General features: G+C 67.4%; 104 protein-coding genes and 1 pseudogene (2 of these 105 running past the window's edge). 63 read left to right on the top strand and 42 right to left on the bottom strand.

Annotation, left to right across the window (positions count from 1 at the left end):
* On the top strand, positions 1 to 432 hold the end of the coding sequence (locus tag ACWDTI_RS03935; protein WP_449736726.1) for a TetR/AcrR family transcriptional regulator. Its footprint begins 801 nt before the window's first position; the window shows 432 of its 1233 coding nt (coding positions 802-1233); its start codon lies off the left edge, out of view; it ends in the stop codon at positions 430 to 432.
* Positions 433 to 608: 176 nt separating this feature from the next.
* Positions 609 to 1472: a cutinase family protein gene (locus tag ACWDTI_RS03930; protein ID WP_449736954.1), complete on the top strand. Its 864-nt coding sequence runs from the start codon at positions 609 to 611 to the stop codon at positions 1470 to 1472.
* Between the two features lie 304 nt (positions 1473 to 1776).
* Here ACWDTI_RS03930 and ACWDTI_RS03925 read toward each other — a convergent pair whose 3' ends face one another.
* Positions 1777 to 1995 carry an RNA-binding S4 domain-containing protein gene (locus tag ACWDTI_RS03925; protein WP_449736725.1) on the bottom strand — a complete coding sequence of 73 codons (219 nt, stop codon included), beginning with the start codon at positions 1993 to 1995 and terminating at the stop codon, positions 1777 to 1779.
* 36 nt (positions 1996 to 2031) lie between these two features.
* On the opposite strand from ACWDTI_RS03925, the gene lysX reads away from it, so the two are divergent.
* From lysX to ACWDTI_RS03905, 4 genes are all read left to right on the top strand, one after another.
* Complete coding sequence (gene lysX / locus ACWDTI_RS03920) at positions 2032 to 5448, top strand: bifunctional lysylphosphatidylglycerol synthetase/lysine--tRNA ligase LysX (RefSeq protein WP_449736724.1); 3417 nt, start codon at positions 2032 to 2034, stop codon at positions 5446 to 5448.
* Positions 5449 to 5625: 177 nt separating this feature from the next.
* Positions 5626 to 6456 (top strand): alpha/beta fold hydrolase, encoded by an 831-nt coding sequence (locus tag ACWDTI_RS03915; protein ID WP_449736723.1) that lies wholly within the window; start codon positions 5626 to 5628, stop codon positions 6454 to 6456.
* 70 nt (positions 6457 to 6526) lie between these two features.
* Positions 6527 to 7015 carry a ribonuclease E activity regulator RraA gene (rraA, locus tag ACWDTI_RS03910; protein ID WP_449736722.1) on the top strand — a complete coding sequence of 163 codons (489 nt, stop codon included), beginning with the start codon at positions 6527 to 6529 and terminating at the stop codon, positions 7013 to 7015.
* 7 nt (positions 7016 to 7022) lie between these two features.
* Positions 7023 to 8576: a succinic semialdehyde dehydrogenase gene (locus tag ACWDTI_RS03905; RefSeq protein WP_449736721.1), complete on the top strand. Its 1554-nt coding sequence runs from the start codon at positions 7023 to 7025 to the stop codon at positions 8574 to 8576.
* A 21-nt stretch (positions 8577 to 8597) separates the two neighbouring features.
* On the opposite strand, the gene ACWDTI_RS03900 is transcribed toward ACWDTI_RS03905, so the two are convergent.
* The 7 genes from ACWDTI_RS03900 to ACWDTI_RS03870 all read right to left on the bottom strand — a co-directional run bounded on the left by ACWDTI_RS03900 (position 8598) and on the right by ACWDTI_RS03870 (position 14955).
* The gene (locus ACWDTI_RS03900) at positions 8598 to 9380 is read right to left on the bottom strand and encodes an HpcH/HpaI aldolase family protein (RefSeq protein ID WP_449736720.1); all 783 of its coding nucleotides are present in this window, start codon (positions 9378 to 9380) and stop codon (positions 8598 to 8600) included.
* Positions 9377 to 10849, bottom strand: coding sequence for an aldehyde dehydrogenase (NADP(+)) (locus ACWDTI_RS03895; RefSeq protein ID WP_449736719.1), 1473 nt, complete (start codon positions 10847 to 10849; stop codon positions 9377 to 9379). Before ACWDTI_RS03895 ends, ACWDTI_RS03900 begins: the two co-directional genes overlap by 4 nt.
* A 48-nt stretch (positions 10850 to 10897) precedes the next feature.
* Positions 10898 to 11662 (bottom strand): IclR family transcriptional regulator, encoded by a 765-nt coding sequence (locus tag ACWDTI_RS03890; RefSeq protein ID WP_449736953.1) that lies wholly within the window; start codon positions 11660 to 11662, stop codon positions 10898 to 10900.
* A 104-nt stretch (positions 11663 to 11766) separates the two neighbouring features.
* Positions 11767 to 12564 (bottom strand): 2-keto-4-pentenoate hydratase, encoded by a 798-nt coding sequence (locus tag ACWDTI_RS03885; protein WP_449736718.1) that lies wholly within the window; start codon positions 12562 to 12564, stop codon positions 11767 to 11769.
* Between the two features lie 35 nt (positions 12565 to 12599).
* Positions 12600 to 13010 (bottom strand): ester cyclase, encoded by a 411-nt coding sequence (locus ACWDTI_RS03880; protein ID WP_449736717.1) that lies wholly within the window; start codon positions 13008 to 13010, stop codon positions 12600 to 12602.
* Entirely contained in the window at positions 13007 to 13549 is a 543-nt protein-coding gene (locus ACWDTI_RS03875) for a flavin reductase family protein (protein WP_449736716.1), read from the bottom strand. The genes ACWDTI_RS03880 and ACWDTI_RS03875 overlap by 4 nt, the downstream gene beginning before the upstream one ends.
* On the bottom strand, positions 13546 to 14955 hold the full coding sequence (locus tag ACWDTI_RS03870) for an LLM class flavin-dependent oxidoreductase (RefSeq protein WP_449736952.1): 1410 nt from the start codon (positions 14953 to 14955) through the stop codon (positions 13546 to 13548). The genes ACWDTI_RS03875 and ACWDTI_RS03870 overlap by 4 nt, the downstream gene beginning before the upstream one ends.
* 289 nt (positions 14956 to 15244) lie before the next feature.
* Between ACWDTI_RS03870 and ACWDTI_RS03865 the strand changes: the two genes are divergently transcribed.
* Complete coding sequence (locus ACWDTI_RS03865; protein ID WP_449736715.1) at positions 15245 to 16600, top strand: MFS transporter; 1356 nt, start codon at positions 15245 to 15247, stop codon at positions 16598 to 16600.
* Between the two features lie 127 nt (positions 16601 to 16727).
* Here ACWDTI_RS03865 and ACWDTI_RS03860 read toward each other — a convergent pair whose 3' ends face one another.
* Positions 16728 to 17234 carry an enolase C-terminal domain-like protein gene (locus ACWDTI_RS03860; RefSeq protein ID WP_449736714.1) on the bottom strand — a complete coding sequence of 169 codons (507 nt, stop codon included), beginning with the start codon at positions 17232 to 17234 and terminating at the stop codon, positions 16728 to 16730.
* Between the two features lie 113 nt (positions 17235 to 17347).
* Between ACWDTI_RS03860 and ACWDTI_RS03855 the strand changes: the two genes are divergently transcribed.
* A complete protein-coding gene (locus ACWDTI_RS03855; RefSeq protein ID WP_449736713.1) occupies positions 17348 to 17509 on the top strand; it encodes a hypothetical protein in 162 nt (53 codons plus the stop codon).
* A gap of 22 nt (positions 17510 to 17531) precedes the next feature.
* Here the strand turns inward: ACWDTI_RS03855 and ACWDTI_RS03850 are convergent, their stop codons facing one another.
* The 4 genes from ACWDTI_RS03850 to ACWDTI_RS03835 form a co-directional block, all read right to left on the bottom strand.
* On the bottom strand, positions 17532 to 19502 hold the full coding sequence (locus ACWDTI_RS03850) for an oxidoreductase (RefSeq protein ID WP_449736712.1): 1971 nt from the start codon (positions 19500 to 19502) through the stop codon (positions 17532 to 17534).
* 42 nt (positions 19503 to 19544) lie between these two features.
* Positions 19545 to 19961 carry a RidA family protein gene (locus tag ACWDTI_RS03845; RefSeq protein ID WP_449736711.1) on the bottom strand — a complete coding sequence of 139 codons (417 nt, stop codon included), beginning with the start codon at positions 19959 to 19961 and terminating at the stop codon, positions 19545 to 19547.
* Positions 19962 to 20005: 44 nt separating this feature from the next.
* Positions 20006 to 21256, bottom strand: coding sequence for a 3,4-dihydroxy-2-butanone-4-phosphate synthase (gene ribB, locus ACWDTI_RS03840; RefSeq protein WP_449736710.1), 1251 nt, complete (start codon positions 21254 to 21256; stop codon positions 20006 to 20008).
* 634 nt (positions 21257 to 21890) lie between these two features.
* Positions 21891 to 22430, bottom strand: coding sequence for an Rv1733c family protein (locus ACWDTI_RS03835; RefSeq protein ID WP_449736951.1), 540 nt, complete (start codon positions 22428 to 22430; stop codon positions 21891 to 21893).
* A 246-nt stretch (positions 22431 to 22676) separates the two neighbouring features.
* Here ACWDTI_RS03835 and ACWDTI_RS03830 point away from each other — a divergent pair, with 246 nt between their 5' ends.
* Positions 22677 to 24782, top strand: a complete 2106-nt coding sequence (locus ACWDTI_RS03830; protein ID WP_449736709.1) for an ArnT family glycosyltransferase — start codon at positions 22677 to 22679, stop codon at positions 24780 to 24782.
* Positions 24783 to 24791: 9 nt separating this feature from the next.
* On the opposite strand, the gene ACWDTI_RS03825 is transcribed toward ACWDTI_RS03830, so the two are convergent.
* Both ACWDTI_RS03825 and ACWDTI_RS03820 read right to left on the bottom strand, forming a co-directional pair.
* On the bottom strand, positions 24792 to 25379 hold the full coding sequence (locus tag ACWDTI_RS03825) for a hypothetical protein (RefSeq protein ID WP_449736708.1): 588 nt from the start codon (positions 25377 to 25379) through the stop codon (positions 24792 to 24794).
* A 54-nt stretch (positions 25380 to 25433) separates the two neighbouring features.
* A complete protein-coding gene (locus tag ACWDTI_RS03820) occupies positions 25434 to 26126 on the bottom strand; it encodes a DUF6474 family protein (protein WP_449736707.1) in 693 nt (230 codons plus the stop codon).
* A 108-nt stretch (positions 26127 to 26234) separates the two neighbouring features.
* Here ACWDTI_RS03820 and ACWDTI_RS03815 point away from each other — a divergent pair, with 108 nt between their 5' ends.
* Positions 26235 to 27947, top strand: coding sequence for a TM0106 family RecB-like putative nuclease (locus ACWDTI_RS03815; RefSeq protein ID WP_449736706.1), 1713 nt, complete (start codon positions 26235 to 26237; stop codon positions 27945 to 27947).
* On the opposite strand, the gene ACWDTI_RS03810 is transcribed toward ACWDTI_RS03815, so the two are convergent.
* On the bottom strand, positions 27876 to 28985 hold the full coding sequence (locus ACWDTI_RS03810; RefSeq protein ID WP_449736705.1) for a hypothetical protein: 1110 nt from the start codon (positions 28983 to 28985) through the stop codon (positions 27876 to 27878). The two genes, ACWDTI_RS03815 and ACWDTI_RS03810, sit on opposite strands and share 72 nt — an antisense overlap.
* 298 nt (positions 28986 to 29283) lie before the next feature.
* Here ACWDTI_RS03810 and ACWDTI_RS03805 point away from each other — a divergent pair, with 298 nt between their 5' ends.
* From ACWDTI_RS03805 to ACWDTI_RS03795, 3 genes are read left to right on the top strand one after another with little or no spacing between them, the layout of a single operon-like run.
* Complete coding sequence (locus ACWDTI_RS03805; RefSeq protein ID WP_449736704.1) at positions 29284 to 29847, top strand: XRE family transcriptional regulator; 564 nt, start codon at positions 29284 to 29286, stop codon at positions 29845 to 29847.
* A gap of 27 nt (positions 29848 to 29874) precedes the next feature.
* Positions 29875 to 30390: a hypothetical protein gene (locus ACWDTI_RS03800; RefSeq protein WP_449736703.1), complete on the top strand. Its 516-nt coding sequence runs from the start codon at positions 29875 to 29877 to the stop codon at positions 30388 to 30390.
* A gap of 1 nt (position 30391) precedes the next feature.
* Positions 30392 to 31495 carry an MAB_1171c family putative transporter gene (locus ACWDTI_RS03795; RefSeq protein ID WP_449736702.1) on the top strand — a complete coding sequence of 368 codons (1104 nt, stop codon included), beginning with the start codon at positions 30392 to 30394 and terminating at the stop codon, positions 31493 to 31495.
* A gap of 11 nt (positions 31496 to 31506) precedes the next feature.
* Here the strand turns inward: ACWDTI_RS03795 and ACWDTI_RS03790 are convergent, their stop codons facing one another.
* The 3 genes from ACWDTI_RS03790 to ACWDTI_RS03780 form a co-directional block, all read right to left on the bottom strand.
* Positions 31507 to 32268, bottom strand: a complete 762-nt coding sequence (locus ACWDTI_RS03790) for an SDR family NAD(P)-dependent oxidoreductase (RefSeq protein WP_449736701.1) — start codon at positions 32266 to 32268, stop codon at positions 31507 to 31509.
* 34 nt (positions 32269 to 32302) lie between these two features.
* Positions 32303 to 33025 carry a TMEM165/GDT1 family protein gene (locus tag ACWDTI_RS03785; protein WP_449736700.1) on the bottom strand — a complete coding sequence of 241 codons (723 nt, stop codon included), beginning with the start codon at positions 33023 to 33025 and terminating at the stop codon, positions 32303 to 32305.
* A 116-nt stretch (positions 33026 to 33141) separates the two neighbouring features.
* Positions 33142 to 33666 carry a peptidase gene (locus tag ACWDTI_RS03780; protein ID WP_449736699.1) on the bottom strand — a complete coding sequence of 175 codons (525 nt, stop codon included), beginning with the start codon at positions 33664 to 33666 and terminating at the stop codon, positions 33142 to 33144.
* A 156-nt stretch (positions 33667 to 33822) separates the two neighbouring features.
* On the opposite strand from ACWDTI_RS03780, the gene ACWDTI_RS03775 reads away from it, so the two are divergent.
* Together ACWDTI_RS03775 and ACWDTI_RS03770 are read left to right on the top strand one after the other, a co-directional pair.
* The gene (locus tag ACWDTI_RS03775) at positions 33823 to 35871 is read left to right on the top strand and encodes an ABC transporter ATP-binding protein (protein ID WP_449736698.1); all 2049 of its coding nucleotides are present in this window, start codon (positions 33823 to 33825) and stop codon (positions 35869 to 35871) included.
* Positions 35868 to 36617: an energy-coupling factor transporter transmembrane component T family protein gene (locus ACWDTI_RS03770; protein ID WP_449736697.1), complete on the top strand. Its 750-nt coding sequence runs from the start codon at positions 35868 to 35870 to the stop codon at positions 36615 to 36617. The genes ACWDTI_RS03775 and ACWDTI_RS03770 overlap by 4 nt, the downstream gene beginning before the upstream one ends.
* A 55-nt stretch (positions 36618 to 36672) precedes the next feature.
* Here the strand turns inward: ACWDTI_RS03770 and ACWDTI_RS03765 are convergent, their stop codons facing one another.
* Positions 36673 to 37302, bottom strand: a complete 630-nt coding sequence (locus ACWDTI_RS03765; protein WP_449736696.1) for a superoxide dismutase — start codon at positions 37300 to 37302, stop codon at positions 36673 to 36675.
* Between the two features lie 98 nt (positions 37303 to 37400).
* Positions 37401 to 37553 carry a hypothetical protein gene (locus ACWDTI_RS03760; protein WP_449736695.1) on the bottom strand — a complete coding sequence of 51 codons (153 nt, stop codon included), beginning with the start codon at positions 37551 to 37553 and terminating at the stop codon, positions 37401 to 37403.
* A gap of 118 nt (positions 37554 to 37671) precedes the next feature.
* Between ACWDTI_RS03760 and msrA the strand changes: the two genes are divergently transcribed.
* Both msrA and ACWDTI_RS03750 read left to right on the top strand, forming a co-directional pair.
* Positions 37672 to 38376, top strand: coding sequence for a peptide-methionine (S)-S-oxide reductase MsrA (msrA, locus tag ACWDTI_RS03755; protein WP_449736694.1), 705 nt, complete (start codon positions 37672 to 37674; stop codon positions 38374 to 38376).
* A 3-nt stretch (positions 38377 to 38379) separates the two neighbouring features.
* Complete coding sequence (locus tag ACWDTI_RS03750; RefSeq protein WP_449736693.1) at positions 38380 to 39447, top strand: winged helix DNA-binding domain-containing protein; 1068 nt, start codon at positions 38380 to 38382, stop codon at positions 39445 to 39447.
* A 21-nt stretch (positions 39448 to 39468) separates the two neighbouring features.
* Here ACWDTI_RS03750 and ACWDTI_RS03745 read toward each other — a convergent pair whose 3' ends face one another.
* The gene (locus ACWDTI_RS03745; RefSeq protein WP_449736692.1) at positions 39469 to 40218 is read right to left on the bottom strand and encodes a VOC family protein; all 750 of its coding nucleotides are present in this window, start codon (positions 40216 to 40218) and stop codon (positions 39469 to 39471) included.
* 44 nt (positions 40219 to 40262) lie between these two features.
* On the opposite strand from ACWDTI_RS03745, the gene ACWDTI_RS03740 reads away from it, so the two are divergent.
* From ACWDTI_RS03740 to ACWDTI_RS03720, 5 genes are all read left to right on the top strand, one after another.
* Entirely contained in the window at positions 40263 to 41138 is an 876-nt protein-coding gene (locus tag ACWDTI_RS03740) for a S49 family peptidase (protein ID WP_449736691.1), read from the top strand.
* A 494-nt stretch (positions 41139 to 41632) separates the two neighbouring features.
* On the top strand, positions 41633 to 41968 hold the full coding sequence (locus tag ACWDTI_RS03735) for a rhodanese-like domain-containing protein (RefSeq protein ID WP_449736950.1): 336 nt from the start codon (positions 41633 to 41635) through the stop codon (positions 41966 to 41968).
* 158 nt (positions 41969 to 42126) lie between these two features.
* A complete protein-coding gene (locus ACWDTI_RS03730) occupies positions 42127 to 42909 on the top strand; it encodes a DUF4328 domain-containing protein (RefSeq protein ID WP_449736690.1) in 783 nt (260 codons plus the stop codon).
* A complete protein-coding gene (locus ACWDTI_RS03725; protein WP_449736689.1) occupies positions 42906 to 43697 on the top strand; it encodes a glycerophosphodiester phosphodiesterase family protein in 792 nt (263 codons plus the stop codon). The genes ACWDTI_RS03730 and ACWDTI_RS03725 overlap by 4 nt, the downstream gene beginning before the upstream one ends.
* A gap of 17 nt (positions 43698 to 43714) precedes the next feature.
* On the top strand, positions 43715 to 44707 hold the full coding sequence (locus ACWDTI_RS03720; RefSeq protein WP_449736688.1) for a DUF5926 family protein: 993 nt from the start codon (positions 43715 to 43717) through the stop codon (positions 44705 to 44707).
* Between the two features lie 19 nt (positions 44708 to 44726).
* Here the strand turns inward: ACWDTI_RS03720 and ACWDTI_RS03715 are convergent, their stop codons facing one another.
* Positions 44727 to 45782: a C40 family peptidase gene (locus ACWDTI_RS03715; RefSeq protein ID WP_449736687.1), complete on the bottom strand. Its 1056-nt coding sequence runs from the start codon at positions 45780 to 45782 to the stop codon at positions 44727 to 44729.
* The gene (locus tag ACWDTI_RS03710) at positions 45783 to 46577 is read right to left on the bottom strand and encodes a hypothetical protein (RefSeq protein WP_449736686.1); all 795 of its coding nucleotides are present in this window, start codon (positions 46575 to 46577) and stop codon (positions 45783 to 45785) included. It abuts the gene before it with no gap.
* Positions 46578 to 46700: 123 nt separating this feature from the next.
* On the opposite strand from ACWDTI_RS03710, the gene ACWDTI_RS03705 reads away from it, so the two are divergent.
* Entirely contained in the window at positions 46701 to 48254 is a 1554-nt protein-coding gene (locus ACWDTI_RS03705) for a hypothetical protein (RefSeq protein WP_449736685.1), read from the top strand.
* Between the two features lie 14 nt (positions 48255 to 48268).
* On the opposite strand, the gene eccA is transcribed toward ACWDTI_RS03705, so the two are convergent.
* Together eccA and ACWDTI_RS03695 are read right to left on the bottom strand one after the other, a co-directional pair.
* A complete protein-coding gene (gene eccA / locus ACWDTI_RS03700; RefSeq protein ID WP_449736684.1) occupies positions 48269 to 50041 on the bottom strand; it encodes a type VII secretion AAA-ATPase EccA in 1773 nt (590 codons plus the stop codon).
* Between the two features lie 13 nt (positions 50042 to 50054).
* Entirely contained in the window at positions 50055 to 51722 is a 1668-nt protein-coding gene (locus ACWDTI_RS03695) for an AAA family ATPase (protein ID WP_449736949.1), read from the bottom strand.
* Between the two features lie 168 nt (positions 51723 to 51890).
* On the opposite strand from ACWDTI_RS03695, the gene ACWDTI_RS03690 reads away from it, so the two are divergent.
* The 9 genes from ACWDTI_RS03690 to ACWDTI_RS03650 all read left to right on the top strand — a co-directional run bounded on the left by ACWDTI_RS03690 (position 51891) and on the right by ACWDTI_RS03650 (position 57454).
* A complete protein-coding gene (locus ACWDTI_RS03690) occupies positions 51891 to 52205 on the top strand; it encodes a hypothetical protein (protein ID WP_449736683.1) in 315 nt (104 codons plus the stop codon).
* A complete protein-coding gene (locus ACWDTI_RS03685) occupies positions 52202 to 52543 on the top strand; it encodes a YbaB/EbfC family nucleoid-associated protein (RefSeq protein ID WP_449736682.1) in 342 nt (113 codons plus the stop codon). Before ACWDTI_RS03690 ends, ACWDTI_RS03685 begins: the two co-directional genes overlap by 4 nt.
* Before the next feature lie 182 nt (positions 52544 to 52725).
* Positions 52726 to 53046 carry a hypothetical protein gene (locus ACWDTI_RS03680; RefSeq protein ID WP_449736681.1) on the top strand — a complete coding sequence of 107 codons (321 nt, stop codon included), beginning with the start codon at positions 52726 to 52728 and terminating at the stop codon, positions 53044 to 53046.
* A gap of 20 nt (positions 53047 to 53066) precedes the next feature.
* Positions 53067 to 54419, top strand: a complete 1353-nt coding sequence (locus tag ACWDTI_RS03675) for a hypothetical protein (RefSeq protein ID WP_449736680.1) — start codon at positions 53067 to 53069, stop codon at positions 54417 to 54419.
* A 51-nt stretch (positions 54420 to 54470) separates the two neighbouring features.
* Complete coding sequence (locus ACWDTI_RS03670; protein ID WP_449736679.1) at positions 54471 to 54776, top strand: PE family protein; 306 nt, start codon at positions 54471 to 54473, stop codon at positions 54774 to 54776.
* Positions 54777 to 54815: 39 nt separating this feature from the next.
* Positions 54816 to 55910, top strand: a complete 1095-nt coding sequence (locus ACWDTI_RS03665; RefSeq protein ID WP_449736678.1) for a PPE domain-containing protein — start codon at positions 54816 to 54818, stop codon at positions 55908 to 55910.
* 14 nt (positions 55911 to 55924) lie between these two features.
* Entirely contained in the window at positions 55925 to 56719 is a 795-nt protein-coding gene (locus ACWDTI_RS03660; RefSeq protein WP_449736677.1) for an ESX secretion-associated protein EspG, read from the top strand.
* Between the two features lie 72 nt (positions 56720 to 56791).
* A complete protein-coding gene (locus ACWDTI_RS03655; protein WP_449736676.1) occupies positions 56792 to 57112 on the top strand; it encodes a WXG100 family type VII secretion target in 321 nt (106 codons plus the stop codon).
* A gap of 42 nt (positions 57113 to 57154) precedes the next feature.
* Complete coding sequence (locus ACWDTI_RS03650) at positions 57155 to 57454, top strand: WXG100 family type VII secretion target (protein WP_449736675.1); 300 nt, start codon at positions 57155 to 57157, stop codon at positions 57452 to 57454.
* Between the two features lie 84 nt (positions 57455 to 57538).
* Here ACWDTI_RS03650 and eccE read toward each other — a convergent pair whose 3' ends face one another.
* Entirely contained in the window at positions 57539 to 59239 is a 1701-nt protein-coding gene (gene eccE, locus ACWDTI_RS03645) for a type VII secretion protein EccE (RefSeq protein ID WP_449736674.1), read from the bottom strand.
* A gap of 92 nt (positions 59240 to 59331) precedes the next feature.
* Between eccE and eccB the strand changes: the two genes are divergently transcribed.
* Positions 59332 to 60807: a type VII secretion protein EccB gene (eccB, locus tag ACWDTI_RS03640; RefSeq protein WP_449736673.1), complete on the top strand. Its 1476-nt coding sequence runs from the start codon at positions 59332 to 59334 to the stop codon at positions 60805 to 60807.
* Positions 60808 to 61066: 259 nt separating this feature from the next.
* The gene (locus ACWDTI_RS03635; protein ID WP_449736672.1) at positions 61067 to 62389 is read left to right on the top strand and encodes a hypothetical protein; all 1323 of its coding nucleotides are present in this window, start codon (positions 61067 to 61069) and stop codon (positions 62387 to 62389) included.
* A 66-nt stretch (positions 62390 to 62455) separates the two neighbouring features.
* Here ACWDTI_RS03635 and mycP read toward each other — a convergent pair whose 3' ends face one another.
* Together mycP and eccD are read right to left on the bottom strand one after the other, a co-directional pair.
* Positions 62456 to 63844 (bottom strand): type VII secretion-associated serine protease mycosin, encoded by a 1389-nt coding sequence (mycP, locus tag ACWDTI_RS03630; protein WP_449736671.1) that lies wholly within the window; start codon positions 63842 to 63844, stop codon positions 62456 to 62458.
* Complete coding sequence (eccD, locus tag ACWDTI_RS03625) at positions 63844 to 65334, bottom strand: type VII secretion integral membrane protein EccD (RefSeq protein WP_449736670.1); 1491 nt, start codon at positions 65332 to 65334, stop codon at positions 63844 to 63846. The genes mycP and eccD overlap by 1 nt, the downstream gene beginning before the upstream one ends.
* Positions 65335 to 65465: 131 nt before the next feature.
* On the opposite strand from eccD, the gene eccCa reads away from it, so the two are divergent.
* Positions 65466 to 69518, top strand: a complete 4053-nt coding sequence (gene eccCa, locus ACWDTI_RS03620; protein WP_449736669.1) for a type VII secretion protein EccCa — start codon at positions 65466 to 65468, stop codon at positions 69516 to 69518.
* Positions 69519 to 69529: 11 nt separating this feature from the next.
* Here eccCa and ACWDTI_RS03615 read toward each other — a convergent pair whose 3' ends face one another.
* Positions 69530 to 70963, bottom strand: coding sequence for an LCP family glycopolymer transferase (locus ACWDTI_RS03615; protein ID WP_449736668.1), 1434 nt, complete (start codon positions 70961 to 70963; stop codon positions 69530 to 69532).
* Between the two features lie 133 nt (positions 70964 to 71096).
* Between ACWDTI_RS03615 and ACWDTI_RS03610 the strand changes: the two genes are divergently transcribed.
* Together ACWDTI_RS03610 and ACWDTI_RS03605 are read left to right on the top strand one after the other, a co-directional pair.
* On the top strand, positions 71097 to 71987 hold the full coding sequence (locus tag ACWDTI_RS03610) for an AurF N-oxygenase family protein (protein WP_449736667.1): 891 nt from the start codon (positions 71097 to 71099) through the stop codon (positions 71985 to 71987).
* The gene (locus tag ACWDTI_RS03605) at positions 71984 to 72331 is read left to right on the top strand and encodes a DUF4873 domain-containing protein (RefSeq protein ID WP_449736666.1); all 348 of its coding nucleotides are present in this window, start codon (positions 71984 to 71986) and stop codon (positions 72329 to 72331) included. Before ACWDTI_RS03610 ends, ACWDTI_RS03605 begins: the two co-directional genes overlap by 4 nt.
* 52 nt (positions 72332 to 72383) lie before the next feature.
* Here ACWDTI_RS03605 and ACWDTI_RS03600 read toward each other — a convergent pair whose 3' ends face one another.
* From ACWDTI_RS03600 to ACWDTI_RS03590, 3 genes are all read right to left on the bottom strand, one after another.
* Positions 72384 to 73967, bottom strand: coding sequence for a DUF222 domain-containing protein (locus ACWDTI_RS03600; RefSeq protein WP_449736665.1), 1584 nt, complete (start codon positions 73965 to 73967; stop codon positions 72384 to 72386).
* Positions 73968 to 74252: 285 nt separating this feature from the next.
* Positions 74253 to 75065, bottom strand: coding sequence for a CPBP family intramembrane glutamic endopeptidase (locus ACWDTI_RS03595; RefSeq protein ID WP_449736664.1), 813 nt, complete (start codon positions 75063 to 75065; stop codon positions 74253 to 74255).
* Between the two features lie 25 nt (positions 75066 to 75090).
* On the bottom strand, positions 75091 to 75846 hold the full coding sequence (locus ACWDTI_RS03590) for a DUF2470 domain-containing protein (protein WP_449736663.1): 756 nt from the start codon (positions 75844 to 75846) through the stop codon (positions 75091 to 75093).
* A gap of 92 nt (positions 75847 to 75938) precedes the next feature.
* Between ACWDTI_RS03590 and pheA the strand changes: the two genes are divergently transcribed.
* From pheA to ACWDTI_RS03570, 4 genes are all read left to right on the top strand, one after another.
* Complete coding sequence (gene pheA, locus ACWDTI_RS03585; protein ID WP_449736662.1) at positions 75939 to 76883, top strand: prephenate dehydratase; 945 nt, start codon at positions 75939 to 75941, stop codon at positions 76881 to 76883.
* Entirely contained in the window at positions 76883 to 77545 is a 663-nt protein-coding gene (locus ACWDTI_RS03580; RefSeq protein ID WP_449736661.1) for a histidine phosphatase family protein, read from the top strand. Before pheA ends, ACWDTI_RS03580 begins: the two co-directional genes overlap by 1 nt.
* Positions 77546 to 77552: 7 nt before the next feature.
* Positions 77553 to 77840, top strand: a complete 288-nt coding sequence (locus tag ACWDTI_RS03575) for a copper resistance CopC family protein (RefSeq protein ID WP_449736948.1) — start codon at positions 77553 to 77555, stop codon at positions 77838 to 77840.
* Between the two features lie 110 nt (positions 77841 to 77950).
* Positions 77951 to 79336, top strand: a complete 1386-nt coding sequence (locus tag ACWDTI_RS03570; RefSeq protein ID WP_449736660.1) for an MFS transporter — start codon at positions 77951 to 77953, stop codon at positions 79334 to 79336.
* 314 nt (positions 79337 to 79650) lie between these two features.
* Here the strand turns inward: ACWDTI_RS03570 and ACWDTI_RS03565 are convergent, their stop codons facing one another.
* Both ACWDTI_RS03565 and ACWDTI_RS03560 read right to left on the bottom strand, forming a co-directional pair.
* A complete protein-coding gene (locus tag ACWDTI_RS03565) occupies positions 79651 to 80001 on the bottom strand; it encodes a metallopeptidase family protein (RefSeq protein ID WP_449736659.1) in 351 nt (116 codons plus the stop codon).
* A 4-nt stretch (positions 80002 to 80005) separates the two neighbouring features.
* On the bottom strand, positions 80006 to 81094 hold the full coding sequence (locus ACWDTI_RS03560) for a septum formation family protein (protein ID WP_449736658.1): 1089 nt from the start codon (positions 81092 to 81094) through the stop codon (positions 80006 to 80008).
* A gap of 67 nt (positions 81095 to 81161) precedes the next feature.
* Between ACWDTI_RS03560 and serS the strand changes: the two genes are divergently transcribed.
* Genes serS through ACWDTI_RS03540 form a run of 4 tightly spaced genes read left to right on the top strand, consistent with a single transcriptional unit; the run spans position 81162 to position 84952 of the window.
* The gene (gene serS / locus ACWDTI_RS03555; protein WP_449736657.1) at positions 81162 to 82418 is read left to right on the top strand and encodes a serine--tRNA ligase; all 1257 of its coding nucleotides are present in this window, start codon (positions 81162 to 81164) and stop codon (positions 82416 to 82418) included.
* 16 nt (positions 82419 to 82434) lie between these two features.
* The gene (locus tag ACWDTI_RS03550) at positions 82435 to 83181 is read left to right on the top strand and encodes a glutamine amidotransferase (protein WP_449736656.1); all 747 of its coding nucleotides are present in this window, start codon (positions 82435 to 82437) and stop codon (positions 83179 to 83181) included.
* Positions 83178 to 84110 carry an EamA/RhaT family transporter gene (locus ACWDTI_RS03545; RefSeq protein ID WP_449736655.1) on the top strand — a complete coding sequence of 311 codons (933 nt, stop codon included), beginning with the start codon at positions 83178 to 83180 and terminating at the stop codon, positions 84108 to 84110. The genes ACWDTI_RS03550 and ACWDTI_RS03545 overlap by 4 nt, the downstream gene beginning before the upstream one ends.
* Positions 84107 to 84952 (top strand): hypothetical protein, encoded by an 846-nt coding sequence (locus tag ACWDTI_RS03540; protein WP_449736654.1) that lies wholly within the window; start codon positions 84107 to 84109, stop codon positions 84950 to 84952. The genes ACWDTI_RS03545 and ACWDTI_RS03540 overlap by 4 nt, the downstream gene beginning before the upstream one ends.
* 9 nt (positions 84953 to 84961) lie before the next feature.
* Here the strand turns inward: ACWDTI_RS03540 and ACWDTI_RS03535 are convergent, their stop codons facing one another.
* The 3 genes and pseudogenes from ACWDTI_RS03535 to ACWDTI_RS03525 form a co-directional block, all read right to left on the bottom strand.
* Positions 84962 to 85609 carry a TetR/AcrR family transcriptional regulator gene (locus tag ACWDTI_RS03535; RefSeq protein WP_449736653.1) on the bottom strand — a complete coding sequence of 216 codons (648 nt, stop codon included), beginning with the start codon at positions 85607 to 85609 and terminating at the stop codon, positions 84962 to 84964.
* Between the two features lie 264 nt (positions 85610 to 85873).
* On the bottom strand, positions 85874 to 87124 hold the full coding sequence (locus ACWDTI_RS03530; protein ID WP_449736652.1) for an arginine deiminase: 1251 nt from the start codon (positions 87122 to 87124) through the stop codon (positions 85874 to 85876).
* A 27-nt stretch (positions 87125 to 87151) separates the two neighbouring features.
* Positions 87152 to 87712, bottom strand: a pseudogene (locus tag ACWDTI_RS03525) (arginine-ornithine antiporter); the annotation flags it as partial.
* Between the two features lie 423 nt (positions 87713 to 88135).
* On the opposite strand from ACWDTI_RS03525, the gene ACWDTI_RS03520 reads away from it, so the two are divergent.
* Both ACWDTI_RS03520 and ACWDTI_RS03515 read left to right on the top strand, forming a co-directional pair.
* Complete coding sequence (locus ACWDTI_RS03520) at positions 88136 to 90250, top strand: hypothetical protein (protein WP_449736651.1); 2115 nt, start codon at positions 88136 to 88138, stop codon at positions 90248 to 90250.
* The gene (locus ACWDTI_RS03515) at positions 90247 to 90894 is read left to right on the top strand and encodes a response regulator (protein ID WP_449736650.1); all 648 of its coding nucleotides are present in this window, start codon (positions 90247 to 90249) and stop codon (positions 90892 to 90894) included. The genes ACWDTI_RS03520 and ACWDTI_RS03515 overlap by 4 nt, the downstream gene beginning before the upstream one ends.
* Here the strand turns inward: ACWDTI_RS03515 and nhaC are convergent.
* Together nhaC and ACWDTI_RS03505 are read right to left on the bottom strand one after the other, a co-directional pair.
* Complete coding sequence (gene nhaC / locus ACWDTI_RS03510; protein ID WP_449736649.1) at positions 90886 to 92397, bottom strand: Na+/H+ antiporter NhaC; 1512 nt, start codon at positions 92395 to 92397, stop codon at positions 90886 to 90888. The genes ACWDTI_RS03515 and nhaC overlap by 9 nt on opposite strands.
* Before the next feature lie 128 nt (positions 92398 to 92525).
* The gene (locus tag ACWDTI_RS03505) at positions 92526 to 94124 is read right to left on the bottom strand and encodes a Rieske 2Fe-2S domain-containing protein (RefSeq protein WP_449736648.1); all 1599 of its coding nucleotides are present in this window, start codon (positions 94122 to 94124) and stop codon (positions 92526 to 92528) included.
* Positions 94125 to 94272: 148 nt separating this feature from the next.
* On the opposite strand from ACWDTI_RS03505, the gene ACWDTI_RS03500 reads away from it, so the two are divergent.
* The 3 genes from ACWDTI_RS03500 to ACWDTI_RS03490 are packed head-to-tail and all read left to right on the top strand — an operon-like array spanning position 94273 to position 96633.
* Positions 94273 to 95031, top strand: coding sequence for a lysophospholipid acyltransferase family protein (locus ACWDTI_RS03500; RefSeq protein ID WP_449736647.1), 759 nt, complete (start codon positions 94273 to 94275; stop codon positions 95029 to 95031).
* A gap of 7 nt (positions 95032 to 95038) precedes the next feature.
* Positions 95039 to 95806, top strand: coding sequence for a lysophospholipid acyltransferase family protein (locus ACWDTI_RS03495; protein ID WP_449736646.1), 768 nt, complete (start codon positions 95039 to 95041; stop codon positions 95804 to 95806).
* On the top strand, positions 95803 to 96633 hold the full coding sequence (locus ACWDTI_RS03490; RefSeq protein ID WP_449736645.1) for an HAD family hydrolase: 831 nt from the start codon (positions 95803 to 95805) through the stop codon (positions 96631 to 96633). The genes ACWDTI_RS03495 and ACWDTI_RS03490 overlap by 4 nt, the downstream gene beginning before the upstream one ends.
* A 93-nt stretch (positions 96634 to 96726) precedes the next feature.
* Here the strand turns inward: ACWDTI_RS03490 and ACWDTI_RS03485 are convergent, their stop codons facing one another.
* The gene (locus ACWDTI_RS03485; protein ID WP_449736947.1) at positions 96727 to 97557 is read right to left on the bottom strand and encodes an alpha/beta fold hydrolase; all 831 of its coding nucleotides are present in this window, start codon (positions 97555 to 97557) and stop codon (positions 96727 to 96729) included.
* A 68-nt stretch (positions 97558 to 97625) separates the two neighbouring features.
* Between ACWDTI_RS03485 and ACWDTI_RS03480 the strand changes: the two genes are divergently transcribed.
* On the top strand, positions 97626 to 98090 hold the full coding sequence (locus ACWDTI_RS03480; RefSeq protein ID WP_449736644.1) for a MarR family winged helix-turn-helix transcriptional regulator: 465 nt from the start codon (positions 97626 to 97628) through the stop codon (positions 98088 to 98090).
* Between the two features lie 271 nt (positions 98091 to 98361).
* Positions 98362 to 99891: a SpoIID/LytB domain-containing protein gene (locus tag ACWDTI_RS03475; protein ID WP_449736643.1), complete on the top strand. Its 1530-nt coding sequence runs from the start codon at positions 98362 to 98364 to the stop codon at positions 99889 to 99891.
* Between the two features lie 291 nt (positions 99892 to 100182).
* Here the strand turns inward: ACWDTI_RS03475 and ACWDTI_RS03470 are convergent, their stop codons facing one another.
* On the bottom strand, positions 100183 to 100872 hold the full coding sequence (locus ACWDTI_RS03470; protein WP_449736642.1) for a GAF and ANTAR domain-containing protein: 690 nt from the start codon (positions 100870 to 100872) through the stop codon (positions 100183 to 100185).
* 502 nt (positions 100873 to 101374) lie between these two features.
* Between ACWDTI_RS03470 and glf the strand changes: the two genes are divergently transcribed.
* The 11 genes from glf to fadD32 form a co-directional block, all read left to right on the top strand.
* Positions 101375 to 102583: a UDP-galactopyranose mutase gene (glf, locus tag ACWDTI_RS03465; RefSeq protein ID WP_449736641.1), complete on the top strand. Its 1209-nt coding sequence runs from the start codon at positions 101375 to 101377 to the stop codon at positions 102581 to 102583.
* Positions 102580 to 104526, top strand: coding sequence for a glycosyltransferase (locus tag ACWDTI_RS03460; RefSeq protein ID WP_449736640.1), 1947 nt, complete (start codon positions 102580 to 102582; stop codon positions 104524 to 104526). Before glf ends, ACWDTI_RS03460 begins: the two co-directional genes overlap by 4 nt.
* Positions 104507 to 105106 carry a phosphatase PAP2 family protein gene (locus ACWDTI_RS03455; protein ID WP_449736639.1) on the top strand — a complete coding sequence of 200 codons (600 nt, stop codon included), beginning with the start codon at positions 104507 to 104509 and terminating at the stop codon, positions 105104 to 105106. Before ACWDTI_RS03460 ends, ACWDTI_RS03455 begins: the two co-directional genes overlap by 20 nt.
* A 32-nt stretch (positions 105107 to 105138) precedes the next feature.
* Entirely contained in the window at positions 105139 to 106056 is a 918-nt protein-coding gene (locus ACWDTI_RS03450; RefSeq protein WP_449736638.1) for a decaprenyl-phosphate phosphoribosyltransferase, read from the top strand.
* Positions 106043 to 108352 (top strand): hypothetical protein, encoded by a 2310-nt coding sequence (locus ACWDTI_RS03445; RefSeq protein WP_449736637.1) that lies wholly within the window; start codon positions 106043 to 106045, stop codon positions 108350 to 108352. The genes ACWDTI_RS03450 and ACWDTI_RS03445 overlap by 14 nt, the downstream gene beginning before the upstream one ends.
* A 208-nt stretch (positions 108353 to 108560) precedes the next feature.
* The gene (locus tag ACWDTI_RS03440) at positions 108561 to 109550 is read left to right on the top strand and encodes an alpha/beta hydrolase (RefSeq protein WP_449736636.1); all 990 of its coding nucleotides are present in this window, start codon (positions 108561 to 108563) and stop codon (positions 109548 to 109550) included.
* A gap of 261 nt (positions 109551 to 109811) precedes the next feature.
* Positions 109812 to 111323 carry an alpha/beta hydrolase-fold protein gene (locus ACWDTI_RS03435; protein ID WP_449736946.1) on the top strand — a complete coding sequence of 504 codons (1512 nt, stop codon included), beginning with the start codon at positions 109812 to 109814 and terminating at the stop codon, positions 111321 to 111323.
* A 185-nt stretch (positions 111324 to 111508) separates the two neighbouring features.
* Entirely contained in the window at positions 111509 to 112069 is a 561-nt protein-coding gene (locus tag ACWDTI_RS03430) for a DUF732 domain-containing protein (protein ID WP_449736635.1), read from the top strand.
* Positions 112066 to 113067, top strand: coding sequence for a cutinase family protein (locus ACWDTI_RS03425; RefSeq protein WP_449736945.1), 1002 nt, complete (start codon positions 112066 to 112068; stop codon positions 113065 to 113067). The genes ACWDTI_RS03430 and ACWDTI_RS03425 overlap by 4 nt, the downstream gene beginning before the upstream one ends.
* 187 nt (positions 113068 to 113254) lie before the next feature.
* A complete protein-coding gene (locus ACWDTI_RS03420; RefSeq protein ID WP_449736634.1) occupies positions 113255 to 114241 on the top strand; it encodes an LLM class F420-dependent oxidoreductase in 987 nt (328 codons plus the stop codon).
* Between the two features lie 244 nt (positions 114242 to 114485).
* On the top strand, positions 114486 to 115343 hold the start of the coding sequence (gene fadD32 / locus ACWDTI_RS03415; protein WP_449736633.1) for a long-chain-fatty-acid--AMP ligase FadD32. 1044 nt of this gene lie beyond the right edge of the window; only the first 858 of its 1902 coding nucleotides appear in the window; it begins with the start codon at positions 114486 to 114488; the stop codon falls past the right edge of the window.

The following is a 115343-nucleotide window of genomic DNA, read 5'->3' as shown; positions in this document are numbered from 1 at the left end:
AGCAAACGGGAACTCCTGGTCGGCGGGGTGACCCGCGCTTTCGAGGTGCTGTGGCTGATGGTGGGGCACGCGCTCCGACAGACCACCGATCCGGCGGAGGCGCTCGACTCGATGATCCGCCTGCATGCGCGGTTCGCCTATGACCACTGGGATCTGACCACCGTGTGCCTGTCGCATTTCACGATGCTCGACGAGGCGGAACAGCAGATTCTCGGACGCAGTTACCTCGACCTGGTCGGGGAATACCGGCGTCTGCTGCTGTTGTGCCGGCCCGAGCTACGGCCCGATCAGGCGCAGTCGCTCGTCGATCTCGCGCTCGCGGTCGATACCGGCGTCGTGCGTGTCCCCGGTCTGCGGGAGCCGGACCTGCCCGACTATGCCGCCCTGCTGGCGCGGGCGGTCCTCTACGCCCCGATCACCGCTGCGCGCTGAGCACCTGTGTCATCTGGCGCCCGACCGTGTCGGCGAGCGCGGGATCCCTCGACCATGCCAGGAGTTCGGAGACGTTGTCGGTCCGGATGGCTACACTCAGGCGCATAACAGGCGAAGTCGGAGCGTCAAGGGAGCATTTTGTGATGCGAATTCGGTTGCGCACGTTGATGTTCACCATGCTGAGCGTGCTCCTCGGCATGGCCGCGGCCGTCTCCCCGCCGGGATCGGCGACCGCCGCTCCGGGCGGCTGCCCCAAGATCTACGTCCTCGCGGTGCCCGGGACGTGGGCCAACGGGATGAGTCCGGGCATCCTGGGCCAGATCACCTCGGGACTCGGGCCCGAGACCGAGGTGCGTTTCGTCGGGTACGACGCCACCGCGTTCCCGTGGGAGAAGGCGATCTACGGCAAGTCGAAGGCTCAGGCGGTCGCCAACACCAAGGGGCTGGCCCTGACGATGCTGCGCCGCTGTCCGGGCACCCGGATCGCGTTGACCGGCTACAGCCAGGGCGCCGACGCCGCCGGTGACGTCGCTTCCGAGATCGGCACCGGACGCGCGGCCATCCGTCCCGGTCAGGTGGCCGGTGTGGTGCTGATCTCCGACCCGCGACGGTCCAAGCGCGACAACCTCGTCGGGCCGCCGCTGCAGGGCCAGGGTAGTGGCGGACCACGGCTCTACGGGATGGGCTGGGTGCTGCCACGCGCCTTCACCATCTGTGAGCCGTCGGATCTGTACTGCAACGTGCCGAGGGCCTACTACGTCACCCGGATCGTCGGCTACCTCGCCGAGACCAGCGACCCCACTCCGAGTCAGATCGGCCAGTACCAGGCCGAAGCGGGTGCCATCCTCGCCGAACTCCTCACCCGGGGTGGTCCGGGAGCCATCGTCAACGAGTTGAGCAACGCGCGGGCACGGGAGCAGATCTTGATCTTCAACCGGTTTCTGCAATCCGGTGCGCACGGCAACTACGCGTCATTCCAAGTCAGTCCCGGCGTGACCGCCGTCGACTGGGCTCATCGGTTTCTGGCTGGACTTGCCTGACGTGCGCGTCGGTCCCGAATCGGTAACGGATTTCGTGCGAGCATCGATCCTACGGGTAGTGGTCTGAACTCGATCACGGAACGCGGCAAAAATCGGTTGGGCTGCGCGACGCGAGCGACTACAGTAAGTTGAACACTGAGTCCGATGCAGTAAACAGGGAAGTGATTGGCAATGAGGTTGTCCAATACATCCAGTCCCCGTCGAGCCTCGATGCTGAGTTCGATCACCGGTGGTCGGTTCGGCCGTGGGCGCTCTGCCCGCATGTTCCCCGCGGAGGCAGAACGTCTCGTGACACCCGCCGAGCTCAAACGCCTTCATCCGTGACGCGGACCGTCTGACCGCCGATCTCCACCACGTCGCCCGCGACCAACTGCCGTCCGCGACGTGACTCCACCTCACCGTTGACCGTCACCAGCCCGTCGGCGAGCACACCTTTGGCCTCGGCACCCGATTCGATCAGGTTGGCCAGCTTCAGGAACTGCCCCAGTCGGATCGATCCGTCGCGGATCGCAATGTCGTCCACGCCCCCATCTTGCCGAACGTCGTTACTGTTTGCCCCATGACGTTGGAAACCCAGCGAGACGCCGAGCCCGACACCCGCCGAGCCGTCCACGAGGCGCACACCGAAGCGCAGCGCCGCTCCCGAGATCTCATCGAACACATCCGGGCGCCACGCGGATTCGGACGCAACGCGCCGCGGATCGCCGGGACCGTCGTCGGAACGCTGGCCGCCATCTCGCTGTTGTCCAGCCTGTTCCCGCTCTTCCGGCACCTGATCCATGTGCCGCGCGACTACATCGACACCTTCATCATCACGCTGCCGGACACCAGTTTCGCGTGGGCGTTCATCCTCGCCCTGGTGGCCGTGGCGTTGTCGTCGCGCAAACGCATCGCATGGTGGATCTGCGTCATCTATCTCCTGCTCTACCTGACGGGGAACGTGCTCTACCTGATCCCCGCCCTCGCGGACACCCTCGAGGTCACCGACAACGACCGGATCAATCTGATGATCGGCATCGTCGTCGAGCTCGGGGCGTTGATCTTCCTGCTGGTCACCCGGCGGCAGTTCTACACGAAGGTGCGGCGCGGAGCCGTTCTCAAGGCGTTCGGCGCACTGCTTCTCGGGCTGCTGATCGCGACGCTGCTCGGCTGGGGACTGGTGTGGCTGTTCCCGCACACCCTCGTCCGGGGCGAACGGCTGCCGTATGCGTTCAACCGAGTCGTCGCGTTCGGCTCCATCGACTCCGACGCCGCATTCGACGGCCGGCACACCTACGCGTTGGTCAACGGCCTGCTCGGTCTGTTCGGGGCGCTCGCGCTGATCGCCGCGGCCGTCGTGTTGTTCCGGTCGGTGCGCCTGCGCTCGCTGATGACCGTCGATGACGAACGCCTCATCCGGGCGCTCATCGCCCGGTTCAACGACGACGACTCGCTGGCGTACTTCTCCACCCGCCGGGACAAGGCGGTGGTGTTCTCCCGGGACGGCCGCGCGGCCCTGACCTACCGGGTGGAGGTCGGTGTTGGGCTGGCCGGCGGCGACCCGATCGGGGACCCGGACTCGTGGGACGACGCGATCGCCGAGTTCCTCACGCTGTGCGAACGGTACGGGTGGCACGCCGCGGCGAGTGGGCCGAGCGCACGCGGCGCCGCGGCGTTCGACGCCGCCGGCTTCGGCTCCTTGAACATCGGTGACGAGGCCATCCTCTACACGCGGGACTACAGCATCAGCGGTGCGGCGATGAAGGGTGTGCGGCAGGCGGTCACTCGCACACGCCGCGCCGGCATCACCGTGCGCATCCGGCGGCACAGCGAGATCTCGACGACCTCGATCGGCGGGGCGCCCTCGGAGATGGCCGAGGTGGTGGCGCGGGCCGACGCGTGGCGCGACACCGATGAGGAGCGCGGATTCGCGATGGCACTCGGCCGCCTGGGTGACCCGGATGACGGCAACTGTCTTCTCGTCGAGGCGATCGAGGGGGAGGGCACGCCGTCGGAGAAGGTCGTCGGGATGCTCTCGTTCGTCCCGTGGGGCCGCACGGGGGTGTCACTGGACGTCATGCGCCGGGACCGGGATGCCGTCAACGGCATCGTCGAGACGATGGTGACCGAACTCGCGAAGAACTCGGAGTACTACGGCATCACGGAGATCTCGCTGAACTTCGCGACCTTCCGCGCGTTCTTCGAACACGGGGCGGAGATCGGCGCGGGCCCGGTGATGCGGGCGACCTACTCGGTGCTCATGTTCGGCTCCAAGTTCTTCCAGATGGAGTCGCTGTACAAGTCGAACGCCAAGTACCGGCCGGACTGGCAGCCGCGCTATCTGTGTTTCGAGGACAACCGGGTGCTGCCGCGGGTCGGTCTGGCGTCCATCGTGACCGAGGGCTTCGTTCGTCTGCCGCGTTTCGGGCGGGCCGAGCACTACACGCAGGGTGAATCGGCGATCCCGGCGGGCGTCGACGTCGACGCGCTGATCGCCGAGCTGGAGGCCGAGACCGACCGGTCGGTGGTGGAAGTGCATCGGCCCGAACAGGTCCGGGTGCGCCTGGACAAGATGAACCGACTCGTCGACGCCGGATTCGACCCGTATCCGCCGGCCGACGCCCCCACGCACACGGTCGCGGAGGCCGTCGCCGAGCCCGAGGGCACGGTCGTGACGATCGCCGGACGTGTCACCCGGCTACGGGACTTCGGCAAGGTGAGTTTCGCCGATCTCCACGACTGGTCCGGGCAGGTGCAGATGCTCGTCGAGGAGTCCCGACTGATTCCCGGCACACCGGATTTCGGATCCGATGTGGATCTCGGTGACCTGGTCGAGGCACGCGGCGTCGTCGGCCGCAGCCGCTCGGGCGAGTTGTCGATCCTGGTCGACGCGTGGCGCTTCAACGGCAAATGCCTGCGACCGCTGCCCGACAAGTGGAGTGGGCTGACCGACCCCGAGGCGAGGGTGCGGCAACGCTACGTCGACCTCGCGATCAACGAACGCAGCCGGCAGTTGCTCGCCACACGCAGCGCGGTCGTCAAGTCGATGCGTGACTTCCTGGCCGGGCGCGGATTCCTGGAGGTGGAGACACCGATCCTGCAGCAGATCCACGGGGGAGCGAACGCCACCCCGTTCCTGACGCACATCAACGCCTACGACCTCGATCTCTACCTGCGGATCGCCCCCGAGCTCTACCTGAAGCGGCTGTGCGTCGGCGGCGTGGAGAAGGTGTTCGAGATCGGCCGCAACTTCCGCAACGAGGGCGTCGACTTCAGCCACAACCCCGAGTTCACCAGCCTGGAAGCCTATGAGGCGCACAGTGATTACCTCAAGATGCTGGACCTGACGCGCGAGATGATCCAGCACGCGGCCACCGCGGCGTACGGCGAACCGGTGATCGTACGCACCGACGACGCCGGAAACGAAGAGCGCGTGGACATCTCGGGTCAGTGGCCGGTCAAGACGGTGCACGAGGTGGTATCCGAGGGGGCCGGCGAGGAGGTCACCCCGGACACGCCCGTCGAGACGTTGCGCGCGATCTGCGATCGCCTGGACATCGCCTGCCGCCCCGACTGGGACGCCGGACAGGTGGTGCTCGAACTCTACGAGCACCTCGGCGAGGACAAGACCACCTTCCCGACCTTCTACACCAACTTCCCGACGTCCACGTCGCCGCTGACTCGGGCGCACCGGTCGATTCCCGGTGTCGCCGAACGCTGGGACCTCGTCGCCTGGGGTGTCGAACTCGGGACCGCCTACACCGAGCTGACCGACCCGGTGGAGCAGCGGGCCCGGTTGACGGCGCAGTCGGTCCTGGCGGCCGGCGGCGACCCCGAGGCCATGGAGCTCGACGAGGACTTCCTGCAGGCGCTCGAATACGCGATGCCGCCCACGGGTGGCCTCGGGGTGGGTGTGGACCGAGTCGTCATGCTGATCACCGGCCAGTCCATCCGCGAATCGTTGGCGTTCCCGTTGGCCAAGCCGCAGGAGGGGTGACGAGCAGGGGTGACGAGTTCTTCCGCCCACTCTTGGTTCCGCCGCACCTTGCACGGGGCGGAGGAGCGGACAGCGGGCGGAAGAACCGAGCCTGAGGCAATTCAGCCTGACCCAGTTGAGTCTGAGGCAAGGACACCTCGTCCGCCGGGCCGGATCGTCGAGGTCGGCGGCGCGCGGGTGCACGTTCTCGACGACGGCGCCGGTCCGCCGCTGCTGCTGATGGCCGCATTGGGCAGCAACTGGTTCGACCTGGACCCGTTGGTCGCGCGCCTCCGCGACCGGTGGCGGGTGATCCGGTACGACCGTCCCGGATACGGGCTGTCCGAACGGATCCCGCAGGGATTCGTGCCGACGCTGATCGGCGAGGTGGACCGGATGAACGCCGTGCTCGATCTCCTCGGCGTCGACGAGCCGGTCACCCTCGTCGGGCATTCGATGGCGAGCTTCCATGTGGAGGCGTTCGCGCGGCGGTATCCGGAACGTACCGGCGCGGTGATCATGCTCGACGGCTCGCATGTGCTGGTTCCGTGGCGTCTGGTGCCGACGAGCTTCCGGGTGGGTAACGCACATCGGGTGGTCACGACTGCCGAGTCGGTCACGGGTCGTCTCGGTATCCGGCGCTGGGGCAGGGGCAGGATGCGGCCACGTGCGCTGCCCGCTCCGCCGGAGGGTTTCGATGACGATCAACACCGATGGAGCGCACTGCTTTTCGGGCAACCGTCGATGGTCCTGTCGACCCTGGCGGAGAACGCGGCGTTCCCGGCGATGCATGCCGAACTGCGTCTGCTGCGGCGACGGCCGCTGCCCGAGGTCCCGGTGGTCGTGGTGGCGGCGCTGTCCGGGCCCGCGCCATGGCGGTGGTTCTGGACGTGGAAGCAGCGACGGTTCGCGCAAACCCTGGGCGGGCGGCTGGTCACGGTCGAGCCGGCCCGGCACTTCCTCGTGCTGGATCGGCCGGATGCGGTGGCCGACGTCGTGGAGGGGGTCCGCGATCCCGGTGGCGGGTGACGCGCGCCGATCCGTCCGGTTTCTTACCCACGGGTAATATTCGGGCCCACCACCGCCTATGCTGGTCACCATGACCGAGCCGACCTTCACCCCGACCGCCGACCTCGTCGACGAGATCGGCGACGGTGTCCGCAGCTGCGACACCCAGTTCACCCAGTACGGCGGTAACCGCGAGTTCGTGGGACGGGTGACCACCATCTCCTGCTTCCAGGACAACGCGCTGCTCAAATCGATCCTGTCCGAGTCGAATCCCGGCGGTGTGCTGGTCATCGACGGCGCGGCGTCGGTGCACACCGCACTGGTCGGCGATCTGATCGCCGAATTGGGCAGGTCCAACGGCTGGGTCGGGATCATCGTCAACGGAGCCATCCGCGACGCCAAGACCATCGGCGGCATGGAGATCGGTGTCAAGGCACTCGGCACCAACCCGCGTAAATCCAGCAAGACCGGTGTCGGTGAGCGTGACATCCCGCTGACCATCGGCGGAGAGACCTTCACCCCGGGCGACATCGTGTACTCCGACGACGACGGCATCGTCCTCGTCACCCCCGAAAGCTGAGGTAGCCGTGCCCAAGCCCACCCCCGATTACTTCCGGCGGCTCGGTGCTCTCGCCGCCATCGACAACGCGTCGTCCCGCCCCACGCGCCCGGTGCTCGAAGCGTTCAGCGGTGTCGAGATGGCCACCATCCCGGTGGGCACCGCCGAGGACCTCGAGGCGGCGGTCGCCCGGGCTCGCGTGGCGCAGGAGGGCTGGGCGCAGCACACGCCGACGCAGCGGGCCGAGGTGCTCCACCGATTCGCCGCGATCGTCTACAAGCGCACCGCGGAACTGATGGACATCGCGCAGGCCGAGACCGGCAAGGCCCGGATCTATGCGCAGGAGGAAGTCCTCGACGTCGCCCTGACGGCGCGATACTACGCCGCCAACGGGCCCAAGTTGCTCGCCGAGCGCAAGGTCAAGGGCATGCTGCCCGGCGCCACCACCGTCCGGGTGCGCTATCAGCCCAAAGGCGTTGTGGGCGTGATCAGTCCGTGGAACTATCCGCTGACGCTGGCGGTGTCCGACGCGGCCGCGGCCCTGATCGCGGGCAACGCCGTGGTGATCAAACCCGACAGCCAAACACCCTACTGTGCACTGGCCTTGGCCGAGTTGCTGTACGAGGCCGGGTTGCCACCGGAGCTGTTCGCCGTCGTCCCGGGGCCGGGAAGTGTTGTCGGACAGGCGATCATGGCCACCACCGACTATGTGATGTTCACCGGATCGTCGGAAACCGGTGCGACCCTGGCCGAGCAGGCCGGGCGTCGTCTGATCGGCTTCTCCGCAGAACTCGGCGGCAAGAACCCGATGATCGTCACCGCCAACGCCAACATCGACCGAGCCGTCGAGGGCGCGGCCCGCGCCTGCTTCTCCAACTCGGGTCAGCTGTGCATCTCCATCGAGCGTCTCTACGTGGACACCGCGATCGCCGACGAGTTCATCACGAAGCTCGGCGACCACGTCAGGTCGATGACCCTCAACGCGGCCTACGACTTCAGCGCCGCCATGGGTTCGCTGGCATCGGCCGCGCAGATCGAGGCCACCGAGGCCCACGTCCAGGACGCGGTCGGCAAGGGCGCCACGGTGATCGCCGGTGGCCGGCGGCGCGCCGACCTCGGCCCGTTCTTCTACGAGCCGACGGTGCTCACCGGTGTCACCGACGAGATGACCTGCCACGGCGAGGAGACCTTCGGTCCGGTGGTGTCGGTCTATCCCGTCGATTCCACCGACGAGGCCGTCAAGCTGGCCAACGCCACCCGCTACGGACTCAACGCGAGCGTCTTCGCCGGGAGCAGCGCCGAGGCCAACGCCGTCGCCGACCGCCTGCGGGCCGGCACCGTCAACATCAACGAGGGCTACGCCGCAGCGTGGGCGTCGACCGCCGCGCCGATGGGTGGCATGGGCATCTCCGGTGTCGGACGACGCCACGGCGACGAGGGCCTGCTCAAGTACACCGAGCCGCAGACCGTTGCCGAGCAGCGGTTCATCGGCATCGACCGGGCGCCGGGCATCCCGCAGGGTGTCTATCGGGCGGTGACGCCGCATGCGGTGCGGGCGCTGAAGTATCTGCCGGGGCGCTGAGGTCGGTCGCGCCAGGCCCGGCTAACGGACGAGCGCGAGCTCGAGATGCCGGCGGGCGATCTGTTCGAGGTGCACCAGGTCGCCCTCGATGCTGACGAAGTCGAATCCGAGCCCCAGACGGTGCGCTGCCATGTCGCCGTCGTCGGAGTGGATGCCGACTGCCTTCCCGGCGTCGTGTCCCGCGCGCAGGATGCGCGAGAGTGCCTCGGCGCGAGGACCTTCCGCGAGCGGGTCGGACGGATCGCCGCCACCCATGGCCAGGGTCAGGTCGTAGGGGCCCACGTAGAGTGCATCCACCCCGTCGACGGCGGCGATCTCCTCGACGTTGGCCAGGCCGGCCGCGGTCTCGATCATCACCACCACCAGAGTGCTGTCGTTGACCGTGCCGAGGTCCGGTCCGAGACGCAATTCGGCGCGCATCGGCCCGAAAGACCGTCGTCCGTAGGGTGGATACTTGGCGTTGCGCACGGCGTCGGCCGCCGCATGCGCGTCGTCGACCATCGGCACGATGACGCCGACGGCCCCGGCGTCGAGGGCTTGCCCGATACACGCGTGGTCGTTGCTCCGTGTTCGGACCAGTCCGAAGGTGCGCTGCGAGCCGAGAGTCGACCCGGCGTCGATCGCCATCAGCCCGTCACGGATCTCGCGGTAGCCCATCAGCCCGTGTTGCTGGTCGAGGCAGAGGTAGTCGTAGCCGACCCGGGCCAGTCGTTCCGCCATCACCGCCGAGTCGGCCAACAGCCAGTAGCCGACCATCGGCTCGCGACGCCGGACGCGGGCCACGAACTCCTCGATCGCGCTCACCGGCGGTGTCCGTCGACGAGTTGCGGCACCGCGACGGGGTTGTCGTCGCGCAGCTCCGGAGGCAGCAGATGTTGCGGGAAGTTCTGGAACGCCACCGGCCGGAGGAACCGCTCGATCGCTGCGGTGCCGACGCTGGTGGTGCCCACAGCGGTCGTCGCCGGGTACGGTCCACCGTGCTGCTGGGCGTAGGTCACCGAGACACCGGTTGGCCATTGGTTGAAGAGCACGCGGCCGGCCTTCTCGACCAGCACCGCGATGAGGTCGGCGACGTCGCAGGTGTCCTGGGCCTGCAGCGTGGCGGTCAACTGTCCATCGAATGTGCTTGCGGCGGTGGTGAGTTGGGATTCGTCGTCGTATTCCACCACCAGTGCGGTGGGTCCGAAGCACTCTTTCTGGAGGGCAGTGGGGTCGGCGAGTAGCTGGTCGATGGTGGTGTGCAGCAGCACCGCGCCCGGGCTCGATTCGCCATCGATGGTGCGCACCAACACGGTGACGCCAGGATGCGCGGCGAGCTCCTCGACTCCCGCACGGAACGCGGTGTCGATCGTGTCGTTCAGCATGGGGTCGGCCGACGGCAACGTGGCCGCCGCCAGCGACTCGACGATGCCCGATCCAGCCGGGACGAACAGCGTGCCCGGCTTGGTGCAGAACTGGCCCGCGTTCTGGGTGAACGAGGTGATGAAACCGGCGACGATCTCGTCGCCGCGGTCGGCTGCCGCCGCCCGGGTGACGAACACCGGATTATTGGAGCCGAGCTCTCCATAGAAGGGAATCGGCTCCGAGCGGGAGGTCGCGATGTCGAAGAGTGCCCGTCCGCCGGCGATCGAGCCGGTGAAGCCGGCGGCCTTGATCCGCGGGTCCCGCAGCGCGTGCGGGCCGGCGTCGCGGCCGTGGATCACCTGCAGCAGATCGGAGTCGGCGCCGACCGAGCGCAGGGCTCGGCGCACCACCGCGGCTGTGCGGTCGGAGAGCTCTGCGTGGCCGGGATGCGCCTTGACCACGACGGCGTTGCCGGCGGCGAGTGCGGAGGCGGTGTCGCCTCCGATCACAGAGAACGCGAACGGAAAGTTGCTGGCCGCGAACACCAGGACCGGGCCGATCGGACGTCGGTACCGGCGGAGATCGGGGCGCGGCGCGCCCATCGGCCAGTCGGCGTCGGCATGGTCGATGCGGGCGTCGGCGTAGCTGCCGTCCAGCAGGACCTCGGCGAACACGTCGAGCTGGAAGGCGGTGCGCTTGAGCTCGCCCCGCAGCCGGGCTTCGGGCAGGTGGGTTTCGGCGCGTGCGATCGGGATCAGGTCGTCGGCGGCGGCCCGCAGGGCGCGCGCGATCGAGCGGAGAGTTTCGGCCCGGGTTTGCGCAGGCGTTGCAGTCCAACGGGAATGCGCGGCGACTGCGCGTGCCAGGGTGACATCGACCTCGGGGATGTCGGTCTCGGGGCGGGTGCGGTGGGCGGTGTCGACGCTCATGGTCGGGGCTCCTTCGGTGATTGCCACCACCGCACCGTGGGCCTCGGGTCAGGTTGCGGCGGTGGTGGTGTTCAGATGTCGTCGTACGTGTTCTGCGCCGGCGAATAGGCGGCGGTTCAGCTCGGGTAGTTTCTCGGGTCCGATGCGGTGGACGGGACCCACGAAGGTCAGTGCGGCGAGCAGGTCACCCACCGAGTCGCGGATGGGCACGGCGACCGAGACGATGCCGTCCTCGAGCTCCTGATCGGTGATGGCCCAGCCGCGTTCCCGGGTGATGTCCAGTTCCTTGCGCAGTGCGGGGTAGTCGGTGATGGTCTTCTCGGTGAGCGCATCGAGCCCACCGGGGGTGGCGTCCTTCAGCTCGTCGTCGTCGAGCTCCGACAGCAGCAGCTTTCCGGTGGCCGATGCGTGAAGCGGCCATTTCTGGCCGTGCATGTCGGTCATCGCCACGCCGACCCGGCGAGGGTTGGCCTGCACCACCAGGTCCAGGTCGTAGCGGCCGCGCCGCAGGGACAGGGTGACGGTTTCGCCGATCTCGTCGGCGAGGTCACCGAGGTCCTTGCTGACGCGCGGTGCCAGCCGCGCTGCCGGGTCGATGCCGCCGGCGAGTCGGGCGAGGTCCCAACCGAGTGAGTACCGGGTGTCGTCGCGTTCCACGAAACCCTCGTCCTCGAGGGTGAGGAGGAGTCGGAACGTCGTGGCTCGGGGCAATCCCATCCGTTGCGCGACCTCGGTCGCGGTCATCGGGCGTGAGCTCGCACCGAGGGTCCGCAGGACATGTACTGCCCTGATGACCGAACGATTCGACGACATCGTGCTGCCGGACTCGCGCGGGTTCGGTGGCGACGACATGAAAGTGTCCTCTCTGTGGATGATCTGTCCACTGTAGCGACACCTCTGGTCACCGCCTGCCGACGTCAGACCCGCGGTTCGGCCTCGGTGTAGTCGAATGCGACGTCACCCCAATCCTCGAAGTGGCCCACGATCTGCCGGCCCGGGATCATCTTCTCGGCGGCGAGGATGCTGCCCGGCAAGATCAGCTGACCCGCTTCGAGGCCCAGCCCGTACTCGGAGATCCGCCGGCACAGCCACACGAGCGCACCGATGGGATTGCCGTAGACGGCCGACGTGTTGCCCTTGGCCTTGACCTCGCCGCCGAAGCGGATCTCGCCGGTGGTGTCGGCGAGGTTCACCTCGGACAGCTTCCGCGGTGATCCACCCACGATCACGGCCCCGCTCGAACCGCAATCGGCCAGCGTGTCGTAGATCTCGATGTTCCAGTCGCGGACTCGAGAGTCGATGATCTCGAGGGCCGGGACGACGAAGTCAGTGGCCGCGATGATGTCGACGGCGGTGGTATGTGCACCGCCGACCGAGCGCTTCAGCACAAATGCCGGCTCGAGTTCGACGAACGGTTCGATGAACTCGTCGGCGCTGATCGGGAGGTTCTCCGGACGGAACTGACTTGCCAGCAGGTAGCCGTAATCCGGCTCGTCGACGCCGAACTTGGTCTGCATCGCATTGGCGATGTTGCCGAGTTTGAAGCCGGCCACCGCGTCGCCGGCGGCCACCCGACGACGGATGACCTCCTGCTGTACACGGAAGGCGTCGGCCGTGGTCGGGTCGCTGGCCGGGTCGATGAGCGTGTCCAGCGGGGTCCGGGAATCGTGAGCCGCGATGATCCGCTCGGCGGTGTCGATGATGTTGATCGCCATATGTGGTTGTCCTTGTCTTCGTCGGATGCGGTCGGTCAGTGAGCCAGGTGCCAGATACCAACGGCGGCGAGCATTTCGCGTGGATCCCACACGACCGCCTCGGAGGTGATCAGTCCGTCGCGGTGGTTGATGAAGGAGGCGCCGGTGACGGTCACCGGGCGTCCGGTGGCCGGCACACCCATGAAGTCGCCGGAATGCGTACCGCTGCTCTCCCAGTGGATGGCGATGATGCCGTCGCCTTCGACCACGGTGAGGATGCGCATCCGGAAACCGCTGAAGGCACTGTGCTGCTCGGAGATCTGGAGCAGGACGTCGGTCAGCGTCTCCTCTCCGGTCTTGGAGTGGCGGACGTAGCCGGGGCCGGTGATGGCCTGGAAGGCCGCGGTGTCACCGTCGCCCCAGGCCTTGGACCAGGCGGTGGTGACCTGGTCGAGCATGCTGGTCATGCGGTGCGCTCCTGGGTGGTCGGGTCGGGGGTGGGCCAGAGGTTGAAGTCGCCGAACTTTCCGGCGCGGAAGAGCATCGCGTCACCTTCTCCGGCATCCAGCGCTCGGATGGCGCCGACGATGACGAAGTGGTCGCCGGCGACGACTTCGGAGAGGACTTCGCAGTCCACCCAGGCCGCCGCACCCGCGATGCGCGGGGTGCCGATCACCGACTCGGTGTAGCTGATGCCGCGGAACTTCTCCTCACCTTTCCGGGCCAGGGCCCGGCACACGGGCAGTTGGTCGGTGGACAGGATGTTGGCGGTGAAGCGGCCCAGTGATCGGAGCTTCGGCCAGGTGCTCGAGCCCTTGTCCACGCAGAAGGTGGCCAACGGTGGGTCCTGCGACAGCGAACCGAAGGTACCGACGATCAAGCCGCACGGTGTACCGCAGTCGGTCAGGCCGGTGATGGCGGTGACGCCGGTGGGCAGGGTCCCGAAGACCTGGCGAAACTGTGCCGGATCGACGATTTCCGGTTCGGTGGTGACGATGACGCTCATGCCGGGATCACCTCCGAGAAGTCCGCGGCGGTCGCTGTGCGGTGGAGTTCGGCACCCGGGTGATCATCGAAGAGCCGGATATTGCCGGCACCGAAGATATTCTCTCGCAGGGTGTTCCCGTCGTAGGAGGTGCGCATGGCGCCACGACGCTGCAATTCCGGGACGACGTGGGTGGCGAAGTCCTCCACGTCGGCGAACTTGACTGCGTGCGCAACGTTGAATCCGTCGATGCCGGTTTCCTCCATCCACGAGATCAATTGATCTGCAACGGTTTCCGGTCCTCCGACAATCACCGGAGAGGTACCGCCGATGCCGTTCTCCAGGGCGATGTCGCGGGGTGTCCACTTCTTGCCCGGGTCGAGTTTGGTGTAAACGTCCACCATCGTCTGGCCGGCATTGGTCTTGACGTCCTCGAACGGCTGGTCGGGGTCGAACTGCGCCATGTCGAGGCCGGTCCAGCCGCTGTAGCGGGCCATCGCGCCTTCGTAGGAGACCAGGTCGAGGTACTCGCGGTACTTCTGCTGCGCCTCCTCATCGGTCGCGGCCGAGATGACGGTGATCATCTGCAGGACAGCGATGTGCCTCGGGTCTCGACCGAACTCGGCTGCTTTCGCGCGCAGGGCATCGACCTGCTTCTTCAAACCGGACTTGGACATCGAGTTCATGAAGACCGCCTCTGCGGTCTTGGCGGCCAGGGCGACGCCTGCCGGCGAGCCCCCGGCCTGGAAGATCACCGGGGTGCGCTGCGTCGACGGTTCGCACGCAAAGATCCCGGGGACCGTGAAGTGCTTGCCCTCGTGCCGGATCTCGTGCACGCGGGCCGGATCGACGTACGTGCAGGTCGCGCGGTCGCGGACCACGGCGTCGTCTTCCCACGATCCCTCGAGGAGCTTCAGTGCGACGTCGATGAACTCGTCGGCGCGCTCGTAGCGCTCGTCATGGGCGAGCTGCGTGCCGTTGCCCAGGTTGCGGGCGGCGGAGTCGGAGTACGAGGTCACCACATTCCAGCCGACGCGACCGTCGGTCAGGTGATCGAGCGTCGCGAACTTCCGCGCGACGGTGTACGGAGGTGTGTAGGCCGTCGAGGTGGTCACGCCGAAGCCCAGGTGCCGGGTGGCGGCGGCCAGCGCCGGCACGAGGTATGACGGATCGTTGGTGGGGATCTGGGCGGCGTCGCGCAGGGCGGCGTCGACGCTCCCATTGTATTTCTCGTGGTAGCCGTCATTGTCGGCGAAGAACATGCCGTCGAAGCATGCGGCCTCGAGCATCTGTGCGTATTCGATCCACGCATGGATGTTCTTGTGCTGCTCGCCCCGGTCACGTTCGTGGCGCCACAAGCCGGCGGACAGATGTGACGGTCCGTTGAAGTCGAAGGCCAGCAGTTTCATGTGCTTTGTCATGGCGATTCCTTGGATGTTCACTAGGTGAATGCTTCCATCACCTGATGGATACCGCAGAACAATAGAGTGACCGGGGGCACAGTGTCAAGGGGCGTATCGGCGGTTGTTTGTGACGGCCCAACCTCTTGACAGCCAAAAGAGGCGGGTGTCACACTACGAATGATTCGTTCATACAGTGAACGAATGAGGGTCGAAATCACGCGCCGGCCCTGCCCACCGCCGGATTGCCCGCGCACCTCTTTCGGTGCGCCCGGCGAGCCACCAACTTTCTGCGCGTCGCCAAAGGAGTTCCACCGTGAACGACGACACCACATTCCTTGACACCCAGAGTGATGCGGCCCGAAAACGCCGATTCCTGATACGTCTGACAGCCGTCGTTTCCGGTGGCATGTTTCTCGACGGCTACATCCTCGGCATCATCGGGACCGTGATCGGTCTGATCAAGACCGATCTGTCGATGTCGGTCTTCGCCGAGGGCGCGGTCGCATCAGCAGCGTTGATCGGCATCTTCATCGGCGGACCGCTCGGTGGGTGGCTCACCGACAGACTCGGACGCAAGCTGCTCTTCACCTGCGATCTGATCCTGTTCACGGCCGCCTCGTTCGCCCAGTTCTTCGTTCACTCGGTGCTCTTGTTGTTCGTCATCCGGTTGCTGATGGGAATTGCGATCGGCGCCGATTACTCCATCGGATGGCCGCTGCAGTCCGAGTTCAGTCCCCGGCGACTGCGCGGGAGACTCCTCGCCCTGCAGGAAGTGCTCTGGTACGTCGGGTTCGTGTTCGCCTTCGTCGTCGGCTACTTCATGGTGAACACCTGGGACGTGGATTGGCGAATCATTTTGGGCACCAGCACATTGCCGGCAGTCATTCTCCTGATAGCCCGTATCGGTATGCCCGAATCCCCGCGGTGGCTCATGCAGCAGAAGCGCGAGGCGGATGCTCTGCGGATCGCCGAACGGTATCTGGAGGATCCCGATGACATCGCAGACCTTGCCAATGAGACGGGAGAACGCGGTTCGTTCCGCCACCTGTTCAACGACCGGAATCGTCGCAACGTCATCTTCATCTCGGTCTTCTGGTTCTGTGCGGTCACACCGTACTTCGCCATCGCCACCTTCGCCGCCAGCGTGCTGGAGAAGTACGGTCTCAGCGACGGTCTGGCCGGCGGCATCATCGTGAACGCAGCGGCGATGTTCGGTGTCATGGTCGCCGTCGTCGCGATCGAACGGGTCGGCCGGCGCCGCCTCACCATTATGCCGCAATGGATCTGCGCGGTCGCGCTGGTGATCATCGGAGCGTGGGTCGATGCGCCGACGATGGTCATCCTGTTGTGCTTCTTCGTCTTTGCGTTCTTCAACGCGATGTACACCGCCCTGACCGGCGTCTATCCGGGTGAGGTCCTGCCCACCGAGATCCGCGGCCTGGGGACCGGATTCGCCTGCGCCGTCAGCCGTATCGGTGCGGCCATGGGTACTTTCCTCCTGCCATTTTCCATGACCAACCTCGGCGGTGCCACGACGATGATCGTCGCCGCAGTGTTCTGTGTCGTCGGCGCCGTTGTGGCCCAGCGGATGGCCCCGGAGATGACCGGACGCGCGCTCGGTGACACGGGCAAGATGGCGGCGATCAACGTGAAAGAACTCGCCGTCTGATCCAGGCTGTCCATAGCCGCATTTCTTCCGGCCGCTCTACGTTCGTCCGCCCCCGGCAAGGGGCGGACGAACGTAGCTGTGGGGGAGGAACTTTCGCATTACAGGTCGGGCTCCGAGTACGGTGTGTCTACCGCGCCCAGGTAGCGACGGGTTCGCCGAGGACGGCCTGGCGGACGTCGATTCCCAGACCCGGCATGGTCGGCGCCAGAACCCCGCCGGCGCCGTTCCGGGCGATCGCGAGATCGGCGGTCGTGAGCGTGACCATGTCCTCGGTGTTGAGGATGCAGCGCAGGAAGCGTGGCGCGATGCTCGCACCGAGGTGAAGGATTGCCGCGAACGCGATCGCCGATCCGGTGGTGTCCTGGACGCTCATCGTCATGCCCGCAGCCTGGCAGATGTCGTGGTGTCGCCGTCCGCGGGTGAGACCGCCGGTCTTGGAGATCTTGAGACCGATGCGGGTGTTGACGTCCGTGTTGTTGATGCCCGCTGCGGCGACGTGGATGAGTACCTCATCGGATTTGGCTTGGGGGGTCGGCACATCGGTGCGGTATTCGAGTTTGTCGAGTCCGCCGTGGCCGGTGAGGAGGACGGCGGACATGGTGCCGGGGATCGAATGGTGGCTTGCGGAGGTCATGGTGATCTCATTTCGTGATACGACAATGGACCGGATGGCCGTCCGTGCAACGACAAAAGGTGCCCTGCCGGACGTCACACGGCAGGGCACCTGGTATCGGGATGGTGCGGTCGATGAACTACATCGATCGAACCGCGCACCAGGGTGAAGCTGATGTGCCGGAGACACGTGGGGAAGTGCTGAACCCGCCGACCGGTGGTCGGATCGACGGTCTTGCCAGGACATCTGAAGCGATGGACACGGTTGCTCCTTGGTCAGTTGATGTAGGCAGGTGAAGGAAGAGCAGTTTTGGTCAGATCAGAGGGCGGTGGCGGCCCTCAGTCCGTCGAGAACGGCCTCCTCGACTGTCCGCGGGGACAGGCAGTCGCCGACACCGGTGAACGGGATACCGCTGGATTCCAGATCGGTGAGCAATCCGTCGTTCTGCCGATGGCCCAGTGCCAGAACGAGTCCGGCGATGCCGTCGAGGATGATCGGCTCACCGGTGATGGTGTCGACCAGGTAGACCGTGTCGTCGTCGGCACCGAACAGCCGTGCGGTCGGGATGATCTTCACCTTGGCCTCGGCGGCAGAGCGCAGCATGGAGATGCGGGTGAATCGTTGCAGATTCTCGCCGGCGGCAAAACCGTTGACGCAGAGCGTGACCCGACGGCCTTCTCGTGCGAGTAGCTCCGCGACACCCAGGCCGGTCCAGTCGCAGCGCCAGTCGGCGACCACGATCTCGCCCTTGGGAGTGTTCGACGCGGATGCGGTGAGCACTTCCCAGGCGTCGAAGACCGGCATGTCGCCGTCGAGTTCCAACGGCGGCCGATAGGGCCGTGCACCGGTGGCCACGATCACGTGATCGGGCCGGTGTTCGGCGATCACGGCGGCGTCCACCTCGGTGTGCGTCTTCACGATCACGCCGTAGCGATCGAGCTCGGCCTGCAGATTGGTTGTGGCGCCGCCGAACTCGGAGCGGCCGGGAAGCAACTCGGCCAGTCGGACCTGCCCGCCGACATGACCGGAGGCCTCGAAGAGCGTGACCCGATGGCCGCGCTGGGCCGCGATGGACGCGGCCTTCATGCCCGCCGGGCCGCCGCCGACGACCATCACGTCCTTCGGTTTCGGCGAGATTGTGAGGGTGCCGTACTCGCGTTCACGCCCGGTCTCCGGACGCTGGATGCACGAGATGGGATACCCGGACTGGAAGTGGCCGATACACGCCTGGTTGCATCCGATGCAGGCCCGGATGTCATCGGGGCGTTCGGCTTCCGCCTTGGCCGGCATGTCCGGGTCACAGATGAGTGCGCGGGTCATGGCGCAGGCGTCGGCCTGACCGCCCGCGATGACGATCTCGGCCTCGTGCGGCTGATTGATGCGCCCCGCCACCAACACAGGAATCGAGACGGCGTCGGTGATGTCCTTGGCGCCCCGCGCCGCGTAGGCCGCGGCCTCGCTCATCGGCGGAACGATGTGCAGCGAACCGCCGATGCTCGCCGACGTACCCTCGGTGATGCCGATGTAGTCGAGGCCGCCGTCGGCGTCGAGTCGTCGGCAGATCTCGACGACATCCGCACTCTCCTCTTCGGCGAAATTGTGCTCACTGCTCGACAGCCGCACACCGACGGCGAACTCCGGGCCGACGGCGGCCCGCACGGCGGCAATCGCCTCGCGCAGGAACCGCATGCGGCCGTCGAGATCGCCACCGTAGGCGTCGGTTCGGAGATTGACTGTCGGACTGAGAAATTGAGCCGGCAGATAGCCGTGGCTGGCGACGATCTCCACGCCGTCGAGACCGGCCTGCTGTAGGCGGCGCGCACCCGCCGCATATCCCGCGATGATCTCGGCGATCATCGTCTCCGACATCGGCCGGGGCATGACCCGGAACCGCTCGTTGGGGACCGCCGACGGCGCATATGCAACCGGCAATGCGCCGTCGGTGGACTCCATGATCTCGCGCCCGGGGTGGAAGACCTGACCGAACAGCGCGCAGCCGTGGGGATGTACGGCGTCGGCGACCCGTCGGTAGCCGTCGATGCAACTGTCGTCGGTGGCCATCAACGAGTGCGAGGTGTAGTGCGCGGTCTCGTGTATTCCCGCCACCTGCATGATGATCAGGCCCGCACCCCCGATCGCCCGCGCCCGGTGGTATTCGACGAGCTGATCGGTGACAGCTCCGTCGTGGACCATCACGGTGTCGTGGCCGGACGAGAAGATCCGGTTACGGAGCGTGACGGCGCCGATCTGCAACGGCGACAACAGATTCGGAAACAGTGTGTTGGACATGAAGATCCTGATCAGTGCAATTGGGGGGCGGGAGCGAACAGATCAGTCGACGGCGACGCGACGACCGCCGACGGTGGCGATGGCGTCCATCTCGACGAGCATGCCGTCGACCAGGAACGAGTTCTGTACGGCGGTCACCGCCGGCCATGGGCTCGAGAAGAACTCGCCGCGCACCTTTTTGAACGTTTCGAAGTCGGCGCGGTCGCCCAGGTAGGCGGTCAACTTCACCACCGAGTCGAGCGAGGCGCCGTGCTGTTCGAGCACGGCCTTGATGTTGGTCAGCACCTGACGCGCCTGCGCCTCGAAACCGCCGTCCACCAGGTTGCCGGCGTCGTCGTAGCCGGCCTGGCCCGAGGTGAAGACGAGGTCACCGGAGCGCGTTCCCTGGCTGTACTGGGCGGATTGGGCCCAGGTGAACGGGGCGGGGCGGGTCTGAACGATGCTCTCGACGGTGGTCATTGATGCGGTTCCTTTCAACGGGTGATTCTTCGGGTCGCTCGGCGTCAGCCGAGCCGTTTCAGGTTGTGGCCCAAGCGGTCACGCTTGGCCAGGAGGTAGGGACGGTTGTGGCGGGTGGGTGTCGACTCGTGGGCGACCTGCTCGACGACGCGAACCCCGTGCTCCGTGACGGCGATTGCCTTGTCGGGGTTGTTGGTCATCAAGCGCAGCGCGCGCACCCCGAGATCGTCGAGGATGGCGCACGCGTCGTCGTAACTCCGGGAATCGACGGGGAGGCCCAGCCGCAGGTTGGCATCGATGGTGTCGAGACCTTCGTGCTGCTGCAGTTCGTACGCTTGCAGCTTGTGCCCGAGTCCGATGCCCCGGCCCTCGTGTCCACGTAGATAGATCACGGCGCCGCACCCGGCATCGGCTATGGCGCTCAACGCGTTTCGAAACTGGACGCCGCAATCACACCGCAGGGAGCCGGCGAGATCACCGGTGATGCACTCGCTGTGGATCCGGACGAGAGGAGCGTGGGCCGCGGCCAGGTCGCCCATCACCAGCGCCATGTGTTCGACACCGCCGCCGCCACGGTAGGCCACCGCCTCGAAGGTGCCCACCTCGGTGGGCAATGTGCTGGCACCGGTGCGGGTGACCGAGTCGGGCGTCGGCAGCAGGCGCGGGCGGATCGTGGTCACCGCCGCGCTGTCGGTCTGACTGCGGTAGGCCTGCAGGTCGGCGATGGAGATCATCGGAATGCGGTGGGCGGCCGCGAAGTTCCGCAGATCCTTGCCCCGCATCATCTCCCGACGGTCCGGGGTGACGATCTCGCACAGGAGTGCCGCACCGGACAGCCCGGCCAGCCGGCACAGGTCGACGCCGGCCTCGGTGTGACCAGGCCGCTCGAGGACGCCGCCGGGTTTGGCGAGCAGAGGCATGACGTGTCCGGGTCGAGCGAGATCTGCGGGGGCCAGACGGGGATCGGCCAAAGCTCGAACGGTGGCGGCGCGATCCCCGGCACTGATGCCGGTCGATGTGCCATGCCGGTAGTCGACGCTGATCAAGAATGCGGTCCGATGACGATCGGTGTTGTCGGTGACCATCAGATCCAGGTCGAGTCGGCGAGCCCGATCTTCGTCGATCGACACACAGAGGAAGCCGGAAGTGTGTTCGAGGAAGAACGCGACGGTGTCGGTGGTGGCGTGCTCGGCGGCCATGATCAGGTCGCCCTCGTTCTCTCGGTCCTCGTCGTCGACGACGAGGACCATCTTCTTCTCGGCCAGTGCGGTGACCGCTTCGCGAATCGTCGACATTGACGACAGCTCCTCTCGAAAGACCCTCAGGCTTGATGTGTTCAGTAGATGAACGAAGTGATCAAAATTGTGGCATGCCGCTCATCGCCCGTCAAGAGTGATCCGTGCCGTCGTTCCGGTAATCGGGCCGGTGCAGCCGATCGGCGAAACCGTGACCGAGCGGTCGCGCCACAACGACGACCGGCGGTCGGGCACCGGGGATCCCGCTGGAGCGCGCGGATCGGCCGCGGTCAGCGCCGAATACCGGTCAGGTCATCAACATCGTTGTGTGCCGGGCGTCCGGCGACTGGTCGCAGATGAATCGGGCGCAGATGAATCGGACAGACGAATCGGGAGCGCACCGTGCTCACGGGCACGTCGGCCGCGCACGCCGCCATCCCTGGCGCCGGGCGATGCGCGGTGGAGGCCATGGCGAAGCTTGCCGCCGTGCCAGCCGCCGGGGCGACGGTGGTGGTCGGCGCACCGAAGTTCCGCGGCGCGACCGGCGGCTCGGCGTGAGTGTCGGCGGTCTTGCACCGATCGGGGCGTTGGGGGGTCGATGACGCACCCGCAACCACCCATGCGCGCCCGCATTCGGACCGCAGCCGAACACTCCCGCCGGCGAACGCGGCAGAGTCGGGAGTGCCAGGGACGCTTAGTGAGACGCCCAACCGTTCGTCTGGCTGGCCTCGGTCCACTCGAGATCCCAGAGCGCGGCATGCCGTTTGGCGACGCGCCGGTGGACGAGGCCGACACCTGCCAGCGTCACGGCGATCGCGCCCATCCAGCAGAGCAGACCGGCCCAGGCAGCGGTGAGGAGGCGTTCGAACATCCCGGCCGGTTCAGGGACGAGAGTGCCGTTGCGGTCGAGCCACACCTGGATGGAATCGCCGGCCTTGGTGGCGTTCGGGACCACGGTCGAACCGGTGTGGCGGGTGCCTTGCCGATTCCACGAGACCACGGCTCCCCGCGCCGGCGACGGTGTGGCGGTGGCGGCGACCGAGTCGACGTGTGCGGTCACCGCGACCGCTTGGTCGACGCGGTTCGTGACGCTCGAGTAGGTCCCCATGGAGACCACGATGCACACCGGAACTGCAAGCAAGGCAAGCAGAATGGCCGCCAGGGATGCGGTTGCCCTGACACGATCGCCTCGCCGCATCAGCGGATTCCGTGACCACGGCTGATAGCCGCGCATCCGGCTCGATGTCGTTCGCCCTTCCATGGCGACCCCCGTGATGGTGAATGGAGTACCTGTCACCAGATTCTACTGAATCGGGTGGCTTTTCCAGTTCCAAAGGTCCCGACCTCGCTGCGCGGCGCGACTCGGTCGCCGGGAGGCGTTCACAGACTTCTCCCAGCCACCATCCAGCGTCGTCGGAGAGCGGCAACGCATGGTGGAAGCATCGATGTTCGACGGTCGGACATCCGACAGGAGGACCCAATGACAACAGTGCTGGAAGCGCCGGGCACGCAGGTGCCCGACGGCCCACCGCCCACCCACGCCGACCGCGGTCGGCGTTGGCGACCCGACCGGCCCAAGAAGCGGCGCGCGGTGCGCTGGAGTCCGTATGCCCTGACCGGACTGTTGGTGACCACCGCGGTGCTCTATCTGTGGAACCTGTCGGCCAGCGGCTGGGGCAACTCGTTCTACGCCGCGGCCGCGCAGGCCGGGTCGCAGAACTGGACGGCCTGGTTCTTCGGGTCGCTCGACTCCGCCAACTTCATCACCGTCGACAAGCCACCCGCCTCGATATGGGTCACCGGACTCTCGATGCGGATCTTCGGCGTCAACAGCTGGGCCGCGCTGGTACCGCAGGCGTTGATGGGCGTCGCCGCCGTGGCACTGCTGTACTGCGCGATGCGACGCACGTTCCGCGACCCGGTGCACGGCACGATCGCCGGACTCATCGCCGGCGGGGTACTCGCCTTCACCCCGGCCGCCGCCCTCATGTTCCGGTTCAACAACCCCGACGCGCTGCTCGTGCTGCTGATGGTGGCCGCGGGCTACGCGCTGACCCGGGCGATCGGGACCAACTCCGGACGCTGGCTCGCGCTGGTCGGGGTGGCCCTGGGATTCGCGTTCCTCACCAAGATGCTGCAGGGCCTGCTGGTGCTTCCGGCATTCGGGCTCGCCTACCTCATGTTCGCCGACACCGGCTGGCTCAAGCGGATCGGCCACCTCGTCGGGGCCACCGTCGCGCTCGTCGTCTCGGCCGGCTGGTTCGTCGTCGTGACCATGCTCGTCCCCGCGTCGTCGCGTCCGTACATCGGCGGATCGAGTGACAACACGTTCATGGACCTCGTGTGGGGCTACAACGGTGTCGGACGCATCAGCGGCGGCGCGGGCAACGGTGGCGGACCGGGTGGTGGCGGCCAGGCCGGCGGATCGTTCGGCGGCTCGACCGGACTCGACCGTCTGTTCAGCTCCGAGATGGGCAACGAGATCTCCTGGCTGCTGCCGGTGGCTCTCCTCGCGCTCGCCTTCGCGGTCTACCTGATGGTTCGCAGCTTCCCGATCTTCCGGTTCACCGGTGGACTGAGCCGCGTCGAGGGCGGTGCGGTGGTTGCCTGGGGCGGCTGGCTGGTGGTCACCGGACTGATCTTCAGCTACATGAGCGGCACCATCCACCCGTACTACACGGTCGCACTGGCGCCCGCGATCGGCGCGCTGATCGGCATGGGCAGTATCTTCGCGTGGCGGCGCCGTGACCATTGGGACGGCCGGATCACCCTGGCCGGGATGATCGGTCTCGCCGGCTGGTGGTCGATCGTGCTGCTCAACCGCAACGACTGGGGACCCGAATGGTGCCGGTGGGTGATCGGCGCCGTGGCCGCGGTCAGCGTGATCGTGTTCCTCGTGGGCAGTGTGCTGGCCTGGCGCAAGGCAGTTGCCGGAGCCGTGATCGCCGGAGCTCTCGCCGGATTCGCGGGCACCGCCGCATTCACCGTCGCGACGGCCGCGACCCCGCACACCGGATCGATCCCGACCGCGGTCAGCACGTCCATCTCGGGCGGCGGCATGGGTGGCCCCGGTGGTGGACAGGGTGGCCCGGGTGGTGGTCAGCAGGGTGGCCCTCAGCAGGGCGGATCAACGCAGGGTGGCCCTCAGCAGAGCAGCACTCAGGGCACCGCTCAGCAGGGTGACGGCGCGCCGACCGGCACACCGCCCACCGGAACGGCATCCGGGACCGGCAGCCAGCGCGCCGGCGGTGGACCGGGCGGCATGGGTGACATCTCGTCGAACACCGAGTTGGTGAATCTCCTGAAGAGCACAACCACGACGTGGGCAGCGGCGACCAACGGCTCGCAGTCGGCATCCGGCATCGAACTCGCGACCGGCAAGGCCGTCATGGCGATCGGCGGATGGAGCGGCGACCCCGCCCCGACCCTCCAGCAGTTCATCGCCTACGTGCAGGACGGCAAGATCGCCTACTACATCGGTGGAAGTGGGGGCGGCCCCGGCGGCAACTCCGAGATCTCCAGCTGGGTCGCCGAGCATTACACGGCAACCACGATCGGTGGTCAGACGGTGTACAAGTTGAACTGATCCGATCGATCAGCGCCGGCGGCGCAACACCACGATGAGCAGCAGCAGGAGTCCGAGGGCTCCTGCTGCTGCCATCGGCAGGGTGTGATTGGCCGTCGGCAACTCGGTGGGCGCGCCCGCCCGCAGCTGCGCGAACGTGGCCCGCTGTGCGTCGGACTCGGCGACGACATCCACGGCCGGGGGCCGCTTCACCGGTTCCGCCGCTGGTGCCCTGGGTGGCGCCGTCGGTGCCTGAGGTTCCGGTGCTGGCGCCTGGGGTTGCGTCGCCTGAGGTTCGGCGACCTGCGGTGGGGACGCCTGCGATGTCGCGCCCGCTGCGGCGGCTGCTTCGGCCGCCGGTGCCGTCACGGCGGATTCCGACACCTCTGATTGTGGTTGTGCAGCAACGGCATTGGCGTCCGGAGCAGCCTTGGCCGCGGCCTTCTTCGGGGGTGCCTTGCGGGCGGGTGCCTTTTTCGCCGGGGCCTTCTTGGCCGGCGTGGCCTTCGCCGCGACCTTCTTCGCCGGTGCTTTCTTCGCCGGGGCCTTCTTGGCGGGGTTGTCGACGTCGTTCAATGGCGTCGGTTGCCCGTTGCTGTTCGGGTCGGGCTCGGTCATCTGCGCACGCTCCCTTGCGTGGTGGATCAGTGAGACTGGTCGGGGGTCATTAGATCAGACCTGCACACCCAGCCGGGCCAGCACATCGGCGTCGATCGCGGCGAGCTCGGCGTCGATCGACTGATGGGCGACACGGCGTTGCGACGGTGGCATCGTCTCGGCGGCGTCCACCGCGATCGCGAGATTGTCGAGGCGGGTGTTCATCGCCTTGACGAATTGCTTCGCCTCGTCCGACGGGTCTCTGGTCGTGATCTTCTCGAGAGCGCTGCGGACCGTCGTGACGCGCGCCGACAGCGCGGCGCCGTGCCCGGAGAACTGCCGCAACACGTCCGGGCTGACGCCCGCGCGGTTGGCCTGCAGGGCGGCCAGCTGGCCGCGCGCGCCGACGGCTGCGCGGTAGGCGATCGGTACGACGATCGGCGACACCAGCCGCGCGACCGTGAGATAGCGCCGAACGTTCGCCGGGCTCAGGGTCTTGGCGTCGGCCGCGGCCTTGGCCTTCGCGGCGACCGTCTTCGCCTCGGCCTTTGCCACCTTCTCCTGTGCCTTGGCGTCGGCCTTCGCGGTCTTGCGGTGCTCCTTGGCATCCTGCTTGTGCAGTTTGCGTTCGTCGCGGCGCCGATCCTTGTCCGACTTGCGTCGACCCTTGCGGTCGAGCTTGGCCTCCATCTTGGCCTTGGCCTTGAGCGCCTTGGCCTCGGCCTTGCGCTGGGCGCGAGTCATGCCTTTGGACGAGAACAGTCCCATCTGAGGACCTACCTCCTGGTGTCTCGGTCAGGTGCTACAAGCATTACATAGGCTCGAACCGGCCGGTCTGTGTCAGACCAACGAGGGCCCAACCGGAGAGGACCACGAGTGGCGACAGTCCTGCACCCCCGAGATCTGTCGGGCTGCGAGCATCGCCTCTTCCTCGATCATGCCCACCCCGACATCGTGCGCGACCGCGGCGAGACCCCCGAAGCCCGGCGCCGCAAAGATGCCGCCGCGGACCACCGCGCGAAGGTGCGGGAGATGATCCGCGGCCTGCACAGCGATCAACCGCCCGGCACGGTAGTCGTGATCGACGACGGCCTCGATCACGACACTCGCGTGCAGGCGACGCTGCGCGCCTGCGACGACGGTGCCGAGTGGATCTGGAACGCGACGCTGCCGACCGACCGGGCCCGAGGACGTCGCGGTCATTCCGAACTCCTGCTGCACGTCGACGACGGGTACCTGCCGATCATCGTCGTCAATCACCGTGTCAGCTATCGCGCCAAACGGGATCGCGGCACCGACCCCCGCCCGCCGTCCACCATCACCAGCCCGGTGTGGACATGGGCCCCCACACCGGACCCGACCCGCAACGGGCGCAATCAACGACGGGACCAACTGCGACTGGCGCAGCTCACCGCGATGCTCGGCGATCTGAGGCTCTCCGGCTCGGCAGACCGATCGGAGCTGCGCGGCGGTGTCATCGGGCTGGATGCCGACTGCATCGTCGTCTACGACATGGCGCCGCTTCTCGATGAGTACGAGCGGGTGATCGCGCGTCGCAGGGCGATCGCCGACGACCTCGTCGCGACGGCGCCGCGCCGGATCGGTGAGTGCCGCAGCTGTCCGTGGTGGCCGCGCTGCGGGCCGGAACTCGAGCAGCGTCGCGATGTGAGCCTCGTCGTCGGCGGCAACCAGGCGGGTCTCCTCGACGACATCGGGGTGAGCACCATCGACCAGCTGGCGCACTACACGGGTGAACCGCCCCGGGACTGGCCCGGCAACATCCCTTTCGACGACGCGATCATCAATGCGATCGCCTGGCTCAACGACACACCCCTGATCCGCCGGCTGACACAACCCCGCGTGGCGCGCGCCGATGTCGAGGTCGATGTCGACATGGAGAGCTACGGAGAGCTCGGCGCGTACATGTGGGGCACGTTGTTGACCGACAACACCAATCCGTCGCGACCGGTGCGCTATCGGGCGTTCCTCACCTGGCAGCCGCTCCCCACCCGTGACGAGGCGCGCTCCTTCGCCGAGTTCTGGGGATGGCTGATGGCCGAGCGTCGGGCGGCGTACGACGCCGGCAAGACCTTTGCCGCCTACTGCTATTCGCAGCAGGCCGAGAACCGGTGGTTGTTGGGGTCGGCGACCCGGTTCGCCGGGGACCACGGGGTGCCGTCCGTCGGCGAGATCGAGGCGTTCATCGGTTCGTCGGAATGGGTGGACATCTACGCCGCAGTCGGACGGAACTTCATCTGTCCCAACGGAAAAGGGTTGAAGAGGGTGGCGCCCGTGGCCGGCTTCACCTGGCGCGACGCCGAGGCCGGCGGAGAAGCGTCGATGGACTGGTACCGCGACGCGGTAGGCCTGGGCGGTACCACGGTCGACCTGGCCCAGCGTGACCGGCTGCTGGCGTACAACGAGGACGACGTGCGGGCCACCAAAGTGCTGCGCGAATGGATCTCAGACGGCGCGAAAGATCAAGTGCCGCATCAGGACCAGTTGCTGGCGTTCCGATCACATCCGCATCGAACGGAGCGCCTCGAGGAACGATCCGCTGCCCAGCAGCGCGATGGCGCCGAGCAGTAGCAGCGCGCCCGGTGCGAGACCGATGATGACCTTGCGGGTGGCTGCGAGTTGGGCTTCGAACCCGGTCGGTGCCGCCACGTTGCTCGACGAGTTCGATTGACCTGCCGACGAGTTCGACGATCCGCCAGTGGTGTCACCGGAGCTCGCGGAACCACTGCCGCCGTTACCCGAGCCGCTGCCGCTCCCTGAGCCGGTGCCGTTGCCCGACCCGGAGCCGTTTTCCGAGCCACCGGCGGCGCCGGAATTCGAGTCCGACGTGCTGCCGTCACCGCCCGACGAATCGGTATCCGCGGCGGCGCCGGCCACCGCGCTCACGGCGAGCAGTGCACCATCCACCGGTGGCCCGACGACCGGTGGAGGTGTCGCACCGGTGGGCACACGGGGCACCGGGACCCCGGCCGGGAGTGTGCCGGTTCCGGTCTGTCCGCCGCCCGAGGCGCCCGTGCCAGGGCTGCCGGGGGTGATGATCGGGTCGGGTTGCTGCGCCGGGGGAGAGGGCGGGTAAGTGATGGTCACGCCGCCGCCGCTGTTACCGCCGCCGCCGTTTCCGCCGCCGTCACCACCATCGCCGCCGCCGCCTTCGCCGCCGCCACCATCGCCGCCGCCACCTTCGCCGCCGCCACCGTTTCCATCGCCGCCGCCAGGCGTGGTCGTGGTCGTGGTCGTTGTGGTGGTCGGTCTGGTCGTCTTGGTGGTTGTGTCCGTCGAAGTCTCGGGTTTGGTGGTCTTGGTTCCACTCGGTCCAGGGCTGCTGTCGCCTTCGTCATCCTCTTTGGTGTCGCCGGGCTTGGTGTCGCCGGGCTTGGTGTCACCGGGCTTGGTGTCGCCAGGCTCGCCGCTGTTGTTCGCCCCGGTGTTCTCCTTGGCCGTCCCGGTGCCCGTCGACGCTGTCTCTTGGTTCGCGACGCCGTCTGGCTCGGAAAACGCGAAACCCGCACCGACCGCGAACACCAGCGTGAACACCGCCGCGAGGGCAGCGAGCATCGAGCCGATGCGACGCGTGGTCGATCGGCTCTCGCGCGGGACGCGGTGTGTCATGTGGGCTCCAGGATGGGCTGTCCGTCGTCGGTGAGCGTGTCTGCGTTACAGCTGTGGATGCACTGTGTCGTTATTGTCGCTCTTCGTTCACCCTTCGGTAAACTTCGATTTGATGCAACACACCGAATTTACGATCTCATGTGATCAATGCCACAATAGGTGATCACACCGTATCGCCACAGGTGGTGTGGGTTGGAGGTGACAGTCAGGTAGCTTCTCACTGTATCGAGCGTTGCATCAAGGATGCATAGGCAAGTTTAATGATTGCAGGATCAAGGTTTATTTGCCGGGGAGAATGATGACTTCACGAAGTACGGAGTCGTCTGCTGGCGATTACTCGCGCAAAGAAGCAGACCAGCTCGAGTCGGTGGATCCCGGACTCTTTGCACGCCGACTCGAGGAATTGTTTCGCACTGTACCGGGACCCAATGGGCGCGCATACAGTGCAAAGGCCATCGCGGCTCGGTCCACCGAGCGCGGCTTCCGCCTCGGTGAGTCGTACCTGAGTCAGTTGCGATCCGGGAAGGCGAAGTCCCCCTCGTTCCGCACGGTGGAGGGCATCGCGGCGGCCTTCGGGGTCGACGTCCACTATTTCCTGGAGGATCGTGCGGCGCAGCGCACGCGTGACGAGATCGACCTGATGCGCCTGCAAGCCGACACCAACGTTCAGCTCGCGGCATTCCGCCTCGCCGGCCTGTCGAGTGACTCGGTCACCGTCGTCAACGAACTGATCAAGGTGCTCCGGGAACAGCAGGGACTACCGAAGGATCCACCGGACATCGCAGCGACCGGGCTGTCCGAGGAAGCGGAATCCGCAGACGCGCATCTGCGGGTCGTCAATGGGCAGCCGCCAAAAGACTGACCAGTCTCCTTCCGGGAGTGATGGCAGATGCGCCGGAGCCGACGCGCCCTGCGCACGTTGTGTCGCGAGACCCTGCGGGGCCTCGATCTTGACCTGCCTTTGGACGTCACCCAGCTCTGTGACCGTTTCGGGGAGCGGCGCGGCCGCCCCATTCGATTGATCGCGCATCCGTTGCCGGCCGGTATGCCCAACGGGATCTGGCTGGCCGCCGACGACGCGGACTACTTCTTCTACCAGGCCAACACGTCACGCCTGCATCAGGACCAGATCATCGTCCACGAGTTCGGACATCTCATCGCCGGACATCAGATGCTCGGGGACCTGTCGGCCGTCTCCGCCCTCGCCGGCCCGTCCGACGACGACTCCGACGCCGCCCTCCGGCGGACCTGCTACTCCGACGAACGCGAGTGGGAGGCCGAGATGCTTGCCTCGATGATTCTCGACTGGGCCGGGGAGGCCGGTGATACGGTCGGACACACATCCGAAAACACCGAGTTGCGCGGTCTCCAACGACTCCTCGGAGGGCATAAGGGATGGTTGTAGCGTGATCGTCGTCGGCATCCTCAACGCACTCGCCGCCGTGGTTTTTGCCGGTGCGCTGTGCTGGCGGCTCGAACAGATCCGACGCCAGGGCGGTGGACTCCAACCGCTGGCGATGACCGTGGCGATCGCCGCTCTCACCCTCGCGTTCGTGGTGTCCAACGAGGACGTCGCCAACGCGATCGACACCATCGCGTTCGTCGGTGCCGAGCGGGTGCTGTTCTTCGGGCTGCTCGCGGTCGGGGTCGCGGCCCTGATCGTCGTCTTCTTCTTCCCCGACCACTCCACGCGCGAGCATCGGGCGGGTATCGAAGCGATCCCGCTGGTCGCGGCCATCGTCGGGCTGCAGATCACGATGCTGATCATTCCGATCGATATGCGCACAGAGAGTCTGTCGGACTGGACGGTCAGCAACATCGCATACGCACTGTTCGTCCTCATCGCCAGCGGCTACCTGGCGTACGGCTTCCTGGCGTGTGTCCACAGTGTGCGGCGATTCTTCCGTCTCGCCGACGGGTATCTCAAGATATCGCTCGGCCTGCTGGTCGCCGGCCTCATGGCCCTGGCGCTGAGTGCGCTGCTGCAGATCTCGTTCGTCGTCATCGCGTCGATCGGTCTCGGCGGCTGGAACTGGTTGCTGACCTGCAGTCAGGTCGCATCGATCGTCGGTGTTGTCGGCTTCCTGATCGGCATCAGTTACCCGATGCTGCACGCGCGCTGGCATGCGGTCACCGCCGGACGCCGCCATCGTCACGACGCCGAGGAACTGCTCCCGTTGTGGACGCTGCTGACCGACGCGATCCCGGAGGTCGTCCTGCCCGCCGGCCGGGGGATGGCGCCGTCGATGCTGCTGCGCCGTCGTGTGGTGGAGATCCGGGACGCGCTGACCCAGCTCAGCCCGTTCCTTACGGAAGATTTCGATGTCGTCGACGACGCTGCCCGCGCGGAGTTGCTGTGGGCGGCCGTCGACGAGTACACCGAGGTCGGCCGCGTGCGCGGCGCGGTGCGTGACGTGGTGCCCAGCGAGGTCGCCGACCTCGACGAGGACGCCGCTCCGCTCATCCGGCTGTCACGTGCACTGGCCGACGTGCAGGCGTCGGCGCTGTAGGAGTCCGCGGATCAGCGCGGTGCCATCCGGATCGCGCCGTCCATCCGGATGGTCTCGCCGTTCAGATAGTTGTGCGTCACGATGAACTCCGCGAGCTGTGCGTACTCGTCGGGTTCGCCGAGGCGCTGCGGGAACGGGATCGCCTCGGCCAGCGTCTTCTGGAACTCGGGGGTCACGCCCGCGAGCATCGGGGTGCTGATTGTGCCGGGCGCGATGGTGCACACCCGCACACCCACGCGTGCCAGGTCACGGGCCGCGGAGATGGTCATCGCATGCACGCCACCCTTCGACGCGGCGTAGGCGATCTGACCGATCTGTCCCTCGAACGCGGCAACGGACGCGGTGTTGATGATGACGCCGCGCTGACCGTCGCCGTCGACGACCCGTTCCTGCGCGATCCGGTTGGCCGCCAGGCGCATCACGTTGAACGTGCCGACGAGATTGATGTTGATGACCTTCTGGAACAGCCCGAGGTCGTGCGGACCGTCCTTGCCGAGGATGCGTGCGGCCCATCCAACACCGGCGCAGTTGACGGCGACCCGCAGCGGCGCACCGGCCTCGACGATGGTGTCGATCGCGGACTGCACGTCCGACTCGCTGGTCACGTCCGCAGGGATCAGGGTGACCCCGCCCACCGGCGCGGCCTTGTCGATCGACGGTTGCAGATCGAGGCCGAAGACCTGGGCTCCCGCGGCGGCGAATCGCTTGGCGGTGGCGGCGCCCAGGCCCGATGCGGCGCCCGTGACGAGGACTGAGGAACCGGAGACGTCCATGACGGTGTCCTTTCGAGAGACGACACCGAGAACACTAACGAGGGGTACCGACCTCGTGGACGTCGGTGTCGGTGTCGTCGGAGGCAGCGAGCGCGGCAGCGCGTCGTACCCGATGGATGTAGACGGCGCCGATGCCCAGCAGCGCCACGACGGCGGACAGTGTCGCGATGACCGTGACCGTGCCGGCGTCCTTGAGGCCTTCGTAGAGGAGCCAGGCGGCGAACCCGAAGAACAGGACCGCGGCCATGCGCGAGATGGCCTTCTCCGGCAGGTGCTTGTGGAGCAGCGCGCCGACGAGGATCGCGAGGGCGTCGGCGGCGACCATGCCGATGGTCGAGCCGATCCACACGCCGACCCAGTCGTGGTTGGTGGCCAGCGTGATGGTGGCGAGCATCGTCTTGTCGCCGAGTTCGGCGAGCAGGAAGGCCGACATCACCGCGAAGAACACCGACGCACCGGCGCGTTCGGCCTTGGTGGACTCGTCGTCGTCGAGGTGGTCGCCGCGAATGGTCCACAGTCCGAACACCAGCATCGCGAGTCCGGCCAGGATCGACATGACATCGGACGGGATCGACACACCGAGGAAATGGCCGAAGAACACCGACACCGCGTGCACGGCGGTGGTTGCCACGGTGATGGCGGCGAGCACCACCCACCACTTGTAGCGGAGGGCGTAGGTCATGGCCATCAGCTGCGACTTGTCGCCGAGTTCGGCGACGAAGATCACGCCGAAGCTCAGGAGGAGGGCAGCAATCATGTTGGCCAGGTTAGGGCGCCCACACCTGAGCGCGCAACTGCTCGCCTGGCCACATTTTCGCAGGTAGGGGGCACAAAACTGAAAGTTTGGGCACCCTAAATCGTGCCGCTCGCAGGTCAGGCCACCAACAGCATCGCGAGCACGGCGGTGTCGGGATCGGCGTTCGGGTCGATCCCGACCTGGTTGCGGAGCGTCACCACTGTGCCGTCCGCCTCGGCCTCGGCCCACCCTGCGCGATGTTCCAGACCGAGTTCGGGGAGCCCGGGCAGCAGTACACATCCGGACGCCACCTGTGAGCACTCCGGCAGCGACGGCCGTGTCTGCGACGGCGGGTGCAGCATCACCAGGGCGGGCGGGTTGCTCAGGAATCGGCCCGCTTCGACGAAGCTGTCGTCGATGACGTTGCCGACCGCCACCATCATCCCGACCGCGTCGGCATCCGCGTCGTCGGGCCGGTCCTCGACGACGCCGAAGATGGTGGTCGTCGGCAGGAACCCGGGGCGGCACGCGATGCGGACCGACGCGACGAGGGTCTGCGTCCACTCCAGTGTCGATTCTGGCCAGCGGCCGGAGATCATGATGCCGTTCAGGTGACCGCCGTGCTGAAACGGTGTGAGACCGATCGGAATGGATGACGTCATCGCTGGCTCCCCTCTACCGCACATACCCGAGTGCCCGAAACCGTGTGGAAGCAGAATCCACCCGCCAACCTTCGATGACAACTCGAACACGGGAGTTGTGACGGTTCTTTAACACAGCTTCATTCAGTGTTCCGACCACCAGGCACACTGGATGGGGTGAAAACCTCCGGCCCGCTGCGCCCGATGGAGATGGCATCCGTCGCCATCTTCGGCGGACTGACCGTCGCGGCGATCGTCGTCGCCGCGGTCATCCCGTTCGCCTCCGCCGTCGGACTCCTCGCGCCGGTGCCGTTGGCGCTGGTCGCCGCGCGGACCAGGCCACGTGCGCTCGCGGCCGCGGCGGTCGCCACCGTCGGCGTGAGTTTCGCGATGGCGGGAACGGGTGCGGCCCTCACCGTGCTCGGTTCGGCGCTCATCGGCGGCATCGTCGGTGACACCAAGCGCCGCGGACGTGGCGCGCTGTCGATCGTGCTGGCCGGGCTGATCGCCGCCCCCATCCTCGGCGGGTTCTCGGTACTGATCCTGCTGATCCTCAAACCGTTGCGCGAGCTGGCCATCGAGGCGCTGGCCAACACGGTCGGTGGCCTGGTCAAACTGCTGAACACCTCCACGGCGTTGGGCGGTGTCGCCGATGCGGTGCAGACCCTGGGTGACAGCCTGGTCGACTACTGGTGGGTGTGGATGTGGATCTCCGGGGCGATCGGCACGGCCATCTCGCTGGCGGTGGCGTGGTGGGTGCTCGGAGGGGTGATCAGCCGGCTGGCCGAGATCCCCAGTGAGGACACCCTCGCCGGCGGTATCGACGACGTCGAGCCGGGCCCCCTGCCGCTGACCCTGGACCACGTCGGCTTCCGGTATCACGCCGGTGCGCCCCTCGTCCTCGACGACATCACCGCCCGCATCCAGCCAGGCGAGTTCGTCGCGGTCGTCGGTGCCAACGGATCCGGCAAGTCGACCCTGGCGAAGATCCTCGCGGGCCACGAAGCCACCACCGGAGCCGTGCACCGGCCGGGGGCGGCCGGCCTCGGCAGGCACGGCGGCACGGCGATGGTGTTGCAGCGGCCCGAAACGCAGATGCTCGGGTCGCGCGTGGCCGACGACGTCGTCTGGGGGCTGCCGCCGGGCGTCGACGTGGACGTCGAGGCGCTGCTCGCGGAGGTCGGGCTACCGGGACTCGGCGACCGTGAGACCTCGGATCTGTCCGGTGGCCAGCAACAACGGCTGGCCATCGCGGCCGCCCTCGCCCGCGATCCGGTGCTCCTCATCGCCGACGAGGTCACCTCGATGGTCGATCCGACGGGCCGCGACGAATTGCTCACGCTGCTCGCCGATCTGCCCCGGCGCCGTGGCATGAGCGTCGTGCTGATCACCCACCGGGGCACCGAGGCGGCGGCTGCGGACCGGGTCATCCACCTGCACCAGGGCCGGTTGGTGTCGCACCCACCGGAGTGGATACCGCGGCCAGGGTCGGTCGCCGAAGCGCCCGCGGTCGGGTGGCGCGCGATGACCACGCCGCACTCGTCCGCGGGACCGCCCTTGCTGCGCCTCGACCACATCGCGCACAAGTACCTGCCCCGATCGCCCTGGGAGGTGCAGGCGCTGCACGACGTCGACCTGACCGTCAACCGTGGCGACGGCATCCTCATCGTCGGTGGCAACGGTTCCGGCAAGACCACGCTCGCGTGGATCATGGCCGGTCTGATCGCCCCGACGTCCGGGTCGGCGACCCTGGCGGGCAAGGCGGTCAAAGATCAGGTCGGCGAGGTCGCACTGGCCTTCCAGCATCCGCGGCTGCAGCTGCAGAAGCAGGTCGTCGGCGACGAGATCATGGCCGCGGGCGGGTTGCGGGTCGGGAGCGCCGAGGTTGCCCGGGTCCTCGAACTCGTCGGATTGCCCCGGGAGATCGCGGCGCGGCAGATCGATTCCCTGTCGGGCGGGCAGATGCGCCGTGTCGTCCTCGCGGGGCTGATCGCCCGACGCCCACAGGTACTCGTCCTCGACGAACCGCTGGCCGGCGTCGATCCCTACGCGCGGGTGGAGATCGTCGCGCTGCTCGCACGGCTGCGGGCCGACGGTCTGACCCTCGTCATCATCTCGCACGACTTCGCCGACCTCGACGCGGTCATCAACCGCCGCGTGCGGCTCGTCGACGGGACGCTCACCGAGATCCCCGCTCACCACAACGCCCGGGAGGTCGTCGAATGACCATGCAGAGCGTGCCGTTGCGGCAGGTGCCCGGCGACTCCTTCGTGCACCGCCTGTGGGCGGGCACGAAGCTGCTCGTGGTGCTCGTGCTGAGTGCGTTGACCTGGGTGTTGCCGTCGTGGCCCGCGCTCGGTGTGGTCGCGGCCGTCATGGTGATCACCGCGCTCGCCGCGGGCATCCCGTTGGGTGCGATCCCGCGTCCGCCGTGGTGGTTCTGGGGACTGATCATCGCCGGCGGCGCGCTCAACCTGTTCTTCGGTCCGGCGGCCCTCGTCGTCTACCTCCGGGCCACGACGCTGGGCCTGGTGCTGCTCGCGAGCTCGATCCTGGTCATCTGGACCACCCCGATGGCCGAGGTCGCGCCGGCCATCGCGACGCTGATGCGGCCGCTGCGGTTCCTCCGGCTGCCCGTCGACGAGTGGGCTGTGGCGATCGCGCTGTGCCTGCGTGGGTTGCCGTTGCTGGTCGACGAACTCCGCCTGCTCCGCGCTGCGCATCGGCTGCGGCCGAGCGCCCCGGCCCGGTCGGGTCATCCGGCCGCCGAGATGGGCATCGTCGACATGATCACCGCGGCCATGTCGAGCGCCCTGCGACGCAGCGCGGAGATGTCCGAGGCGATCACCGCCCGCGGCGGCACCGGCCGACTGACCGCCTATCCGTCTCGGCCCGGCCGTGCCGATGCGGCGGTCATCACCGTGGTGGTCGTGGCCTGCGTCGGCGCTGTCGTCGCGACGATCCTGCTGTAGAAGCACGAACGGCGGTCACCCTGAACGAAGGGTGACCGCCGTCGGGCGACGGGAATCAGGCGGAGACGATGAGTCCGGCACCCTGGCTGGTGGCACGGGCGTACCGTTCGCCGGCGTCGGCCCAGTTGACCACGTTCCACCAGGCCTTCACGTAGTCCGGCTTCACGTTCTGGTAGTCGAGGTAGAAGGCGTGCTCCCACATGTCGAGCATGACCACCGGGATGATGGCGGCCGGGATGTTGCCGCTCTGGTCGGTCAGCTGCAGGATCACGAGGTTGCCGCCGATGGTGTCGTAACCCAGGATCGCCCAGCCGGAACCCTGCAGGGTGGTGGCCGCTGCGGTGAAGTGGGCCTTGAACTTGTCGAAGCCGCCGAACTGTTCGGTGATCGCGGTCGCGAGATCACCCTCGGGCTCGCCACCGCCGTTGGGGGACAGGTTCTTCCAGAAGATCGAGTGGTTGGTGTGACCACCGAGATGGAACGACAGCGTCGCCGACAGCCCGTAGACCTTGCCCGCGATGCTCTCGTCTTCGCGTGCGGCAGCCAGCTTTTCGAGGGTGTCGTTGGCACCCTTCACGTAGGTGGCGTGGTGCTTGTCGTGGTGGAGCTCCATGATCCTGCCGGAGATGTGGGGTTCGAGGGCCCCATAGTCGTAAGGGAGATCCGGCAAGGTGTATTCAGCCACGGTATTCCTCTCTGAACTGCTACGGGGGTACTCACTCCGACCTTACGCAGCGCGAAGACGAATGCAACAACGGGGGCGAAGGCGACGCAGTGGGCCCGTCAGATGATCGCGAGGACGACGAACAATGCCAGAAGAGCGACGAGGCTGGCCGCGATACCCAGGCAGGCGGACCGGACGTTGTAGGTGGCACGCGGCGCGCTCGGCCGCGGCCCGAGGACCCGGCGGAGATCAGAACCTGCGTGCGTGGCCATGCAACCCCTTCCGACGGCGTGAGCGTGGTCACACCATCTCGACGTGGGGCACATCATAGGCAGACTGTCCAGCATCTCTCAAGGTCGGTGTGTCGCCGGGCCCGCGTAGAATCGACACATGTCTTGGCTTGACCAGCTACTTTCGGCCCAATCCGGCAAGCGCACGATGATCTCGCCCGACAAGGCGCTGCCGGGCCGCAACCAGCCGGTGCCATTGGCGCCCGAACACCTCCTGCTCCACCATCCGATGCGCGGTGACGGTGACCGCGATGGCACCGGGGTGGGCGATTTCGGCGACGGACTACAGAAGGTGGTTCTCGCCGGCGGATGCTTCTGGGGCGTCGAGGAGATCTTCTGGCAGGTGCCCGGCGTGTACACCACCGCGGTGGGCTACGCCGGCGGACACACCTCGAATCCGTCGTACGAGGAGGTGTGCACGGCGCGTACCGGACACACCGAATCGGTTCTCGTGGTGTTCGACCCCGCGGTCATCGACCTCGAAGGCATCCTGAAGATCTTCTGGGAGAGCCACGACCCGACGCAGGAAATGCAGCAGGGCAACGACATCGGCACCCAATACCGGTCGGCGATCTACACATTCTCCGACGGCGATGCCGACCTCGCCCGGGCTTCGGCGGAGAAGTTCGCGACGGTGCTCGCCGAGGCGGGTCTCGGGCCGATCGCCACCGAGATCGCGCCGCTGAAGCGCGCGGGCGACGGACGCTTCTACTGCGCCGAGGATTATCACCAGCAGTACCTCGCGAAGAACCCGCACGGCTATCGATGCCACGCCGCCACCGGGCTGCACTATCCCACCACCTGATCGGTGACCGAACGGATCACGTTGCGGCAGTGGAACCGTACGCTGCTGGCACGTCAGCATCTGCTCTCCCGGGTCGACGAGGACGCGATCGAGGTCCTTGACCGCTGTGTCGGGATGCAGGCCCAGGATCCCAGGGCGCCGTTCTACGGACTGTGGTCGCGGATGGCCGATTTCGAACCGTCCGAACTCGACGATCTCCTCTCGTCCCGGGAGGTGGTGCGGATGGCGCTGCTGCGCTCGACGGTGTTCCTCGCCGACGCCGAGGACGCCCGATGGATCCGGGCCGTCGCGCAACCGGTCCTCGACGCCGAACTCTCGGTGCACGCCCGTCGCCTCGAGTCGGTCTCCGTAGACGAAGTTCTCACGACTGCAACGGAATTGCTTGCCGAGGGTCCGGCATCCACGGCCGCTCTCGGTCGACACCTGACCGAGGTACATCCCGGTGCGGACCGGGCATCGATGGTCGGCGTGGCGCGTTGCGGACTGCCGTTGGTCCAGGTGCCACCGCGCGGACTCTGGCGGGGCAGTGCGGCACCGACCTATCGGCTCTTCGACGACTGGGTCGGGCCCCGATCACCGGCGGTCACCGGGGACGAGGCCCGCAAGGATCTGATCCGTCTCTACCTGCGGGGGTTCGGGCCGGCCACGGTCAACGGCATCCAATCGTGGTGTGGACTGACCCGACTGCGCCCGCTGATCGACGAGATGGTCGCGGATTGGGAACTGACAACCCTGACCGGACCGGACGATGAGGCGCTGTTCGACCTCGAGGGCCTCGACATCGTCGACGACGATCTCGCGGCGCCACCGAGATTGATCGCCCCGTACGACAACATCCTTGTCGCACAAGCAGATCGACGCAGGGTGGCGGACGAGGAGTACTACCGGGCGCTGCAGACCGCCAACGGGATATCGCCGGGCTTCGTCCTCGTCGACGGCCGGCTCGCCGGCAGTTGGGGTTTCGACGCGCAGCGTCGTGTCCGGGTGAACCTGGACGTCGAACCGGATCGACGAACCAGATCCGCGCTGCACGCGGAAATCGAACTCCTGCAGGACTTCTGTGACCGCTGACGGCTTCGTGCCGCCGCCCGCTCAGCGTCCGGTACGCGGGTTTCGGCTGGTGATGCAGTAGCGACGCCCCACCGGGTCGGCCATCACGGTCCACTTCGGCATCCGCTCGATCACCCGCGCACCCCACCCCTCGTGACGCGACACCTCGTCGTCGACCGACGTCGTCGCCAGGTCGAGATGGCCGGTCGCGCGAAGTGAATCGCACTCGGGTCCGTTGCGCTGCAGCAGGATTCCGATGGCAAGCCGTGGATCACGCTGCACCGCGGTCAGTTCGGGCCGCGACGTGGGGGCGGTCGGGCGTCCGGTCAGCTGCGCCCAGAAGACGAGTTCGCGGTCGTGAAACGTGGCCGGCACGTCGATGGTCACCTGATCGATGATGCTGATCGTGTCGCCGGGCCACCGGATCGGCCGCGACCGCTCGGACTCGCCGTGCCACTCGACGATGCAGAACCGGAAGCCCGCGGGTGACTCGACGATGACATGCCCGTCCGGCCATTCCTGAAGCACGGTGGCGCCCAGGCCGATAGCCTCGGCGACCGCGGCCCGGGGATCGTCGACGTGCAGGTCGAGATGGACGCCACCGGGGCCCTTCTCGATGCGTTGCACGCGGAGGTGGGGATCGCCGTTGAACGGTTCGAGGGAAGCGAATTCGCGATGTGCGCCACGGGGCGGGGAGACGGTGCTGCCGGCGATGGCCCGCCAGAAGGTGACCTCCGGCCCGAACTGTTCCGCAGGGAAGTCGAGGAACGCGGTGAGCCAACGGATGTGCACGGGAGAAGAGTGTAATGGCCTGTCCCACGCCATACACTCGCCACATGAGTGCACGACCGTGGACGAAGCTGATGAAGCGCAGGGCGGCCGCCCGCGCCGATCGGGTGGCGGTGGTGCGTCTCGATGGTGCCATCGGGATGGCGATGACGGGCCGCCCGGGGATCACCACGGAGTCGATCGAACCCGTCCTCAAGCGGGCTTTCGACACCGAGCATCTCAAGGCGGTCGTGGTGGTCATCAATTCGCCGGGCGGTTCGCCGGCGCAGTCCGAGTACATCGCCGAACGGATCCGGCAGCTGTCGTCGGAGAAGGGTGTGCCGGTGCTCGCCTTCTGCGAGGACATCGTGGCGTCGGGCGGTTACTGGATCGCGTGCGCGGCCGACGAGATCTTCGCCGCGCACACCTCGCTGGTGGGTTCGATCGGGGTGGTGTCGTCGGGGTTCGGTCTCGCCGATGTCCTGACCCGATTCGGCGTGGAGCGTCGGCTCTACACGAGCGGCGCCAACAAGGCCCGCTTGGACACCTTCTCGCCGGAGCGGCCCGAGGACGTCGAGTGGCTCAAGGATCTCCAGTCGCAGCTGCACGGGGCGTTCATCGCGTGGGTCCGGCAACGTCGCGGCAAGAGACTCGATGCGCCCGACGACGAGTTGTTCAGTGGTGACATCTGGGTGGGCGAGCGCGCGATGGAGGTCGGCCTCGTCGACGGGGTCGGGGTCATGCGGTCGGTGCTGGCCGAACGCTTCCCGGACGCGGAGATCACCGTGATCGAGGCGCCCAAGCCGCTGCTGGCCAGACTCACGGGCGGACATGTCGGTGTGCGCGGATGGCGTGAGGGTCTGGTCGCCGGTCTGGTGGATTCCGCGCTCGACGCCGTCGAGGACGGTGTCGGCCGGCGGGGTGTGCGAACCGACCTTCGTTAGTGTCGCAGCCGCCCGAGGAGCCAATTCTCCCCAAGTTATCCACAGCGCTAGGCGGGCTGGGAACTCACCCGCAAGCGACGCCCGAGATGCAGACTGGTGCATGATCTGATCCAACGACAGACGATTTCGGTGACCGCGATCACACACCTTGTGAAAGGGGTCACAAAATGGGTGCCAATCGCGCTGCGGTTTTCCACAGTTTCCACAGTCTCATCCACAGGTTGACGGTCGTCGCCTCACGGGCGGTGGCGGTTGTCAAATCGCCATGTGGATAGGATTATGCAGGTCGTCATAGTGACGATTCGGGTCGTCCGCATATGTGGCCTCTCAAGTCCAGTCGAACCCCCGTCGAGTGGTTTGTGCACAGGCCGGGGTGCCCGCAGATCAGCACCTGGCACCTCGGGCGTGTCTCCCATCGGCCCTTGCTGGTGTCGCGGAAGCAGTAGGAGACACGCCCCAGCGGGCAGTGCCTGTGCCACCATGGTTTGGTGAGCATGGACGAGATCCGGCAGGTGCCGGTGACGGAGCTGCCGGACGATTTCTCCGACGAGGTCGGCCGCGTTCTGCTCGACGTCCGTGAGGACGACGAGTGGGCGGCAGGCCATGTGCGCGGAGCGGTGCACATCCCGCTCGGCGACGTGCCGGCGCGTCTCGACGAGATCGATCTCGACAACGAGTTGTTGGTGGTCTGCCATTCCAGCGGGCGATCGATGCGGCTTCTGCAATACCTCGATCAGCTCGGATTGCAGGGTGACTGCGTCCGGGGTGGCATGCTGGCCTGGGTCGAGCACGGTAAGCCGATCGAGACGGGGAATCCCGAGGCACGATGATCGACCTCTGCCCAAGGTGCCGTATCCAGGCACCTCATCGCCCCGGGCGGGAGCGATGCCCGCGATGCGGCGGCCCACTGCGGGTGATCGGCGCCGAACCCCCGCGTGCCCACGCCCCCCGAACCCACCGGGTCTACCGCAGCCACCGCGTTCGGTGGGTGGCCCGCCGCCCACCCGAGGCCATCCCGCCACGTCGGGCCGCCCGGCCGAGTGGTCCCCGCCTGATCCCCCGCTACGTCTACGTCCCGCATTGGGGACTGCGCGACGTCCCGCTCTCCGAGGTCGCCGAAAGTTCGCCCAGCGAGCACCTCGCCGCCGCGCTGTTGCGGGCGCTGCAGGTCCTCGCGGTGACGCTCGGGATCTCTGCCGGCGCCCATCTGCTTCGATACCTCCTGCTGGTCGTCAACCGGTCGACCCCGGTGCCCGCCTGGACGGACATGCTGACCACACTCCTGGTGCTGTTCGGCGGGATCGTGTCACTCTTCGCCTTCGCCTACGCCACAGTGGTATTCGTCCGCTGGATCATCGAGCTGCGGTCGGATGCCTATCGGCGTCACGACCGTCGTGACCCGCGTCGACGGTGGGTGGTCGCGCTGCTCGCCGGCGTTCCGCTGGTCAATGTGCTCGGCGCGGGGCTGCTGCTCCACGAGGTCACGGCGATGCGCGACGACCTCGACGCCGCCATGACCCGGGACCGGCTCACCCGTGTCTGGGTGGCCTGGGCGATCGTCAACGGGCTCGCGATCCTCGCACTGGCCACCCGCGTTGTCGCATGGCGGTCCGGGTCGATCCAGACCGGCGCCAACGGCCTGTTGGCCGTTGCCGTGTGCTCGGCGGTCTCGGCGGTGTTCGCCTGGTGGTTGGCCCGCCGTATCGACAGTATCTTCGCCGGCGTGCGGCAGGAGCCGGTGCCGGAACGACGGTGGGTGGCGGTCGTATGACGAGCGCCGAGCAGATCTCCCGTTCCGGCAAACCCGCGGTGGTCGCCCATCGGGGGGCGTCGGCCGATCTCGCGGAGCACACGCTCGACGCCTACGAACTCGCCCTGACGCAGGGCGCCGACGGACTCGAGTGCGACGTGCGGCTCACCAGCGACCACGAGCTGGTGTGCATCCACGACCGCACGGTGGACCGCACCTCCGACGGCAGCGGGGTGGTGAGCGAGATGACGCTCGCCGAGCTGAAGGAACTGGACTTCGGCAGCTGGCACCAGAACGGCAAACCCGCCACGGTGCTGACGCTGCGAGACCTGCTCACGCTGACCCTCGACTGGCGGCGACCGGTGCGGCTGTTCATCGAGACCAAGCATCCGGTGCGATTCGGCAGCCTCGTCGAAACCAAGCTCCTCGAGGTGCTCCATGAGTTCGGCGTCGCGGCACCGCCGTCGGCCGATCACAGTCGGGCCGTGGTGATCTCCTTCTCGTCGGCGGGCGTCTGGCGGGTGCGGCGGCACGCGCCGATGTTGCCGACGATCCTGCTCGGCGACACCGCACGTCTCTTCGGCGGCAGCGCCGCCACCGCGGTCGGTGCCACCGGCATCGGGCCCTCGGTGCAAACCCTGCGCCAATACCCGGACCTCGTCGACCGGGCCGCCGCGTCGGGACGCGTGACATATTGCTGGACCGTCGACGAACGGGTCGACGTCCAGTTCTGCGCCGACATCGGGGTCCGCTGGCTCGCCACCAACACACCCGCACAGGTGAGGGAATGGCTTGTCACCGTCGACTGACGTGAGAAGGTAGCGCCATGGCGAAGAAGAGCAAACGCGGCGCCGGCCCACGTCCCGGCGGCAATCGCGCGGAGCGGGTGGCCGCGCGCAAGCAGCGGCAGGCCGCCGCGATGGCACCCACGCCCCGGCCGTTCGCCGGCCTGGCCGCCGAGTGCGATCTCGTCGCACTGCGATCGTTCGTCGCCTCGGCGACCGCGATGCTCGACCTGGTCGAACCGGGTGCCGCGACGCCGGCGCCGACATCCGTGGTGCCGTCCGACGACGTTCCCGACACGCCGCCCGCGCGACCGGAGGGCGTACGCAACGATGTGCTGGTCGCGACGATTCTGCCCGGCGCGGTGCCCGCGCTGGTGCGGGAGAATCCTCGGGTCGGACCGGAAGGGCTCGTCGCGCTGCAGACCGATCCCGAGCCGACCGATCTGCCGGGTGCGTTCGCCGATGCGATCGCCTGGGCCGCCCACGCGCCGATCGGCGCGGAGTACCGGCCGACCGGCACCGACCAGACGGCGGCCGAGTTGCTCAAGGTCGATTCACCGCTCGAGATCACCGTCTACGACGACTTCGGCTGGTGGTTTCCCGAAGGCACCGACGTCCCGCCGGAGATCGCACAGATGGTCCAGCGCGCGAACGACTCGATCATGCCGACCGCGCGACTGACCCCGAAGAGCGGTGTCGGCGCGCCTTGGTGGGTCGACGCCGGCGAACGGGCGCATCTGCGGTGGGTGCGGCCCGAACCCGAGGACGAGCTGATGACCGCGCTCGCCCGCTTGCACGCGGCGGGCCGGCTCACCCTCGGCGAGGGGTCGCGGTTCGCCGGCTCCTTCCGCACCCATGGCCTGCTGGTGCCGGTGTTCGATCTCGACAACGAACTCCACCACGAAGAGTGGTACGGCGGTCTCGATCAGTTCGACGAATGGCTCGGCGAAGCCCTCGCCGCGACCGGCGACCTCACCGGCGCCGAACTCAGGTCACGCGACGGCATCCGCGGCCGGCAGGTCACGCTGCGCTGAGCCGGGCTGCGGCGCCGAATCAGGATGCGGCGCTGACGGTCCCGGTCGAGGTGGGTCGGTAGATACCCATGTACTGCTGGCCGATGTTGTCGGTCCGCATGGGTGAGATCCCCACCGGGTCACCGGCCTCGATCATCGTGCCGTCGCCGAGCGCCATGGCCACGTGCCCGCTCCACACCACCAGGTCGCCCGCCTGTGCTTGACCCTCCGGGACACGGGCGCCGACCGCCTGATTCTCCGCGGTGCGTGGAATCTCCATGCCCGCTTGCCGATACGCGTACTGCGTCAGGCCACTGCAGTCGAGACCCTGCCCCGGGGTGGTGCCGCCCCACACATAGTGCACACCCTGCTGGGTGAGCGCGGCGCGAACGGCGTTGGCGGCCTTCTCGTTCGGCGCGTTCACCACCTTCCCGTTCGGCAGTGTCAGACGCACGCCGCCGCCGGGCAGGTTCTCGGATGTGATCGCCTGCGCGACACCGGCCTTGGACGCATCACTCCCGTCCGGAGCCGACGCCATCGACCGCGACAACGCGGCGATCTCCTTGTGGCGCTTGGTGAACTCGCGCTGTTCGGCCGCCTGCTCGTCGGCCACCTTCTGCAACTTGTGGGTCTCGGAGGCCAGATCGTGTCGGACACGCTTGACGATCGTGTCCGCACGTTGCAGATGGGTTTCGGCGAGCTGGATCAACGCCGGAAAACCCTCCGGTGTCAACACGATCGGGGAGGCGGATACCGACTCGACGAACGAGTCGATGACCCCGCTGAGGTCCTTGTAGCCGCCGTTGATGAGATCGGTCGCGGTGTCGGTGACCGACGCGATGTGGTTGCCGCGATCGGAGACGTGACCCGTATCGGCGTGGGCGGAGCCCATGGTCTGCACGACCTGTGCTGCGGCGGGACTGTTCCAGTGCTGGTCGAGTTCGACGGTGGATCGCGTCGATTGTGCGCGCACCCCGTCGAGCACGTCACTGGCGTCGCGTAGCTGGGTGGACGGACCGTGAAAGGGCATCGAGCCGGTCCCGAATGCCTGCAGCAGCGCGTGCAGCGGCGCGAGGAGAAGTGCCAGGGGAATCATCTACGCGCGCACCCGGCTATCGGGGCCGGGAGCGGTGGTGTCGGCGCTCGCGGCGACGGTACCGGTCGAGTTCAGCGTGGTGAACAGTTGGGTGGCCTCGCCCATCCGGGCCGCGTACCTGTCAGGAAATGCCGACCTCTGTACCGCCTGAGCCCGGTCGCCCGGGCTGCCCGACGTCCCGCGCAGTTGTTCGTAGTAGGACGTCGCCGCGTCATCGACGTTCATCCGGTTGCGGCCGTTGACGGTCCAGGGGGCGAAGTTGCGCTGCTGGAACACGCCGACGCTGTCGCGGTCGCCGAAGTTGATGTTCTGCAGATTCGATTCGACCATGCCGGTGGCGATCGCGGACTTGATCTCGTCGTCGGACATGCCCATCTTGTGGCCGCGGTCGATGATGATCCGCGCGACCTGTTCGCGGGTGAGACTCTGGCTCGCCGGATCGAGTCCCGTGGCGAGGTTGGTGCTCGCTCCGCCCAGCGACTTCGCCATCGCATCGACACTCCCGAACTGCGTGGCGTTCTGCGCATCCGTCTCGGAGTAGCCGAACGCGGCGCTCATCACCGCCCGCCCGATCTCCGCGTAGCGCTTGCCGAGGTCACCGATCTGGCGGTGATGGGTATTGGTGACGAGGGAGGCCACCGCCATGAAATCTGCGCCGACCAGACCGAAGACGGTCGTCATCAGGGCGGTGTCGAATTCGCCCCGCTTGGCTTCGACGGATACCGTGGTGCCGCGGTCCTCGGTCCGCACCCCGAAACCATGGATGGCGTCGAGCTCAACATTCAGTTCTGTCACTTGTCCCCCTACATCGCCGCTTGGCGACACAAACAACGCATGTAGGTTATCAATTCGGGTGTTCGATCGAGAATCATGCGATCGGATGGATGACATCGAGGATCACGGTGAGGGGGTCGGGGAATGCGTGGATCGCTGATCACCGCGATCGTGGGAGTGGCGTGCCTGGTGGTCACCCTGATCCTGGCTTTCAGTGGCGTGATCCCCGTTTCCACGTCCGGGCAGGCGGTGGCGTCGGCCCCGACCCGCGCCCAGCAGCGGCTGAACGCCGCCACACTCCCGATGGCCGACGCACCCGCCGCGCAGTACACCGGCCAGATGGCGGTCGGCGGCCGCACCCTGCAGATGCAGGACCTGACGGTGACCGCCGCCGGTGATGTGCACGGCAAGATCGCCGCCGACAAGCAACCCGCCGAGGTCCTCGAACTCGCCGGCACGACGTATGTGAAGGCGGGTGCCGGGTTCTGGGACGCGTGGAACGCCGACGCGCCCGACAACATCCATCGCGACTCGACAGGCGCCGCCGGCCAGTGGGCGATGGTGCCGCCGGACTTCTTCGGCGTCGACCTGGGGGAGGTCCTGCGACCGTCGACCTTCGCTCTCACCTCCCAGGACCAGGACGACCGCATCAAACCGGACACCTCGACCACCCCGATGCCCGCCGGCGACCAGACACCCGACCGGCGGGGAACACCGACGGGCGATCCGCAGGGCATCGCGCTCGGCCCCATGCAGGACGACGGTCAGACGATCCTGGCGGGCCAGAATCCGGTGCGGCTCAACCCGGATGGGACCATCTTCGGCATCGCCGGACCGGTTCGCACCGCCCCCGCCGATCGTCCGACGACCACCAAACTGAAGGTGACACTCCTCAGCAACGACGGTGTCACCGAGTTCTACGCGACTGTGCAGGGACTGAAGGATCCGCTGTCCAAGGTGGCCGCGCCCGAGGTCAACGTCCCCAAACCCAGTGGCAATCTGGACAATTGCACCAACACCTACTGTCTGTTGGTCTACCACTTCACCAATTCGATGCCCGGCGCGGACCGGGGATCGGTGACGATCGTCCAGACGTCGTCACTCACGGTCAACGGGTCGCCTGCCGGTTCGTGCACGCAGACCACCACGATGCCGATGAACGGCACCGGAATGTCGCAGTGCGTCTTCACGTTTGCCGATCCGCGCACCCAGACGATCAACTATCACGCCGACAGTGACTTCACCATCTCGGCGACCGCCGAGAAGGACGTCACGGTGATCGTGCAGTCGGCGGAGAAGGGTCGCGACGTCGCCACCAGGCAGCCCGGTCATTGGTTCCCGACCGGCTACAAGCTCGACCCCACCGCCCGCCGCTTCGATCAGCAGATCACCGGTACGCCTTCGGGTTTCGTGTACACGGTGGGCGACTTCGGGTTCGACGGCCGGGAAACGGACGGCACCCTGTTGATGACCGCGGCACCCGGCTACGACTCGCATGTGTTGTCCAGCGGGGCATTCGACCCCTCGTGGCCCGGTACCGCGCAGCTCGTCGATCAGGCGCGCAGGGCCGCCGCGGCGGGCGCCGGTCAGCCGGTCCGCTGGGTGTTCGCGGAGCAGCGCTCCGCCGACGCCGCAGCCAAGCTGTTGGCCGACAACGGGATCGGTGGCGTGCAGGTGGTCGTGGTACCGGCCGGCTGATCGGTACCCGGAGTTCAGCTGCGCTGCAACATCCCGAGCACCGTGTCGAGCGCGGCGTTGAGGTCACCGGCCTCGATCCGCATCAGTGCCTGCTCGTCGAGTTCGTCGATGCCGACGTCCCCGGTACTCAACCGGTATTCGCGTTCTTCCTCGGCCGCCTCGAGCACATTGCGGATGAACCGGCCGTTGCCGGCGAGGTCGATGCTGCGGCGCACCTCGCCACTCTGATCGACCTGCGTCGTCTCGCAGAGCGGCGAGACCCGGGCGATCAACGCGTCGAACGCATCGTCGGAGATGATCGAATCCCGTTTGCCGGCCATGAGCTTCCCGATCTCGGCCAATTCGGCGGGCGAATACGAGTCGAATCGGATCCGGCGGGCGAAGCGTGAGGCGAGGCCGTCGTTGGCGGCGAGGAAGCGGTCGATCTCACCGTCGTATCCGGCGACGATCACGACGAGGCGATCGCGGTCGTTCTCCATCCGCGCGAGCAGCGTGTCCACGGCCTCCCGGCCGAACGCGTCGCCGCCGGACAGGCCGGTCTGGATCAGCGTGTACGCCTCGTCGATGAACAGGACGCCGTCGAGAGCCCGATCGATGAGCGCCCCGGTCTTGATGGCGGTGGCGCCGAGATGTTCGCCGACGAAGTCGCGCCGGCTGGCCTCGACAACCGTATCGGTCTTCAAAATGCCCAGCGCGCAATAGATCTTGGCGACGATGCGGGCGATCGTCGTCTTGCCGGTACCGGGGGGACCGGTGAACGCCAGGTGCTGCGAGCGGGCCGCACTGGCGAGCCCGCGTTCAGCGCGCACCTTGGCCAGCGACGCGGCCGACTCGAGCTTGGCGACCTGCGCCTTCACCGATTCCAGCCCGATCTGCTCACCGAGTTCCTGCTGCGCTTGTGCAAGCAGGTCCGGCTTGGGCTCGACCGGTGCGGTCTCCTCGGCGGGCACCGACTGCGGGTCCCAGGGGTCGGTGCGCTTGTCGATCTCTTCCTTGGTGGTCACCACGATGCGGAACTTGGGGTCCGCCAGCGCTTTCGCGTTGTCCTCGTAGTCGGGCTGGCGAGAGTAGACCGTCTCGAACACCGCGCGGGCTTCGGCTTCCTTGCCCATCTCGCGCAGACACAGCCCGCGGGTGAACATCGATGCGGTCTGGGCCGCGGGGATCGGGCCGGACTCGGCCGCCTCGAGACGCTTGACGGCCTCGCCGAACAAGCCGAGCTGCGCGCATGCGGTCCCGACCATCATGTGGCCGGTGGCGGCCATGTACTCGTCGGTCCAGTTCGCCGACGAGGCCAGTGCCGTCAACACGTCCGGCCAGCGTTGGGTCTGGAAGTGCAGCCGGCCGCGGGCGAAGGCGATGATCGGCGGTTTCTCGGTGGGGGCAACGGAATCGAGGGCCCGTTCGGCCTCGTCGTAGTCACCCTCGCCGATCATCGCGCAGGCATATGCGGCGGCTGCCTCCGAGGGATCCGACACCGGGTAGTCGATGTAGAAGCCGGTGTACATCCGCCCGAACAGGGTTCGCGGTGCCAGACCCAGCCGCCGCTGCTCGACGAACAGCGATTCGCGATGCTTGTAGATGTTGAACAGCACCTCGGTGGAGTTGTCGCCAGTGGCGAGACGACCGAGCCACGCATCGGCCATGATCGGCGCGTACTCGGTGGCCCGCTTGAACGCGAGCGACGCATACCGCTGATCGCGTTGCGCCTCTTGGCCATCGACGGGTATTCCCCACGCCAACACTCCCGCGTCGAAGACGCGGCGGGCCTGCATGAAATCTGCCATTGTCTCGTGCCTTCTACTGGTGGTGCTGTTCGCGCTCGTCGCCGGCCACGGCGAAGTCCTCGGCCACGGTCGCCGCCAGCTCGACGAACGCCCGTCGAGTTGCCTTGTCCAGCAACGCCAGGTCGACCTCCGCGCCCTCGGCGAGATGGTCATCGTACGGGACGATCTGCACGGCCCGGGTGCGCGCCAGGAAGTGCTGCGCCAGCCGGTCGACGTCGATCTTCGTGGAGCCCTTGCGGGGTCCGCTCAACACGACGACCGCCCGCGACACCAGGTGCTCGTAGCCGTGGGCCTCCAGCCAGTCCAGCGTGGCGCTGGCGCTGCGCGCCCCGTCGAGCGCGGGCGTGGAGACGAGGATCAGCGTCTGTGCCAGGTCGAGGACACCGTTCATCGCGGAGTGGGAGAGCCCGGTCCCGCAGTCGGTCAGGATGATGTTGTAGTACCGCTGCAGGATTCGCATGACGCTGCGGTAATCCTGCTCGTTGAAGGTCTCCGCGGTCGCCGGATCACGTTCGGACGCAAGCACTTCCAGCCTGCTGCTGGACTGCGAGGTGTGCCGGCGGATGTCGGAGTAGCGGAAGATCGAGTCGTCGAGCAGGACGTCGCGCACCGTCGACGGAGTCTGGAGCCGCACCCGCTGTGACAGTGTGCCCAGGTCGGGGTTGGCATCGACCGCGATGACGCGGTCGCCGCGCAGGTTGGCGAACGTCGAGCCGAGACCGACGGTGGTGGTCGTCTTGCCGACGCCGCCCTTGAGGGAGAGGACGGCGATCCGGAAGTCGTCGCGGACCGGCGCGTTCACCTGGCGCACGAGGTCGTCGTAGTAGACGGTCTGTTGGGAGTCGCCCGGATTGACGACGCCGCCGGTGATCCGGTGCACGGTGCGGCGCCAGCCCGACCGGGGTGCGCGTCGCGCCTTGCGGAGCAACGCGGCCGATTCGAGACCGTCGCCCGGTTGGCCGGCAACGAACCCCTGTGGCCCGAAACCCTGGGGGCGGATCTGGTCGCGCGCGTAGTGAGGGTTCGGCTGGTAGGGGTTGGACGGAGGACCGAACCGTTGGTCGGCCGGCGAACCGTATGGATCGTGGGGCGCGCCGTACGGCCCGGGTGCGGCCGGATGCGGTTGTGGCGGAACCGGATACGGTTGTGGCGGGGCGCGGTGCGGCTGCGGTGTGGGGTGCGGTTGTGGGGTGGCGTGTTGCTGCCCCGGACCTTCGGGGTGTTGCGGCGGGCCGGTGTGCGGCTGCGGCAGTGCCGCTGGGTGTTGCGGCGGGGCGGCATGCTGCTGCGGCAGTGCCGCTGGGTGTTGCGGGGCCGTGTGCTGCAGTGGCGGGGTGGCGTGCTGCTGCGCCGGTGCCACGGGGTGTTGCGGCGGGGCGGTGTGCGGCTGCTGCGGCGCGACGGGATGGTGCGGCGCAGGAGCGTAGTGCCCGGATTGCGGCGGGGTCGGCTCGGCCTGCGGTGCTGTGGCAGGCGGCCACGACTGTTCTTGGGGCGCAGGCGGAATGGTCGGCGGACGCGAGGTCGGCTCGTCGGACACCACCCGGAGCGGAGGGCGCGGCGTGTCGGGTCGCGGCGCCGGCGCGGGCGCGTCGTAGGACGACTCCTCGTCGTCGACCCATGGCGGTGGGGGTGGTACGTTCGCGGCACCGCCCGCCAGCCACGGCGGCACGGCCGGCATCCGGCTTCGATCAAAACTCACGGTTGTCCTCGCAATCCCCCATGTAGACGCCCCAGGTCCAACCCCCCACTATAGGGGCGGGTATTGCCAATAGCGGAATCGTCGTTCACCGGAATGGATTCACCGTCGGCGGTGTGCGACCATCGGGCATCGGACAAGGGGGGAACGATGACGACCGCATCCAGCAGGGATGGTGCGTTGCGGGTGACGACCACCGAGCAGGGCTTGCCCACCGCGCTGACCATCGACAACGCCCAACTGAAACGCGATCCGCGGACACTGGCCAAGGATGTGCTCCGGCTGTGTCGTCAGGCGGCGCAGCGGGCCGGTCTCGAACGGCGCGCGCAGATGGTGGAGCAGGGATATCCGGCGCACGTGATCGACCTGTTCAACCTACCCAAGCCCGAGGACGTGGCCCGCGAGGAGATCGTCACCGAGTGGGAGGACGGATACGACACGTCGAGCTGGATGAGGTCGGTATGAGCTGGGCCATGGATCAGCTGGAGGAACGGGCACGACGTCAGCTCGACAGCCTGAACTCGGTCAGCGAACGGATGGCGAGCGTGCGGGCCGGTGAGCGTTCGCCCGACGGTGAGGTGCGGGTCGTCGTGGACGGCAACGGCGCGCTGATCGACCTGGAGTTCTCCGATCGCATCTCCATGCTGACCGGAAAACAACTCGAGCAGCTCGTCGTCGCGACCGCGAATGTGGCGTGTCAGAGGGCATTTGCCATGCGGGCTCAGATCATCGAGGAGTTCAACGCCGAGTTCGCCGGACTGGTCGCGCCACCGGACGCAACCGACCAGCCCGACGCAGGGTAGACCCAGGTCACCGCTACCGGTAAACTCCGGCTTCGCTACAGCAATGTGGGGTCCATCACAGGACGCGTGTCGCTCAAACGAATGACCGCTGTCGGTCATGCGACCCACAGGCCGGGCGAGCAGGACCGAACGTGCGCTACGGTGACCGCACGGGAGGCATCAACACCGATTGGGGGATTGTCGTGAGTGATGTGGTAGCGGATCCGCTGGGCATTTCGACGTACGGAGATACCGAGGCCGCCATCGCAGCCGAGATCGCGAGTGCGGGCCTGGTCGACATGGCGGCGATCGCCGGCATCCTGACCCCCACATTCGGCCTGCTGGGTGCCGAGCACGTCGTCGCCACCATCGTCGCGATGACCACGAATCTCTTTGAGACCGGCCAACTTGCGGCGGTGCACGCCGGTCAGGCCGCGGCCGCATACGGCTCGGCCGCCGCGTATACCGCCACTGATGTCAGCCACGCGGGGGCCCTCGAGGGCATCGCTGCACTCAACCTCTGACACCGAGGCTGCACTCTTCCATGACGCATTCGGGGCATGCGCCGTTCGAGAGCACCAATTCGCTGGTGCCGGCACCCATCGATCAGTCGCTGATCGACATGGTGAATCACAGCCCGCTCGGGCCGATTCTCAACACGCCGGTCAGCAAGGTGCTCTCCGATCTCGGCTTCCCGCCGTTGCCGGCGGCGCCACCACCGCTGCCGCCGATGCCGGGCCTGCCGCCGTTCCCGGTGATCAACATCGACGATCTCTTCAAGCCGGTCACCGATCTATCACAGTCGATCGGCTCGGGAAACCTGGGCGACAGCGGTTTTGACCCGACGATGATCTTCACCGGGCTCTCGACGTTGATGCAGACCATGATCGGTCTGTCCGGCGGTGCCCTGAAGGCCGCCGACGGCGTGTGGCAGGGCATGGCGGCGACCGCGAACGGCGGGAAGTCCGCCGCCGCGGCCGCCGACGGAGCGGCCGTCGGCGCCAAGTCGGCCAACGTCGCGACCAACACGACCACCGGTGCCGGGGTTGTCGCCACCGGCCGCGCCGCCATGGACGAGGTGATCGCCGAGTTCATGGCCGAGATGGCCGCGGCGCTGGCGACGGAGCCGTTCGGCGCGCCGGCCCTCATCGCGGCGGCGGTCAAGGCGCTCAATGCTGCGATCGCCGTGGTCACCGGGACCAAGGCCAGCCTCGCACCAGAGACCGCCCAGCAGGCGGTGAACGGCCAGCAGTTGCCGATCACCGGTGCCCCGACGAGTCCGTCGCCGTTCGGCATCGCCGCGACGGTACTCGAGAGCGTGGGCCAACCACTGAGCAGCTTCAGCAGCCAGGGTGCGCAGATGATGGGCACCATGACCAAGCAGCTGACCTCGGCAGCCGCGAAAACCACAGGCGCCGAGGGCAAGAAGGACGCCGAGAGCACCAAGCCGGCCTCCCTGTCGCCGCACGGTGCCGGCGGCGTCGGTGGTGGCGCCGGCGGCGCGGGCGCCAAGAAGGCCGGTGGGGGCGGCGGCGGAGGTGCCGGTGGCATCGGTGGGATCGCGACGCCGCTGTCGGCCCGCCCGTCGGTGCCCAACCTCGGTACCGCGGCAGTCGCGGAGACCTCGGCTTCGAGTGGACCCGCCGCACGGACCGCCGGAATGACCACTACCACAACGTCGGGCGGCGGCATGATGCCGATGGGTGCCGGTGCCGCCGGAGCGGCGGGTGCCGCGCGCGGAGCCGGAAGCGACGACGGGCACGGATCACCGGACTTCCTCGTGACCGCCGAACACGGCAGCGAGGTCGTCGGTGAGATGCCGAAGGCGGCACCTGCCGTCCTCGGCGGGGAACACGAGACTGAGATCGACTCACCCGACGTCGATCTCCGGCTGTAGCACCACTGATCACGAAGAACACACATGCACAACCAGGGAGGGACAACCGACATGAGCGACAACCAGCTTTCCGTCGATCCGCATCAACTGCACACGGCAGCAGCCAAACTCGACGCACTCGCAGCACGTCTCGACAAGACGTTGACGGCGCAGACGCCGGGCCTGAAGGTTCCGGCCTCGGGATCCGACGAGGTCTCGGTCCGTGCCGCGACGAGCTTCAACAAGGTCGCCGACGAGTTCGGCACCGACGGCGACAATGCGGTCCTCGAACTGCGCAAGATCGCCGCGGTGTTGCGCCTGCAGGCCAATACCTTTGGGCACGCCGACGATTCGAACATGCAGACCTTCCTCTCCTGAGGTCGGTCGGTGTAACGGCACAGTGTTGGGGATGAAGCCATGATCGTGGGATTCACCGGAGTGATCTGGGAGGCGCGGCCCGCCGAGCGGCTCGCGCACGACCTGCACGACGGGCTCGGTCCTGCCCATCTGGCCGAGAGCGGTGCGGCCTGGGCCAAGCTTGGTGCCGAACTCGTCGACATCGGTGTCGAATACGGAAAGATCCTGGCCGACCTCGGTCTGCATTGGGAATCGGCTTCCTACAACCACGCTTTCGCCAAGCTGACCCAGTTGGTGCCCTGGTTCGCCGATGCGGCCGGGCACGCGGTGTTCACCGCGGCCAAGGCGGAGGAGCAGGCGGTGGCCACCACCGTCGCGTTGACGGCGATGCCCAACCCGGTGGAGATCGCGGCCACCGAGGCCATCGCGGAAGCACTCTCGCACGTGCACATGGCGGCAGGTTCGCCGCTGCACGCCGTCGCCGCGAATACCGAACGGGCGCATCAGGATCAGAAGCAGCGGGCATCCCGGGTGATGGAGAGCTACGAGCGCGCCACCACGCCGGTGTCCGCGCCGTGGCAGCAGCCCAATCCACCGAAGATCGTTGCGGCGGATGCATTGAACGCCGAGATCGCCGCGGCGCGCGAGGCAGCCGAGAAAGCCAAGGCGGCAGCGCCTTCCGGAATTCAGGCGGGCCTGGCCGCCGCTCCGGCGATCGGCTCGATGAGTCGCGGCGGCGGCGGCGGCGCCGGCACGTACCAGCGGGAGAAGACCAAGTACGCCGCCGTCGACCTGAGTGCAGACGTGCAACCCGCGCCGTCGATCGTGCAGAACGGCTCGGGCATGTCCGCCGAGCCGATGCGGTCCACGATGCCCATGGGACCGATGGGTGCGGCTGCCGCACATGGCAATCGAGACGACGACGAGCACCACCCGGAGAACTACGGTGTCACCGGCGCGGCCGCCGGTGCCTCCGCGGCAGACGTGAATCTGCCCAGCGGGTGGGTACAAGCCGACCAGCACGACAGCACCGTCACCTGGGCCGACATCGCCGGTCGCTACGAATCCTCGAAGCCGGCATTGCCGGAAGGGGTGCTCGACCTCGGGAACACGGTCGCCCCCTCGGTGATCGGCGCGCCGGACGGAGGCGAATGATGCTGTGGAACACCATGTCCGACACCCGGGCCACGCTCTCCGCGAACGCGCTGTGGCGGGTCGGTGAACTGATCGACGTGCAGATCTGGCCCAGCGTGCTGAACATGGCGCCGGCCTACGACACCATCGAGGCCTATCAGGACGGTGCGCGACGGGCCGACGAGGAGCTACGCGCCGCCGGACTGCTGGGCACCGACGGCGTCGACGACGGTCTGCAGCTCGCCTTGGCGATCCTCACCCGATACGAATCGGGTCTGGCGGCACGGATTTTCGGCACCGACGGGGTCCGCCGGGTCTGCTTGGCCCGACGCGGCCGCGATCACGTACTCGCTCTGCGATTCGGGGACTCGGTGACCATCGAGACGGTCGCGGTGGACGGTGTACAGACCGCCGCACAGCGGATCATCGCCTGTCTGGGTGACATCGCACCGGCCGACGTGGGCACGATCAGCGCGCCCACCGCCGACCTCGCCCGCCGCCTCGACGAGGCGGCCGCTCCCGCCGCGTACTCCGATGCCCTGTACGCGCTCGGGGCCGACGAGCGGGAATCTATGAAACTTGGTACCGCCCTGGCCGATTGCCGTGGTTACACGGAGATCGTCGCCGCGGAGTCGTGGGAGGGGCGTACCCAACAGTCGTCTGGAGCTGTCGTGATCTACGAGACCGTCCGCGGTCGCGTGGTGGGCAGCCCCAGCGTGTCACCGGACGGTCAGATGTGGACGACATTGTCCGCTGGTTCGGGACATCGCATCAAGCAGGCCATCGGCCTGCTGGTGGAAACCTTGCCGAGTGGGCGATGGATGCCATGACCGTGGGGCGGGGGACAACATCGGAACACCGATCCGGTGACCGACATCAACTAGAGAGAATGAGGTGACCACGTGTCCAACAACTTCGAGCTCGATCTCGATACCGGATACAAGCACACAGACACCGTGCACGAGATCATCGACTCGTTGCGCAACACCCTGAAGACCATCAGCCACGAGGTCGACACCGCGCGTGCCTCCTGGCACGGCGGCGCGTTCGACGCCTTCCAGAACACGTCGATGGAGTGGGACGCCGAGGCCACCCGCCTCAACGCGAAGCTCAACGATCTGGCAGAGACGCTGAGCGGCACCGTGTTCAAGGGCTCCGACGCCGCGAACGAAGACATCGCCCAGAGCTTCACCAGCATTCACGCCGGCGGGCTCAACCTCTGATCCGGTTCCCGAAACCGACACTCTTACACGAAAGGAACGAACATGCCTGCAGCTGGTGGTTCGATGAAGTACAACTTCGGGGAGATCGAGGCCCTGGCCTCCGCCCTCGAGCAGAACGGCCGTAACCTGATCGCCCAGACCGACACCCTGGATTCGGCGGTCAAGCAGCTCAGCAGCACCTTCCAGGGTGGCGCACAGGAAGCCTACGACGCCAAGATGGCGTCGTGGCGCTCGGAGATGACCGATACCCAGGACATCCTGCACCGCATCGCGAGCGCGGTGCGCGAGGGTGGACAGCACATGCAGGGCACCGACGCGCGGAACGCGGCCTCCTTCGGCTAGTCAACCGTACGTCAGCGCACGACGACTGTGCCCGCACCGGAATCCGGTGCGGGCACAAGTCGTTTCACGGCCTGCGACCAACGTTCAGTGGTCGGCCGTCACACGCCGGCGAGGCCGCCGGTCGGGCGCGTTCAGCGACGCACCGATGAAACGCATCTCGTCGTCGGTCGCGACCATGATCACCTGGTCGGTGACACCGCCGCTCCGGACGGTCACCCACGGTCCCGCGTCCGCGCTCTGCATGAGTGCGACATCGGCCGCCGCGTCGGCGACCATCCCGGCCGCGGTCACCGTGATGATCGTGACCTCCGCACTGATCGATTCCGGTGGTACACCGTCGAATACCAGCACCGAATAGCCCTGCCGCTGGCCGGCGATCTGCGATCCCGCTGCCGGCCCGGCCACCGCGAGCGTCCGCGGATCACCCACCGCGTGCGCCATCGGCATCCAGTGCGCCGCACGGTCCGAGCTGACCATCACGCGGGCGCCGAGCGCGATCGCGCGCAACACCACCTGCTGGCACAGGTTGAGCGTCCCGGCCACCTCGACGGTACGGACGGCCGAGCCCACCAGCGACAGGGCCACCGCCCGGCCCTCGGTGTCCGCGCCGACCAGCTGCCCGCAGCCCGCGGCCGGAAGGGCGAGCGTGCCAAGCGATTCCAGGGTCGTCAGATACTCCATCGAGCTGCGATCGGAGAACGGGTCGGCGAGCGGGAGGCAGGCCACGAAGGCGTCCCGCTGATGACCGGTGCAGGCGTGGAAGCCGGGCGGAACGTGCATGGGCTCCGGACTCATCGAGCTGAAGCGGGCGATCGCACTCAGCCGCACCTCACTGTCGTCGACCGGCTCCAGGTGAAGTGCCAGAACGGTACTCAGACTCGGGAGTGTCCACGCCGCACCCAGGCCCGGCTCGGAAAGGGCCTCGGAATCCAGGTGGAACGACTGCGTGGACAGAGCGCCGAGCTGGACGTGATCCCACGACTCGGTCAACGAATCCGGCGACGCTCCCTCGAGAAGCGACGAGAACACGGCGTTGATCTCGGCCGCTGTCAGGATCGTCGCGGCATGTCCCTTGCCGGACAGCTTGTTCGCGACCCTGCGGGTGGCCACCAGAGCGGTCTTCAGCACGCCGGTCGATCCGCCGCCACGCCGCTCGACGGCATCGGCGTTGTCGAGCGGGTTCATCCGCAGCACGACGGTCACGGTGCGGAACGCGGTGGCCGGCAGCGGCCCGAGGATGCTGCCGTAGATCCGGGCGATCGGGCCGTTGCCGTAGGCGCGCGACCCGTGGCTGACGATGTCGGCGGATTCGAGTTCGATGTCGAACTGGTGCAGGCATTCGGCGATCAGGTCGAGGGGCACGACGTCGTCGGTGATGATGCGGCCGGGCGCAAAACGGGTCAGGGCACGGGGATTGGCCTCGATGCGCACCATGGTGATGACGCGATCGCCGTCCCAGCGCATGCCGCAGGAGCCGCCCTCGGCCAGCGGCACGTCGAAGGGTGCCTCGTACCAGAAGTCGGGTGTACGCGTGCGTCGGCCGAGGAAGCCGAGGCGGTCGGCGAGGGTGCGGGCAACCGAGACGCCACCCGGCCGCAGGAAGACCGGAATGGCCAGGACGACACCGACGATCACCCCGATCCACCACGGCAAACCGACGATCGCGGCGATGATCGTCACGACCATGACGACCGCCTCGGCGATCAACAGGACCGACGTCGGCAGCCAGCGTTTGGCCCAGAACGAATCAGCCGTATGGACGCGAAACGTCGTTTGATCGAACACCTCGCGCAGCCTCCCCCGTACTCATTTACCAGCGCCAAGCACGTATACGGTACCCTGCACGTCGGGTATCGGGGGAATTCGGGGGAGGGTCTATGCCCGCACAGTTGACGACGCGGCAACAGGTCAACGGGTATCGCTTCCTGCTTCGTCGCCTTGAACACGCGCTGATGCGCCGTGATGTCCGCATGCTGCACGACCCGATGCGATCCCATTTTCGTGCGGTCGCAGTCGGACTCGGTCTCGCACTGCTGGTGACCGGCGCGTGCGCCGTGTACGGCCTGATCAAGCCGGCCGGCTCGGTCGGCGACAGCAAGATCATCATCGGCACGGAATCCGGCGGCCTGTACGTGATGGTCGACGACACGCTGCACCCGGTGCTCAACCTGGCGTCGGCGCGACTGATCATCGGCAGCCCGGACAAGCCCAAGTCGGTGTCGGAATCCAAGCTCAGCTCCTACAAACGAGGTCCCCTCGTCGGCATCCCCGGTGCGCCACAGAGCCTTCCGGGACCCGCGGACGCCGGCCACGCGTACTGGACCGTGTGCGACACGGTGCTCGTCCCGACCGGGTCGGGATCGATCACCGGGGGCGTGCGCACCACCGTGCTGTCCGCCGCACCGGAGAACTCCGCGGCGACCCGAGCCCTGTCGGCCCGCGAGGGATTACTGGTCCGGGCCGGCGACAAGACCTACCTGCTCAACGCCGGCAAGCGCTATCTCGTCGACACCGCCGACCCGGCCGTGCAACGCGCCTTCGGGCTCGAGGATGCGGCCGCGCGACCGATCAGCGCCGGCATGCTCAATGCCTTCCCCGACGCCGATGCACTCACCACCCCGGACATCCCCGACCGCGGCAAGACCTCGGCGACCGGCCTCGGTGCCGTCGGTTCCGTCGTCGAGGTCGCGGGCGTCGCCGACTCCGCGCCCACCCTGTACGTGGTGCTCGACGACGGCATCCAGCCGGTCGGACAGGCCGCCGCGGACGTCATCCGGTACTCCGACACCGCAACCGGCGGGCAGGTCAAGAGCGTTGCGCCCGCGGCGATCACCGATGTCCATCAGCGTCGCGTCCTGCCGGTCGACGACTTCCCGGCCACCGCACCGACCATCATCGATCAGCAGAAGGCTCCGGTGGGGTGTCTCGCCTGGGATCGCGCGTCCACGGACACCGCCTCCGCCACACTGCGGGTGCTCGCCGGCACGGGTCTTCCGCTCGGCGACGGCAAGGAACCGGTCGCGCTGGCGACGAGCGACGGGTCGGGTCCCGGCCTCGACGCCGCTTACATCCCGGCGAGCACCGGCGCCTACCTGGCGACCAGCGGCAGCGACCCCGACTCCCCACGTCGCGAATCGTTGATCTTCGTCAGCGACGCCGGAGTGCGTTTCGAGGTCGCCGACGCCGACACCGGTAAGGCACTCGGACTCGGCGACAAGCCTCAGGTCGGACCCTGGCCCATCGTCGGGTTGTTGCCGCCGGGACCCCGTCTGTCGCAGCATGATGCGCTGGTGGAACGGGATTCGATGTCGAACGGTGGCCAGGAGATGGCCGCGGGCGGAACGCCGTCGTGACGTAGGTCACATGATTTCGTGACCGTGAAGACCTGCACTATGCTGAAGATGCTGTTTGCTGAAATGACTCGTCGGGGGGCGATGATGCGTAGGGTCTATGCCGGTGTCTGTACCGGGTGAACCGAATTCGCGACGGAATCCTTAACCTCGCACGAAACCTCAATGCGCCGAATCCTTCTCGGGGGCTTCTCGCTGTGCGCGTTGACTGTCGACCACACGGCCTTCTGTCGGGGGCATTGAGAAAAGGAAGTGTTTGAACATGGCTCGCTCACACAGGCGAGGACCGGTCCTCAAGACCGTCACCTCGGCGGCGCTGGTCGCCTCGATCGCCATGGGCGCCGGCGCGGGGCTCGCGCAGGCGGCTCCGGAACAGGGCGGTACGAACCCGAATGACACTGCGCCACAGCAGCTCGGCACCAGCCCGGAGTCGGATGCGCCGCAGGTTCTTCAGCAGGGTGGCACCACGCCCACCCCGGAACCGGCCGCTCCCGTCGAGCCCGTCTACACGCCCGGCCCCGGAACGTTGCCGGCGCCGCCGCAGGAGGCTCCGTACCAGCCGTACGTCGAGCCCACCACCCACGACAACACCGGGCCCAGCTACCAGACCGATTACGACCCGGTCCCCGAAAAGCCATTGACCGCACCGAAACCCACCGCACCGGTCCGTCCGATCGCGCCGCCGCCGGAGAAGATCCGTGTCGGTAACTTCATCACCGACATCCCCCAGGGGATGGCGAAGCGCGACGTGACGTCGATCAACGAATGGGCCGCCTACGGCGAGGCCAAGATCGCGCAGAACCTGATCGCGGTGGGTGTGCCGAAGGATGAGGCGTCGCGACGGGCTGCATCGACGATCATCGGTGTGGCACTTGGTGGTACGACGGGCGCGGCGATCGGTTCGACGGCTGCTGTTCCCGGGGCCATGGCGGGCGCACTTGTCGGTGTGCCGGTCGGTGCAATCGTGGGTGCCATCTACAACGGTGTCGTGTTTGCTCAAGTGAACGTGGTGCCTGGTGGCGGCCAGGTGGCCTACGCGAACCTGATCGGTCTCGGCGCCCTCGCGGGAGCCGGCATCGGCCTGGCTGCCGGTACGGCGATCGGTGCCGCTGCTGCGGGCGCCGCTGGCGCGGCCACCGGTGCCGTCATCGGCGGAACCATCGGTGGCGCAACCGCATACGCCTTGGGTGCCGGTGACCCGGGGGCACGACCGACCGAGCCCTGGAAGCAGGGTGACACCACCACCCCGGGTGTTCGGCAGGCACCCGAGGCCGCGCCGGTGGCCAACCCGCAGGCGAACCAGTTCGAGGTGCACCTGCCCGCCGAGAAGGCCGCACAGGCCGGACTGCCGAAGGCGGACTACGTCGTCAACCAGCGTGGCGACGTGAACGTCCAGGTCGGTACCGCCAAGATCAGCTGGTCGGCGGAGCAGGCGGCCGCGCCGTATCAGGCGATGGGTGCGAGCGGTCCCGCACAGAAGGCCAACGCCGCCAAGTACACCAAGCAGAACGCACCGCAGATCAAGCAGATCCTGCCGGGCGTCACCATCAGCTGGCCGCAGGAGATCGCCCCTGCCGCAGGCTGATCGGCCGCCGCTGCTGAACGAAAGGCCGTCCCGCACTCCTCGTCGCAGGAGTGCGGGACGGCTTTTTCAGTAGTCGTCTTCGTGCAGACGGCGCAACCGACGGCGAGGAATGGACACCGCCCACCAGATGAGTGCGGTGAGCAGACAGATGCCGGTGCCGGCCAGCGCCACGTTGCGCGCGGTGTTGTCCGGCGGATGGCTGCCGGGCGCGGCGATGGGCCGTGTGGCATCCGGATCGATTCCCGAAGCGACGACGGTGTCGCTCAGTGCGGCAACGGGATCCACCACGCCGTACCCGATGACGTGATTGTGGCCGGAGCCCGCGCCGTGGGCGGTCGCGGTGATCCGACGGATCACGTCGGCCGCCGAGATGCCCGGGAAGCGGGCCTTGATCAGCGCCGCGAGGCCGGCCACGTAGGGGCTTGCGAAGCTCGTGCCGTCGAGTGTCGTCGCCCCGTTCTGCCCTTCCTGACGGTTGACCGCCTGCCCGCGCAATCCGACGCTCACCACCTCGGTCGCCGGTGCCGCGACCGACACCCAGGGGCCGTGCACGCTCAGCGGCCACGGACTGCCGGTCGCCGAATCCACCCCGCCGACGGTCATCACGTACTGCTGGTACCAGGCCGGGCTGACCACCGTGTTCAGCGAATCCCAGCCATTCGCAGCAGGATTGCCGGGATTGACACCGTCGTTCTGTGGCTTGCACGCGTCCACCAGGTTGCCTGCTGCCGCGACCACCACCACGTTTCGGCTGTACGCGTACTGCAGGGCGGCGCCGAGGGACTTGTCGTGCATGTCGCTGCCGGCCGGGGCGCACGCGACCTCGGAGATGTTGATGACGTCGGCGCCGCTGCGGACCGCGGCGACCACCGCGTAGGCGAGCGTCTGGACGCTGCCGTAACTGCTCGACGCCATGTCCCCGGGATCGGCCGAGGAGTTGCTGTCCTTGGTGCCGTAGGAGAGCGAGGTCTGCCGGATCGAGATGATCTCGGCGTCGGGCGCCACACCGGCGAAACCGTCACTTGCACTGGGTCTTCCGGCGATGATCCCGGCCACCATGGTGCCGTGGCCGTCGCAGTCGTCGAGCCCGTTGCCGCTGCTGACGAAGTCGCCGCCGCCGGTGACCTTGGCGAATCGGCTCGAGGGGGAGACGCCCGTGTCGATGACGGCCACCTTCACGCCCTTACCGGTGCTGTAGCGGTGCGCGGCCGCCACCTCCATCAACTGCTGGGCGGCCGACGGATCCCGCACGTCGGCACTGCTGGAGGCAAACGGCTTACCGCACACCGCCTTCTGTTCGGTCGGCTGGGGCGGGCCCGACGGCACCTGCAGCACCAGATTCGACGGTGACGCGGCGGGCGGCGTGATCGCGGCCGCGGGGCCGGCAGACACCCAGGTCGCACAGCACACCGCGGTCAGCGCAGCGCCGCGCAGCAGACGAGTCCGCTGCCGCATCAGAGGTTGCGCACCGCGCTGTAGACGCCCATCACCCAGAACGCGAGCGGCGCGATGACTCCGACGAGCGTGTATTCCAGGATCTCGCCGGTGCGCTTCATGACCGGAGAGAATTCCTGCTGCGGTGCGACGACACCGGTCAGCAGCGCCAGCAGTCCGAGCGCCAGGATCAGACCGAACGCGACGTAGATCCACGTCGTACCACCGCCGACCGCCAGACCGGCCATCAGGAGCGTGAAGACGACGGCGCCGGCCGCGACCAGGATCGCGGTCTGTGCCACATCGGTGTGAGCGCGTCCCCGCAACGCCAGCACGATCGCCACGATGACGGCGAGCAGGGTTGTCCGCCAGTCGAATCCGTGCAGCGGGTCGGCGGCGAGCAACGCCCCCACCCCGGCCAGTGCGGCAAGGCCCAACACGGTTCCGGTCAGGTACTGGTTCGCGGTGTAGGCGCGTCGCTCGAGTGCCGCCGCCGACGGCAACGCCATCGCACCGATCGCGCCGATGCCCTCGATACTCGGCCGCGCCTCCGCGTCGATCGGGTCGATCGGACCGCCCGAGGTGGGCACCGGGGGCAGCGGCAGGCGCGCCATCGCGATCGTGAAGCGGGGGGCGAGCAGCACGCAGAGCACCGCGATCGAGGCCAGGGCGGCGCCCACGGACACCAGGCCGGTGCCGAACGCCACGATCACCCCGGCGGAGATCAGACCGCCCAGCGAGGCGAAGAGGATCGCGCTGTGCAGCATCGGCCCGACCGCGGTGACCCGGTAGACGATGACGGCCATCAGCAGCGACGCGGCGCACGCGAACGTCACGTGCGGTGCCCCGAATGCGTGCGGGGTCAGCAGCATCGCGCCGGCGAACACCAACGGTTGCGAGCACGCGGACAGGACGGTGGCGGTGCCGGTGTCCCGGTAGTACCGCACGACGATCACCGCGGCGGCCACGAAACCGAGGCCCAGGAGGGCGCTCACCAGACCGGGGAGCCAGCTGTCGACGTGCCAGCGGGAGGTGCAGAGGATCACGGCGGCCACCACGCTGGTCACCAGCGCGACGACGTGGGCCATGGTGCGGGCCGATCGCGCCGACCACATGGTGAAGCGAGATTCGTTCAAACGACCGACGGCATCGATCACGTCGTCGAACAGTGCCGGGGTCTCCCGGGACACCACCGACTTGAGGATCAGCAGGTCGCCGTCGAGGACGCCGGCTTCGTTGAGTGAGCGGTGCGAGTCGATCGGGTCGCGTCCGACCTGACTCAGCGTCCAGTGCTCACGCTTCTCGTCGCGTGTGGGATCGTCGTTGCGGCGCTGCGGATTTCGCGACTCGATCAAGGTGACCAGGTCGGGGAGCAGGGCGGCGATGGGCAGCGACGACGGCAGGGCGACATCGACCTGGGTGTTGCCACCCAGAATCGAGATACGCGTCAGATCCGGTTCGCCGTTGCCGGCTTCGTGATCGAGATCGGCGAGCGGGTCCTCGATCGTCATGGTCAGTCATTCCCCCAGGTCACTGCCCCCGAGGCGTTCTGCGATGTCCCCGGTCGTTTAGGCAATCTAGTCAACTTCTCGCTAGCATCCAACTCGCGCGGAACACGCGCACGACGCATATGGAGGGGGCCATGGCGACGACTGGCTTTGTGCGGCGACCACGGATTTCGCCGCCGCGCACGCCGGGGGGCGAGGTGGCGGTGCAGCCACCACCCGACGTACCGCGGGTGATTCCCGGCAGCATCATGATGAAGATGCTGCCGATCATCATGATTCTGGCGATCGTCGGCATGATCGCGATGATGTTCACCGTCGGTGGCCGGTCGATGCTGACCAACCCGATGATGCTGATGTTCCCGATGATCATGGTCATGTCGACACTCGGCATGTTCATGGGCGGTGGCCGTTCCGGCGGCAAGAAGGCCGCCGAGCTCAACGAGGAACGCAAGGACTACTTCCGCTATCTCTCGCAGCTCCGCGACGATGTGAGCGCCACCGGTACCGCGCAGCGCCAAGCCCTCGAATGGAGCCACCCCGAACCCAAGGCCCTGCAGGGTGTGGTGGGCAGCCGCCGCATGTGGGAACGACGCCCCGGCGATCACGACTTCGGCAACGTCCGGGTGGGTCTCGGCAGCCAGCGCCTCGCCTCCCGGCTGATGCCGCCGGAGACCGGTCCACTCGAGGACCTCGAGCCGGTGTCGACCGTCGCGCTGCGCCGGTTCGTCCGCACCTACTCCGTCGTGCATCGCCTGCCGACCGCGGTGTCGCTGCGCGGGTTCCCGGCGATCAGCATCGCCGGCCGCCGCCAGGAGACCCGTGCGCTCGTCCGTTCCATGGTCATGGAGCTGTGTGCCTTCCACGGGCCGGATCATCTGCGGATCGGGATCGTCTGCGCCGACGCGGAAGCCGAGTCGTGGTCGTGGACGAAATGGTTGCCGCAACTGCACCACCCGTCCAGACGCGACGCGGTCGGCGCCGAACGCATGCTCTACGGATCGGTCGCCGAACTCGAGGAGGCCATCGCCGCCGACCTGCTCGACCGCGGGCGGTTCTCCCGCACCGCACCACCCACGCCGGGACGGATCCACTACGTGGTCATCATCGACGACGGCTACGTCAACGGTGACGAACGGCTCATCAGCGACGCCGGCATGGACGGCGTGACGATCATCGACATGACCGCCGCGCCCGACGGTCTGGCTGCTCGGCGTGGTCTGCGGCTCGTGGTGAACGAGGGCACGATCGCCGCGATCGGTGCCGCCGGTGCGGAAACCTTCGCCGACATCGACACGATCTCGGTGGCCGACGCCGAGGTGTTCGCCCGGGCCATGTCGCGCTACCGCATCGCGACCGCCGCCCAGATCGTCAGCCTCGAACAGGATTCCTCGCCGGTCGATCCCGGCCTGATGGCGTTGCTGAAGATCCCGGACGCCAACCTCATCGACCCCAACGTGGTGTGGCGCCCCCGGACCCCGCGGGAACGCCTGCGGGTGCCGATCGGTGTATCGCAGAACGGCACACCCGTCGAGATCGACATCAAGGAAGCGGCCGAGAACGGCATGGGCCCGCACGGGCTGTGCATCGGGGCTACCGGATCTGGAAAATCGGAATTCCTTCGGACACTTGTCCTTTCGATGATCACTACGCATTCGCCGGACGCGTTGAACCTGGTGCTGGTGGACTTCAAGGGTGGCGCGACCTTCCTCGGTCTCGACTCGGCGCCGCATGTCGCGGCCGTCATCACCAACCTCGAAGAGGAACTGGCGATGGTCGACCGCATGAAGGACGCACTCTCCGGCGAGATGAACCGCCGCCAGGAATTGCTGCGCGCCGCAGGTAATTTCGCGAATGTCGGAGACTACGAACGTGCCCGTGCGGCGGGACAGCCGCTCGAACCGCTGCCCGCGCTGTTCATCGTCGTCGACGAATTCTCCGAACTCCTCTCGCAGAAACCGGATTTCGCGGAACTGTTCGTCGCGATCGGCCGGCTGGGGCGTTCGCTGCACATGCACCTGCTGCTGGCGTCGCAGCGCCTGGAGGAAGGCAAACTGCGCGGACTCGACAGCCACCTGTCGTACCGGATCGGCCTGAAGACGTTCTCCGCGAACGAATCCCGCACCGTGCTGGGCGTGCCCGACGCCTACCACCTGCCGAGCATCCCGGGCTCCGGCTACCTCAAGTGCGACTCGTCGGATCTCATCCGATTCAACGGCTCTTACGTGTCGGGGCAGTACACCACACCGGATTCGGTGCCCGAGAGCAGCGGCGCCGGCCGGCAGAGCCGCATGAAGATGTTCACCGCCGGCCGGGTACCGATCGACTGGGACGACGAACCCGAGACCGCCGCGCCCGCACTCGCGTCCGGGCTGCCGTCACTCGAGGAACTCGAGGCGCCACTGCCGTCCAAGCCGGCCGTCGGACCGACGCTGCTCGACGTCGTCGTGTCCCGGTTGGCCGGGCACGGCCGCGCCGCCCACGAGGTGTGGCTGCCGCCGCTCAACGAGTCCCCGACGGTGGACATGCTTGTGCCGTCGGCGGATTGGCGAGAGGGCACCAATCAACTCGGCGGCCTGCAGTTCCAGATGGGCGTCGTCGACCGGCCCTACGACCAGCGACGCGACGTGCTGGTCCTCGACGTCGGGGGTGCCGCGGGCAACGTGGCGATCGTCGGCGGACCGCAGTCGGGCAAGTCGACCGCACTGCGCACCATGATCATGTCCGCGAGCGCCACCCATACGCCCGAGCAGGTGCAGTTCTACTGCCTGGACCTCGGCGGTGGCACGCTGTCGGGCCTCGCGGAGTTGCCGCACGTCGGTGTGGTCGCCACCCGGTCCGACGCCGACGGGGTCCGGCGGACGGTGGCCGAACTCGCGACGCTGCTGCGTGAGCGCGAGGAGCGGTTCCGGGAGATCGGCGTCGAGAGCATGCGGGACTTCCGCAAACGCAAGGCCGCGGTGCTCACCGGCGTCGCCGGCGCCGATCGGGACCCGGTGGCCGCCGACGGATTCGGCGACGTGTTCCTGGTCATCGACAACTGGGCGGCGTTCCGGACGGACTTCGAAGCCCTCGAGGGCACCGTCACGACGCTCATCAACCAGGGCCTGACCTACGGCATCCACGTGGTGCTCACCGCCTCCCGATGGGGCGAGATCCGTCCGGCCATCAAGGATCTCATCGGTTCCCGGCTGGAACTGCGGCTCGGTGACCCGATGGAATCGGACATGGCCCGCAAGATCGCGGCGCTCGTGCCGCAGGGACGCCCGGGCCGCGGTATCTCGCCCGACGCCTTGCATCTGCTTGTCGGTCTTCCGCGACTCGACGGCGACAGCAACCCCGACACACTCACCGAGGCCGTCGCCTGGTCGGTCGATCAGCTGCGCCAGATCTATCCGGGGCGCACCGCGCGTCGCGTGCGCAAGCTCGGCTTGCATCTGTCACGAGCCGAGATGTATGCGCGGGCAAACGAAATGGGCATGCGGCTCGGCCCGTCGCAGATCCCGATCGGTCTCGGCGAGAACGAACTGGCGCCGCTGGTGCTCGACTTCGACGCACAGCCACTGCTGATCACCTTCGCCGATAACGAATCCGGAAAGACAACACTGTTGCGCAACGTCGCCATGGGGCTGATGGAGCAGGGGGATCCGACCCGCAACAAGATCGTGCTGATCGACTACCGGCGCACCATGCTCGGCGTTGTCGAGGGCGAACATCTGGCCGGTTACGCGACCTCCGGTCAGGCGGCGGGCCCGATGATGATGCAGCTGCAGCAGGTTCTCCAGGGACGTCTGCCCGGGCCGGATCTGACCCAGCAGCAACTGCGCGATCAGAGTTGGTGGGACGGCCCGAACGTCCATGTGCTGATCGACGACTACGACATGGTGGCGTCGGCATCGAGTGGAAATCCGTTGGCCGCGTTGAGTGAACTGTTGCCGTCGGCGCGTGACATCGGTCTGCGGATCGTGGTGTGCCGCCGCTCGGGTGGTGCGAGCCGCGCGCTGTTCGACCCGGTGCTGGGCAAGATGAAGGACCTCTCCGGCGACCTGCTGCTGATGAGCGGTGACCGCGACGAAGGAAACATCGTGGGCCGCACCAAGATGCAGAAGTTGCCGGCGGGCCGAGGCGAGTTCATCTCGCGGGCCCGCGGGCACGAGATGGTGCAGATCTGCGAGTTGCCGCCGCTGTAGTACTCGGGCGTTCAGCCGACCGCGCCGCCGCCGGTCGACAGCAGATCCTCGGGAACGGCTGTGCCCGTGCGGATGTGGTCGAAGAACTGTGTGGTCGAGTCGTCGACGACGAGAGCGTCACCGTCGTCGGTGTACTCGTCGCCGCCGGTGGGCGTGGTCGTGGTGATGGGGTTGCCCCGCAACATGAGTGCCAGCATGAACAGATTCCAGATGTGATCGCGCTTGTCGACGGTGACCGCGTTGACCGCACCGTTGACGAACGGGATCAGCCGGAACGGGTTCAACAGCACGGCCGGGCTGGTGGCCTTGGCCATCAACGCGCTCAGGAACTTTCGCTGGTTGACGACCCGTTCGAGGTCTGCGTTCGGGAAGGCTCGGGTGCGCACCAGGCCGAGCGCCTGCTGGCCGTTGAGGTTCTGGCAACCCGCCGGCAGGTTCAGTCCCGCCTTCGGATCGTTCAGCGGCTGATCGAGGCACATGCGGACGCCGCCGACGGCGTCGACCAACTGGTCGAATCCGCCGAAGCCGATCTCGGCGTAGTGATCGATGTGGACACCGGTCAGCCCCTCGACCGTCTGGACGAGCAGTTGGGGGCCGCCGAAGTTGAATGCCGCGTTGATCTTGTGCGACCCCATGCCGGGGATCGGGACATAGAGGTCACGCGGAATGCTGGTGATCATCGCTTTACCGCCCGGCCGCTTGGACACCAGCATGATGGTGTCGGTGCGCGAGCCGTCACTGTCGCCGGTGGACAGTTCCTTCTTCTCCTCGGCGGACAGATCCGATCGGGAGTCGGTGCCGACGATCAGCCAGTTGGTTCCCGGGGTGTCGGCCGGGCGCCCCGCGTAGGCGGCGAGCGCGTCGGTGCGATGCAACTGGGAGTCGTAGTAGAAGACGAGTCCCACGGAACCGACGACGAGCACCAGCAGCATCACCAGGATCATGCGGCCGATGCGCATCTTGCGACGGCGACGCGGCTTCGCCGTCGCGCCCGCCGGCTTCCGCGGGGACGCGCCGTCCGATCCACGCGACGATGCCGGCGGGCGGGGCGGGGGTGGCGTACTGCGGACCGGGTCGGTCCGGCGCGGCTCGGTGCGGCGCCGCGCGGGATCACGGGTCGGCGCGGCCGGAATCGGCTCGGGCCGCTGGGTGGGGGCGTACCGGGTGCCTGCGCGTGACGGCTGGTCGGGAGCGTTCGACCAGGCCAGAGGCGGCTGGTAGCGCTGGCCGGCGGGCGATGCGGCGCGCTGGGTCGGCCGATTGTCGCGGGGCGGAAGGTTGCGCGGCGGCCCCGGTGCGGGGGCCGGTGCCGGGGGTGGCGGCGGTACCGGCCGGCGATGGCTGCGCACCGGCGGACCTGGCTGGCCGGGGTCGCCGGAGCGCCGCGCGGGGCCCTGCGGAGGCGGGGCGCCACGTCGCATCATCGGCGGCTCTGGCTGGTTCATCCCAACCAATGTACGCATCGCAGGTGGTGAGCAATGCACCCATCATTGACTGTAACAGTGAGTGTTGACACGTTTTGCGACTTCGTTCTAGTGTCGGAAGTCACAGCTGCCGCGTCGCCAGGGAGGTCTGAAGATGAGCACCACCGTCGAGCGCGAGGCCATCGCCCGTCGACTGATCAACGGGTCGGTGAAGCGGTCGTACTCGCCGATCGTCGACCTGGATTGGGACTCACCCCCGCGGCCCGGCCGGTACTTCCTGCCGCCGACGGTGCTGACCCTGGTGGGCACCGACATCTGGGAGGGACTGTCGGAGGAGCAGCGCATCGAGGTCTCCCGTCACGAACTCGCCAACATCCTCTCGGTGGGGATCTGGTTCGAGAACCTGCTCAACCGCACGCTGCTCGCCCGGCTGATGAAGGCCGACCCGTCGTCGGCGGCCACGCACTATGCCTTGACCGAGATGGGTGACGAGTGCCGGCACATGGTGATGTTCGGCCGCGCCATCGACTGGTCCGGCGCCCGGCCGTTCCGGATGCGACTCGACGAACGTCTCGTCATGGCTCTCTTGCCGTATGCGCTGCGCGGCAGTCTGTTGTGGGTGGCGGCGCTCGTCGGCGAGGAGATCTTCGACGCCCTGCAGCGGGAGATGCTCGACCATCCGGAATTGCAGCCGCTGGTCGCGAGACTGATGCAGGTGCACGTGGCCGAGGAAGCCCGCCACATCGGGTTCGCCCGCGACGGAATCATGCGGCGCAAGCCGATTCGAGGCAGGTGGGAGACCTTCGTGGCCTCCAACGGCCACGCCGTCGCCGGACTCACGTTCCGTCGCCTGTTCACCAACCCCGCGATGTATCGCCGCGCCGGACTCGACGGGCGCGAGGCGGCGAGGGCGGCGCGGGCCAACCCGCACTTCCACGAGGCGCAGATCCGTGGATTCGCCTCGCTGGCAGCATTTTTCGAGGAGGCGGGGCTGATGTCGCGGTTGTCCCGGTACGGCTGGCGGCGCGGCGGGTTCCTGCCGTGATCCGTCGTGGCGTGAAGGACGGCTTCGTGGTGCTCGGCGCCGGATCGATCGACGACGAGGTCTTCGACGGTGACGTCATCCTTGCCACCGACGACGACCAGATCGTCGCCCGCGCCCGGCTGCTCGGCCACCTCGACCCGCTCGACGGGCACTACCATTGGGCGGGAACGGTTTTCGGGCCGTCGGTACGCTCATGGAAGGAAGCCCGGGTGACGCGGGTGTCCGTCGCGGTCCCCGGTGGCGAACCGGCCGAGGCCCGGCTGACCGAGATCACGCCGTCCGGTGACGTCCGGGTGGTGGGCGCGGGGGTGCCGCCGTATCCGCTCGAGTCGTTGGTCGTTTGACCCTTCGTTTCTCGGCTATGGCGAGCGAGGAACGAGCGAGCGTCTCGAAGCGTCACCCGAGGTTGACGACGGTGACTGACCATCCCGCGGCGATCAACCGGGGGATGCGTCGGCGTTCCTCGGGGTGACCGGGCGGTCCGGTCGGGGTTTTGGGTTCGGTTGTGGCCGAACGATTCTGGGCCGGTCGGGTCTGGTCGGTCCGGTGCAGGTGGCGGGTGAACGCTTCGGCGACCTCCCGGGTGCGATCGATGCGCACCCGCGGCCGACCCTTACCGTTGCCGCGTCGGGTGTTGCGCGTCCAGGCCGGGCGGCCGGCGTCGGGCCCGGTCTTGATGATGTGGGTCGACCACTGGCCGGGCTTGTCGCCGACCATCCGATTGTGGGTGGGGCACGCGGCGGCCAGATCCTGGACGTCGGTGAGCCCGCCGTCTTTCCAATCCTGTTCGGCGTGGTGGGCTTCGGTGTGGGTGAACGGCTGACTGCAACCCGGGCAGGTACAGGTGGCGCCGTCACGGGCCAGCAGCATCATCCGCTGGGCCTGAGTGGCGAACCGGTTGGCCCGCCCCAGGTACAGCGGTTGGGCGGTGTGGTCGGCGAAGACGGCGAGGTGCTGGTGGGCTTCGGCGGCCAGTTCGATCACGTCGGCGATCGGCAGCAACGCACCACCGACGGTGGACGCCACCCCGGCCCGCTCGCGCAGTTCGGTTTCGGAGATGGTGATGATCAGATGCGGCGGCAGGCCGCGATGACTCTTCCCGAGCAGGCCACCGTCGGCGACCGCCTGCAGCAGCGCGTGCAGGGCATCGTGATTACGTTGCCCGGGCGTGCGGAGGTCCCGCTCGGCGGCCTGCTTCAGGGCCTCGGGATCGGCATCGTCCTTGCTGCCCTTGGGCGAGGCCTCGTCGGCCGGGTTGTTCATGCCCGGCGCCGCCCACGCATCGAGCACCACATCCAACAACGCCCGGGTGACCGGATCCAACTGGCCTTCGAGGGCACTCATCAGTTGGGCGTCCTGCTTGGACAGGTGCAGGCTGCGTCGCCGGGCCCGATCCTTCTCGTCGGTCAGGGCGCCGTCGGGATCGAGGTGAGCCAGCAGCCGCGCACCGAGGGTGGTCAACTCTTTCGGGGTGTGCACGCGGGCGTAGTCGGCCATCAGTTCTTCCGCCGCGGCGCGTTGCTCGGCGTCGAGTGTGGTGGGGAGTTTGTCGAGCACCCCGATCACGGTCACCGCATGGTCGACGCCGATCGCACCCTCGGCGAACGCCTCCGCCAGGGTCGGGCACTGCGGGTCCAACTTCTCACCCGACAGCGCGTGCAACGACAACAGCGCCGCCATCTGCTTACGCCGGCGGCCGGTATCGGTGATCCGCAGCCGGTCCACCATGAAATCGGTGAGCGACCGGTACCCTTCCTCGCCGACCACGTTGCGGTCCGAACAGTCCAGCAACCGCTGCAACCCCATAAAGCTCATCCGCCGCGCGGAGCGTTCATGGACTTCGGCGACCGCCACGACCTCGTCGTAGGAGGCCGGGGTGGCATCGGCGGCGGCGATCCGATCCAACACATCGTCGAGTTCACGGTAGAGCGACACGATGCCGGTGTCAGTGCCGTCGGTGGTTGTGGTGTTACTGGTCATCGAGTCCCCCTCTCGATCGCATCGAACGTATGTTCGAGTATAGCGGCGACCGAGTCCGGTGGCAAGGGGTCTTCATGGTGGATGGGAACGCCCCTTCGCGGCAGGTCGTGGGTAATGCGAGCGCATCCTAAAGCGGCTGGCGCCTCGCATCTCAGCGATCCGGGGGCGAACTGGTGTCCCGCACCTCATCAAGGCCCTGGGGCCGGGGCGGTGGCCAACCGATCCTTATCAGGAGCCCCGCGCGAACGAGCGGGCGTCACGAGGGGCTCGGTCCCGCGGCGCCACTCACCCAACCCACCCCAGGTGGTCGTGCAGCAGTGCGTACCCGACGAACGCGACCACGTCCATCACCGCATGCGCGACGACGAGCGGCCAGACGCGTGCGGTGAGCTGAAAGTAGCGGCCGAAGACCAGGCCCATCGCGATGTTGCCCAGGCCGGCCCCGACACCCTGGTAGAGGTGGTAGCCGCCGCGCAGCACCGCGCTTGCGGCCAGCGACCCGTTTTCCGGCGCACCCAACTGACGCAGACGCGTGATGAAGTAGGCGACCACGACGATTTCCTCGGCCGCGGCGTTGCCGATCGCGATCAGGATCAGGACCGGCCATCGCCACCAGACGCCGTCGACCTCGCTGGGCACGAGGTGCGCGTTTATGCCCAGGGCGCGGGCGATCGCGACCAAAGCCAGTCCGGGGAGCCCGATCACGGCGGCCAACGCGAGGCCGGGCGGCACATCGCGTCGGCGGGGCGCCCAGCGCGCCAACCCGACCCGGTCCAGGCCGATTCCGCTGCGCCACAACAGGTAGGCACCCAACCCGCCGATGGCGAAGAGTCGTATGGCACTCATCAGCTGCCGCGTGAAGTCGATCCACCCGAGATTCGAACGGACCGGGTTGAGCGCGACGGTCGTGTTCCCGATGCCACCGGAGAGCTGGGCTTCGATGAGCGAGAGCGCCGCCGCGATCGCGGAGAACGCGAATGTCAGAATCCCGACGATGACGAGCTCGATGACGATGCCCCGCCGCTCGATCGGGTCGGACACCCGTGCGATCGGATCGCGTGGGTGCGGATTCAGCAGCTCACGCAGCGGGACAGCCATGCGGCCACCCTACGGAGCGCAGAAATCACTCCGGCAAGCTGTTGATGAACGGGCACCCGGCGAGACCGCGCAACGCCTGCGAGAGTTCGTAGACGTCGGTGACCGGTCGAGGGAACGGCAGTCGGACGTCGGAGTCGCCGGATGGGCCTTCGACGCGGAAGCGGATGCCGAACCGGTCGAGTCCGAGTGGGCGTACCCGCCCGTCCCGCAGATTCCTGGGCAGCTTGCGGGCCAACTGTCCGACGACGTCGGCATGATCGGCGTCGAGGTGGGCGATCCATCCCGATTCGTACTCCCAGAACGGGTCGGGTGCCGCGGTGGCCAACTCGAGAGCGGGGACCGATGCCGCGCCGGATCCGGTGGCGATCACCGCGTTGTCGACCTGCAGCCGCAGCATCGAGTAGCCGTGGCCGAGGTCGAGGAGTCCGTCGTCGGGGTGTTCGGCAGCGATCTCGAGCGCGAGGTCTCGTTCGAGATTCGCCGGGACGGCATGCAGGCGGCCGTTGAGCCAGATCAGGGAGCGCACACGCTCCCGCAGGTCGATGGGCGCGCAGTCGGTCACCTCGACCATCGCCGGTAATCCGTCGTGGCTGTCGCTCACCAGCACTGTCGCGTCACCGTCGGTCGGGACCAGCACAAACGCCTGCGACTCGAACAGGTGCACCACGTTGACGGGCGTCGGGTCGGCTCCCTCGACGGCCAATGTCGCGCCCTGCACGCGGCGACAGGCGGTCTGGATCAGTTCGGCGTCCGTCGGACGGTCGGTGATGGCGCGGGTCATGCGGGCTCCCTTCAATGTAGGTAACCCTAACCTAAGTGATCGGATCGTGAGACGTCAACGGGTCTGTCACGGTGCTCGATTACTCTTTGGGTGTGTCCGTGTACGCCTACTTCGGTCCTCCGGGAACCTTCACCGAGATGGCCCTCGACAAATTTCTCGCGCGCCCAGCCCTGCCATCGGACCCGGATCCTGGCAATGCGCAGAAGGTCGCCACCACCAGCCCCGCCGCGACCATCGAGATGGTCCGCTCGGGCGCCGCTGCGTTCGGTTGCGTGCCCATCGAGAGTTCGGTCGAGGGTGCGGTGCCGGCGACTGCCGACGCATTGGTCCCGCCCGGAACCGACTCGGACGGCCGGGTGCAGATCTTCGCGGAGGTCATACTCGACGTCGCGTTCACGGTGGCCGCGCGTGAGGCCATGTCGGCCTCCGACGTCCGGACGGTCGCGGCCTACCCGGTCGCGGCCGCGCAGGTGCGTGACTCGGTGGAAAAGCTCTATCCCGGAGCGGAATTCGTCACCGCATCGTCGAATTCGGCTGCTGCGCAGGATGTTGCGGCCGGGCATGCCGACGTCGCCATCACCACGCCGCTCGCCGCGGAGATCTCGAATCTGGTGATTCTGGCCGACGGGGTTGCCGACGCCGCCGACGCGGAGACCCGATTCCTGCTCATCGGACGCCCCGCTCCGCCGCTGCCGCCCACCGGTCACGACCGCACCTCGGTGATCCTCGACCTGCCGAACGTGCCCGGCAGCCTGATGACCGCGATGAACGAGTTCGGCTCGCGCGGAATCGATCTCACACGCATCGAGTCACGTCCGCGCAAGGACAAGCGTGGCTCCTACCATTTCTACCTCGATGCCATCGGGCATCTCGACGACGACGCCGTCGGCGAGGCCCTGCGTGCGCTGTATCGTCGCAGTGACCGTGTGGTGTATCTGGGCTCATGGCAGGCGGATCGCGCCGCCGGTGCGCTGCCGCCGGACCATCGCGAGTCCGTTCGGTGGTTCGAATCCCTTCAGCGCGGAGACGGATTCTAGTGGCGCGACTGCATCTGGTCCGTCACGGTGAGACCACCTCCAACGTCATGCGCCGCCTCGACACCGCACTGCCCGGCGCGGCGCTCACCGATTTCGGTGTGCGCCAAGGGGTTCGCTTCGCGCTGGAGAACGCACATCCGGAGCCGGTGACCCTCGTCAGCTCGGCCGCGCGGCGCGCGCAGCAGACCGCCGAGTTGATCGGATCGGTGTGGGGTGTGGAACCCGTTGTGGCCGAGGGTATCCACGAGGTTCAGGTCGGGGAGCTCGAGGACCGCTTCGACGACGACGCGCACGGCGTGTTCAAGGACGTCGTCGGGCGTTGGCACCGCGGTGAGCTCGACGCACGCCTACCCGGCGGCGAATCGTTGGCCATGGTGTATCAGCGGTATCTGCCCGTCGTCGACGACCTCACGCGCCGTTTCCTGGCCGCCGACGATCCGCAGGACGTCTACATCGTCAGCCACGGTGCGGCCATCCGGCTCATCGCGGCGCATCTCGGCGACATCGACCCGGCCTTCGCCGCCGGCACGCATCTGCAGAACACCGGCAGTATCGAACTCGAGTATCGCGACGGGCTGTGGGTGGTGCACCGCTGGGGCGCGGTCACCGGACCGTTCGGCGCGCGCGTGGACGAGCCGTTGGTGACCGACCCGATGGGGTGATCGACAAATCCAACCCGGGCGCGAGTGCACCTCTGAGCGACCACAGCCTGCGGCGTCTCATCGCTTATCTAGCAGCACTCCCGGCGACGGCGCCACGGTTGATACGCTGCCGCAACGTGTCTCGTTGACGTTCAACGAGGACATTCAACCGAGTTTCGGTGCGTTGTCGGTCATCGGCCCTGACAACACTGGGTACGGCTCGCCCGTTGGAGGAGCCGCGCAGTGGTTCGCCAGTGGCGACCGGGGTGGCGTGGCCATCCGGCCTGACCTACTATCTATGCATGTGCGCAGATAGTGAAGTTTCGGGGCTCGGGCGATGTGCACGTTGATCTGGTCGTCGCTGACCGGTTTGCACTCTCGGTCAATAGTGTTGTGCGGTAACAACGTATGCACGCGGGTGTGCTGATGTCGTTGTCATCTGGCCGGGGTGCGTTCGCGGCCCAAGGATCAGCGCGTGCGTTGTTCGGTATCCGCGACTACCGTCACTTGTTCACTGCGCAGGTGGTCGCGTTGTTCGGGACGGGGATGACCACGGTCGCTCTGGGTCTGCTGGCCTACGATCTGGCCGGAGCGAGAGCGGCTGCGGTCCTCGGAACAGCGTTGACCATCAAGATGGTTGCCTACGTGGTGATCGCGCCGATCGCGGGGGCCTTCGCCGATCGGGTACCGCGCCGGTTGATGTTGGTGAGCTTGGATGTGGTGCGGGCGTTGGTGGTTCTGGCGTTGCCGTGGATCGATCAGGTGTGGCAGATCTACGTGCTCGTCGCGGTCTTGCAAACGGCGTCGGCGGCATTCACTCCGACGTTCCAGGCAGTCATTCCCGATATCGTGCCCGCGGAGAACCAATACACACGGGCACTGTCGGCATCGCAACTGGCTTCCACCATGGAGTCCTTGCTCAGCCCGGTACTGGCAGCGCTCGCGCTGATGGTGATGAGCTACAACTGGCTGTTTCTCGTCACCGTGGTCGGGTTCCTCGGATCAGCGGCTTTGGTCGTGTCCACCTCGATCCCCAATGCCCAACGCAGCCAACGGGATGGCATCTTCGACCGCACTGTCGCCGGAATCCGTGTCTTCCTGGCCACCCCGCGCCTGCGTGGCGTCTTCGCCCTCGACCTCGCCGTGGCCGGAGCAGGATCGATCGTGATGGTCAGTACCGTGAACGTGGTGCGCGACCACCTGCACGGCACACAGTCCGATGTCGCATGGCTGCTCGTCGCGTCCGGCACCGGGACGATGGTGGTAGCACTGCTGCTGCCCCGGCTTCTCGATCGACTACCCGTACGGCCGGTGATGTTCACCGGTGGCGGATTGCTGATCATCGCCGCCGCTGCAGCGGTACTGATGATCCTGATCCCCGCCGCAACCACATGGCCCGTTGCGGTGGTCATCTGGTTGGCGATCGGCGTCGGCATGAGCCTGGCCCTCACCCCCATCGGACAGGTACTGCGCAGATCATCGGCGCCGCCCGACCGGGCAGCGGTATTCGCGGCACAATTCTCGCTGTCCCACTTGTGTTGGTTGGTGACATACCCGATCGCCGGATGGCTGGGTATCGCACTCGGATTCGGCCCCGCCTGGATTGTGCTGGGCTGCTTGAGCGTAACCGGCGTCATTGTCGCCGCCCTGGTGTGGCCACGCAACGATCCCGTCGAGATCGAACACACCCATGCACTCGACGACGCGGACCCAGAACACGTCACCGATGCCACCCTTGTCAGCGCGGGATTGGTCAGTCACCGACACGACTTCGTGATCGACACCGCACACATGCGGTGGCCGAACAGTTGACCCGTGGCTGGGCCAACAGCCAGTGTCTCGAATACGACCGTTCGGGACACATAGGTTTCGAAACGCTCATCCAGGCAGCGGGTCGTCTCAAAACTCATGTCCGCAACCGGTGCTTCATAACTCGGCGAGTCGGTGAGTACAGAGACACTCGGGTACTCGGGAGAGTGGGCAGTCTCTCGGCTCTGCGCGCGTGTCCACTGCACCAACAAAGGAACTCATTCTCGCCGAGCGGTGCTGCGCGTTGCCGCACGAGAGACTTCGGCTGGTCGACGTCGTTGAGAGGACATCGGCACTCACCGAGCGGGCTCCCACCCTCAGCCCCACCCATTCGCATGCAACCACTCGTCACTGATGCCGAAATGATGCGCGATTTCGTGGATCACCGTCACCGCCACCTCGCGCACGACCTGCTCGCGGGTGTGACATATCGCCAGGATCGAATCGCGATAGATCGTGATCGTGTCGGGGAGGAAGCCACCGTAGTCGTGGTCACGCATGGTCAGCGCCACACCGTGATACAGCCCGAGGATGTGCGGGGATTCCGGGTGGCGCGGCTCCACCAGGATCACCACATTGGACATGTTGTCGGTCAACTCGGACGGAATGGTGTCCAGCGCGTCGGACACCAGTCCGTCGAAGTCGTCGTCGGACATTCGGACAGCCATCGACTCACCCGGCGGGTGCCGGGACCTCCTCCGGGTTCGGCGCGACCCCGGGCGGCAACGGCACCGGAGTCGGCAGCGCGCGGCCCGGTGGCGCGGCGGGCGGTGGCACCGGCAGCTTGCCGTTGATCAACAGCGTCGACCGCGCGTCGCCCACGAGCGTGGCGAACCCGCCGCCGTCGGGCAGGCCCAGATAACAGACCACCGTGCGGCTGCCGGCCAGCCAGCTGGGCTCGGCGAGCACCGACCACTGCACGTTCAGCGTCGACGCATCCAGCTTGTTCTTGCCACCCATGAACCGGGTCGCCTGCACCGGGCAGATGGACGCCAGATAGTCGTTCTGCGCCGCCACGGGCGGCCACGGCTTGCCCGACCGGGCGTCGCCGAACTTCACCGCCAGGTTGACCGTGCCGGTGGTCTGGAACGCGTGCGGCTCGGTGCAGCTCACCGGGTATCCGGTCGGCTTCTTGGTGGGGGGATCGATGCCGATGCAGGTACCGGCCGGCCACGCGAACGACTGGTCCTGATCGGCCACGCGGCCGACGAACTGATCGGGCGTGCCGTCCTTCCCGGTCTGCTGCAGCCCGCAGCGCAGCTCCCGCGCGCCCTTGTCCCACTGGGCCTGCGACGGATACATCATGCCGACGGAGAATCGGCCCTGCGGGTCGAGCCGGCCGTTGAGGTAGGCGTCGACGATGACCGGGCACTGTTCGTCGCGGATCGCGGCGAACCGATCCACGCCGGGCCAGGTGGCGCTCTCCCCGAACTCCGCACCGGGGAACTGGGCGGTGTTCAGCGGTCCGGCGACCTCGAACCGATGCCTCTGCTCGCACCCTACCTTGGACGGATTGCCCGGGTCACCCTGCGCCCAGTCCAGGCAGTCGCCGGCCACCGACTGGGTGAACGCATTCTCCGCGAGACGCTCGTTCTCGCCGATGTCGGTGCCGCCGACGCTGCCACTGTCGTTGAACACCCCCATCGCCAGCGCGACGGCCCCTGCCACGATCGCGCCGATGACCACTGCGGACAGGATCAGGCGGACCGGATTGGACAGCAGTCTGCGTTGCCAGTCGGGGTGCTCGTCGTTGGAAGTCATCGGCATCCATCATGCCTGGCGCCGTCAGCGTCAGGTAAGCGATCGCATCCCGGTAGGGTTCTGCATTGTGATCGACCTGAAGATTCTGCGTGACAATCCCGACGTCGTGCGCGCATCGCAACGCACCCGCGGCGAGGACCCCGGCCTGGTGGACGCACTGCTCGACGCCGATGCCGCCCGCCGCGCCGCCATCGTCGAGGCCGACACGTTGCGGTCGGAACAGAAGGCGCTCGGCAAGCAGGTCGGCAAGGCGCAGGGCGACGAGAAGCAGGCACTGCTGGCCAAGGGCAAGGATCTCGCCGAGCAGGTCAAGGCGGCCGTCGCCCGGCAGTCCGAAGCCGACCAGGCCGCCGAGTCGGCGCATCGGGCCATCTCCAACATCGTGGAGGACGGGGCACCGGCCGGTGGCGAGGACGACTTCGTGGTCCTCGAGCACGTCGGTGAACCGCGGGAGATCGAGAACGCCAAGAACCACCTCGAACTCGGCACGTCGCTGGGCCTGTTCGACATGGAGCGCGGGGCCAAGGTCTCCGGCTCGCGTTTCTACTTCCTCACCGGCCAGGGCGCGATGCTGCAACTCGGCTTGCTGACCATGGCCGCGCAGAAGGCCGTCGCCAACGGGTTCACGCTGATGATCCCGCCGGTCCTGGTGCGTCCGGAGGTGATGGGCGGCACCGGCTTCCTCGGCGCACACTCCGACGAGATCTATCACCTCGAGGAGGACGACCTCTACCTCGTCGGCACCTCGGAGGTGCCGCTCGCCGGCTACCACATGGACGAGATCATCGACCTGTCCGCGGGCCCCAAGCGCTACGCCGGATGGTCGAGTTGCTTCCGCCGCGAGGCGGGCAGCTACGGCAAGGACACCCAGGGCATCATCCGGGTGCACCAGTTCGACAAGGTCGAGGGCTTCGTCTACTGCAGGCCCGAGGACGCCGCCGCCGAACACCAGAAGCTGCTGGGCTGGGAGAAGGACATGCTCGCCGCGATCGACGTGCCCTACCGGGTCATCGACGTCGCGGGCGGCGACCTCGGATCGTCGGCGGCCCGCAAGTTCGACTGTGAGGCGTGGGTGCCCACCCAGAACCGCTACCGCGAACTCACCTCGACGTCGAACTGCACCACCTTCCAGGCCCGACGACTCTCGATCCGTTACCGCGACGAGAACGGCAAACCCCAGGTCGCCGCGACGCTCAACGGCACGCTGGCCACCACCCGCTGGATCGTCGCGATCCTGGAGAACCACCAGCAGCCCGACGGCACGGTCAAGCTGCCGCCCGAGCTGGCGCGATTCGTCGGGACCGAGGTACTCGCACCCGCCTGAGCCCCGACCGCCGACCGTGCCGAAGCCATTCCTGCTGCTCTCCATCCGCGCCGACGACGACGCCGCGGATGAAGAGTACGCCGCGTTCGTCAGGTTCAGTGGCCTCACCGACCGCGACCTGATCCGGGTGCGCACCGAACGCGGGCCGATCGGTGACATCGACCTCGACGACTACGCCGGGATCATGGTCGGCGGCGGACCGTTCAACGCGAGCGATCCCGATCACCTCAAGGAGCCGGTCCAGCTGCGGGTGGAGGCCGAGCTCGCCGCTTTGCTCGACCGGATCGTCACCCGCGACAGCTGGTTCCTCGGGGCGTGCTACGGCATCGGGCTGCTCGGCACCCATCAGGGCGCGGTGGTCGACCGGACATTCTCCGAGCCGATCAGCGCGGTGCCGGTCACCCTCACCGACGCCGGCCGCACCGACCCCCTGTTCGGCGTGTTGCCGTCGACGTTCGACGCGTTCGTCGGCCACAAGGAGGCGATCACCGAACTGTCGGCGGGGGCGGTGACGCTGGCCTCCTCGCCGACCTGCCCGGTGCAGGCCTTCCGTGTCGGCTCCCGCGTGTATGCGACCCAATTCCATCCCGAACTCGACGTCGACGGCCTCTGCACGCGCATCACGACCTACCGGCACCACGGCTACTACGACCCGGCCGAACACGATGCGCTGCAGGCGATGGCGAGAGCCAGCGTCGTCACACATCCGCCGGAACTGTTGCGCCGCTTCGTCGAACTCGCGAGAGGAACCGATCAACGGTGACCCTCGGCATCGTCATCGCGGTGATCGGTTCGCTGTCGTTCGCGGCCGCGGCCGTCCTGCAGGCGCTCGGCGCCGATCAGGTGGCCCAACGCGCGGCCATCCGCGAGGAGCGGCGACAGTCGGCGAAGGCGCACCCGTCCCTGCGCTCGACCGTGGCGACCATGCTGACCGTCCCGTTCCTGATCGGATTCGCCTTCGACATCGTCGGATTCGTGTCGACGATCCTGTCGGCGCGGCTGATCCCGTTGTTCTTGTCTCAGACCATCATCTCCGCACGCCTGGTCGCGACCGCCCTGCTGGCCATGGTGGTGCTGCACGTCTCGCTGACGACGCGCGACTGGATCGCGGGCAGCGTCGTGGTGGCGTCGCTGGTGTTGCTGGCGGTGTCCGCCGGCAGCGAGGGCACGGTGAGCGAGACCTGGATGCACTGGGCGGTGCTGGTGGCCGGGCCGGGACTGTTCGTGCTCGGTCTGGTCGTGATGCGCACCGTGCACCGGCACATCGCCGCGGCCACGGGGCTGATCGCCGGAGCGGTGTTCGGGGTGATGGCCGTCGCCTCCCGCATCCTCGACGGCCTCGACCCCTTCCACCCGGGTGAGCTGTTCACCGACCCGGCACTGTACGCGCTGCTGTTCAGCGGGATCGGCGGCTTCTACCTGTTCACGGTGGCGCTGCAGACCGGTTCGGTGAACGGGGCGGCCGCCGCGCTCGTCGTCGGCCAGACCGTGCTGCCCGGCGCGGTGGGCATCTGGTTCCTCGGCGACACGACCCGCCCCGGGTGGGGTCTGGTCGCGGTGATCGCCTTCGCCGGCGCGGTGGCCGGCGGCGTGGTGCTGGCGTCGTCGGGGGCGGTGACGGCGGTGGAATCCGGGGACGCGACGAATCTGCCTGCCGGCTATGGGCATCTGCCCCGGGAGGGGCGGCGGTGATCATCGGGATACTCGCGGCGGTGATCGGGGCCCTGGCCTATGGCACGGCCTCGGTGTTGCAGGCGCGTGGCGCGCAGAGTGTGGACACCCACGACGACGCCGTGCCCACCCTGCGCTCGACCATCACCGCCATGCTCACCGTCTGGTTCCTGGCCGGCATGGCGCTCGACGTCGTCGGTTTCGCGGGCTCGCTGGTGTCGGCCCGCCTGATCCCGTTGTTCCTGTCGCAGACCATCATCAGCGCGAATCTGGCCGTCACCGCCGTCCTCGCGGTCGTATTCCTGCACGCACGACTGTCGCGTCGTGACTGGACGGCCATCGGGGTCGTCGTCGTGGCACTCGTGGTGCTCAGTCTCACCGCGGGTGAGGAAGGGCATGGCGGCAACCACGACGTACTGGGCTGGGTGGTGCTCCTCGTGGCGATCGGATTGTTCGCGGTGACCGCGGTGCTCATCCGCACACTCGGCAACCGGGTCGCGATCGTCGCGGGACTCGTCGGCGGTGTCCTGTTCGGCATACTCGCGATCGCCGTGCGTATCCTGCCCGGCGTCGACCCATTCGATGCCGGCGCGCTGCTGACCAGTCCGGCCTTCTACGCGCTCCTGGTCGGCGGGGGAGGGGGCTTCTACCTCTTCACCGTCGCACTGCAGACGGGGTCGGTGCAGGGCGCGGCGGCGGCGATCGTGGTGGGCGAGACAGTGATCCCGGGTGCCGTCGGCATCCTGGTCCTCGGCGACACGACCCGGGCCGGCTGGGGGATCGTCGCGCTGATCGCGTTCATCGCGGCGGTGGCCGGGGCGGTCACGGTCGCGTCCTCGCCGGTGGTGGCGCAGACCCAGTAGCGTGGCCGGTCAGGTTCCCGACCCGTGCGGTGCGCGCGCACGGACGAACGACTTGATGATCTGCATCAGCATGTCGACCACTGCATCCTGATCCGGGCGCGGCGAGCTGCCCGTCCACAGGTGACCCGCCTCGGTCAGCGCCCCGACGAACGCGGCTGCCTCGTAATCCCAGTCGAACTGCGACTCCGTCAGGTCGGGTGCGATCATGTTGGCCATCGCCGAGAAGAACGTGCTCCATTCGGAGCGCGCCGCCAGCCGGTGGGCTTCCACGCGTGGACTCACCCCACCCACCTCGATGAACGCGACCCGCATCCTGCGCGGGTCGGACGCCACCGAATCGAAGAACGCGGCGATCCCCGGCCGGACCCGATCCAGCACGTCGGTGACCGATTCGTCGACGGAGGCCAGTGCCGTCAGCACCGCGGCGCGTGCCTCGGCGTGGATCATGTCGTATACCGCGATCAGCAGATCCTCGCGGCTGTCGAAGAGCTCGTAGAACTGCCGGCGCGACAGCCCGGCGGCACTGCAGATCGCCGACACGGTTCCCTGCGCGTACCCCTGGGTGCCGAACACGCCCAGCGCAGCCGCCATGAATCGGTCGGATCGTTCGGCTTGGCGTTCGGCGACCGACCGACCGCCATACGAGCGCTGTGCCACGCCTCTACGATAGGCGACGATCGCCCATCGATTCGGTTGGCGCGCAATTCAAGTCCCTCAACACCGACCATCGGGCGCACGGTGGCTCCCCGCCGTCGGACGCGTTCGGCCCGGGCAGATGACTGAGCGTGCTCAGTTACCAAGCTGCCCTTGATGGTTGAGACGAGTCGGCCTCCCGAAGGGGCAAACCGACAGTCCGCCTGAATAATTCGTTCGTTTGCCAAACATTCGGGCGGATAGGGCGCGTGCCCGTGTCGGAGCGTGTCAGGCGGGCAACGGGTCGCGGATCAGTGGACAGGTCATGCAATGCCCACCGCCGCGGCCGCGGCCGAGTTCGGCCCCGACGATGGTGATGACCTCCACGCCCTGCTTGCGCAGCAGCGCATTGGTGTAGGTGTTGCGATCGTAGGCGAACACCACGCCCGGTTCGACGGCGACGAGGTTGTTGCCGCTGTCCCACTGCTGGCGTTCGGAGGCATACGCGGTGCCGCCCGCTTCCACCACCCGCAGTCCGTCGAGGTCGAGCGCCTTCTGCACCACCTTGAGGAAGTGATCGGTCTCGGAAATGACGTCGAGCCCCAGCGCCGTGTCACTCGGGACCAGGGTGAACGGCCGCACCGCATCGATGATGGCGGGATACACCGACACCAGGTCACGATCGGCGAACGTGAACACGGTGTCGAGGTGCATGGCCGAGCGCAACTTCGGCATCCCGGCCACGACGACCTTCTCGGCTGCGCCGCTGGCGAACAGATCGAGCGCGACCTGGGTGACGGCTTGCCGCGAGGTACGTTCGCTCATCCCGATCAGCACCACCCCGTTGCCCGGAACCAGGACGTCGCCGCCCTCGATTGTCGCCGCGCCCCAGTGTTTTTCGGGATCACCCCACCACACGGTGGAGCCGACGAAGTCGGGATGGAACTCGTAGATCGCCTTCATCAGCAGTGTCTCGTCGTGGCGCGCCGGCCAGAACAACGGATTGAGCGTCACGCCGCCGTAGATCCAGCAGGTGGTGTCGCGGGTGTAGAGGGTGTTGGGCAGGGGAGGCATCAGATACTCGCCGCGGCCGGTTGCCTCGTCGACCAGCGAGATGTAATTGCTCGGCCGCAGCTCGGTCGGCAGATCCATGGTCGAGAGCCCGCCGATGAGGAACTTGGCGAGTTCGCGGGAGTCGAGCTCGTCGAGGAACTCGCGGGTGGCGGCGACGAGCCCGATGCCGGTGTCGTTCGCGATGATCTTGCGGTCGAGCAGCCAGGTCCGCGCCTCCGGATTGCCCATCGTCTCGGCCAGGACGTTGTGCAGTTCGACGACGTCGACCCCGCGATCGCGCATCTTGGTCATGAAGTCGAAGTGATCGCGTTTGGCGTTCTGCACCCAGAGCACGTCGTCGAAGAGCAGGTCGTCGGCGTTGGTGGGGGTGAGACGTTCGTGCGCGAGGCCGGGCGCACACACGAGTACCTTGTGCAGTCGTCCGACCTCGGAGTGAACTCCGTAGGCCGATGATGGTGCGGTCATGATGTGTCCCTTCTCGATGAACGCGAATCAGTCCGGGTGCGTCGCCGACGGATCGTCGACGTAGTACGAATGCCGTTCCTGCTCTGGATGTTCGAAGGTATCCTCCGATCCTGTTGCCAGGTAGACGATTCCGGAAACGGCCCCGATGACGAACACGCCGAACAGCAGCACCGCCTCTGCACGCCGGAAGATCGGCAGGTCCTGCTCCCGGCGCGCCTTGACGTAGAGAATAGTGCCGAGCGCGCAGAGGATGCACGAAAGCAGCAGCTTGTCCAGGCCGGCCGCCCAGACCAGGAACACCGTGTAGATCACCGCGACGACGGCGATCGCCATGTCCGGCACCCGTTTGGTGCACGACGCACGATTCGTTGGGTCGTCGGCGCTGCGGGCCGGAACGAAGAGGACCTCGGCCACCATCAGCGTCCAGGCCAGGTACGCGCCCAGCACCGACAGGATCACACCGATCCGGATGTACACCGAACCCCACTCTCCGACAAGCGTTTCCAACACCGATGCCATCGACGGTTGGGGGATCTCGGCCAGCTGTCCCTGCGGCATGGCGCCGTAGGAGACCAGGGTGACGAGAGCGCGATGAGCGCACCGAGGACGCCGGTCTCGGTGCCGAATCTTCGCGGCAGCAGGAAGACACAGGAGCCGACCATCGAACGACGACCATCGCGGACAGCGTCGGGAGATTGACCTTCTGGTCGGTGGTCGTTTCGGTTGTCGCGTCCGCGGATGCCATGGGTCGCTCCTGGGGGTCGCTCCCCGTGAGGGATGGATACCGGGCTGGCTCAATCCTGCCCGCCCGGCGATCACCGCAGCGCCCAACGACTGTCCCCAATTCGGGGGACGAGAGGATCGCGCACGCCGGCTGCTGCGCGTTCCGAGACTGGCCGACCAGACGATCGCCGCACGGGACCAAGGTCACTCGCTTTTCGCTCCCGCCAACGTGCCGACGGATCCACTGCGATGATGAGCGGGGGGCCGACCGGGCGCACGGAGGGTCTTTTGGTTCAGGAGCCGACGACGAGCAGGCGCGGCTATGCGCCGCGCCTGACGGTTGTCCTGTGTTCGGCCTTGTTCATCTGGTCGGGCGTGATGCCGGTCGCGCAGTTCATCGCGTCTCTGGGAGTACCGTCCTTCGCGCACCGTGAACTGATCGTCTGGGCGTTCGGCGTCCATGCCGTGGTCTGGCTGCTGGCCGTCCGGCGGCGCGGACCGGTGTGGACACCCGTGGCGACGTGGGGACTCGTCTGCCTGGTCTTGGCGATGTCGTCGACCGGGCCGGATGTCGCCGGTCAGCGGATCGTGCTGGACACCAGCCTCACCGTCGGGATCGCGGCGGCTCTGGTGTGCCCGCGGCGTCCGGCGGTACTCGTGGCGGCGGTGTTGTCCGTATCGGCCGGTCTGCTCGTCGCCGACAGCTACTACGCGCTGCTGATACCCGTCTACACGATCTGTTCCACGCTCGCGGTGGCCATTGTCACGGGTGGTCTCCGCGAGGTCGCGGAACTCGCCGACCGTTCCACCGTGCCCCGTCGCGGCGCCGACGCCGCGCTCCTCGCAAGGCCGTCCTCGTGGGGTCTGACCGGCGTGCGGGCCCGCCTCATGCACGACACCGTCATCAACACGTTGGGTGCCGTCGCGCGTGGTGTGATCGTCAGTGACCTCGACGCGATACGCCGCCGGTGTGTGGCCGAATTCGCGGCGCTCGACGAACTCGAGCGACTGAACGTTCCCGACACCACCGGCTTGGACGACATCCTGGCCTACGCGCGTGCGCTGGGCGTCGACGTCGCGGTCGACTCACCGGGGACCATCGAAGCCCTGCTCGGCGTGCAGCCACCGTGGCGTCGACGCGAGATCATCGGCCTCCTCGTCGAGTCGATCACCAACGCGGCAAAACATTCCGGCAGCGATAGCGTCGAGGTCGGCATCAACGCGCCGACGGGCCACATCACGATTCGCGATCGTGGGGTCGGCGTGGTCGACCTCGATCGGCTGCGAGCGACGCTGGCATGGCGCGCGGCGGACGCGATGATCACCGCCGATGTCGACTCGGCTGCGGGCGCGGGGACGACGGTGACACTCATCGTCCCGCCGCTGGAGTCCATCGACGGCCAGGGGGTGCTGACCCGGGCGGCCACCGAGATGGTCGGTCGGCTGGTGCCCGTGATGCTCGTCGAGTTCGCGATCGTCGCCGTGGTGGCGACCGCGTTCGGCACCGGGTGGTCGCTGAATGCGGTCCTGCCCGCAGCGCTGCTCTGGACCATCACCGCAACGCTGCTGACGATGGTGACGACGGCGGGTCGCCGCGGACCACATCTGCCGGCGACCGTCATCGGGGTGGGGTACCTGCTCATGCTCGCCGGTGTGCTGGTCGCGACCTCTGCGGCGGTGGTGCCCCCCAACATGGCATGGGCCGGCGATGCTGCGGCCACCGCGTGCATAGCGTTCATCGTGGTGGACGGCCGGGCCCGGGTCTTCCTCCCGCCGGTCCTGGCGGGTGTGGCCGCTGTCTGCTGGGCGATGATCACCGGAGCCGATCCGGGCGGATCGACCATCGCGGTGCTGATCGCCGACGTCGCGATCGTCACGGTGTTCGTCATCGTGCGACGAGGACTCGTGGCGATGGCCATCGAGATCGAACGGCGGCACCGTATCGAGCTGCGGCGCCGCGAGGAGAAGGAGCGGCGGGCGTCGCGATTGCACACCGTCGACGGCGAGTCCGTGCTCGCCCGGGCGCGGATGTTGCTCGGCGAGTTGGCGCGCCACCCCGAACGGATCGTGGACCCGCGAATCCGTGACGGTGCCGGCGTCGAGGAAGGATGCCTGCGGGCGATGATCGCCATCTGGGAGCATGAGGATCACGAATGGACCCGCATCATCACGGCAGCGCGGATGGCCGGGGTCGTGCTCGATCTCCATTTCTTCACAGCCGATCATCCGGTGCCGCGAAACACGTCGCCGTCACGGATCGAAGCGGTGGCGGCCGCGATCGCGCGGTGCCGGCCGGGGGAATCGGTGTCGGTGTCGGTTTTCGCCATCGGGCCGGACATGCGCGTCGACGTGGTGGCCGGGTCGTTGCCGAACGGTTTCGCCGAGATCGGCGCGGACGCATGACCGCCCGGCTGGCGATCGTCGACGACCACGCCCTGGTGCGCGACGCTCTGTCCGCGCAGATGGTCGCCGCCGGATTCGACATCGTCGTATGTTCTGGCTCGCTGGATGATGTTGTGGCACAGGATGGTATCGATCTGCTGCTGTTGGATCTCGACCTCGGGCCGACCGGTATCGCCGACGACCGCATCGTCGCCGCGTTGTGTGGTCGCGGCGTGGCGGTGGTGGTCGTCTCGGCGCTGGCGAGTTCCCGCCATGTCCGCCGGATGATGGCCGCAGGCGCGGCTGCCGTCGTGTCGAAGAACGACGCTCTCGACGATCTGCAGGAGGCGGTACGCGCCGCCCTTTCCGGCGAGAAGTGGATGACCACGACGATCGCGCGGGCGGTCCTCGACGATCGGGACATCGAGCGGCCGGTGTTGTCGGCCAAGGAACTCGAGGCGTTGCGCATGTACGCGGGCGGCATGAAACTCGACAGCGTGGCCCGGCGAATGGGCATCGCCCCGAGCACCGCGAAGCAGTATGTGGACCGGGTCCGCAGGAAGTACGAGGCGGTCGGTCATCCGGCGCGGACGAGGTCCGAATTGTTCGCTGCGGCAACCGACGACGGCTTCATCGTGCCGAACGGACCGAACGGTTCAGCCTGACTTCTCGAGTTCGGCGGCGGCCTCCTCGTCGGAGAGTCTCTTGATCCGGAAACCGGTGAAGCCGTAGAGGACACTGAGGATCGGACTCATGAAACAGAAGATGGCGAACGGCAGATACGAGAGGGTGGCCACGCCGAGCACCGCCCCCATGAACGCGCCGCACGAATTCCATGGCACCAGTGGGGAGGTGACGGTCGCGCTGTCGGCGCACAGTCGCGACAGGTTCTGCGGCGCCAGCCGACGCTGGACGAACTCGGTCCGGAAGATGCGGCTGGGCAGTACGAGGGCGATGTACTGGTCACCCGCAACGACATTGAGGCCGAAGCAGGTCGCGAACACGGTCAGATAGATACGCCCGCGTGTGCGGGCGGCGGCCACCATGGGGTCGATGAGGCGCGAGATGAGCCCGAACTTCTCGAGCAGCGCGCCGAAGGTGACGGCGCCGATGATCAGCCAGATCGTGAGCAGCATGGAGTCCATGCCGCCGCGGGATACCAGGCGGTCGATGTCCGGCACGCCGCTCTCGGCGACGAACCCGTTGGCCATCGCCCGCCAACCCGCCTGCAGTCCGGCCACCACCGGGTTGGACGACCCGTCGAAGGTGGCGACGTAGGCGGTCAGCGCGTCGTGCTGGGTGAAGGGTGCCATGATCGCGGCGAACAGCGATGCGGTCATCAGTGCCAGATACGGCGGCCACTTCCGCACCGACAGCACGATCAGCAACAGCAGTGGCAGCAGGTTGAGCGGATTGATCCAGAACACTTGGTCGAGGCCGGCGAGTTCGACCGCCTCACCGGGGGTGGCCTGCACGGCCGGGCCGGCCACACCCAGGATCGCGAACGCGATGCACGCAACACCGAAGGCGGGCAACGACGTCCACGACTGATTGCGGATATGGGTGAACAGATCCACCCTCACCATCTGGGCCGTGAGCACCGTGGTCTCCGACAGCGGTGAGAGCTTGTCGCCGAGATAGGCGCCCGAGATCACCGCGCCGGCGGTGATGGCGGTGGAGACGCCGAGCAGGCCCGCGATCCCGATGAGCCCCACCCCGATCGTCCCGACCGTCGTCCAGGAGCTGCCGATGGACATCGCGATGGCGCCGCAGACCAGCGCGGCCGCGATGTAGAAGTAGCCGGGCGCGAGGATCTGGATGCCGTAGTAGACCAGCGTCGGAATGGTGCCCGACAGATTCCAGGTGCCGATCAGCGCGCCGACGGCCAACAGGATGAACAGTGCCGTCGTGATCGACGAGAGCGCGCCGCGGCTCGCCTCCTCGATGTGCTCCCAGCGGTATCCGTTCTTGAAGAGGATCACCGTCACGATCGCGCAGCACAGCAGAAGTGCGACCTGGATCGGGCCGTCGAGGGCGTCGAGCCCGAACAGCAGCAGCGACCCCGCGATCAGGACTGCGAGCGCGACGATCGGGATGATCGCGTCGAGGAGGCTCGGCGGTTTGACCCCGGGTACGGCGTCGGGCGAGTCGCTGGGCTCCTCGATCATCACGAATCCGTCCGTCGAAGGAATGAGTGATCCGCCGGGTGACGTTCTCGTGCTGATTGTCTCGCGTTTACCTCGGGTACATCGGTCAATAACGCCCCGAGTCTGACCCCCATTCGGGGGACACGGCGTCAGCCGTCGAGCCGCTGCGCGCGCAGCTCATGTCCCTTCGACGTCAGGCAGCGTCCGCTCTCCAGATCCCACTGCCAGCCGTGCAGATTGCAGGTCAGTTTCTCGCCCTCGATGACACCGAACTTCGACAGGTCGGCCTTGAGGTGCGGGCACCGGCGCTGAATCTCCCAGCCGTCCTTGGTGATCGACGCCGAGTCGTCGTGCGCTTCGGAAAACCAGCCGTCGGCGTAGGCGATTCGTTCGTCGGTCAGACACTTGAAGAAGGTGTACAGGTACTCGTTGTACCCGCCGATGCGCCACGTGGTGAACCGCGTCGACAGGAAGATCGTGTTCACCCAGTCCGGCTCGTCGTCGCGCAGCACGGTGCGCACGAGTTCCGGCGCGATGCGGAACCCGTAGCGGTACTTGCCTTCTCCCTCTTTGGGCTCGCGCACGATCCGGTTGGGGAAGTCGAGGACGACGGTCTGGTCGCCGATGACGAGTCCGACCGGATAGCCGATGCCGTCGCAGATCAGGTCCGACTGCGCCATGATCGGCTCGAACAGATCCCGCAGCGGCGGCAGCAGCGGGTCGCCGTCTTCGGTCGCCCAGGTCGCCTTGTCGGCCGCGATCACCGGTGCGAACTTCTCCTTCATCCGCTCCAGATAGGCCTGCTTGTTCTCGCCGAACACCTCGTGCGGCGGATACGGATGGCTGATCTCCTCGAGTGCCGACCCGGTGAAGGTCGCCACCGACCCGGACACCATCATCAGGCCGCGATGTTTCTCGCCGTCGTCGGTGCCGTGGATACGCATCTGCTCCAGGAAGGTCTCCTGGTCGGGGAAGATCGACGTCACATCACCGGGCCGCTCGTTGTCGCCACCTTCGATGCCCGACCCGAAGTCGTTGAGCACGAACAGATCGTCGTCGAGGAACATCGGCGGCCCCGCCGACGGCACCACCCAGGTGGCGCCGACCTGCTCGATGTAGGACCGTGCGCGGTCCATGCCGCGCTGACGTTTCTGCGCCGCGAAGTTCGCCTTCGACTTGCGGGGGATGTCGTAGACCATCGGGTACCAGATGGCCCCCGAGTACTGCAGCAGGTGCACGTCGACGTGGCCGAACTGCTCGCCGATGACGTCGAGGTCGATGGGCCGGGCGTCGTTCATGTTGAACACGGTGGTCTCGCCGTCGGAGACGACCAGACCGGAATCGCCGATGGGGCCGTCGGCCGGGGCGCGCAGCGCGATGATCATCACGTCCAGCGAACCCTTGTCGCCGGTGACCGTGGTCTTCACCGAGTCGGTGGTCTCGACGAACTTGGTGAACCCGAGCTTCTCCAGTTCGCGCTTGAGGTCCGGCACCGGGTAGTCGGGCAGCAGGACCGTGGCGTCCTTGCTGATGTTCTCCCGCAGGTTCTTCTCGTCGAAGTGATCGCGGTGCAGGTGCGAGACGTAGAGGTAGTCGCAGTCGCCGAGGGCTTTCCAGTCCAGGTCGGAATTGTCCGGGAAGGGTACCCACGATGCGAAGTACGCCGGGTTGACCCAGGGGTCGCAGAGGATGGAGCCGGCGGCCGTCTGAATGTGGAATCCGGCGTGGCCGACGCTGGTGATCTGCAAGTTCTCGCCTCCAAAGTGGTCCGGACCAGGCTGTGGTGGGTCCGCGCAAGTACCTGACCAGGGTAGCGTCGGGGACCTTCGGACACGGCATCGAGGCGGGCGGTCGGGACCTTCGACCCGCAACGGCACCGACCGATAAGCTCGTCACATGGAACCGGTCTATTCCAGCGTCATCACCACGGCTCGGATGCTGTGGCTGGCCGAGGGGCTGAAATTCACCATCTCCGGCGTGGAGAACGTGCCGAAGACCGGCCCGGGTGTGATCGCCATCAATCACACGGGCTACATGGACTTCACCTTCGCCGGGATTCCCGCCTATCTGCAGGGCAAGCGGTACGTCCGGTTCATGGCGAAGAAGGAGGTCTTCGACAACAAGATCTCCGGACCCATCATGCGTGCGCTCAAGCACATCCCGGTCGACCGCGCGAGCGGCGCGCAGAGCTACGAGGACGCCGTCGACCGTCTGAAGAGCGGCGAACTCGTCGGGGTCTACCCGGAGGCGACGATCAGTCGCAGCTTCGAGATCAAGGGGTTCAAGTCGGGCGCGGCGCGGATGGCGCTCGAAGCCGATGCGCCGATCATCCCGACGGTGATCTGGGGTGCGCAGCGGATCTGGACGAAGGGCTATCCCAAGCGGCTCGGCCGCACCAACACCCCCATCTCGATCGGCGTCGCCGAACCGATCGAACCGACCGGCGACGCCGAGGCCATCACCGCGAAGCTGCACAAGGTGATGGAGGACAAGCTGCTCGAGCTGCAGGACGCCTACGGTGAGCACCCCGCGGGTGAGTTCTGGGTGCCGGCCCGGCTCGGAGGTTCGGCCCCGACGCTGGAGGAGGCCAACCGGATGGACGCCGAGGAGCAGGCCGCGCGTGCCGCGAAGCGAGCTCAGCGCGAGGAAGGCTGACGGGATCGTGGAACCGGTCTTCCGGACCCTGGAGATCATCGCGAACGGACTCGCGCATGCCCAGGGCCTGAAGCTCACGTTCCGTGGCGTCGAGAACATTCCCGGCAGCGGCGGCGCCGTGCTGACCGTCAACCACACCGGCTACGTCGACTTCCTGCCCGCCGCCCTGGGCCTGCGGCGGGCCGGACGCCGCCCGCGCTTCCTGATCAAGTCCGAGGTGATGGACGTCGCTATCATGCGTTTCCTGGTCAACCACACCAAGACCGTGCCGGTCGACCGGTCGGCCGGCGCCGAGGCCTTCGGGGCCGCGGTGCAGCGGTTGCGTGAGGGCGAGATCGTCGTGGTCTACCCGGAGGCGACCATCAGCCGCAGTTTCGAACTGAAGGAGTTCAAGACCGGGGCCGTCCGGATGGCCGCCGCGGCCGACGTGCCGATCATCCCGGCCGTCGTGTGGGGTGCGCAGCGGCAGTGGACCAAAGGTGGCACGCGAGCGATGGGCCGCAAGCACATTCCCGTGTCGGTGAGCTTCGGACCCCCGTTTCGGGTCGGTGCCGACGAGTCTCCGGAGGCTGCCACACAACGTCTGCGCGAGGTGATGGAGGCCGAACTGCTCGAGGTACAGACCGAATACGGGCCGCATCCGGCGGGCGAGTTCTGGGTGCCGTCTCGGCTCGGTGGCTCGGCGCCGACGCCCGAGGAGGCCCATCTGATCGAGGATGCCGAGGCCGCACGGAAGGCCGAGGCGCGGGCGCGGAAGGCGAGGGAGAAGCGATGACCTTCGGTCCGCCCACGCTCATCGCCAGCGACGTCGACGGCACGTTGATCGACGACGACAACAAGGTGTCCGAGCGGACAATGAAAGTGCTTGCGGCAGCACATGATTCCGGGGTGGAGTTCGTGCTCGCCACCGGCCGGCCGCCACGGTGGATCGCCGAGATCACCGATCAGTTCGGCGCCGAGTCGCCGATCCGGTACGCCGTGTGTGCCAACGGTGCCATCCTCTACGACGTCCGCAACGACCACGTGATGGCCTCGGCGACAGTGCAACCCGACGTCCTCGAGGTGCTCGTGGAGCGTGCCTACCGTCAGTTGCCGGGCTGCGGCATCGCCGCCGAACGGGTCGGTCGTTCCGCGCACGATGCGGTCACCCCTCCGTTCGTCGCGACGTCGGGCTATCGGCACGCGTGGCTCAACCCGGACCACATCGAGGTCGGCGACGACGAGGTGTACTCCGAACCGGCGGTGAAACTCCTTGTGCGGCAACCCGAGATGACCAGCAGGGAGATGGCTGCCCGGATGTCCGCGGCGGTGGGTGATCTCGCCCAGGTGACCTATTCCACCGACAACGGACTGATCGAGCTGTCGCTGCCCGACACCCACAAGGCCTCCGGGCTGGTCGGCCTCGCCGGCCTCGCCGGCCTCGACATCACCGCCACGATCGCCTTCGGCGACATGCCGAACGACGTCGAGATGCTGAGCTGGGCCCATCACGGGGTCGCGATGGGGCACGGACACCCCGCCGCGCGCGAGGCCGCCGACGAGATCACCGTCGGCAACAACGACCACGGTGTCGCGCGGGTGCTCGAACGTTGGTTCGGCTGAACAACTCCCGGCCCGACCCAATGCGTGCCGAACTCCCAGGTTGCAACCACACTCCCGGGGTGCACCATGGGATCGTGGTTGGAGCATGGGGAGTCACGCCAGCAGGCTGGACCACAGCTGGTCCATGTGGTGCAGGATGGCCTCGGTGTCGATCAGCAGCGGCGCCACATGACCACCGCCGCGGACGGTGCCGGTGCGCACGTGTGATGCGCCACCGGCAAGGGCAGCGAGTTCGGCGGGACTGCATCCCATCGTGTCGTCCGCGGCGGCCAGCATCAGCGTGGGCATCCGGAGCTGTGTGACCAGATGCTCGATCCCTTTACGGTGCAGCATCATCGAGTTCATCGCGTGCAGCATGCCGCGACGATCCGTGTCGGTGAACGCGGCCATCGTCTCGCGGGTCCGGTCGGGTTCGGCGTTCGACGCCTCGGCTCCGATCAGCTTGTCGCTCAACATGTTCGTCAACCATCGGGTCGGTCCGGTGACGCGGTAGAGCTGAACGAGCGGCCAGCACAGGATCCACTTCTCGCGAGCGCTCAACGCGCGCAACGGGCAACCGATCGTCGTCACCGTATGCACGCGCTCGGGATGATCGGCGGCCACCTGGATTCCGATATGCCCGCCCCACGCGTTGCCGACCCAGTCGACCGGAGTGGTCACTCCGAGCTCATCGAGTACCGCGACCGCGGCGTCGATCACCTCGGGGAAGGTGAAATCCCGATCCAGGGGATCGCTGCCTCCGTGGCAGGGGCCGTCGATGGCAAAAACTTCACGCTGGGAGGCGATTTCGTCGAACAGCGGCCCCCAGGACCGGGAGTCCACGAACAGGCTGTGCCACAACACGACCGGGGGTCCGGACCCGGCACGGCGGACATGCAGGCGTCCGAGGTCGGTGGTGATCAGTACAGAGTCGGGGTTGCCCATGGCGCTCACGTCCTCGAGGATTTGCTTCGGAAACCGAAATTTCGGTATCCGTAGTATTCTCCGGTTTCATGACCTCGTCAAGGGTGCCGGACGCGGACCGCCTGGCCATCGGCCAATTGCTGATACGTCTGCTCAACGAATTCCGTGCCGATCTCGCCGCACCGCGCGCGGCTGCCGGTTACGGCGACATCCGCGACCCGCACATGCAGATCTTCGGCAATATCCGAATAGGTGGCATCCGACTCACCGAGCTCGCGTCGCGGGCGCAGCTGAGTCTGGCCGCGACGTCGGAGCTGGTGAACGACCTCGAGCACCTGGGTTACCTGACCAGGAGGCCCGATCCCGCGGACGGCCGCGCCAAACTGATCGATCTCACCACGCGTGGCCAGGAACTCATGCGGGAAGCCGGTGGCCGCGTCGCCGACATCGAATCACGCTGGGCGGCAACGGTTGGCGATACCGAATATGCGCGGATGTGCGCCACCATGCAGCGACTGCTCGATGCCCTTGACCCGGACGACTCGAGAGCCTGACCCGACCGACCGAATGATCGGCGCCGCGCTTCCCGTGCTCGACCGCGTGCGGGACGCTGCCACGAACACATCTGGTGAATGCGACCTTGGCCGAGGCCGCGCGATCGTGGTGGAGTGGCATGCGACCGCGACCTGAGACGTCGTCCGGTACGCCCTCCCAACTCGTGACGCGGTTGTGACCCTCCTCGGGTTGTCGTCCTACTCGCGAGTTCACTAGAGTCACACCAGTCACTTCAGTAACAGCGGCGGTCACAGCAGGGAGGCCCGGACCTTGGTCAGAGCACGCCCACGGCACACGCGCGCCCGAACACTGTCCTTCGCAGCGATCGGACTGGTTCCGGCGTTGCTGCTCGGCGGTCTGCTCACCGTCGGTGGGTCGACCGAGACCACGCAACGGGTCACACTCTCGGCTGGTTCTGAACTGACGCTGATCGGTCACGGCCTCGGCCATGGTCGTGGGATGGGCCAGTGGGGCGCCTACGGTTACGCCCGTCAGGGCTGGTCGGCGGCACAGATTTTGCGCCACTATTACGGCGGCACCACCGCGGGGAAGGTGGACAGACCCGATATCTCGGTGATCTTGACCGGGAAGAATTCGGTGGATGTGCACGCGGACGCCGGGATGCGAGTCGGTGGCCAGACGGTGGCTCCCGGACAGGCGGTCAGCTTGTCCGGGGCCACGGCCACCATCCGGACCGGGTGCGGCGGCGGTGTGGTGCGCAGTGTGCCGGCACAGTTCGTCGAACCGATCAACCTGGCGGCGAGCCGGCCGGCCCGCGAGTTCCTCAAGTACTGCGGCTCCAATCAGGCCTACCGCGGGGCGCTCGGATTCGACGGTGGCCGTGTGGTCAATCGGCTGAACGTCGACGACTACGTCAAGGGCGTCATCCCCAAGGAGAGTTCCCCGGGGTGGGCCGACTCCGGTGGCGCCGAGGCGCTGAAGGCCCAGGCGGTCGCGGCTCGCACCTATGCGCTGGCGGCGATCGCGAGCGGCAAGAAGATCGACGACACCCAGAACTCCCAGGTCTACGGGGCAGTCGCGAGCGAGGACCCCCGCACCAACGCCGCCGCCGACGCCACGGCCGGCCAGATCCTGAACCAAGGCGGCAAACCTGCCTTCACCGAGTTCTCGTCGTCGACCGGCGGCTACACGGCGGGCGGCAGGTTCCCGGCGGTTCGCGACGACGGCGACACCGCCTCCCCCAATCACAACTGGACCGCGACGGTCAGCGCCGGGAGTGCCGGCGCCGCGTTCGGGGTGGGTGCGCTGCGCGCCCTCGAAGTCGTCGAGGCCAACGGGCTCGGCCCGGAGAACGGCCGTGCGATCAAGGTCCGGGCGATCGGCTCCGGCGGCACCCGCGAGGTCAGCGGTGAACAGGCCCGCACCCTCCTGCAGCTCAAGTCGGCGTTCTTCTCGATCGCCGGCCAGACCAGCAAACCGAAGATCGTGACGCCGCCGACCGGACCCGACGGCAGCGGTGGACTACTGGATCTCGGCAGCCTCTCCTCCCTTTTCGACGGCCTCTCGCCCGGGCTGTCGCAGCTGCTCAGTCTCGGCACCAGCGCGATGAACGGCAAATACAGCGAACTCGGGGGCATCACCGGACCGCTCGGCCAGCTCATCGGCGTGCCGAACCTGACCCCGGACGGAAAGGGCGTGATCGCCCTGTTCCAGCGCGGGCTGATGCTCTTCAGCCAGCAGACGGGTGCGCATGCGCTGGTCGGTGCGTCCCTCGCCGACTATCTGGAACGCGGTGGCCAGCCGGTGCTGGGATTCCCGCAGGCCGATGGGTTGAAGTAGGCGGTCGGGCTCGATCGGGATCGTGCCGCGGGCGGGACGGCCCGGCGTTCCACCCGGTCTCGCGAATGACTTGACATGGAGCACAGCGCGAGCGGTCGTCGCGTGCACTGTGCGCGCATACACCCGCGACAGCTGTGGCCGGTGTCGGCAGAGAGCAAAATGTGTGCGGCGACGTCGGGAGTGAACACGGGTGTGCGCCAAATCGGGCCGGCGTGCTTCGCGCCGTTGTCCCCGTCCGGTCTGTTCACGCCACGGAATCACCCCGAGCAGTCGGGGCACTCGATTCCGCGTCTAGTTCGTCGGGCGCCTGTCCGGCCCCGCGAGCACCAGCTGTTCGGCGACGGCGACCAACTTGGTGTTGGTCTCCTGGGAGAGTCGGGCCAGCAGCGCGAAGGCGGCGTCGGCGTCGATGGCGTAGCGCTCCATGAGCATGCCCTTCGCCTGGCCGATGATGTCGCGCGTGGTCAGGGCGCTGCGGAGTTGCTCACGTTCCCGCACGGTGGCGAACGCGGTGGCGCAGTGTGCGGCGAACAGCCCGCCCAATGCGCGGGCATCCTCGTCGAACGCGCTGGGGCGGGTGCTGTGAAGGTTGAGCGCGGCCGAATCCTTCCCATCGATGTAGAGGCAGAAGCACACCATCGACGAGATGCCCAAATCGGCTGCCGCAGGAGCGAATCGGGGCCAGCGGGGCTCGTGGGTCATGTCGATGATGTGGATGGTCGAGTCGTCCAGCGCGGCCCGTAGGCACGGACCCTCGACCAGCTCACGCTGCAGATCGTCGCACCGACCGGCGAGGTCACCGATCATGACCGGGGTCTCGATGCGCCCCTTCGTGACCAGGGTGACGCTCGCGTACTCCGCGCCGGGCACCGTGCTGACCGCGGCCTTGGACATCCCGCGCAGCATGGCTTCGGTGTCGCCGCTCTCGATGTGCAGATCGCGGACCAGCCCGGCCATCCGCACACTGATATCCACGGTCATCGCGCATCCTCCTCGGCACAATCCGCTCCGACAGATCTTCAGATTACGACCTCGGGGGGCGCCCGTCCTTCCTACCGTGCCACCGGGTCGCCTGGGTGCGGGCCGGCGTCGACCCACGTCACGGTCCCGGTACGACGCGGGGGGACCAGCACGGAATCGGCCGGTCGTGCACCGCATCGCCGGTCTGGGGATGGTCGGCACCGGCCGGGCGGCGGCCACGGACAGTGACGTCAGACACGCGGGAAGCAGACACTGCGCGATGTGTGCGGCACGACGCCGAGGATCCGTCCGGTCCCCGGGTCGGTGATGGTGGCCGACGAGATCGGTCACTGCAGCCCCCTGAACACCGTGGACAGGAGATCGGAGCCCGATGGCTGCAGGCCGATCCGCCGACACCACCCGTGATCCGTGCCACGCGGGCCCGTCACACCCGTCACCCGTGACCGGTTGGGACGCGCGCGTTCGGCAATTCCTCAGGTTGAGTCGGATACCCTGAACACCCGTGGTGGTCAACAGCGAGAACTCCTACGACCTGATCGTCGTCGGATCCGGATTCTTCGGGCTCACCGTCGCCGAGCGGGCGGCGACGCAATTGGGCAAGCGGGTCCTCGTCGTCGAACGGCGGCCCCACATCGGCGGCAACGCCTACTCGGAAGCCGAACCGACCACCGGCATCGAAGTCCACAAGTACGGCGCACACCTGTTCCACACCTCCAACAAGAAGGTCTGGGACTACGTCAACCAGTTCACCGACTTCACCGGCTACCAGCATCGCGTGTTCGCGATGCACAACGGGCAGGCCTATCAGTTCCCGATGGGACTCGGACTCGTCGCCCAGTTCTTCGGCCGCTACTACAGCCCCGACGAAGCGCGCGCCCTCATCGCCGAGCAGGCCAGCGAGATCGACACCGAGGATGCCAAGAACCTCGAAGAGAAGGCCATCAGCCTCATCGGGCGCCCGCTGTACGAGGCCTTCGTCAAGGACTACACGGCCAAGCAATGGCAGACCGATCCGAAGGAACTGCCCGCCGGCAACATCACCCGACTGCCCGTTCGGTACACGTTCAACAACCGCTACTTCAACGACACCTACGAGGGCCTGCCCGTCGACGGCTACACCGCATGGCTGGAACGGATGGCCGCCGACGAGCTCATCGAGGTCCGACTGGGCACCGACTGGTTCGCGGTCCGCGACGAACTGCGGGCCGCGTCGCCCGACGCCCCGATCGTCTACACGGGTCCGCTGGACCGCTACTTCGACTACTCTGCCGGTCGACTCGGTTGGCGCACACTTGATTTCGAGGTGGAAGTGCTCGACACCGGGGACTTCCAGGGCACCCCGGTGATGAACTACAACGATGCCGATGTGCCGTTCACCCGCATCCACGAGTTCCGGCATTTCCATCCCGAACGCGACACCTATCCGGCCGACAAGACCGTCATCATGCGCGAGTTCAGCCGATTCGCCGACGCCGAGGACGAACCCTACTATCCGATCAACACCCCGGAGGATCGCGCGATGCTGGGCGCCTACCGGGATCTGGCCAAGGCGGAAACCGCCTCGCGCAAGGTGCTTTTCGGTGGCCGTCTGGGCACCTACCAATACCTGGACATGCACATGGCGATCGCGAGCGCGCTCACCATGTTCGACAACACGCTGGCTCCGCACCTGACCGACGGTGCGGCGCTGGCAGAGGGCAACAACGAATGACTGTGACTCCCACCAAGCACGCGACCCACCCGGCCGACCCGGTCGACGGCCCGTCGTCGAAGGCGAAAACCCTTCTGCAGCGGGTGATCTTCCCGCGTCCCGGCGAACCGATCGACGTCCGATCGCTGTATCAGATAGAGTCGCAAAACAATTCGCGTCGTGCACACGCACCGAGCCGGACCTCGGTGCTGCTCGGTGCGGAGTCCGAGGTCAGCTTCGAGACCTACTTCAACGCGTTCGCGGCCGCGTACTGGCGGCGGTGGAGCGTGCTGGACTCGGTGGTCCTGCGCATCGAGGTGATCGGCACCTGCCGCGTCGACCTCTACCGCTCGAAGTTCAACGGTGCCCGCATCGGCATCGGCGGAGACCTGGTCCCGACCGACGAGAACGGCCGTGGGGTCATCGAATTCGAGCTCGACCTGGGCCCGTTCGAGGACGGCGGCTGGATCTGGTTCGACGTCACCACCGACACCGACACCGAGATCGTGGCCGCGGGCTGGTACGCACCGATCGACGCACCGACCGGTCCGGAGACCAAACGGGTGACGGTGGGCATCCCCACCTTCAACCGGCCGAACGACGCCGTTGCCGCGCTCGCCGCGCTCACCTCGGATCCGTTGGTGGACGAGGTGATCGATGCGGTGCTGATGCCGGATCAGGGCACCCGCAAGGTCCGCGACGAGCCGGGTTACACGGAAGCCGCTGCGGCGCTGGGTGATCGGCTGCACATCTTCGATCAGGGCAACCTCGGCGGCTCCGGGGGCTACGCCCGCATCATGTACGAGGCGTTGCGGCGCACCGATTCTCCGTACGTGTTGTACATGGACGACGACATCGCGATCGAACCCGACTCGATCCTGCGCGCGCTCGCGATGTCACGGTTCGCGAAGACGCCGATGCTCGTCGGTGGGCAGATGCTCAACCTGCAGGACCGCAGTCACCTGCACTGCATGGGTGAGGTCATCAATCGCCAGAACTTCATGTGGACCGCCGCGCCGTTCGTCGATTACGACCACAACTTCGCGAAATACCCACTGCGCGACCGGGAGAACTCCAAGAACCTGCACCGCCGGATCGACGTCGAGGGCAATGGCTGGTGGATGTGCATGATCCCGCGGGAATGCGCGGAGACCATCGGGCTGCCGATGCCGCTGTTCATCAAGTGGGACGACTGGGAGTTCGCGCTGCGCGCCGCCAAGGCCGGTTACCCCACCGCGACCATCCCGGGTATCGCGATCTGGCACATGGCGTGGAGCGACAAGGACGATGCCATCGACTGGCAGGCGTACTTCCATCTGCGCAACCGGCTCGTCGTCGCGTCCATCCACCACGACGGCCCGATCAAGGGCATTCTGCGGTCGATGAACAAAGCGACCGCGAAACATCTGCTCTGCCTGGAGTATTCGACGGTCGCGATCCAGAACGAGGCGATCCGGGACTTCCTCGCCGGACCGGACCACATCCGCAGTCTGCTGCCGACCGCGCTGCCCAAGATCGCCGAGATGCGCAAGCAGTTCCCCGACGCGGTGGTGCTGCCGTCGGCCACCGAGCTGCCCCGCACCAGCGGCGAGGCCACCCATCTGGGCACCACACCGCCGACGAACCCGCTTGCCAAGGCGAAGGCGCTGGCGGCCGCGGTACGCAACAACATGCGGCCCGCCGATCCGCGTCATCACGAAGTTCCGCAGGCCAATTACCCGCCGATCGAGGCGCGCTGGTTCTCGCTGGGCCGGGTCGACGGGGTGACGGTGACCACCGCCGACGGTCGTGGTGTGGTCTACCGGCAACGCGATCGGGACAAGATGATCGGCTTGGCGCGAGAGCATTTCGAGCTGGTGAAGGAATTGCAGGAGCGGTTCCCCGAGATGCGGGATGAGTACCGCGCCAAGCATCGGGAACTGACCAGTGAGGAGAGTTGGGCGCGTGTCTTCGGAATCGATTGACCCGGTGGCCGACGCGGCCGCGGCTGCCGAGACCACACCGACGGGTGAGATGGGCATCCTCTACGACGTCCAGAACACGGTCGGGTCGCTACCCGGCGCGCGGCCGGTGGCTCGCGGTCTCTCTCATTTCGGGGAGCATTCGCTGGGCTGGATCGGGGTCAGCGCCGCCGGGTGGGCGCTGGCGCGCCGACGCGGAGACGCCGAGGCGCAACGGCGATGGATCGAGGCCGGGGTGGGCGCGTTCGGCGCGCACGCGGCCTCGGTGGTCCTCAAGCGCATCGTCCGACGACCACGCCCGGACCATCCGGCGATCGACGTCGGGGTCTCCACACCGAGCCGGCTGAGCTTTCCGTCGTCGCATGCGACGTCGTCGACCGCCGCCGCCATCCTCATCGGCCGGGCGGCCGGCCTGCCGCCCGCCGCACTGCCCGCCGTGGTCGTGCCGCCGATGCTCGCCTCACGCCTGGTACTCGGAGTGCACTATCCGACCGATGTACTCGCCGGCGCCGCCATCGGTGCGGCGAGCGCAGCCGCGGTCATCGCGGGTGACAGACTGATCGCGACACAGCGACAGCAATGACGCGCGCCGCAACACGAGGTGAACCCGAGGACATGAGCGAAGAGCTGATCGAGCAGGAACCGGTGAAGGGCCCCCCGAAGAGTCTGGCGTCCGGACTGGTCAAGGCCATTCGACCCCGACAGTGGGTCAAGAACGTCCTGGTGCTGGCTGCGCCCCTGGCGGCCGGGAGCATCACCGACGTCGACGTGCTGTGGCACGCCGGTATCGCCTTCGTCGCCTTCTGCCTCGCCGCGTCGTGTATCTACCTGATCAACGACGCCAAGGACGTCGAGTCGGACCGGAATCACCCGACCAAGCGGTTCCGCCCGATCGCCGCGGGTGTGGTCCCCGTGTCACTGGCGTACGGTCTCGCGATCGTGTTGGGTGTGGCGGCGCTGGGCATCTCGTTCGTCGCGAACTGGCAGACCGCCGTCGTCATCGCCGTCTATCTGGGCATTCAGCTCGGCTACTGCTTCGGCTGGAAGAACCAGCCGGTCATCGACATCTGCATCGTGTCGTCGGGATTTCTGCTGCGTGCGATCGCGGGTGGTGTGGCCACCGAGATCGTCCTGTCACAGTGGTTCCTGCTGGTGATGGCGTTCGGGTCCTTGTTCATGGCGGCCGGCAAGCGCTACGCCGAACTCCAGTTGGCCGAGCGAACCGGCGCGAAGATCCGGAAGGCGCTGCAGTACTACACGACGACGTACCTGCGGTTCGTGTGGACGCTCTCGGCGACCGCGGTCGTCATCTTCTACGGCCTGTGGGCCTTCGACAAGACCTCACACGACACCAACGTCGCCTATGCGATCTCGATGGTGCCGTTCACCATCGCCATCCTGCGCTATGCCGTCGACATCGACGGCGGCCAGGCGGGGGAGCCGGAGGAGATCGCGCTCGGCGACCGCGTTCTGCAACTACTCGCTGTGGCGTGGGTGGTCTGTGTGGGTATCGCTGTCTATGCAGTCAACTGAGACCATCCCCGACGAGACGGCGGGGGACTTCCGACCACAGCCGGGCCCGCAGCGGCGGGGCCGGCGCCGGTGGGGCGCACAGCAATGGGTGCCGACCATCAGCTTCCTCGTCGGGGCCGTCGCCGTCACCATGTTCTTCGCCATCGGGGCATGGCAGCGTCGGTGGATCGCCGACGACGGTCTCATCGTGCTGCGCACGCTGCGCAATCTGTTCGCCGGCAACGGTCCGGTCTTCAACGCGGGTGAGCGCGTGGAGGCCAACACCTCCACCGCCTGGACCTACGTCCTCTGGTTCTGGGCCTGGGTGACCGGCGGCCAGCTCGAATACGTCGCCCTCTGGGTGGCGCTGGTGCTGTCGTTGAGCGCCATCCCGATCGCCATGTACGGCACCGCCCGCCTGATGCGGACCCGCTTCGGCGGACTGACCGGGAACGGCTACACGCTGCTGCTGCCCTTCGGCGCGATCATCTACATAGCGCTGCCACCCGCTCGGGACTTCGCGACCAGCGGCCTCGAGAACGGGCTGGCCATCTTCTGGGTCGCCGTCCTGTGGTGTCAGCTCGTCGCATGGAGCCGCCGGCGCCGCGGCGGTGTCGCCGCCAACACCGCGACCCTCTTGCTGGCATTCACCGCCGGCCTCGCCCCACTGATCCGGCCGGAACTCGCCGTGTTCGGCGGTCTGGTCCTGCTGCTCGTCGTGCTGGCACCACTGTCCTGGCCGATGCGGTTCGGGGTCGTCGTCGTGGCGGCCGTACTGCCGGTGGGCTATCAGATCTTCCGGATGGGCTACTACGCGCTGCTCGTGCCGAACCCGGCGGTCGCGAAGGATGCCAGCGGATCGAAGTGGCACCAGGGCTTCGTCTATCTGGCCAACCTCTTCGGTCCGTACGCGCTGCTCCTCCCGGTGATCCTGGCGATCATCGCCGGCATCCTGCTCGTCATCGCCTACCGCGGACGGGGGCAGCAGGAGGCGGCCGGCACCGGGGAGACTGCGGTGCGGCAAACCGCTGGGACCGAGACCGCGCCGACCGCTGGCACCGAGGCGCGTGGGACCGAGGCGGCTGGGACCGAGACGGTGGCGCTCGAGACCGCAGGGACCGAGGCTGCGCGGACCGAGACCGCAGGGACCGAGACCGCGGCGCCCGAGGCCGCAGACGCTGGGACTGCTGCGCCCGACGCTGCGGATCCCGATAGCGCAACGTCCCAGGCCGCCACTGCGCCGGAGCCCGCAGCACCGGAGACCGCAGCGCCCGAGACCGCAGCGCCCGAGACCGCAGCGCCGAAGGGCTGGCGCGGCCGGGTGTCCGGCTGGTCGTCGGGACTGCAGACACCGACCGCGGTGGTCGTCACGGTGATCGTGGCCGGCCTCATCGGTGGTCTCTACTGGATGCGGCAGGGCGGCGACTTCATGCATGGCCGGGTGCTGCTCGTGCCGTTGTTCACGCTGCTGCTGCCGTTGATGGTGCTACCCATCACCCTGCCCGCCCGTTCGACGAGCGCCGCGGACGATGCTGTTCCGGCGCGGTCTCGGCGGAGTCCACGGCTGCAGCTGGCGACCGCCGGGGTGCTGGCCGCCATGTGGGTCACCACGGTCGTGTGGGCCGTCGTCTGCCACCAGAACACGCTGCCGAACGCCGGCATCGACATCGGCCGCAGCGGCATCGTCGACGAGCGTCGCTTCTACGTCACCAACATGGGCAACGAGAACCCGGTGACGGCATCCGACTACCTCGACTACCCGCGCATGCGGGCGATGGCCGAGTGGATCGACGAGTTCCATTCGCAGGGTGGCGTGATCCTGCCGTCGTCGAACTACGACGAGTGGTTCATCGCGAAGCTGCCCGATGACACCCCGCAGGACAAGCGGAAGCTGACGGTGTACTTCCTGAACCTCGGCATGACGAGCATGAATGCCCCGCTCGACGTCCGGGTCGTCGACCAGATGGGTCTGGCCTACCCGCTCGCCGCCCACACCGAACGTCTGACCGACGGCCGTATCGGTCATGACAAGAACCTGCCGTCGGAGTGGGTGGTCGCGGAGTCGGGGGCATATCCGCGCAAACCGGGCCTGCCCGGCTACCTCGACGAGGACGTGGTCCGTCAGGCGGAGGTGGCGCTCACCTGCCCCGCGACCAAGGACCGGTTCGTCTCGTACGAGTCGGCGTGGACGTTCGCACGGTTCAAGCAGAACCTCCGCAAGTCGTTCGAGTTCACCGACTATCGGATCGAGCGCGAGCCCGAATACGAGATCCTGCGGTGCGGACTCACCATGCCTCCGCGGATTCATCCCAAGTGATCCGGCTTGCCCGGTTTGCCTCATAAGGTCTCGAATCGGTAACGTTCGTCGGGTTCTGGTCGATACACCAACGTGACCAGGGCACCTGGACTTCTGGTTTGTCACCCCCCGGGGGATGCAATAGGCTCCCGAAACGGTGCGTATGCGCCGGTTCGGGGGAGGACCAGCGACCGGGTGTCGATTGACTGACAGAGGGAGAAATCAGGCGATGCGCGAAGCTTCTGCCAAGCTGCGGCGCCGCGGGGGTACCCGAGGCAGATTTGTGGCCGCATTCGTCGCAGTGGCGACGGTCATCGGATTGGCCGGCGTCGTCGGCGGGGCCGGACAGGCGAACGCCCGCATCGGTGGCACGCAGGTCGGACTCCAGCAGTTCTACGTCAACGGCTGCGGGATGCCGAGCGTGAAGGTGCGCGCATGGAAGCGCCCCGGCAACTACAAGACCGTCATCCTGCTCGACGGCATGCGCGCCCAGTACGACTACAGCGGCTGGGAGATCAACACCAACGTGCAGGAGATGGTGCGCTCCGGCGTCAACGTCGTCGAACCGATCGGTGGACCGGCGAGCTTCTACACCGACTGGGACGCGCCCAGTAACTTCAACGGCCAGGGTTTCCGTTACACCTGGAACTGCGTCATCACCAACACGCTCGTGCGTGCGCTCGACGCTCGCGGGTTCCGGGTCGGCCCGAGCCGAAAGTACGCGATCGCCGGCCTCTCGATGGGCGGCAACGCCTCGCTCGTCATCGGCGCGCAGAACCGGCGCAACTTCGACCGTGCCGCATCCCTCTCGGGCTACAACTTCCTGAGCGCACCCGGCATGCACACCGCGCTGCGTCTCGCCATGTTCGACGTCGACCCCAAGCCGTGGAACATCGACTGCATGTGGGGACCGCCGTGGAGTATCCGCTGGTACCAGAATGATCCGCTACTGAACATCAACCGCATGCACGGGATGAAGATCTTCGTCGGTTCCGGCAACGGGCTGTTCGGTCAGTACAACGCGCTGCCCAACGTCTTCGACGACCTGTTCAAGGGCTCGACGCTGGAGTTCCTCGCCTTCACGCAGGCGAAGGCGTTCGAAGCGGCCGCCTTCGTCCAGGGACTGCCGGTCATGACGTATTACGCCAACGGCACCCACGCATGGGGCTACTGGCAGGACATGCTCTGGAACGCGAAGAACCGCGGGTTCTTCCACTGACCGAATAACTCCAGTCACAGAAATCCCACGCGTCACAGCGTGGCGAACGTACAACACAACGCCCTACGTGTATGAAAGCACGTAGGGCGTTGTGTTGTCTGTGAGGTTCATGTGACTTATGGGGTTAAAGTTGCATACCGACCAGCCGAAACGCCGATCTGACAGGTGGGGTGTGAAGGAGTAGTGGTGGTCGGTCAAGTGAGTCGGGGTCCCAAGGTGGACCGGAATGCCAGGCGCGGGTTCCTCGTGCGGTCGGCGGTTATGGCGGCCGGTGCCGTGACGGCCGCGCTGCTCGTCGTCGCGCCGACCACCGTGGCCACGGCCGCGCCGGCACCCACGTCCCCGGTCGCGCCGGCTCCCGCCGCTCCGCCGGCCGCCTCCCCGGCCGCACCGGCACCCGAAGCTCCGCCGGCTGCCTCTCCGGCCGCACCGGCTCCCGCTGCTCCGCCGGCGGCACCGGCTCCCCAGGCGGCACCGCCGGCCGCCCCGGCTCCGCAGGTGGCACCGCCCCCGGCCCCGGCTCCGGCCGCGGCACCCGTCGGCGTGGTCAAGGTCACCAAGACGTACTGGTACACCGACCGTCGGGTCGCGCTCTGGGTGCATTCGCCGGCGATGAACACCGACATCCAGGTGCAGATCCTGTTGGCCCGTGACTGGTGGGCCAAGCCGAACCAGAAGTTCGCGCAGCTCACCATGCTCGACGGTCTGCGCGCCCAAGATGACCAGAGCGGCTGGATCATCAACACCAACATCGAGGACTTCTACAAGGACAAGAACGTCAACGTCATCCTGCCGATCGGTGGCGAGTCGAGTTTCTACACCGACTGGAAGGAGCCCGACAAGGGCAAGCTGTACCGCTGGGAGACCTTCATCATCAAGGAGTTGCCGCCGATCATCGAAGGTCAATGGCGGTCGACCGACGTGCGGGGTATCGAGGGCCTGTCGATGGGCGGTTCGGCGGCGATGATGCTCGCCGCCCGCAACCCGGGCTTCTACAAGTTCGCGGGGTCGTTCTCCGGCATCCTGCAGATGACGTCGTACGGGATGCCGCAGGCCATTCAGTTCGCGCTGCGCGACGGCGGTGGCTACGACTCGATGAAGATGTTCGGTCCGCCCAGCGACCCGGCGTGGAAGGAACACGACCCGTACCTGCTGGCCGACAAACTGCGCGGCACCAGCCTGTACGTGTCGTCGGGCAACGGGTTGATCGGCCCGCACGACAAGCCGTCGGACATCCCGATGCTGGCCACCAATTACTCCGGCGTCGGCCTCGAGATCCTCAGCCGCGTCACCTCGCAGCAGTTCGCCATCAAGCTCAACCAACTGGGTATCCCCGGACAGGCGGTGTACCGGCCCAGTGGCACACACACCTGGCCCTACTGGGAGTTCGAGATGCAACAGGCGTGGCCGCAGGCGGCCGCCGCGCTCGGCCTGGCCGGTGACGGACCGATGTGCCGCGTCAGCGGTGCGATCAAGAAGGTGTACGACGCCAACCGTGCCTCCCTCGGCGAATGCCTGACACCGGAGTACCCGGTACCGGGCGGACGGGCTCAGGACTTCCGCGGCGCCCGGATCATCACCGGGCCGAAGGGACCGAAGATGGTCGGCGGCGGTATCGGCGGCGCCTACGCCGGAGCGGGCGGACCAGGTGGACCACTCGGCTTGCCGACCAGCAGCGAACTGCCCACCCGCGACGGACAGGGCCGGTTCAACACCTTCCAGCGCGGGAAGATCGTCTGGACTCCCAAGGGCGGCGCGCGCATCACCAAGTGAGTGCCGCCGGCCCCGCACGCAGGCACCGCGAACCTGAGTGCGGGGCTGCACCACGGCTGAGACTTCGCTGAGGAATCGCCGCGTTGTCGCAGGTCGGGCGGGTCGCTGCGTCGGAAGGGCATGGTTCAACGGGTAGCCTGACGCATGGTGCACGGCCCGGGTGGAGAACCGACAAGGAAGTGATGATGACGAGCAAGTTCCTGCGACTCACGCTGGTCGCGGCGGGGGCCGCGCTGGCGCTGGGTTCGGTCTCGGCATGTGCCGACGACTCGACGGCCACCGCACCGATCACCAGCAATCCGGTCACCACCACGTCGATGTACTCGACGCCGGCGAGCGAGTCCGTTGCGGCGTCGACGAGCGCGACCCCGACGTCCACGCCGTCGAAGGAGAACAAGACGACGCCGTCGACGCAACCCGGTACCGCCCTGCCCGCCACCGCGCCCAATCCGAGCACCAGCGTGCCCAAGGATTTCCCCGGCCCCAACGGTCAGCAGCTGACCCCGAAGGCGAAGGCCTACCTGGCCGCGCTCAAGGCGCAGAACGTCACGTTCATGGGCGACACGGACAACTCGATCGCCCTGACCATGGCCGAATACGTGTGCGCCGAGCGGCGTAAGGGCACCGATCCGGTCACCGTGAAGGCCTTCGTCACCGCATCCGTGGGACCCGGCACCAAGACCGTCGTCGAGGCCAACGCCAAGGCCGACAAGGTGATCAAAGCCGCCGACGACCACTACTGCTGAGAGTGGCGACACGTGCACGGGCACGCCGCAAACGCCGGCTGCCCAAATTCCTGATCTTCCTCGGGCTGCTCGCCCTGATCGCGATCATCCTGATCGTCGTCCTGGTGATCACGCTGCTCAAGCCGAGCGCACCGCGTATCCCGATCCCCGGCGGGCCGTCGACGTCGGAGACGGTGAGGCGTCCGGAAGCGCAGTCGGCGGATTGTCCCGACGTGCTCACCGTCGTCATCCCCGGTACCTGGGAGTCGTCGGCCGAGGACGATCCGGTTCATCCGAGTTCTAATCCGCGTTCGCTGATGCTGCGGGTGTCGAGCGCGCTGCAGGATGAGTTCCCGACGTCGCGGACAGCGGTGTGGACGGTGCCCTACGTCGCGCAGTTCCGGAATCCGACGAATCTCACCGACACCCAGGTCGACTACAACGTGTCCCGGACGCAGGGATACAAGCGGGCCGCGGGCAAGATCATCTCGACCAACCAAAAGTGTCCTCTGACACGTTATGTGATCCTCGGTTTCTCCCAGGGAGCGGTGATCGCCGGTGATCTGGCGAGCAATATCGGGAACGGCCGTGGCGTCCTCGACGCCGCGGATGAGGACCTCGTGCTCGGTGTCGGACTCATCGCCGACGGCCGGCGCCAGCCGGGTGAACAGAACGACATCGGACCCAGCCCGAGCGGTGTGGGTGCGGAGATCGCACTGTCGGGTATCGGTCGGCTGGTACCCGGCATCACCCTGACCGGGCCGCGCACCGGCGGCTTCGGCACCCTCCAGGACCGCGTGCAATCCATCTGTGCACCAGGTGATCTCATCTGCGACTCGCCGACGGTGGCGAATCCGATCGGGGCCGCGGCGCAGCTCGCCGGTGCGATCAACAATCCGGTGCACGCGATGTACGCGACTTCCCGGTACTGGTCGCTCGACGGCACGACCGCCACCCAATGGATGTACGGCTGGTCCAGCGGTGTCATCGACGATGCGCCACGGCCGGCCCACAACTGACCCAGACTCCGCGCCGGTGCACTGGGTCACACGACCCGTTTGTGGCGTTGTGGTCAATCCATCGGTAACCACCGGCCGGCGGGGGACGATGTGTTTGGGTGGTGCCACGGTGCTGCATTAACGTTGTCTGCCGACTGTGCACGCGACATCGACCCGAGCACGTGCCACACCAGAGGAGACACAGCGTATGAGCGAAGCCGGACAGCTGCGTAAGTTCCGGTTCGGCGCCGGCGGCGAGGGCAACAAGGACGAGGGCGGCGCCCGCAAGTTCGTGAAGCTGGCCCAGACCGCCGAAGAGTACGGATACGACACCTTCGCCGTGCCCGACCACCTCGGCAATCAGGTGGGTCCGCTCGCCGCGCTCGGCGCGCTGAGCCAGGCCACCAGCACCATCCGGCTCGGCACGTCCGTGCTCGCCAACGGCTTCCGCCACCCGGCCATCCTGGCCAAGGAGGCCACCACCATCGACGTGCTGTCCAAGGGGCGGCTCGAGCTCGGCATCGGCGCCGGCTGGATGCGTGACGAGTTCGACAAGGCAGGCATCGAGTTCGAGTCACCCGGCACCCGTATCCGCCGCCTCGACGAGTCGCTGACCATTCTCGACGGTCTCCTGCGTGGTGAGACCGTCAACTTCGACGGCGAGTTCTACCAGATCAAGAACCTCGAGGGGAGCCCGCGTCCACGTCAGGGTCCGCGTCCCCCGATCGCGGTGGGCGGCGGCGGTCCCAAGATGCTCGCGCTCGCCGCGAAACACGCCGACATCATCTCGGTGGCGCCGGGAACCACGCCCGACGGCAAGATGAAGCTGTCCGACATGACCCTCGACAAGACCGCCGAGCGCGTCGATCGGATCCGGGTGGCGGCCGGCGACCGGTTCGACGACATCGAGTTGAACTGGACGATCGCGGTGATCGTCATCACCGACGATCGTGAGGCAACCGCCGAGATGGCACTGAAGGCCCTCGATCAGGGCTACCCGCCCAACATCGAGCGCGACACCGAGTTCACCGTCGCCGACGTGCTGTCCTCGCCCTACATCGCGATCGGCTCGTTCGAGGAGATCGCCGACCAGATCCGCGCGGTTCGTCGTCGTACCTCGATGTCGTACGTCGGCGTTTTTCCCACCCAGATGGACGCGTTCGCGCCGGTGATCTCGATTCTCAAGGGAGAGTAGGATGGCCGTCGGTCTGCGAGCGAATGCCGAGGTCGATGTCGGTGCGGGAGGTAGGCCTTGTCCGATCTGCAGCACCGCGAAGGGCTACGTGACGATCGCAAGTATTTCGGACAGGTAATGAGTTTCGACTACCGTGACATGCGGTAGTAAACAGGGCGTGCACGACGATGGCCCGCGGCCGACGGGGACGGTCGCGCGAACGAGTAGGACATCGCCGCGCACGTGGGGGCCACAGGAGTAACGGATGCTGAACACTGAATTCGAACAGTTCCTCGACGCGAACGGCAATTTGTCGTTCACCGAGGACGCGACCCTCGTCGACTACGTCGAACGCAATGTCCGCGACGAGGCCGACACGCTCGCCTACCGGTTCATCGACTACAGCCGGGAGCGCGACGGGGAGGCCCAGGACCTCACGTGGGCGCAGTTCGGCAAGCGACTGCGCGCCGTCGCCGCTCGCCTGCAGCAGGTCACCAAGCCCGGCGACCGGGTGGCGATCCTGGCACCGCAGTCGCTCGAGTACGTGATCGGCTTCTTCTCCGCCCTGTATGCGAGCAACATCGCCGTGCCGCTGTTCTCGCCGGACGAACCCGGACATACCGACCGGCTGACCGCGGTCCTCGCCGACTGCCAGCCGAGCGCGATCCTCACCTCCACCAAGTCGGCCGAGGCCGTCCGCGACTTCTTCGCCGACCGCCCCGCCAAGGAGCGCCCGCGCGTGATCGCCGTCGACGCGGTCCCCGATTCGGTCGGGTCGAGCTGGGTGGCGCCGGTCGCGGGCAAGGACCACAACAAGGACACCGTCGCGTATCTGCAGTACACGTCCGGATCGACTCGCGTCCCCGCCGGGGTGGAGATCACCTACGAGGCCGTGGCGGCCAACGTCCTGCAGATCTACGACTGCATCGAGATCGACCGCAACGCACGCGGTGTCACCTGGCTGCCGATGTTCCACGACATGGGTCTGCTGACGGTGATCCTGCCTGCGCTGGGCGGCAAGTACATCACGATCATGAGCCCGCAGGCGTTCGTGCGTCGTCCCGGTCGCTGGATCAAGGAACTCGCCGCCGAGAAGGACAACGCACCGACCTATGCGGCGGCC

It is taken from the genome of Gordonia sp. NPDC003424 (genome assembly GCF_053588655.1).
The sequence above is the reverse complement of the archived record's forward strand: the minus strand, read 5'-3'. Positions and strand labels throughout refer to the sequence as shown.

Excerpts from the sequence above, each read along its gene's own strand:
- ACWDTI_RS03675 (WP_449736680.1), top strand. The coding sequence starts at position 53,067 with ATGACGCATTCGGGGCATGCGCCGTTCGAGAGCACCAATTCGCTGGTG.
- eccD (WP_449736670.1), bottom strand. The coding sequence starts at position 65,334 with ATGACGATCGAGGACCCGCTCGCCGATCTCGATCACGAAGCCGGCAAC.
- ACWDTI_RS03810 (WP_449736705.1), bottom strand. The coding sequence starts at position 28,985 with ATGACACACCGCGTCCCGCGCGAGAGCCGATCGACCACGCGTCGCATC.
- ACWDTI_RS03825 (WP_449736708.1), bottom strand. The coding sequence starts at position 25,379 with ATGACCGAGCCCGACCCGAACAGCAACGGGCAACCGACGCCATTGAAC.
- ACWDTI_RS03635 (WP_449736672.1), top strand. The coding sequence starts at position 61,067 with ATGGCTCGCTCACACAGGCGAGGACCGGTCCTCAAGACCGTCACCTCG.
- ACWDTI_RS03565 (WP_449736659.1), bottom strand. The coding sequence starts at position 80,001 with ATGGCTGTCCGAATGTCCGACGACGACTTCGACGGACTGGTGTCCGAC.
- ACWDTI_RS03785 (WP_449736700.1), bottom strand. The coding sequence starts at position 33,025 with ATGATTGCTGCCCTCCTCCTGAGCTTCGGCGTGATCTTCGTCGCCGAA.
- ACWDTI_RS03725 (WP_449736689.1), top strand. The coding sequence starts at position 42,906 with ATGACGAGCGCCGAGCAGATCTCCCGTTCCGGCAAACCCGCGGTGGTC.
- ACWDTI_RS03420 (WP_449736634.1), top strand. The coding sequence starts at position 113,255 with ATGAGCGAAGCCGGACAGCTGCGTAAGTTCCGGTTCGGCGCCGGCGGC.
- rraA (WP_449736722.1), top strand. The coding sequence starts at position 6,527 with ATGACCGAGCCGACCTTCACCCCGACCGCCGACCTCGTCGACGAGATC.
- ACWDTI_RS03875 (WP_449736716.1), bottom strand. The coding sequence starts at position 13,549 with ATGAGCGTCATCGTCACCACCGAACCGGAAATCGTCGATCCGGCACAG.
- ACWDTI_RS03715 (WP_449736687.1), bottom strand. The coding sequence starts at position 45,782 with ATGATTCCCCTGGCACTTCTCCTCGCGCCGCTGCACGCGCTGCTGCAG.
- ACWDTI_RS03610 (WP_449736667.1), top strand. The coding sequence starts at position 71,097 with ATGAGCACCACCGTCGAGCGCGAGGCCATCGCCCGTCGACTGATCAAC.
- ACWDTI_RS03600 (WP_449736665.1), bottom strand. The coding sequence starts at position 73,967 with ATGACCAGTAACACCACAACCACCGACGGCACTGACACCGGCATCGTG.
- ACWDTI_RS03740 (WP_449736691.1), top strand. The coding sequence starts at position 40,263 with ATGAGTGCACGACCGTGGACGAAGCTGATGAAGCGCAGGGCGGCCGCC.
- ACWDTI_RS03850 (WP_449736712.1), bottom strand. The coding sequence starts at position 19,502 with ATGTCCAACACACTGTTTCCGAATCTGTTGTCGCCGTTGCAGATCGGC.
- ACWDTI_RS03930 (WP_449736954.1), top strand. The coding sequence starts at position 609 with ATGCTGAGCGTGCTCCTCGGCATGGCCGCGGCCGTCTCCCCGCCGGGA.
- ACWDTI_RS03845 (WP_449736711.1), bottom strand. The coding sequence starts at position 19,961 with ATGACCACCGTCGAGAGCATCGTTCAGACCCGCCCCGCCCCGTTCACC.
- ACWDTI_RS03570 (WP_449736660.1), top strand. The coding sequence starts at position 77,951 with ATGTCGTTGTCATCTGGCCGGGGTGCGTTCGCGGCCCAAGGATCAGCG.
- ACWDTI_RS03820 (WP_449736707.1), bottom strand. The coding sequence starts at position 26,126 with ATGGGACTGTTCTCGTCCAAAGGCATGACTCGCGCCCAGCGCAAGGCC.
- ACWDTI_RS03835 (WP_449736951.1), bottom strand. The coding sequence starts at position 22,430 with ATGCGCGGCTATCAGCCGTGGTCACGGAATCCGCTGATGCGGCGAGGC.
- ACWDTI_RS03855 (WP_449736713.1), top strand. The coding sequence starts at position 17,348 with ATGAACTACATCGATCGAACCGCGCACCAGGGTGAAGCTGATGTGCCG.
- ACWDTI_RS03615 (WP_449736668.1), bottom strand. The coding sequence starts at position 70,963 with ATGAACCAGCCAGAGCCGCCGATGATGCGACGTGGCGCCCCGCCTCCG.
- ACWDTI_RS03760 (WP_449736695.1), bottom strand. The coding sequence starts at position 37,553 with ATGGCCACGCACGCAGGTTCTGATCTCCGCCGGGTCCTCGGGCCGCGG.
- ACWDTI_RS03790 (WP_449736701.1), bottom strand. The coding sequence starts at position 32,268 with ATGGACGTCTCCGGTTCCTCAGTCCTCGTCACGGGCGCCGCATCGGGC.
- ACWDTI_RS03445 (WP_449736637.1), top strand. The coding sequence starts at position 106,043 with ATGCAGTCAACTGAGACCATCCCCGACGAGACGGCGGGGGACTTCCGA.
- ACWDTI_RS03430 (WP_449736635.1), top strand. The coding sequence starts at position 111,509 with ATGACGAGCAAGTTCCTGCGACTCACGCTGGTCGCGGCGGGGGCCGCG.
- ACWDTI_RS03860 (WP_449736714.1), bottom strand. The coding sequence starts at position 17,234 with ATGACCTCCGCAAGCCACCATTCGATCCCCGGCACCATGTCCGCCGTC.
- ACWDTI_RS03440 (WP_449736636.1), top strand. The coding sequence starts at position 108,561 with ATGCGCGAAGCTTCTGCCAAGCTGCGGCGCCGCGGGGGTACCCGAGGC.
- ACWDTI_RS03670 (WP_449736679.1), top strand. The coding sequence starts at position 54,471 with ATGAGCGACAACCAGCTTTCCGTCGATCCGCATCAACTGCACACGGCA.
- ACWDTI_RS03560 (WP_449736658.1), bottom strand. The coding sequence starts at position 81,094 with ATGACTTCCAACGACGAGCACCCCGACTGGCAACGCAGACTGCTGTCC.
- ACWDTI_RS03885 (WP_449736718.1), bottom strand. The coding sequence starts at position 12,564 with ATGGCGATCAACATCATCGACACCGCCGAGCGGATCATCGCGGCTCAC.
- ACWDTI_RS03830 (WP_449736709.1), top strand. The coding sequence starts at position 22,677 with ATGACAACAGTGCTGGAAGCGCCGGGCACGCAGGTGCCCGACGGCCCA.
- ACWDTI_RS03705 (WP_449736685.1), top strand. The coding sequence starts at position 46,701 with ATGCGTGGATCGCTGATCACCGCGATCGTGGGAGTGGCGTGCCTGGTG.
- ACWDTI_RS03450 (WP_449736638.1), top strand. The coding sequence starts at position 105,139 with ATGAGCGAAGAGCTGATCGAGCAGGAACCGGTGAAGGGCCCCCCGAAG.
- ACWDTI_RS03490 (WP_449736645.1), top strand. The coding sequence starts at position 95,803 with ATGACCTTCGGTCCGCCCACGCTCATCGCCAGCGACGTCGACGGCACG.
- eccA (WP_449736684.1), bottom strand. The coding sequence starts at position 50,041 with ATGGCAGATTTCATGCAGGCCCGCCGCGTCTTCGACGCGGGAGTGTTG.
- ACWDTI_RS03590 (WP_449736663.1), bottom strand. The coding sequence starts at position 75,846 with ATGACCCGCGCCATCACCGACCGTCCGACGGACGCCGAACTGATCCAG.
- ACWDTI_RS03800 (WP_449736703.1), top strand. The coding sequence starts at position 29,875 with ATGCGCCGGAGCCGACGCGCCCTGCGCACGTTGTGTCGCGAGACCCTG.
- ACWDTI_RS03530 (WP_449736652.1), bottom strand. The coding sequence starts at position 87,124 with ATGACCGCACCATCATCGGCCTACGGAGTTCACTCCGAGGTCGGACGA.
- ACWDTI_RS03780 (WP_449736699.1), bottom strand. The coding sequence starts at position 33,666 with ATGACGTCATCCATTCCGATCGGTCTCACACCGTTTCAGCACGGCGGT.
- ACWDTI_RS03650 (WP_449736675.1), top strand. The coding sequence starts at position 57,155 with ATGCCTGCAGCTGGTGGTTCGATGAAGTACAACTTCGGGGAGATCGAG.
- ACWDTI_RS03665 (WP_449736678.1), top strand. The coding sequence starts at position 54,816 with ATGATCGTGGGATTCACCGGAGTGATCTGGGAGGCGCGGCCCGCCGAG.
- ACWDTI_RS03685 (WP_449736682.1), top strand. The coding sequence starts at position 52,202 with ATGAGCTGGGCCATGGATCAGCTGGAGGAACGGGCACGACGTCAGCTC.
- ACWDTI_RS03470 (WP_449736642.1), bottom strand. The coding sequence starts at position 100,872 with ATGACCGTGGATATCAGTGTGCGGATGGCCGGGCTGGTCCGCGATCTG.
- msrA (WP_449736694.1), top strand. The coding sequence starts at position 37,672 with ATGTCTTGGCTTGACCAGCTACTTTCGGCCCAATCCGGCAAGCGCACG.
- ACWDTI_RS03720 (WP_449736688.1), top strand. The coding sequence starts at position 43,715 with ATGGCGAAGAAGAGCAAACGCGGCGCCGGCCCACGTCCCGGCGGCAAT.
- ACWDTI_RS03805 (WP_449736704.1), top strand. The coding sequence starts at position 29,284 with ATGACTTCACGAAGTACGGAGTCGTCTGCTGGCGATTACTCGCGCAAA.
- nhaC (WP_449736649.1), bottom strand. The coding sequence starts at position 92,397 with ATGATCGAGGAGCCCAGCGACTCGCCCGACGCCGTACCCGGGGTCAAA.
- ACWDTI_RS03460 (WP_449736640.1), top strand. The coding sequence starts at position 102,580 with ATGACTGTGACTCCCACCAAGCACGCGACCCACCCGGCCGACCCGGTC.
- ACWDTI_RS03485 (WP_449736947.1), bottom strand. The coding sequence starts at position 97,557 with ATGGGCAACCCCGACTCTGTACTGATCACCACCGACCTCGGACGCCTG.
- ACWDTI_RS03480 (WP_449736644.1), top strand. The coding sequence starts at position 97,626 with ATGACCTCGTCAAGGGTGCCGGACGCGGACCGCCTGGCCATCGGCCAA.
- ribB (WP_449736710.1), bottom strand. The coding sequence starts at position 21,256 with ATGTCGACGATTCGCGAAGCGGTCACCGCACTGGCCGAGAAGAAGATG.
- ACWDTI_RS03515 (WP_449736650.1), top strand. The coding sequence starts at position 90,247 with ATGACCGCCCGGCTGGCGATCGTCGACGACCACGCCCTGGTGCGCGAC.
- ACWDTI_RS03435 (WP_449736946.1), top strand. The coding sequence starts at position 109,812 with ATGGCGGCCGGTGCCGTGACGGCCGCGCTGCTCGTCGTCGCGCCGACC.
- eccB (WP_449736673.1), top strand. The coding sequence starts at position 59,332 with ATGCCCGCACAGTTGACGACGCGGCAACAGGTCAACGGGTATCGCTTC.
- ACWDTI_RS03895 (WP_449736719.1), bottom strand. The coding sequence starts at position 10,849 with ATGAGCGTCGACACCGCCCACCGCACCCGCCCCGAGACCGACATCCCC.
- eccCa (WP_449736669.1), top strand. The coding sequence starts at position 65,466 with ATGGCGACGACTGGCTTTGTGCGGCGACCACGGATTTCGCCGCCGCGC.
- ACWDTI_RS03735 (WP_449736950.1), top strand. The coding sequence starts at position 41,633 with ATGGACGAGATCCGGCAGGTGCCGGTGACGGAGCTGCCGGACGATTTC.
- lysX (WP_449736724.1), top strand. The coding sequence starts at position 2,032 with ATGACGTTGGAAACCCAGCGAGACGCCGAGCCCGACACCCGCCGAGCC.
- mycP (WP_449736671.1), bottom strand. The coding sequence starts at position 63,844 with ATGCGGCAGCGGACTCGTCTGCTGCGCGGCGCTGCGCTGACCGCGGTG.
- ACWDTI_RS03595 (WP_449736664.1), bottom strand. The coding sequence starts at position 75,065 with ATGGCTGTCCCGCTGCGTGAGCTGCTGAATCCGCACCCACGCGATCCG.
- ACWDTI_RS03880 (WP_449736717.1), bottom strand. The coding sequence starts at position 13,010 with ATGACCAGCATGCTCGACCAGGTCACCACCGCCTGGTCCAAGGCCTGG.
- ACWDTI_RS03770 (WP_449736697.1), top strand. The coding sequence starts at position 35,868 with ATGACCATGCAGAGCGTGCCGTTGCGGCAGGTGCCCGGCGACTCCTTC.
- ACWDTI_RS03690 (WP_449736683.1), top strand. The coding sequence starts at position 51,891 with ATGACGACCGCATCCAGCAGGGATGGTGCGTTGCGGGTGACGACCACC.
- ACWDTI_RS03500 (WP_449736647.1), top strand. The coding sequence starts at position 94,273 with ATGGAACCGGTCTATTCCAGCGTCATCACCACGGCTCGGATGCTGTGG.
- ACWDTI_RS03890 (WP_449736953.1), bottom strand. The coding sequence starts at position 11,662 with ATGTCGTCGAATCGTTCGGTCATCAGGGCAGTACATGTCCTGCGGACC.
- ACWDTI_RS03660 (WP_449736677.1), top strand. The coding sequence starts at position 55,925 with ATGTCCGACACCCGGGCCACGCTCTCCGCGAACGCGCTGTGGCGGGTC.
- ACWDTI_RS03695 (WP_449736949.1), bottom strand. The coding sequence starts at position 51,722 with ATGCCGGCCGTGCCGCCGTGGCTGGCGGGCGGTGCCGCGAACGTACCA.